Below are 88,237 nucleotides of genomic sequence, written 5' to 3' on the forward strand. Positions count from 1 at the left end.
GAAGCCACGGCTCGTCAACGCAGCTTCGATTGATCCCGCCATGCTGGCAATCGCTGCCAACTTGGCCGCGCATTCGCGTCATCCATATTCAAAGGCCATTGCCAGCTTTTCCGTCAGCAGCAGCCAGCACAAATTCGACGCGGTGACCGAGCACCCGGGTTTCGGGATCGAAGCCACAGCCGCCGGTAGCATCTGGCGGCTGGGTAGACGCGGATGGGCTGGCTGGAAGGCTCGAACCGGCGGCGAAGGCAAACATGGCTATGGCGGAACAGTCCTGACGAAAAACGGCATGATTGTCGCATCCTTCGTTTTCGAAGATGCGCTACGCCTCGACACCAGGGCAGCGATCGATCAACTGCGCAACGCTGGTATGTGCGTGGAAATGCTGTCGGGCGATACCGCGAAAGCCTGCGCCGAGGTTGCCGACATGCTTGGTGTCGATGACTTCGTTCCCTGCCTGCTACCGTCCGGCAAGGTTGAACGCATCGAGAGCCTGGCGAGAGACGGGCACAAGGTTCTGATGGTTGGCGACGGGCTCAACGACACACCAGCGCTGAGCGCCGCGCACGTCTCGATCGCACCCGCCACGGCCGCCGACATTGGCCGCAATGCAGCCGACTTCGTTTTTCTGCGCGAAAGCCTCTTGGCGATCCCGCTGGCGCTGGACGTGTCGCGCAAGGCGGGAAGCCTGATCCGACAGAACATAACAATTGCGATCGTTTACAATGCTGTGGCCGTGCCGATCGCCATTCTGGGTCATGTTACGCCTCTCATCGCGGCGGTCGCGATGTCTGCCTCGTCATTGCTTGTGATTGGAAACGCAATGCGTCTGCAAGGCTTCGCAACGGGTGTGTCGTCCGAAACAGCGCGGCAGGGCAGGCCCGCGCGGGCCGGCGCCTTGGCCCGATCTTCATGACGACGCTCGCCTATCTCATTCCGGTGGCGTTGTTCCTTGGCGCACTCGGCCTGTCCGGCTTCCTGTGGGCGTTGAGAAGCGGCCAGTACGATGATCTCGATGGCGCTGCGGAGCGCATTCTCATCGACCGCGACGACGGCGCGGAGAATCCTCCTCGTTCCAAGTGACTCAGATCAACGCGCCGCGGGTCGGGATGTCCTATCGTCGTCCGACGAAAGATCAGGAGGGTGAGGATGCAAGCCGAATCCATAATGACAAAGCCAGTCATCACGACGGATGCGAACGCGACGATCGCGCAAGCGGTCGAGCTCATGCTTTCAAACAAGGTCAGCTGCCTGCCGGTAGCAGACAGCGACGGCACCCTGATTGGTATTGTAAGCAAAAGCGACTTCTTGCGCCGAGAAGAACTTGGGACCCAGCGTGTGCGTCCGCGCTGGCTGGAGTTTGATCTTGGCCCGGGCACAGTCGCCAATGACTATGCGCGCTCGAACGGACGGATCATCCATCAGGTGATGACCACACCCGTCATCTCGGCGCCTCCTGGCGCCTCGATTGCAGATATTGTCGACCTGATGATGCAACATCGCATCAACAATCTTCCGATTGTCGATCGGGACAGGGTCATCGGCATCATCACGCGAACTGATTTGCTGCTTGTCCTGATCCGCGCCATGCCGAAACAGGGAACCACGCCACCCGATGACGACCTGATCCGCAAGGCTATCCTTGCCGAACTGCAGTCACAAACCTGGAGCGGTGGTGACTTGATCGATGTGAGGGTCAGCGACGGCCTTGTCGAACTGAAGGGGGCGATTGTCGACGAGCGTCAGCGGAAGGCAGCGATCGTTGCGGCTGAGAAGGTTGCCGGCGTCGGGCAAGTCAAGGACGGCCTCCTCCTCAGTACGGATCCGTTCGGTGAAGGTTTCATAGCTGCGGAAAAGGCGGGGACGCGGAGCAGAGTCCCTTTGGTTCTGCTCCCTTCCCACATCACTTGGACATGAGGCTGTCGGCGAGTTCCTTCGGCGTCTAGCGCCCGTCATGGGCGGAGAGCACGCTGTCGGCAGCAAGATGCCCGTCCTGACGGAATGCGATGGCCGCTGCCTGTTTTGGTGGGGCTTGGACCGGCGCTTCCTGTGGATATGAAGAGCGGCCAATACGAAGATCTCGACGGCTCCGCCCAGCGGATCCTTATCGATCGGGAAGAGCCGCGAGGCTGAACCGGTTGGCGGCGCCCAACGACTGTGCGGATGCTGGTCGTCAGTCGACCGAGTCTTTGCTGGATTGCCTCGTCATGATGATATCGGCGCGCGTGCGAAGAACGGATCAGCCACAATACGTTGCCGAACCTTTGGCCAGTAGGGGCCCGCGATTGGGAAGCCGACCATTCAGAATGCCTAGACATGCAAACGTTTTCACGGCAATCGACCACTCGACCGTGAACCCGCCGTTGCCGGGTTATCGAGCCTGGTTGATCCAGATCAGCGTTATCTCTTCGTCGGCGTGGTTTCATTGACCAGGCTTCCAACGGAGAACGCATGTCTATCGACGATGGGGAGATGAGCGGCAAACCGTGGGTGATTGCGAGTCAAGAGCGCTTCGTATCGCAGATAGCCGCTATGGCGGCACGCTGATGGCCGGCTCTGTCGACACATTCGACATCATTGTCGTCGGAGCTGGGCCGGTCGGACTTGCCTTCGCAGCATCGCTCGCCCTGAGCCGACTCAAGGTGGCAGTGGTTGAACGGCAGTCGATCGACAGCCTGGCGAATCCGGCTTTCGACGGTCGCGAGATCGCGCTGACGCACGCATCGGTGAGAATCCTTCGCGAGCTCGGCGCCTGGGACGCCATGCCCGCATCTGACAAATCACCGCTTCATGGCGCGCGCGTGCTCAACGGATCGAGCCCTTTCGCCCTGTGCTTCGATACTCGCAGCGGATCTGGGGAACCACTCGGATTTCTGGTCCCAAATTGTCGGATCCGCGATGCCCTGTTCAAAATTGTCTACTTCCAGGATCATGCCCGGCTGCTGTGCGGCAACTCGGTCGTGAATGCAACAACCAGCGACGACGAGGCGGTCATAACGCTTTCTGATGGCAGGCAATTGGCCGCTCGGCTGCTCGTAGCAGCGGATTCGCGTTTGTCCGCGATGCGCGACCTGCTCGGCATTGGCGCCAACATCCATCCGCTTGGCCACTCCATGCTGATTTGCCGAGTGAGGCACGAGCGCTTCCATCACCAGATCGCGGTCGAATGGTTCGACCACCATCAGACCATAGCGATGTTGCCGCTCATGGAAGGCGTGTCGTCGCTGCTTCTGACTTTGCGCTCAATCGAGGCCGATAGACTGTCTGTTCTCGATGACGAATTGTTCCTCATGGAATTGATGAACCGGTGTCGAGGACGCCTCGGGCAGATGACCCTGGCAAGCACCCGCCATGCCTATCCGCTGGTCACGACCTGGGCGCACAAGTTCTCGGCACCGAGTGCGGCACTTATAGGAGACGCTGCCATCGGCATGCACCCGGTGACCGCGCATGGCTTCAACATCGGCCTCAGCGGCCAGAAGCAACTCGCTCATAAAATACTGACAGCATGTCGCGCCCGCCGCGACATTGCCGATCCCGACATGCTCGGCAGATACGAAAGCCGGCTGCGGCTGTCGGCGGCGCCGCTCTATCATGCCACCAACATGCTTGTCGGTCTTTACTCAAGCGAGCACCCGGCGGCACGGCTTGCAAGACATGCTGGGCTCCGCTTTGCCCAACATCTTCCCTTTGTCCGCCATGGCATTTCGGCCATGCTCAGGCGGTGAGTCGCACAGAGCGCTACCGCTCTGGAGCGCTGTCTCGGCGCGGCTTCTTTGTCTTGCTGGCTCGCAGCGTCGCGGGCAAGGCTGCTTCCTGGTGACGTTGCCGATCATGGCATGATTCGGATCAAGGCACGCGCGCGGGCGAAACCTTGATGATTCGGCAATGCTAAGCCAAAGGTGTGACCCGAAGCATGGTGAGCGCACTGGTTACCCTCGCTGGGTAGTTAACCCGTCCTTCAGTGGGCTTGCATAGGTTTGGTCCTCGCGAACAATGACGGAAGCAAGCTGGTCCATTCATGGCACCCCTAAAGAAAGAAGAATCGCTGGAGGCCAAAATCCGTCAGGATCAGCTTGCTGACCTGAGGGCCGGGCTCTTCGTGTCGATGCCGATAAGCGCGATCCTGTCAGGCCTGATTTGCGGGGTGCAGGCCCTTTCTGGCGGCGGCTTTGCCGCTGCAAGCTGGTTCCTGGTCGTCAATGCGCTAAATGCCGCCCGGCTTGCACTCGCCCGTTTTCAGCTAAAGGAAACGGGGCGCCATCAGGATTTGCTTGGCGTTTTGCCGCGCCTTCGCATGTTTGGCGTCCTTGCCCTTCTGGCAGGGTTTGCCTGGTCCTTCCCGGCCGTGCTGACTGTTGGATACACAACACCTCAAGCACCGATGCATCTGGTCATACTGGCGGGCATTTCAGCTGGTGCGGTTACATATGGCAGTTCGTATGCCGCGGCGGCGACCAGCTTCATCACACCTCCACTCCTCATCACGGTGGCGTGCCTTTTGGCGAAAGGCAATTTTGAACGCTACATTCTGGCTTTCACCGTTCTGCTCTTCATGGGCGGCTTGGTCCGAGCTTCGTTTGTTGGGCAGGCGCGCTTCCGCGAAGCAAGCCGCCTGAGACATGAGGCAGAGCGACTTGCGTCGGAAATGGAGCGCAACTCCAGGGAGGACCATTTGACCGCCCTTCTCAACAGGCGGGGCCTTGAACACGCCATCGGTCGGTTCAAGACCGCGGATGGCCCCTTCGTGGCAATGCTGATTGATCTGGACGGCTTTAAATCTGTCAACGACACCTACGGTCACAGGACCGGTGATGAACTGCTTGTCATGATCGCCCGCCGCATAGAGCAGGAAGCACCGGAAGGCTCAACGCTAGCTCGTATCGGCGGCGATGAATTCGTGCTGGTTTTTCCCTCAACGAGAGCTTCGCTTTCTGCCAGTGATCTCGCCTCCAATATCATAGCCAAAATTGCTCGCCCCTATGTCGGGGTCGCGTCCGTGCGCGTCGGGGCATCGATAGGGATATACTTGGCGCAGACGTCGAGCCTGACTGAAATGCTGTTGCGGGCCGATATCGCCCTTTATACGGCCAAGCGCCATGGCAGGAACGAATTTTGCCTGTTCGATGCCGAACTCGACCGGGAACTCCAACGCCGCCAGTCCATCGAACGGGACCTTCATTCGGCGATAAAGACGGGAAGATTGCAACCTTGGTTCCAGCCGATCGTGAAACTCGACACCGAGGCCGTGGTCGGTTTTGAAGCCTTGCTGAGATGGTCCCATCCGACACATGGTGCCATCTCTCCACCCGAAATCATCACAGCCGCACGCGAAACCGGAATGCTTCAGCTGCTGACGCAAACCGTATTCGCCGACTGTTGTGCTTTTATCGACGGCTTGGTGAAAGCTGACTGTCGTAACATTCGTGTGGCGATGAATGTTTCCCCGCGCGAACTGGAAGCCGGCGATATCGACGACATGGTTCTGGATGGTCTGGCCGCAAGAGGCCTGCCTGCGACGATGTTCGAAATCGAGATTACCGAAGAATCGCCGGTGGATCCGGACAGAGTGGATGAAAAGCTCGGACGGCTTTCGCATGCCGGTATTTCCATCGCGCTCGACGACTTCGGCACCGGCTTTTCTACCTTGGCATCTCTCAAGGACCGTCGGATACGCAAGGTGAAAATAGACCAAGGCTTCATTCGCGGCTTGGCCAAGTCCCGAGAGGACCGACTGCTTGTCAAATCCGTCATCGAACTCGGTGACATGCTCGGGATCGAGGTCATGGCCGAGGGCGTCGAAACAGAGGCGGATCGGCAAACCCTGCACAAGCTTGGTTGCCGAACCGCTCAAGGCTTCCTCTTCTCCAAGGCTGTGCCTTTGATGCAAGCACTGGAAATGGCAGTCAAACAGTACGCGAACCAGTTGTGACCGCTCCCGCAGCGCCCGCTGTCGCGGCCGTGCGCTGCCGAATTTGGCTACAGAGACTTGCCTACTCGAAACACGTGGCATTGGGCGCTGTGCATCAGCCGGCGAACAGTTCCTTGTAGCCGGTCGTCACCATCCAGTTCGCACGGTCGATATGGCTGCGAAGAGCTTTGCGGGCGCGGACCGGGTCAATGGACGGGTCGATGCCGAGGATGCGCTCGACCATCTCCTTTTCGCTGGCATTCTCGGCGCAGGCATCCAGGATCCGCAGGTAGATCGTGAAATGCTCCCTGTCGTAGCTCGTGAGGTTCTCCGACCAGGGGACTTCATCGCTCAAACTTGAGCTTCGAGTCTCATCTGTTCCCATTGGTCCATTCATGCCTGCGAACCTCGCCTGTGAGCGCAGGCAGTATATCCCAAAATGGGATAATCCGAAACCGGGATTAGTCGCTGATCCGGTCTTTACCCGACCGGTTCGCCTCCATGCCCAAATCCCTTCGATCGCCCCGCCACCAGCGGTTCCTGGCCCGGCTGGTTTTGCTGCGCAAGGCCAAAGGCCTGACCCAGAAGCAGCTGGCTGACAAGCTTGGTCGTCCCCAATCCTTCGTGGCCAAGTACGAGGGCGCAGAGCGGCGTCTCGATGTCATCGAGTTTCTCGACATAACTGCGGCCCTTGACGCTGATCCGTGCGAGATTCTCTCCAGCCTCCGGTCCTAGCGGGCGCGCCGCATCCATCATGATCACGGACAGGAATATTGAGTGGGACAACGCCTCAATTTGTTGAAAGGCGAGCGCTGGTTTTCGGAGGAAGCCGCGCGCACGGCGCCGATGCCTTTTGGTTCTCGACGTAACTGCGGCGCCTGACCATGTGCGAAAAAACTTGGCGGGCGCCCGCGCGCCTGACGACGCGCACCAGGTGCTCGTGAACCGAGCCCGCTTTTCTTCGGCAAGCTCAGGCGGTCTCGGCCATTCGGCTTCGCCCCTTGGCGTGGGCAGCCCTTCGGGCTGTGACGGCCGCCGCCCTTGCGGGCTGCGCGGTTTGTCTGTTGGCCTTTCCCGGTGGCGCGGGGCGGGCGACACTCCCTTCTAGACCCGCCGCGGCAGCCCGCAACCCTTCGCGTGCCGCTCAGGGTCCTCCTCTTCGTTCCGGTCCTTCGGATGCGGTCCGCCTACCACGGCGGGCCTTTCCGGTCGCGACTCGCCGCCCACCCCGCTTCCGGGGAAAGGCGCGGCGATTGGCGAGCGGAGGATAACACATGCGTGCAAACAGCAAGCGTACCACCAGCGGAGAGGCTGGCGCAGGCAAGGGCAGGCGCCCAGGCGCAAGCCTCTATCAGGAGATCACCGACCGCATCATTGCCGAGCTGGAGCGCGGCACCGTGCCATGGGTCAAGCCATGGGGCAGCGCAAAAGCAGGCCTCGGCCTGCCGAGGAATGCGTCCACGGGGCGCACCTATTCCGGCATCAATATCCTCATCCTGTGGGGCGCCGTCATCGAGCGCAGCTATCCCAGCCAGAATTGGCTGACCTTCCGGCAGGCGCTTGCCCTGGGCGGCAATGTCAGGAAGGGCGAGCGCGGCACGACGATCGTGCATGCCGACCGCTTTGTCCCAAAGAACGAGAAGGAGCGCGCACGCCACGAGGGCGATGCACCACAGGCCGTGCCTTTTCTGAAGCGCTTTACCGTCTTCAATGTCGCGCAATGCGACAATCTTCCGGAACACCTCCATGCCCCTGCCGAGCCGCTGCCACAGTGCGAGATCGTGCCGCAGGCCGAGACGCTCATTCTCGCCAGCGGTGCGGATTTCAGGGTCGGCGGCGATCGCGCTTTCTACATGCCGTGCAGCGACCACATTCAGGTGCCGCCGCAGCCAGCGTTCCATCAGCAGATCGACTATTACCGGACCTGCTTTCACGAGCTAGGCCACTGGACCGGCCACCCGACGCGGCTTGCTCGCGACCTCTCCGGCTCGTTCGGCTCCAAGGCCTACGCGCGTGAAGAATTGGTCGCCGAAATCACTGCCGCCTTCGTCTGCAGCAATCTCGGCATCGAGCCGACCGTGCGTCACGCCGATTACATCGGCTCATGGCTGAAGGTGCTGCGCGAGGACAACCGCGCTATATTCCGTGCCGCCAGCCTAGCTTCGAAGGCCGCTGATTTCCTGTTTGGCCTTCCGGCCGATGCGGAAGGCGAGGCGCAAGAAGGGATTGCGGCATGACGATGCGCGATCCTCAACTGACCGCGACCGAGCCGACGCCGCAAAGGAGCAGACGCTCATTCCCGGCGTCCAGCCGATCACCACGCGGGCAAACCCTCCTGATGGACGCGCCGATGTGTCCGCGCGCGGCGCAAAGCTGCTCAAGGTCGGTCTCTAATGGGGAGGCGGATCAGAGGAAGGTCCGGTGAACCTTTCTCCCGCCGGACGCAAGAAGTCAACGCGACCCGTTCTGACAAGGAGTCTTTCCATGATCCTGATCACCAATCCACTGCGCGCACGACTGCTCGCCCATGGCGCCGCCGGCGCCGACATCGACCATTTTCCCGTTGTGAAACTGTTTGATCCGACAGGTGCCGCGACCTCGCTTCTGAGCGAACTCGACGCCGATGGCGACACGCTGTTCGGTCTTTGCGATCTCGGCTCGGCTTCCCCGAACTTGGCAGCGTCAGTCTGGCCGAGCTTGCATGCGTAAAAGGGCCGCTTGGCCTCGGCATAGAGCGCGACCTGCATTTCCAGGCGCGCTTTCCGATCTCCGTCCATGCCCAAGCCGCCCGCATTTTGCGGCCACGTCACCGAGGCCGAGCGACTGCTGCGGCAGGCAGCAGACGCCCTATCAAAGCCCCATTCCGAGCTTCCGCCCGACACGGCGGAACAGCAGCGCCGAGAGGCGCAAAAACCGTCCCGCCGCGTCGGCCTTCGGCCTCCGCGGCGGGGACAACCCGGCAGGCGGCGCTATTTCGCCGCGAAATCGCTTGCCGACGAGCGCGGTGAAGGCGATCCCTTGCCCTTCGCCATCATGGAGGACGGTGACGACGCCGATGCGCTCGAAGCTTCCTGATCGAAAACCTCGCCCGCCTCGATCCTGACGAAGTATGGCAATGGGAGACGTTTCGCGGCTTGTCAGGCAAGGCCGCACCGTTCCCGACATCGCTGTGACCTTCGGCATCACTGATCTCAAGGTCAAACGCATTCTGGCGCTTGGCGACCTCTTTCCCAAAATCCGCGAAGCCTATCGGCGCGAGGAGATCGATACCGAGACGGTGCGCCATCTCACCATGGCTTCCAAGGCGCAGCAGAAGGACTGGCTGGCACTCTGTGCCGATCCCGATCAATACGCGCCGCGTGGCTATCAATTGAAGCAATGGCTGTTCGGCGGCCAGTCGATTTCCACCAAGGTGGCGCTGTTTGCCATCGAGGAGTATCCCGGCCTGATCACCTCGGACCTGTTCGGCGAGGACAGCTATTTCGCCGATGCCGACCTGTTCTGGCAAAAGCAGAACGAAGCGATTGCCACCAAACGCGACACCTATCTCAACGAGGGCTGGAGCGAGGTTGTGCTGCTGGAACCGGGCCAGTATTTCCACGCATGGGACCACGAGAAGACCCCGAAGAAGAAGGGCGGCAAGATCGTCATCACTGTCTCGCATCGCGGCGAGGTCGAGTGTCACGAGGGCTGGCTGTCACGCAAGGAAGCCCGCCGCGCCCGCGAGGGCGGCGAGCAAGAAGAAACAGCCGCCAAGCTGCCGCGCCCGAAGTCACCGGCCCGATGCACAACTGTATCGATCTGCATCGCCATGCCGCCGTGCGCGCGGCCATGCTCGACCATCCCGTCGTGGCGCTGCGCCTCGTGGTGGCGCACGCCATCACCGGTTCGGGCCTGTGGCAGGTGCGGCCTGAGCCGCAGCGCGCAGCCAACGAGACGGTGACTGCCAGCCTTGCCGGCTGCAAGGCTGAAGCCGCATTCGGCAAAAAGCGGCGCGAGGTATTGGCCCTGCTCGGATCACCGGATGAGGATAGCTTGGTCGCCGGCGGCAATGGCGACGCCGTTGCTATCGCCGGCGTGTTCGCGCGCCTCTTGGCGCTCTGCGACGACGATGTCATGCGCGTTCTCACCCTTGTCATGGCCGAGACGCTTGCAGCCGGCAGCGCCGTCGTCGAGGCGCTCGGCAACCACCTGAACGTCGACATGGGCATATGGTGGCAACCGGACGATGCCTTCTTCGACCTCTTGCGCGACAAGGAAATCGCCAATTCGATGCTGGCCGACGTCGGCGGCAAGCTGGTCGCGGACGGCAATGTCGCCGAGAAGGTCAAGACGCAAAAGAACATCATCCGCGACTTCCTGGCGGGCGAGAATGGCCGCCCCTGGGTCGAGACCTGGCTGCCGCGCTGGATGAAATTCCCGGCCGAAAGCTACACCAGCCGCAGCGGCTCCGCACCGCCGATCAGTGGACACAAGTGCAGCCGCTGTTCGTGCGCGAATAGTCGATCAGGGCCCGAGCGGCGGTTCTCTCGATTACCGCCGCTCAGGTCGCGCGCGCCGCTACGGGCCACGCCGGCTGCCGATTGGGCGTCTTGTCGAGCCAGTGCCGCGCGCGAGAAATTCCGACGCCAGTTCGCCCCATTTCGGCAGCCCCGCACCGCGCCGGGTTGCTTGCTGAGGCGCCAAAGGCCCATGGGGCCAATTGTCCGATCCGGTTGCCGACAGAGCCCGCGCAGCCGGCGCTCTGCATTGCGGCCGGCTTCTTGTGTCACCGATCGCGCCACCTGTCTCCATTGTGTCTCGGGGACCATTCCCTGCGGCTGGCTTGTCGACCTATGGGCGGATCAGGCCCGCCCGAAACCCTCGCCGGCAGCTTTTTTCCCCGCCGCCTGCGGCGGCTTCCTCGCGCCGCTTCGCTTCAAAAAAGCTGCCCGCGCGGGTCCTCCGCTATCGCTGCGGCCGTCCCGGTTCCGGCGGTCCGGACGCGCCCATCACGGTCCGCCATCGCAGGGGAATGGTCCCTTGCGAGCACCAAGAGGAGACTGGAAATGACCGCGATCGGATACGTCACCAAACAGGAAAACGGCGGCTACAAGGGCCAGCTCAAGACGCTCAGCGTCCGCGCCGACATCGATATCGTGCCCAATCAGGCAAAGAGCGCCGACACCCATCCCGACTTCCGGGTGCTGACGCAAGGGGTCGAAGTGGGTGCGGGCTGGATCCGCACCGGCGAGACCTCCGGCAAGGACTATGTGAGCCTGTCGATTGCCGCCCCCGAGTTTGGCCCCCGCAAGCTCTACGCCAATCTCGGCCGCGCCGCCGGCCAGGATGACGACGACACTTACGCCATCATCTGGAACCCGGTCGACTAACCGGCCGATCCGGAAAGCCCCGCGCCGCCACCGGCGCGGGGTCCTCTCTCAGGACCCGTGAGGCCGCCGAAGGGGGCGGCGAAAACTCGCCCCCCACTCTTCGCCCGTCCCCAAAACGATCTCGCTCGCCGATCCTCGCCTCGCTTGCCCGTAACGAACCGAGGATCATCATGGACGACGAAAACGAACGCGCAGCCCGCGCCAAGAAGGGCAGTCCGTTTCTCAATACCGCGCAGGCGGCCTTCTATATCGGGCTGTCCCAGCGCACGCTGGAGAAGATGCGCCTCAAAGGCGGCGGCCCGCAATTCCGCAAGCACGGCCGCTATGTCCGCTATCACATCGACGAACTCGACGATTGGTCGAAGGGGCACGCGCAGGAGACCGGGCCCGAGGACGGCGGGCACGATTCCGGCTCGGCCGGCGAGGGAGGCCGCTGATGAGCCGGCGTCCCACCATCCATCTGATCGGCAGCCATCTGCGGCGCATTCGGGCGCGCAAGACGATCGCCATGGCCACGATGGGCCTTGCCCTGATCGGCTTCGCCGCCTTCGGCAAACCATCGCCCTGGCTGGTCTGGAACGCCTCGGCGAGTGCGCCGGTCGGCCTCTATCGCGTCGCGTCCGGATCGCCGGCTCTTGGTGATCTCGTACTCGTCCGCCCGCCAAAACCGGTCGTCTATCTGGCCGCCGAACGCTTCTATCTGCCCAGCAACGTGCCGCTGGTCAAGCACCTTGCCGCGCTGGCTGGCGAGCATGTCTGCGCCTTCGGCGACGCCATCATCATCGGCGGCGAGATTGTCGCGCGCCGGCTTGCAACCGACACGCAGCACCGTCCGCTGCCTTGGTGGAATGCCTGCCGAAAGCTCGCCGCTGCCGAGGTTTTCCTACTCGGCAGCGACAAAAATCGCTCGTTCGACAGCCGCTATTTCGGGCCGGTGCCGACCGAAAACATCATCGGGAGGCTCGTGCCGCTATGGACCGAGTGACCCTCCTTATGCTGAGCATGGCGTGTCTCGCACCATGCTCCTGTTCCGCCGCGACCAACACGAAGCCGGTCGTCATCTCCCATAGTCCGCAGCTTGCAAGATGGCAGCCCTTCGTAGCCGAAGCAAGCCGGCGTTTCAGCATTCCACAAACCTGGATTTATGCCGTCATGGATGCCGAAAGCCGGGGGCAGACGAAGCTCAATGGGCGGCCGGTCACGTCGAGCGCCGGCGCCATTGGCCTCATGCAGGTGATGCCAGGCACCTACGAGGAGTTGCGCGCAGAGCTTGGCCTGGGAGCCGCCCCGCACGACCCTCGCGACAACATTCTGGCAGGCACTGCCTATCTGCGCGCCATGTATGACCGCTTCGGATTTCCAGGCCTGTTTGCAGCCTATAACGCTGGGCCGGAGCGCTACGAACAGCATTTGCAGCGCGGGCGACCGCTGCCTAGCGAGACGGTTTCGTATCTGGAAGAGATCAAGGCGGCGGGCATTTCGGCCGGCGATATGGACGCGCTCACCGGCAAATCCCGTTCCAAAAGCGCGCCGGGAATCCCGTCCGGGCAGTCGCTGTTTTTTCTCCGAAACGGTGTTTCCGTGACCGGCCCGAATGGCCAACTCCTGGTGCCGCTCGGATCGGAGCGAGCAAGATCAGGCCGGCCGGATCGCAGGTGAGGGCAGCGGCTACCGTGGTTCGGGCGGGGGCAGGGAGGCAGGTCCGCGGAAGGCAAGATAAAGGCAGCGCCTCCTGGAGGCGGCGAAGTGTTTGTCTGCACATCGTTTTTCCAGGAGGTTGCCTCCGGGTCCAGGAGGGTCTGGCGGGCAAGCTTCTGATTTTGCTGCTGGTTCATCGGAGGCCGCTTGCAGGATGACGAATTCACGCCGAAGCTCGGCAAAATTGGCTCGCGCGGCTCGAAGGCGGGCAAACGCTACGCTGGCCAGGTGCAGGCCGCGATCAACCGAGCAGGCGGCAGGAGCGGACGCGGCAGCCGCTTCATCGGAAGCCGGGTGGGGCGCGGCGGGGCCGCTGCCGCCGTTCTTAGAGCGCGCGACCGCGACGCGGCGTTTCGGCAGCGGCGCGCAGTCGTCAAGGCACGCATCGTCAAGCTGGCCGGCAAGGGAGCCGACGGGGCTCGTGCGCACCTCCGCTACCTCCAGCGCGACGGCGTCACCCGGGAAGGCGAGCGTGGCGAGCTCTACGCTGCCGACAATGACCGCGCGGACGGCAGGGCCTTTCTCGATCGCGCGAACGGTGACCGTCATCAGTTCCGCTTCATCGTCGCCCCTGAAGACGGTATCGAGTATGATGACCTGAAGCCGCTCACCCGGCGCCTCATGGCGCAAATGGAAGAAGACCTCGGCACCACGCTAGACTGGGTGGCCGTCGACCATTTCAACACCGGCCATCCCCACACCCACATCATCGTGCGCGGCAGGGATGATCACGGCGAAAACCTCGTCATAGCGCGTGACTACATCTCCTCTGGCTTGCGCGAGCGCGCAGCCGAACTGGTTAGCCTCGACCTTGGCCCGCGCACCGACCGCGAGATCGAGCAGCGCTTGCGCCAGGAGATGGATCAGGAACGCTTCACCAGCATCGACCGGCAGCTGATGCGCATGCGCGACGATGAGGGGTGTGTCTCACTGGCCAGCCGACACACCTTTCGCCAGACGCTGCACCAGGGCCGCCTGCGCAAGCTCGAGCGGATGGGCCTCGCCGGGGAGATGCCTGCCGGTCGCTGGCGCCTGGAGGATGAGCTCGAAGCCACGCTACGCCGCATCGGCGCGCGCGGCGATATCGTCAAGACCATCCATCGCGAGCTGACCGGCAAGGGGCTCGTCCGCAGTGCCGCCGACCATCTTATCCACGATCGATCCGACGGGTCGGCTCAAACCGTGGTCGGACGTGTCGTCGGGCGCGGGCTGGCCGACGAAATCACTGACCGCCATTACCTCGTCGTCGACGGCGTGGACGGCAAAAGCCACTATTTTGATATCGGCAAAGGCGAGGCCACCCAACCGACACCAGAGGGCTGCATAGTGCGGGTCAGGCCGAGGGACACCGGGCCAAGAAAAGTCGACCGCACAATTGCCGGCATCGCCACGGTCAACGACGGGCGCTACAGCATCGATATCCATCTCAAGCATGACCCCTCGGCCACCGAACGCTTTGCCGAAACGCACGTGCGGCGACTGGAGGCGATCCGCCGTGCGACCGGTGGCGTCGAGCGCGAGCCGGACGGCACATGGACAGTCGCGCCCGACCATCTCAACCGCGTTGCGGATTACGAGCGTCAGCGAGCGAGGGCCCAGCCTGTTGTCGTCGACAAGCTCTCATCAATGCCGCTGGAGAGCCAAGTAGGCTTCGACGGCGCCACCTGGATCGACCAGGAGCTGGTATCAGCCCACCCTGAGTCCTTGCGCGACTCTGGCTTCGGTCGCGAAGTACGTCAGATCCAGGCCCGCCGACAGCAGTGGCTGATCGCGCAAGGTCTTGCCCATGATGCGCAGGATCGGGTCATCTATCGCGCCAACATGCTTTCAATGCTGCGCCAACGAGAGCTGAACCGTGTTGCCAGTCAGCTCTCGGACGAACTCGGGCTCTCGTATTCTGAAGCGCAGCATGGCAATCGAATAGACGGAACGCTGCGCTGCTGCGTCGAGCTCGCCGACGGAAAATACGGTGTCATCGAGAAATCGCGCGAGTTCACGCTGGTGCCTTGGCGGCCGGTGCTTGAGCATCAAATCGGCAAGGAGGTGTCTGGCGTGGTGCGCGCCGAGGGGATTTCCTGGATGATCGGACGCCAGAGGAGCGGGCCCGGCGTTTCGTGAACTGGCTATAATTTATTTGTCTGCGTTGAAACACATACTCAGCCCAGACGGAGTTCCTCCGCCTGCTGCTTGCTGGCAGCATTCATTTGGCGGAGAGTCTGTGTTCTGCATTTTGTAGTTCGCTCTGTCAAAAAGCGCTGGGAATATGCACCATGTTCTGCGTTGACACGGAAGGCGCGCCGACAGGTGCTGCGGATCGGCTCCCGATGCGCTGCCAGCTAGAAAGGTGGGCTGACTCGTGACAGCGCAAGGGGCTCTGGCGGCCGCGGTACGGCGACGCGAGTTCTGGCATCGAGGATGAAGCCGCACTTCCCGATCTTATTCTACTCGCAGGACCGGCAGACGCGGCGGTCGCCCGTGCGAGCATGCTGTTGGCCCTGGCGTGAACTGGCAGTCCGTCCCGGGGGACTTTGTAACGGAGAAAACTAGGCGGAAAGAGGCGCGCGGCCCGTCTCCCCAGCAACCCGACTTGCGGATCCTCCTCTGCCCGCTTCACAGACGGGGATACCCTCCGCCCCCTCGCTATTCGTTGCCCGCCGCTATGCAAAGGACAGGCGACCTGAATCCGTGCTCAAGCCGATCTGGCGGCAGAGAGGGGGGTCTCGGGCTGAACATGGGACCCGTGATGGACATAATTGCCACGCGAATCCTCATGTTCGCCTAACCGGCCGGAACGATTTGCAATCCGGGCAGGCAAATTAAGGAGTAGCTCGTTCCGTTTGCAAGCCCAGACAAGTCTTGGTTTTCTCACGGGCGCGATACAAAAGGCACAGGCTGGACTTGGCTGCCGGGGGCGGGGCTTGTCGACCGCTCGATTGAAAGTGAGATGCGAGGCGGAGAATCACCCATGTGCAGAGCGGCAAGGCGCTCGCCTATGTCCCTGTCATTCACCGTTAGTCGATGGTTTAGACGAAGATAGTCCGTCCATGTCGGCGTGCGGAATGTCTCGGTCCAAAGCGTCGACTTCTGAAGGTCTCGCTGGAGGGTCCAGTCCCGCGCACCGGCGCGGCTCTGAACGCGCCGCCTTTCGCGCATGCAGCTCAGAAATTCATCGATACTCTCCTCGAGTATCGAGTACTCCACCTTGATCACGATCGGACCGCTCCTGGGCTTCAAAGGGAGGGCCAGTTCTGGTGGCCTGAAGTCGACGGCCGCTTGATCCGATTCCTCCCATAGCCGCACCGGCAATAGCTTTCCCACAGCCGCGCCCAGCAACAGTGCCGCTGCAGCACCTTCCAAAGCCCACGTCAGCGAATAGTACTGCGCGACAGCACCCCAGATCCAGCTACCCGCTGCCATGCCGCCGTAGGTCAGGGCGTAATAAATGGACAGGGTGCGACCAACGACCCACCTTGGGCTTGCCAACTGCACACACACGTCGGTTCCGGTCCAGGTGACAACCCAGCCAGCGCCACCGATTGCAAGCGCGATCGCCGCCACAGCCACCGACGATGTGAGGGCCATCAAAAGGCAGCACGTTGCGCAAGCAACGGATGCGAGCGTGATCAATCGGTTCTGGGACGTGATGCGTCTCAAGTAGCTGCTGCCAATGCCGGCGATGAAGGCGCCTGTGCCGAAGCCGGCCAATAGCACGCCGTACACAATTGGCCCTCCCGCCAGTTGGTCGCGAACCAGGAGGGGGAGCAAAGCAAGGATCGAGATGCTTGATAGCCCGAACAGGGTTGCACGCACGATCGCCACTCTGATCTCTGAGGATATCGCCGTGAATCGCATGCCATCATGAATGGCCGTAGTCATCCGCTCGCGCGGAAGAGGCGAAGAGCGAACTTGCCACTGTGAGCGCAAAACAGCGCTCAACGGGACCAGGTCACTTAGCGCAGCGAGGGCGAAAGCCGTAAGGGGGCCCAGCAAAGCTAAGATTACACCGCCCAGCGCCGGTCCTATGCTCCGAACCACGTTGTACCCCACCGACATCAGCGTCACTGCAGCGGGTATGTCGCGCTTTTCCAGGATATCGCCGACCGAGGCGTGCCAGGCTGGATCGTTCAAGGCAAAGCCGCATCCGGCCAAGAAACTCAGTCCCAGGATCAGCCATGGACTAGCAAAGCCCAGTCCCACAGAGAGTGCCAGCGCCGTGGATGCCAGTGCGATCAGGCAGTGTCCGGCAAGCATCACGCCACGGCGGCTGAAGCTGTCTGCAATGGCTCCAGCAAGGATCGACAGGAAGAACGCGGGCAGTGTCGATGCAGCCTGTACGAGCGCAACCATCAGATCGGAGGCTGAAATCGTGGCCATGAGCCAGCTTATAGCCACGCTCTGCACCAGCCAGCCAAGGCTGGATATCTGCGTGGCTGTCCAGATAGAACGAAAGACCGGGTTGTGAAGAGGGATCAGTGTGTTTGCCGCAAAGCGCGGAGGATCTTGACGCCGCATCACTTCTCGCCTCCACTGGGTGTCGTTCTTCCGCTCATTTGCTTGCAGCGGTGCGGCTCTGTGCACTGACTGCGTCACAACGAAGTTCCGAGATCGCGCTCGCAACAAGGACAATGTGGCATCCACGGTGCTGATGCGCGTTGAGGTACCAACCTGGCCGTTAGCTGATGGGTCCCGCAGCCCGCTTGGTGCGGTCAGTTCTGCCCTGCGACTCTTGGCTTTGGACGGTGCTAGCGCCCCGATGGCCGGCTTGTCAAACTGCCGTAGTGCCAGCACATCCATCCCATCTGTTGAACGCGATCTCCGACGAGGTCGAGCAGCAGTAGGTCAACGGCAAATCTGGGTATTTCCGCTTCCGGTCGAGCGCGTGGCCATCGTCCAGAAACCCGAAGACGTTCATCACCCATGCGACCACGCGCCCGAGACGATGCGACACGGCGATAGCGGTTCACCAGAGGACGTGCGTTCTACTCAGCAGGAACATTGTTCTGCCGATCGTCGGCTGCGCCAGCCGCCACATAAAGCGGCGCCAGAGTCTTGCACCCGTCATTGGACTCCCGCTTTGCAGGTTTCGCCTAGGGCCTGCATCAGGTCATCGATAATGTCCTGAGGATGTTCAAGCCCTACAGAAATTCGCAGCAATCCACCTGGCGCTTTGGACTTCGCACCTTCAACGGATGCGCGATGCTCAATCAGAGAATGCGTCCCGCCAAGGCTTGTCGCCCGGACAACAATCTTCAGGCGGCCGGCCACGGCCATTGCAGCATCGGCTCCGCCCTCGACGATAAAAGATAGCATCGCTCCGTAATGGCTCATTTGCCGCGTAGCAAGATCGTGTCCCGGATCAGTTTGCAGACCAGGAAAGAGCACTTTTTCGACGCGGGGATGAGACGCCAGGGCCTCGGCCACTTTCTGGGCGCCTTCGCAATGGGCGCGCATGCGGACCGGCAATGTCTGCAGACCCCGCAACGCCAGCCAACAGTCGAAGGGCGCTGCGACGCTGCCCTTGTGTTTCTGGACCATCCGCAATGGGCGACCGAGGGGTGACGCGTTTGGGACAATGACGACACCGGCCATCAAATCCGAGTGGCCGCCAATGTACTTTGTCGCCGAGTGCATCACCGCGTCTGCCCCGATTTCGAGTGGCAGTTGAAGCACTGGGGTGGCCCACGTATTGTCCACCACCGCCAAGGCGTTTGCCTCGTGCGCGATTGCGCAGATGGCCGCAATGTCGACAACGCGGATCATCGGGTTTGACGGCGTCTCGATCCAGACGAGGCCAGTCCGCTTCGATGTCACCGCGGCGCGCAAAGCGTCCAAATCGCGCATGTCGACTGGGGCAAAGTCGAAGCGAGACCCAATGTCGGTCTCTTCGATCAGCGAACGAATGCCGAAATACATGTCATCCGGCAGAACGATCCGACCCGCCGACGGATGGCTCTCGAATACTGCAGCGATTGCGGCCATGCCCGAAGCGAAGGCGATGCCGTCTTCCCCTCCCTCAAGCGTCGCCATGGCCGCCTCGAACGCATTGCGTGTAGGATTTCCATCCCTTGTGTATTCGAAGCCGGACGGAAATGACCCGTTGACACCGCGTTCGAACGTCGTGCTGGTATGCAGCGGCATGGATACGGCCCCCGTGGACGCGTCGACCCCTCGGCCGCAGTGGATCGCCTTCGTCTCAAAACGCATCGGTCATTTCCTTCCTAACGGGCAGTTGCAATTTCGGCCTGGTCATTATACTGACCACAATAGGTGAGCCGAGGTCCTAAGTCAATATAATGACCGATGTTACGACAGCGATGGGTTCCGAGCAGGTGCTTGGCAAAGCTATAGCGGTTCGAATCCGAGACTTGAGGCGCGACCAAAATCTGACCCTGGATCGACTGGCAAAACTGAGCGGCTTGTCCAAAGGAACCGTCGTCTCGCTGGAGCAAGGCAAGGCGAACCCTAGTATCGGCATACTTTGCCGACTGGCGGCGGCGTTTTCGCTCTCCGTGGCCGATTTGCTGAATGACGAGGCTTCCACAGTTCGCCTTCCTATTGAGCGGACAGAGACAAGGACACTTTGGACAAGCGCCAAGGGAAGCTTTGCACAACTTCATTCATCGACCTCGGGGCGCACGATGTTCGAATTGTGGAGCTGGGTCATTATGCCGGGCGACGTGTTTTCCGCGGACGCTCATAGTCCGGATACGCGCGAGCTGATCTCGGTCAGTCAGGGTGCCCTGAGCGTTGTGGTAGGTGCCCATGTGGTAATATTAAGCGAAGGCGAGAGTGCGCGGCTTGTCACTGATCAACCGCACGCATACGCGGCGGCATCTGATGTGCCCGCCCACTTCACGATGGCGGTGCTTGAGCGTAGTGGACACCGAGATCCGGGGCACTCGTCGACGGCAGCGAAGATTCAGGGGCCCGTTCCGTAAGATTTCGCCGATCACTAACAGCCGCCATTCACGACAGGAGATTTAGCGTTGTACGTTCCGCCACATTTTGCCGTCCCCGATCAGAACGCCCTGTTCGAGCTTATCGAGAGACACCCGCTCGGTATCCTGGTCACCCACAGCAAAGGCATCCTCGACGCGAACCACGTCCCCTTTGAGCTCGACCGCTCGAAGGGAGACAAGGGCGTCCTCAATTGCCATGTTGCCCGCAAGAATCCAGTCTGGGAGGAAGTCGCCAATGGCGATGAGGTTCTCGTAATCTTCCGTGCGGCCGACGCTTACATCTCGCCGAACTGGTATCCAAGCAAGCATGAATTCCACAAGCAGGTGCCGACGTGGAACTATCTCGTCGTCCATGCCCACGGACGCATCACTGTCCGGGATGATGAGCGGTATGTGCGCCGCAACGTGGCGAAGCTCACTCATATGCAAGAAACCTCCCAGCCGGTCCCATGGAAGATGGGCGACGCGCCGAGGGACTTCATCGACACGATGGTCAAGGCAATCGTCGCCCTGGAGATCGAGATCACCGGCCTGGTTGGAAAATCAAAACTCAGCCAGAACAAAGAGGTGCGCGACATTCAGAACCCTGGTGAAATGCTGCGTGCCCAAGGGGCCATTGCGATGGGAGAAGCGATGCTCGCGGCTGCGGCGGCCAAATCCCAATAGCATGGTCTTGTCCCGACAAAGCCGCTGGTGCCGGCCTCCGACGGGTCACCTAGCCCGCCTTGACGCACGGCAATAGCTTTTGACGGCCTGAAGCGACGCTGTGGTCACCGTTGTGATACTCCACGCGCCTGGTCAGGCGGCAGGATTGCTCCGTCGTGGCCGACGGGTTCGTTTCAGTCGCCGGCGCCCCGTTGTATGTCGGCGACCACCCGCTACCGGTCTTGAATGAGGCGCAATCGCACGCATTTCGAAGCCACGTACCTTGGGCGGCAAGCTCGACCATGCACTCGACGCAGCTCCCAAGTGGCGGCGCCGTCAACGATCTCCTTGAACCTGCGGAACTTGCCCGAAAGCACTTCTCTTACGGGAGATGATTGGCTTTGTCGCCGAACCGACTGATGGTGGCGGCGCCGCCGTAGCGATCAGACCCGCCTTGCAGCGCAATGGCTACCCGGGCGCGACCGGGAGATGCGGGCGGGACTGTGGAGCTGCGGAGACGGAGCGGATCGGCATGGAGCCGTGACCGCTTGCGATCTGGCTCTGGAACGAGTTAACGAAGCGCGGACTTCCGATCGTGTCAAGCGCCGCCCTCTCGATGATGCCGGACAAATCGGGCCGCCGCGAGCGGCGGGCCTTGCTCAGATCGGACGGACCGGATGGTTTAAGCAGGTTCGCATCAAGAGCCACGGCACCTGTGTCGTGCGGGTGCTGCTGTCGGCACGCGACCTTCTCGTCAGCCTAGTAGGCAAAATCGAGAACAGATGCCTGGGCTTCCTTAGGCCTTCGGCGTCATATTCGGCAAGAAGATCGATGCCCAGGTGATCCTACACATGCTCAGGATACAGGCGACGCAGGTCTACCATGATCCGCTGCGAGCCGGCATCAACGAAGTGCATGAACTGTCGAAGACACATGAAGCGATCGCCAGGGCCTAGACCGAGATCCAGCACCGCATGCTGACACACTACCAGCCGCTGTATTTTCCCGAGATCGATCGCTTCCGGGGGAACAGCCGCAGCGATCGGTTCTTTGCCTTCCTCCATGCCTTTCCGACCCCAGCAAGCTTCACGGCGCTGACGAAGGAGGAGTTTGTGGCAGCAGCTTGGGATGCCGTCGGCCGCAAGGTCAGCAAGACACAGATTCTGACGATGTTTTCGAGACGGCGCGCCCATCGATCGGATTGCCGCTGCCACTGGATGACTTGATGCGCCTGCCATTCGCATGTTCCAGATGGTCATTGACGAAGCACGCAGCCTGATCCGGCACCGCAATGAGATCGAAGCACAGGCCGACGATCTGCTGCGGCACAGCCAGGATTATCAGCTCCTGCGACAAATCCCGGGCATCGGACCGATCGAGGCATTGACCGTCGTTGCCGAAGCCGGCGATCTTCGCCGCTTAGGTCATCATCGCCAGTTTCTAAAGTTTTGCGGGCTGGACCTCTCGACACAGAAGTCCGGTGAGGCCAGACCCGCCTTTCCAACCCAGGCACACGACCCATTCAATAGCATTCCTAAGCATACTGACCAGGGCGACCTCGACCCCCCTAATCACAGCGGTGAGCTCGCAGGCGGGATCGATGAACACTATTGATTGGCCGAGCTTGAGCGGCATCTCTATCACATTGATAGCCTGTTAGGCTGGTCCGGCGTTTTATCGGACCCATGATCCATCCGAGCAGCTTGTGAGGGATGCAGCCGAACCAGGCGCTGCTCCCACAGTCTTCGCAGGTCCTCCAGCAGAGCTTCATGCTTAGCCTTATCCGGCGCAATTATATTGAGGTGATCGCTTAACACGGCTTCGCCCTCAATCCGCATCAGCAGATTAAACAGGTCGTTTGAAATTCGCACACTGTCAATGCTGGAGTGGTTCGGAATAATCTCGCAGACAGTCTCCTGATGATCTCGCGCTGTGTAAGCACGGGTTTGATGGAGGGAGACTGAGGGAGGCAATGAAATCGCAAGCGCAGTCCAATCCTGCAGCGTTGCAGCCCGTTTTTTTACCAGGAAGGGCCCGACCACAAGTCCATCCAGCTCTGTCGTCAAAAATGTGGCAATCGCGTCTGCAACCGTATCCACGATCGGTTCAGCATTGTTGTTAAAGGACGTATTGAGCAGAATTGGAGTGCCTGTCCGCTTCTTGAACGCATTGATGACCTCCCAGTAAGCGGGGTTGGCATCGCGCGATACTGTTTGCAGCCGAGCCGTACCGTCGACGTGCGTAATGGCACCCAACAAGGCGCGCTTTGAGTCACGCACGCGAACGACGAAATTCATGAATGGAAATTCGTGCTTACCGTCCGGGAGGTCGAAAAATTCGCTCGCATCCTCTTCCAGCACAGATGGTGCGAAAGGCCTATAGCCTTCGCGCTTCTTGACCATGGCATTGATCCGGTCCTTGTTTGCAGCGGGCCGAGGGTCGGCAAGAATGCTGCGGTTGCCCAGCGCACGTGGCCCAAACTCCGAACGACCCTGCACCCAGCCGATCACGGCGCCGTTGGTGATCCAGTGGGCTGCACTGCTCGCTACGTCATAAGAGCGTTCAACCTCGAGATGTCCGGACCATGCATTCAGTTCCTGTTCCACGGCGCGGTCGCTCCCGAGATCAGGACCCCAATAGACCTCCTGCAGTCGCTCACGCGGCGCGGGGCGGCCCATCTCGTTAGAGACTATCAGCGCAGCTCCCAACGCGCAGCCAGCGTCGTGAGACGCGGGTTGCACGAAGATGTCTTCGAAAAGCCCTGAATACAGCAGCTTGCCGTTCATCGTGCAGTTGTGGGCTACCCCTCCCGCCAGACACAACCGCTTCATGCCGGTGGCCTCACGGTGGTGCCGGAGAATGTGGAACACGATCCGCTCAAGCGCTTCCTGCAGTGACGCACTCACATCTCGATGCTGCTGGGTGAAAGGCATTCCCTTTCGCCTGATCTCGATGTTGCGGAGCAACGCCGGACCGATGCGGTCGAGGTGAACACGGTAGCCACCGTTGGCGGAGAGCTCGTAGAACTGCTCGAAGAGCTCGCGATAGGGAGCGGGGTCGCCATAGGGCGCGAGTCCCATTACCTTATACTCGTCGAACATGCCGTAGCCGAGACAGCGGATCGTCTCGAGATAAAACAGCCCAAGAGAATTGTCCTCCGGGAAAGCCTCGATTTGCGTAATTTCTGTGCCAGACCCTACCGCCACAAGGCCCGACAGGAAATCACCACAGCCATCAATCGCTAGAATGAGACTTTGTTCGAAGCCCGACATTGCAAAGGCGCTCACGGCGTGCGCCTGATGATGACCTACGAATGAAATACGCGAACTGTCCAACTTAGTGCCGAACTCACGCGCTAACAGGTTCTGCACCAACATTTTAGCATCCAACGGAGTGGAGAGAATGTCCGGTTGGGAAGCGGACATACCTTCAAGCATGGCGTTGGCATAGGGCTCGCTGGCGTAGACCGCGACACGATCAATGTCGCTGAGCTGAACCCCGGCCGTCGAGAGACAGTATTGAATCGAACCACTTGGCAGCTTGTTCGAGTGCTTGATTCGATTGAGGCGTTCCTCTTCTACGGCGGCTATCACCTTTCCGTCTCGGACGAGCACCGCGGCGCCGTCGTGCATAAAGGCGTTCGGACGTTCGAATCGGTTTTCATGGACTTGGTCAAGTCCGCCGCTGATTCCTAGGCACAGCATTTCTTTCTCCAGATAGTAACGGGGAAGCCAAATTGGCTTACCTCGACTGTTTCCAACTAAATAGGCCGTGTTGTCGCCTGCAGCTGCGACCGCCCGTCAGGCATCAGCGGCATCGAAGAAAGCCTCATAAACGATCAATGAGATGCTTCGACTGTGACGCCTACAGTGCCATCACGCCGAGAGCTTGGCTGGATCATCCAATCCTGAGCGGCTGCTGACATGTATCCGGCGATGTCGTTTTCATCGGCAGAACCAACTTGCGATGCCGCCTGTTCTTGGGAAGGGCGGCCGTCGACGAATAACAGTACCGCCCCCGTGAACTGGCCCGATTTCATTCTCCGAAGCGACCATGGTCGCACCGCCCGACTTTGTCGGCCAGTTGCAACTCACTTTCTCGGCACGACCTCCACTGCACGTCAGGGCGCATCGAAGATTTTCTCCTTTGGATTATTCCTAAGGCAGCTTTCGTCACGCGATAGAGCAGCGTGTGATTGGTGCGTGAGGCTCTTTTTTGTCCATGCACGATTCCGGAAGAGTGATGAAATCGATTGTTTTGATCAAAGTCATCCACGCTATAAATAACAGCCGCAGCACATGCGTTTTCAAAGCGCTTCAGGCTTCCCGGATGGCTACTCCGATGTGAAGCGCATGGCATTCCAAGCGCTCTGTCAACCAAACGACGAGTATCGGCGTCGACCCTCATTGCCTTCGTCTTCGCGACTCCGTGACAGCGGCTGGCATTGTGTTTGTAGGGCATCGGGCGAAGATCATGTCGATCGGCCATCTCGCCTGCCTATCGGCAAACCCTTGAACAATGATCCACGCACCAGCGCGATTGTGATCACGAGCGCCTCTGAGCTCGGGAGGTTCGGTTTTCTGAGGGTTCCTGGGTCTCCGAAGCGATGGAGGTAGCTAGCCTTCCTGGTGCTATACGGTTGTGCTCTTCAATGGAGTGGACGCATCTGCGTCTCGAAAGCGGTTCTTCAGTGGAACCGGCGCCAAGGCCCGTCTGTGGTCGTTCAGAACACGGGGTGCCGTCTCCAAACCGGCTATTGGAGCGGGCAGCCGCCGGAATTTGACCCATGGAAATGAGCGCCTGTCAGGAGGCGTTCGAAAACGGCGCGATCTTCATCGCGGCTGTTTCATGGTGTCATTCCTGACATGTTCTTTATAATCGGCAGCTTGCGGATAGTCTTGCCCGTCGCCGCCCGTAGCGCGTTGGCGACGGCCGGGCCGATCGGCGGCACACCTGGCTCACCAACTCCCGTGGGCGGCTCCTCGGACGGCACAATGTGCACCTCGACTCGCGGCATCTGCTCGATCCTGAGCGGTGTATAGGTATCGTAGTTCTCTTGGTCTACGACACCGCCCTTCAGGGTCAGCTCCTCCTGGAGGATCGCGCCTAGCCCGAATCCGATACCGCCCTCCATCTGAGCGCGAATCTGGTCAGGATTTATCGCGGTGCCGCAATCTACCGCGCAGACGACGCGGTCGACCTTGAAACCATTTTCATCGTTGAGGGTGATCTCCACCACATCGGCGACATAGGTCGAGAGGCTTTCATGCATGGCCACGCCGCGGAAACGGCCTTCCGGCAGAGGCTTGTCCCAGCCTGCCTTCTCAGCAGCCACTTTAAGCACGGCGGCATGCCGTGGATGGTGACCGAGCATTGACAAGCGGAAGTCGACCGGATCACGGTTCGCAGCGGCGGCGAGCTCATCGATCAGGGTTTCCACCGCGTAAGCGGTGTGGGTGGAGCCTACCGAACGCCACCACAGCACCGGGATGTTCACGTCCGTGGTGGTCAGCTCGACCTTCAGGTTCGGGATCGCATAGGGCAGGTTGGTGGCGCCCTCTACGGAGGTTGGATCGATGCCGTTCTTGATCATCGCCGCAGAGGTCGAACCGCCCAAGACCGATTGGCCCACGATGTGGTCATGGAGAGCGACGACATTGCCTTTCTTGTCGAGCCCCGCCTTGACTGCGTGCACATAGGCCGGCCGGTACCGCCCACCCCGCATGTCATTCTCGCGGGTCCACTGCACCTTCACTGGCTTGCCGCGTCCCAGTGCACGCGCTGTGGAAACAGCTTCGATGATGACATCTGCATCCAAGACCGCGCGGCGGCCGAAACTGCCGCCGGTCTTCATCACGTGCAGCCTCACCTTGTCCGGCGTGGTGCCGCCTACCTGAGCGGCAGCCGCCTGATAAAGGTCGGGCATCTGGTGTCCGCCCCAGACGTCGATGGTGCCGTCTTCGTTGATTCGGGCGGCCGCGTTGAGTGGCTCGATCGAAGCATGAACAAGATAGGGGAATTCGTAGTGCCCCTCGATGATTTTCTCAGCACTGGCGAACGCTGCGGGAGTGTTACCGTCGTCGCGCGCGGTTGCCGCGCCCAGATCGTCTGCTGCCTTGTTGTATTCGGCCATGATCTCGGCCGTGCCGCGCTCTTCGGCCTTCTCCTCGTTCCAGGTCACCTCCACGAGGTCGCGGCCCTTCAGCGCCGTCCAGGTGTCCCTGCCAACCACGGCAATGCCTCGCGGCGTCTGGACGACATCGACAATGCCGTCGAGTGCCTTGGCCTTGGTTGCGTCGAAGCTCTCGATCTCGGCGCCGAACTTCGGCGGATGGATCATAACGGCCGTCTGGAGTCCCTCCATCATGAGGTCGATCGTGTAGGTCTGCGCGCCGTTGGTCTTGCCGGCGGAATCGTAGCGCTTGAGGCTGTCCGATCCGATCTGGGCCCACTTGTCGCGCGGCTTTAGCGGCACGTCGTCGGGAACCGGCATTCCCGCTGCGGCTTCAGCCAGGTCACCGTAGCGCGCCTGCATCCCTGAGGCGTGCGACACGACCCCGGAAGCGACTTTGATCTCGCCGGCTGGCACATCCCACCGCTGCGCCGCGGCCGCCACCAGCAAGGCCCGTGCGGCAGCACCCGCCTTGCGGTAGCGTTCCCACGACGAACTCATCGACGTGGAGCCACCAGTTACCTGTGCGGCCCCGCCCCAGGCGACATTGCCGTAGAGCGCGGTATTGCCATATCCGCCGACCACGTCCACCTGCGCCCAGTCGCCGTCGAGCTCTTCCATAACCAGGGTGGCGATGCCGAAATAGGAGCCTTGTCCCATCTCGAACTGCGAGGAGTAGATGATGATTCGGTTCTCCTTTGTGATCTCGACATAGGTCTGGAAGGGGTTCGCCTGAACCTTTGCAGTAGTCGTTTGTGCGATGTCGGACGCCGCCAGCACTGGCCGGTAGCCCACGGCGAGGCCAGCGGTGGTGACGCCCGCGCCGACGAGGAACCGGCGGCGCGTGGGCCGCACGGAGTTATGCTTCGAGAGAAACTGCGACATGCCTCAAGTCTCCAGCCGGTTGGCGGTCTCGTGGATGGCCGCGCGGATGCGATGATAGGTGGCGCAGCGGCAGAGATTGCCGCTCATCGCCGAATCAATATCATCGTCCGTCGGCTTAGGCGTTTCTGTAAGGAGGGCCACGGCCGACATGATCTGGCCAGACTGGCAATAGCCGCATTGAGGTACGTCGAACTCGGCCCACACGGCCTGGACCGTTTCGCCTATCTTGCCCGACACACCCTCAATGGTGGTGATCGAGGCTCCTTCGATGTCGCCGACTGCGGTCTGGCACGAGCGCGTCGGCATGCCGTTAACGTGAACCGTGCAAGCGCCGCACTGGGCAAGCCCGCAACCGAATTTCGTTCCCGTGAGTCCGATGACGTCACGGACCGCCCAGAGCAGCGGCATCTCTGGATCGACGTCGAGTGTTCGCGCCTCGCCATTGAGGGTAAAAGCGACCATTGCTTGCTCTCCTTGTCCTGAGCTGGCTATCTCGTTGAGCCTCCGCCCGCCTGGCAACCGAGCTCTTGTTGCTGAGGCCTAGCGACCACACCCTAGGAACGCGCAGCTCAAGCAACAAGCCGCTAGGTTGGCGAGTTACGAGATCGTGAAGTGGGTCGTGTCGAAAGGCTGGAGGCAACTGAATGTCATTTTTTGGGCGGACAGGCCGCTTTAGGCTGAGTTACACGAGACTGGACATTCGGGTCGTCGCGAACATCGACCGCTGGTCGGCCGCGTCCGGCAGGGCCCTGATTGGCTACACGAAATGAAATGGGAGGACTATCGATGGGGGCCTACCTCGACCCGCAACCTCCACGACTGGACCCTCAGGTTTCCGACTATCGTCCCGGGCGGTGGCCGAGCTCGGCGCCTCGGACGCGATAATAGACGGTGAGGCGTTCGTCGTTGACCAGAAGGCTTGTCGCGCATTCCCAGTCTTCAGCGGGTTCTTGGCCGCGGCGGGAGACGTCAGGACCATGCTTGCCGGCTTCGACCTGCTCAAGATCGACGGCGAGGGTCTTCGCGATCGGCCACTCGTCGATCGGCGCAAAGCGCTAGTTAACCTGCTGAGACGCCGCCCAAACGGCATCGTTCTGAGCGACGAGATCAGCGGCGGCAGCGACATTCTCGCGCAAGTCTGCCAGTTCGGCCTCGACGGCATCGTCTCCAAGCTGCGTGTCAGTCCATATCGATCCGGCCGGCGCCAAGAATGGGTGAGACAAAATGCGTGCTGAGTGATGAGTTCATCGTCATCGGCTGCGAACCCGGCAACAGTTACGGCGGTCGGGAAGCGTGCTCTGGCGAATGTCGAGGACGGAAATCTGGTGTTCGCCGGCGGCATTGGCACCGGCTTCAATGCGCGCACCGGGCCGGAGTAAAGCGCCGGCTCGATGCCATTTAAATGGACAAACCACCGATTCCTAGTTTGAAGGCGAACGGTGCGGCATGGGCGGAGTGCCCTGCGCAGTCTGTACCTCCGCAGTCGATTGTCGAGTTCGAAGGGGTGTGATTGGCGTCGAGACCGCTCCAGCCATGGCTATCAGCACGCCGAGTGCGTTGTTTTCGATCAATTCTCGAAATGAGCGGGTAAATACATGCACTTCCTTTCACTTGCCGAACGGGGTTTGCTGTTCACCGGCTGGCATCCGATGGCAAACCTTTCAACGCGGCGGCGATCTGGCGCTTCGCTGCTGGGGGCAGAGGCAGGATGGGACGCGGGGGTTCGGCACTGCAAACGTCGAGCAATTCAGCGAGTGCATAGACGACGCGAAGGCTCGAGAACTCCTTGAAGAGGCTCCAGATCGGGACCAGCGCGGCATTGATCCGTCGCGCTTCGGCCGCATCGCCCTGTTGCGCCGCTGTGACGATCGTCATGCAGACCTCGGGCAGGATGCCCGCAAGGACGCTGTACCATGTGTCGGCGCCGGCGATCATGGCCTCGGCGGCGTTCCAGTCGCCGCTGTAGCCAATCGAGAACCCTTCCGGCAGTGTGCGCCTCTGGGCGGTCAGGTGGTTCTTGATCGCATCGCTTTTGTCTGTCGGATTCTTGATGGCGACAATCCCAGCCACCTTTGCCAGGCGGCTGACAAGGGGTGGACTGAAATGGAAATGCGTCGTTCCTGGATTGTCGTAGACGACGATCGGCAGGCCACTTTCGCGCGCCACAGTGGAGAAATGTTCGAACACCTCGTCATCAGTAAGCGGGGTGTAGGAGGCGGCGGCAAGCAAACCCGCAGCTGCTCCAAGGGCCTTGGCGTCTTGCGCGAGCCCCACGGCTTCATCGGTGCGCAGCGCGCCCACACCCACCACGACCGGCATTTGCCCCGCCGTTTGGTCCAAGGTCTCGGAGAGCGCCCGCCGCCGTTGCTCGCGCGACAGATAGATGTATGTGCCGGTGCTGCCGAGAAGACCGATGGAATCGACCTGAGCAATGCCAAGCCGAGCAATCAGCCTGCGCAGGGCAACGCTATCGACGCGGCCGTCACGATTGGTCGGGGTGATGGGGAACGCGGAAAGACCGCTCAGGAATGCCATGGCAAGGCTCCAGATCTTTGTGTGAGCGCAGAGGTGGCCGCACGCCAGGTCATTACAAGACGTCCAAAGCCCGCCGCAGATCGGCGATCAGGTCATCAGCGTCTTCAAGCCCCACCGAGAGACGCATGAGATCCTCGCCGACTCCATCGGCCAAATGGGCATCCTTGCGGATCGGCTGCCGAGCACGGGTGAGGCTTGCTGGATGATAGATGAGGCTGTCGGCATCGCCGAGGCTGACGGCGCGAATGATCAGGTTGAGCCGGTCCATCATCCGGCGCGCTCCTTCGTATCCAGCGTGGAGGCCAAAGGCCAACATGCCCGATCCGTTGGACATCTGTTTTCGCGCCGTCACCTGATCAGGGTGCGAGTCGAGGAACGGATAACTCACAAATGCCACCGCCGGGTGCGCTTCCAGCGCCCGAGCCACCGCAAGGGCCGTGGCGCTGTGCCGTTCCATACGCAGCGTCAGCGTCTTTAGACCGCGCAGGATTAGGAAAGCTGACAGGGGCGAGAGCGCTGCGCCGGTGATGTAGCGCAGGCCCGTTTCATGCAGCGTACGGAGCGTTTGGGCGTCGCCGAGAAGCGCCCCGCCAAGGGCATCGCCATGACCATTGATGTACTTGGTCATCGAATGGAGCACGATGTCCGCCCCGTGCTCAAGCGGTCGCTGGAGCGCGGGCGAGGCGAAGGTGCTGTCCACGGCAACCTTCACACCGCGCGCGTGAGCGCGCTCGGCAATTGCCGCTATGTCGAGGATGCGGCTCAGCGGATTCACCGGCGTCTCGAAGAAAACCAGCCGCGTCCGCTCGGTGATCGCAGCATCGAGATTGTGGGGATTTGACAGATCGACCGCGACGACCTTGATGCCGAAGCGGGGGACCGCCTGTTCGACCATGGCAAGCGTGTTCGCATAAAGCGTCTTGTGGACGATGAGTTCATCGCCCTGGGACAGGAGCGACAGGATCAGAGTGCCGAAGGCCGCCATCCCCGAGGCAACAACCAGCCCCGCCTCGGCTCCTTCCAGATTCGCGAGCCGCTGCTCGAGGATCTCGGTCGTGGGATTGTATTCGCGCGCATAGAGCCGTCCACCAAGGGCGGCGGCGGCATCGTTTGCTGCCACGCTTTCGAACCCATAGGTTGACGTCAGGAACACTGGCGGCTGGACGGCATTGGAAAAGCCGGCCGGATCGTAGCCATGATGGATCGCCCGGGTGGCAAATCCGGGGCTGGTGCGGTTGAGCGACCCCGTGGGAGCATCGGTTTCGGATTGATGGGAGCTGGTCATTCGGCCTCTGCGATCTCTCTTGGGGTTCCGAAAGATTGACGGCAACCTGGCCAATGTGAAATATCCAGTTGGCGATGAAAGAGATGGTCCAGTCTTCAAGTGCCGGGTCTGCAGCGCGCTCGCACGCGATGGGTGCACGCCAGATATACGAAGCCCTTCGCGAGCAAATCCTCGGCGGCGTCTACGAAACCGGCAGTCAGTTGCCATCCTCCCGAGCCCTGGCAAATGACCTCGGCGTTTCGCGAACCACGGTGACGGTCGCCTATGAGCAACTGGCTGCGGAGGGTTTCATCGAAGTCCGTCAAGGCGCACGACCTCGCGTTGCGTCTTCGTTGATGGGCCCTGGGACGGGGCGCACTCACGCGCAACGGGTCGGCCCGATCCACCTGTCCGCATATGGCGAGCGGCTGCGCGCGACGTCACCCTGGCCAGATTATCTGCCGACTGGGCTGAAGGTCGAGTTCCGCTATGGCGACCTCGCGCCGTCGGATTTCCCTTCATTGGTCTGGAAACGCGCGATGAACGAGGCGATGGGGCAGCGCCCGCTGCGTCTTGCCTATGACGATCCTCGCGGCTCGCGCCGGCTTCGCCAGGCGCTTCAGGGCTATCTCTGGCGCGCCCGGACCCTCAGCTGCGACCTCGACCAGATCATAGTTGTGAACGGTTCGCAGCAGGGCCTTGATCTGTGCGCGCGCCTGCTTCTCGATCCCGCCGACCGTTTCGTCATCGAGGATCCGTGCTACAGGATGGCGCGTCAGGTCTTTGCCAGTACGGGTGCCTCACCCATCCCGGTCATCGTCGACGAAGACGGGATGAGGACCGAGTTGCTGGCGGGGATCGGAGCACGACTGGCGTATGTGACGCCATCGCATCAGTTTCCGCTTGGCGGCGTCATGCCGATCGCGCGCCGCCATCAGCTTCTGAAATGGGCGCGGCACAACAACGCCTATGTGATCGAGGACGACTACGACAGCGAATATCGCTACGACATCAATCCGGTCCCTCCGCTGCACAGTCTCGAGGACCACGGGGCTGTCATCTACCTCGGCACGATCTCCAAAACGCTCTCGCCGATGCTGCGCATCGGCTACCTCGTCCTCCCGCCCGAATTGCAGGAGGTCTTCGCAACCGCCAAACAATTCGCAGACCGGCATTCGCCGGTCGCTGAACAGGAAGCGCTGGCATCGTTGATCGAGAGCGGCGGCTACGAAAGCCATGTCCGCCGTGTGCGCAGGCTGAACGGCGAGCGTCGGGAAACGTTGTTGGGTGCCTTGCAGCACAGCTTCGGGGATCGCATCACTGTCCAGGGAGCAGATGCGGGACTGCACGTCGCGGTTTGGTTCAATGACCTGCCACGATCGCGGGAAACGGCCTTGGTCGAATCCGCCCGCGACGCTGGCCTGGGGCTACACCTGATCTCGCCGCTCTACGAACGGCCATCGGACCAAGGCCGCACCGATCGCGTCGGACTTGTCATGGGCTATGCCGCCTTGAGCATTCGGCAGATCGGGAAGGGCGTTGAGGTCCTGCGAGAGGTTGTCAAGCAGGTGCAAGACGCGATGCCGGCGCGGAACAACTGAGACGGGGCGACGCCGAAAGCTGGCGCTGAAAACGGTCCGAGGGCCCGCCGTATTTCTTTCCAAACAGCCAACTGGACCGGGAAAATGCCATGCAACTGGCGCTGTTGATCAGGCCAGTTTTGCAGCAGGTTTCCACGAGACGAATTTCCGAGAGCGATGATGACCTGGCGAGGAAAGCTGCTTCACGTCCATATCGCGCCTGCCGGCTCCTATGAAATGGAGGAGCTGGCGCAGGCGCAGCTTATTGCCGGCCAAGGCATTGTCGGAGACCGCTACTACCTGGGGACGGGGACCTATTCGGCGCGTCCCGACGTTCGGGAGGTGACATTGATCGAAGCTGAAGTTCTGGACGCCATCGCGAAGGGCGAGCCCAGGATTCCGGGCTTCAAGGCCAAGCTCGGACCCGAAGATCACCGGCGCAATCTGACGACACGAGGCGTTCCGCTTAGCCATCTTGTCGGCAAACGCTTCCGGGTCGGGGAAACGATTCTCAGGGCCGCCCGGATGAATGTGCCGTGCAAGTATATCGAGGAGTTGCTCGGGCTTCCGGGTCTCTACGAGGGGCTTCTGAACCGCTCCGGCCTGAACTGCACAATCGAGGTCGGGGGCGTGATCCGCCCCGGTGATCTGATCTTGCCCATCGACGAGTGAAACGCCATGGCGTCGCCGCGCATCATCATGAAGCTGACCGTGACCGCCGCCCGCAAGGAGCCGGGCGACGTGCTGGTCATCGACCTGAAACACCCACGTAAACCTGTGCTGCCGGCGTTCGAAGCGGGTTCTCACGTCGACGTCCATCTGCCTGAAGGGAAGGTGCGTCAGTATTCACTTTGCGGCGACCCGACCGAGCTTGGCCGCTACACCATCGCGGTGAAGCGCGAGAATGACGGCCGTGGCGGCTCGGCGTGGATCCACGAAACCATTGCCGTCGGCTCCACACTGCCTGTCTCCGCGCCACGCAACCATTTTGCGCTCAAGCCAGGCGAGGGGCCGACTTTGCTGCTGGCAGGGGGAATCGGGATCACCCCGATTCTGGCCATGGCGCGCGCGCTGACCCGGCAGGCCAAGCCCTTCGAGTTGCACTATTTCACCCGCAGCCGGGCGCTCACGCCACTCTTGGCGGCGATCGGGAGCGATCTTCCTGGCGGCAATGTGCGGATCCATTTCGACAACGAGCCTCAGACCCGGCAGAACATCGCCGCGCTGCTGGCGAACCGTTCGGACGACGCGCAGACATACTACTGCGGACCGCCTGGCTTCATGGCGGTTGTGGGGCGCGCGGCTCAACACTGGCCCGAGGGTACTGTTCATTTCGAAACTTTCCAGCCTCCCGAGTTTGATGGCGCGCCACCGGAACCATTCGTCATAGAACTGGCTGAGGGCAGGGTGGTTGAGGTTTCGGCTGAGACCACGGCACTGGCCGCCTTGCGTGCGGCCGGTGTGCCGTTGATGGCCTCGTGTGAGAACGGGGTGTGCGGGACCTGCGAATGCGCAATGCTGGCGGGACAGCCGATCCATCGGGATGCCGTCCTGTCCAAGGAGGCACGCGGCCACCGCTTCATCCCCTGCGTATCGCGCGCGACAGGTGTGTTGAAACTCGATCTTTGACCATTGGGCGGGGGTCCTGTGAGACCGGCAGCTGATTTGCGGGAAACTGAATGACGAGGAAACTGGAATATCTGCACGAGATCGAGCGCTGCGTCTCCTGGCTCGCAGCCTGGACGATCCACCACGCCAACCACGTCCGCGAGGGCGATGAGATCAAGGTCGGGGGGCATCAGGCCTCGTCCGCGTCGCTGAGTACCATCATGACCGCGCTCTACGGTTCGGTCCTGCGCCCGCAGGATCGGGTGGCGGTCAAACCCCATGCGGCGCCGATCTTCCATGCACTTCAGTATCTGGCGGGCAACCAGACCCACGAAAAGCTCATGAACTTCCGCGGCTACAAGGGCGCGCAGAGCTACCCTTCGCGGACGAAGGATGTCGACGATGTCGACTTCTCGACCGGGTCGGTGGGTCTCGGCGTTGCTCAGACGCTGTTCTCGTCGCTGGTGCAGGACTACGTCTCGGGTCACGGCTGGATGAAGGAGCGTGCCGAGGGCCGAATGGTCAGCCTGATCGGCGACGCCGAGATGGATGAGGGCAACATCTACGAGGCCCTGATCGAAGGCTGGAAGCACGGGCTCAGGAACTGCTGGTGGGTGGTCGACTACAATCGCCAGTCGCTCGACGCCGTGATCCGGGAGGGCCTCTGGCAGCGTTTCGAGCAGATTTTTCGCAACTTCGGCTGGGACGTGATGGTCCTGCGCCACGGGGCTCTGCAAGAGGCTGCCTTTGCCGAGCCGGGGGGCGAGAAGCTGCTCGAGTGGATAGAGCGCTGTCCGAACCAGCTCTATTCGGCGCTGACCTTCCAAGGGGGTGCTGCCTGGCGCAAGCGGCTGCTCGACGAGATCGGAGACCAAGGGCCGGTCACCACTCTGATCGAACGCCGCTCCGACGACGAGTTGCAGGCGTTGATGACGAACCTTGGCGGGCATGACATGCCGAGCCTCCTCGAAGCCTTCGAGGCGGCGTCCAGGCATGACCGTCCCGTCTGCTTCATCTGTTACACCATCAAGGGCTACGGTCTGCCGCTTGCCGGACACAAGGACAACCACGCGGGGCAGATGACGCCCACGCAGATGGAAGACTACCGCCTGCAAATGGGCGTAAAGCGGGGTGAGGAGTGGAACAGATGGGCGGCCGCCACCTTGCCGGAAGCGGAACTTGACGCCTTCTTCGCAAAGGCGCCGTTCTTCAGTGAGGGGCGTAGGAGGCTGTCTGCGCCGTCGGTGCCGGTGCCTGAAACCCTTCCGTCACCGGGGCAGCCCGGCAAGCCGCTCTCGACCCAGATGGGGTTCGGCCAGATCCTGAACGACATCGCACGCGAGCGCAGTCTGCTTGCCGACCGCATTGTCACCACCTCGCCCGATGTGACGGTCTCGACCAATCTCGGTGGCTGGGTCAACCGGCGCGGCCTTTTCGCCCGGGAGACCATGGCGGACACCTTCAAGGCCGAACGCATTCCGTCGACCTTTACCTGGGAATTTGGGCCGAAGGGGCAGCACCTCGAGCTCGGGATCGCCGAGTCGAACCTGATGATCATGCTCGGGGCGCTCGGTCTCTCGCACTCGATCAATGGCGTGCGCCTGCTGCCGATCGGGACAGTCTATGATCCCTTCATCTACCGATCGGCCGACCAGCTAAACTACGCCTGCTATCAGGATGCGCGCTTCATGCTGGTCGCAACGCCCTCGGGCGTGACGCTAGCGCCCGAGGGCGGAGCACACCAGTCGATCGGCACCCCATTGATCGGCATGGCGCAGGATGGGCTTTGCGCCTTCGAACCGGCCTTCGTCGACGAACTGTCCGTGATCATGCGCTTTGCCTTCGATTACATGCAACGTAATGGCGAGGGGGATCCGGATGAGACGACGTGGCTGCGTGATCAGACCGGAGGATCGGTCTATCTTCGCCTGTCAACCCGGCCGCTCGAGCAGCCGCCGCGCGACATGAACCCGGCGCTCGCGCGGGACATCGTCAATGGCGCCTATTGGCTGCGTCCGCCTGGGCCCAACGCGAGTGTCGTCATTGCTTATCAAGGCGTCGTCGCGCCGGAGGCGATTGCCGCGACGGGTCTTCTGGCGGAGGACCGGCGCGATGTCGGGCTGCTCGCGATCACCTCCGCGGACCGGCTTAATGCGGGCTGGCAGGCGGCGGAACGTGCCCGGCAGCGTGGCGCGATTGGCGCCCTGAGTCATATCGAGCGGCTGCTCGCGCCGCTATCGCGTGACTGCGGCATCGTCACCGTGATCGACGGCCACCCGGCGACGCTCGCGTGGCTCGGTGGGGTTAACGGGCATCGCGTGAAGGCGCTTGGGGTCGAGCAGTTCGGCCAGACGGGGACTATTGCGGACCTATACCGTCACCACGGCCTGGACACCAACGCCATCGTACATGCGGCGCAGGCGGTCAGTGCGGGACCGGCTGTTCGCTACCGGAAGGCGCTGCCTTGACCATGAGCGACCGGATGCTCCGTGGCTGGTACGGATCGGCTGTTTCCACGGGCGTTCCGGTTCGCTTCAAAGCGGACAGGGCCGGGACACTGTGGACGTTCTGATCGCGCTTGAGTAGCTTGTGCGACCCCAGGGTCACCTGGGAATACGCAGGGAGGCGGCTTTTATTTAGCCTTGCGTCCAATTACGAATTCGATCCAATCCAGTCCGGAGCAAAAGCTCCGCGTCCTCCCGATTTTCGGCTTCGACGTAGCACCGCATTTCCGGGGCATTTCCGGATGGACGCAAATGCAAGACACGCTTATCCGCGAGAGTGATACGAAGTCCGTCAACATCGCTAACCTTGCTTACCACTCCAATCGACCCGACGAAGGCGGCGATGTTAGTTTCCGCTGAACGAAGGTATGTCATGAGGCGAGTGCTGCTTTCGACGGAAAAATTTTCCAAGCGATCCGCCGCCGCCGCCGGCAATTGAAAGGAACTGCCAATCTCCGACAGTGGCTGCCCACTTGTACTGACAAGGGAAAGTGCCGCCATGATGGGGAGAAAACTGTCGCGTGTAGGTAGCGCTGGCAGTTTAGTTCCGTTCGGGTCAAAGTCCGTGCCGGTCAACAAACCACCGTTTGCTTCGAAACCAACCACGCGCTCGTGACCCGACGCAACCAAATCGAGCATGGCAGCAATAACAAATGGCGATCCAACCTTGGTACGCACGACTTTAAAAGAACCTGCGGTCTCGATACCAGAGTTTGATGTGACCGGCGTGACGACTGCCTTCGCTTGCAGGAAGTTCGCCGTAATCAGGCCTAACAAATCACCGCGAAGGGGGTCTCCATGGTCGTCAGCTACCAGTGGGCGGTCACCATCGCCATCTGCCGAGACGACCGCATCAAGCCGATGCTCTTTGGCCCAGAGCTTGAACTGTTGAGCAGTCTCGTCAGAGACCGCTTCAGTGTCGACAGGAATGAAAACTTCCGAACGTCCCAGGGTTACGACCGTCGCACAGTGATATGAGAGAATGTCAACCAAGAGATCGCGCGCGACTGTGCTGTGCTGATATACGCCCACCGTTAAGCCCTTTAGAGCATTAATCTCCATAAGCTTTCGATTGCGCGCCATGAACAAGGCCTTGCATTCGGCCTCCCGGTGCTGCCGACGTGCAACAGCACCTTCAAGGACGTATCCGCGCTTCTCCAGCTGCAAGGCGATGCGCGTTATCTCCCGCTCATCATCCTTGTCGATCTCACCGTCGGGTCGATAGAATTTTATTCCATTACGGTCGGCCGGAATGTGCGAGCCTGTGATCATCAAACAACCACTCTTACGCGCCTGAGCATACAGTGCCAGGGCAGGGGTGGGGACTGCGCCGCAATCGACTACGATGAAGCCGAGCGCGGACAGTGCCGCCGCACAGACGGCGGCGATGGCCGGACTCGAGGCGCGAAAGTCGCGCCCTATGAGTATCTCGTCGCCAATTCTGGCCAGGCCGGATTCCAGCAGGAATGTCGCGAATGCCGTTGCATATAGGGCAGAGGCGGCTCCTGCCAATTCTGTCGCCAGGCCCCGTAATCCACTTGTTCCGAATTTCATACCAAATCCGACGTTGCTAACCGGGTTTTGAAGGTAACATGCTCAAACTTTGGCTCGTCCGGAATGCCCATCGACAGATCCCTCGGACGAGAACAAGAAGTACATTCGGTTACCGTAGACGCGTTCGGTTATCGACGGTTACCCTTGTGAGGATTGACGCAGTCGGCGTCGGCGTGGGCAGCGCACCGTGACCTTCACGGCGACGAGGTTGGAGCGGATGGGGTCCGGGTCCGGCGGGGCTCCTCGCGGCTGGCTCACATGAGCGCTATCGCCATCGAGTGATTGTCTCAGTCTACATTAGCTCTGGGTCCCGAAAGCGCGTACAGGCCTGAGACGCAGCAAATCCTCTTATCTACCGCCGTTCGGTGTAGCTCCCGTTTAGAAATGCATGATAGACACTCTCGATGCCTTCCATGAGAGTGATCTTTGCCGCCCATCCCAAAGTGCGCAGCTTGTCGACGCTCATCAGCTTTCGCGGTGTACCGTCAGGTCTAGAGTGATCATGCGCGATCTCCCCAGTAAATCCGACTACACGGCAGATCATTCTAGTCAGCTCTAGGATCGTGATGTCCTGTCCGCAGCCGAGATTGACGTGATCATGGTCAGAGTAGTTCTTCAGAAGGAAGACTAATGCGTCGGCGCAGTCGTCGACGTGCATGAATTCCCGACGTGGTGTGCCCGTGCCCCAGATGGTGATTTGCTTATCACTTATGAGCTTAGCTTCATGCGCTTTCCGGATCAGCGCTGGGATGACGTGGCTTGACTGCAAGTCATAATTGTCGCCTGGCCCGTAGAGATTCGTCGGCATAGCGGAGATGTAGTCGCGGCCGTATTGCTGGCGATAGGCTTGAGCCATTTTGATGCCGGTGATCTTGGCGACGGCGTAGCATTCGTTGGTGCGCTCTAGTGGCCCGGTCAAAAGCGCGCTTTCAGGAATGGGCTGTGGTGCCATCTTCGGATAGATGCAAGACGAGCCGAGGAAGAGGACGCGGTCGACATTGTTTTCGTGGGCTGCTGCGAAGATATTGGCCTCGATCATCAGATTGTCGTAAAGAAAGTCGACCGGATAGGTGGCGTTCGCGAGAATACCACCTACCTTTGCCGCCGCCATAATGATAGCGTCCGGTTTCATCACTGCCACGAAGTTTTCAACCTCGGTCTGTCGCTTGAGGTCTAGCTCTCCCCGAGGGGCGGCCACAACTTTGCAGTCTTCAGACGCGAGTCGGCGTACAACAGCGCTGCCCACCATACCTTTGTGGCCAGCGACCCACACGGTTTTTCCGTTCAGATCATACATTACGCTTCCTTCATGACTACAGATGTCTGCATGACCTTCAGGTCTTCGCGCACCATTTCCGCAGCAAGCTCGCGCACGGATGTCTCATGCACCCAGCCGAGCTTCTCCTTCGCCTTGGTAGCGTCACCCAGGAGAAGATCGACTTCCGTGGGGCGGAAGTAGCGTGGGTCCACTTGGACTAGGCATCTGCCGCTCGCTACATCATAGCCCTTTTCGCCGACACCCTTGCCACGCCATTCGATCTCGACGCCGATATCTTCGAAAGCCCACTCGACGAATTGGCGGACAGGAGTCGTTTTGCCCGTAGCCAGCACGTAATCATCCGGTTGATCCTGCTGTATCATCATCCACATACCTCGCACGTACTCACGCGCATGGCCCCAATCGCGTTGAGCATCGAGATTGCCGAGATAAAGCTTGTCCTGCTTGCCCAGGTAGATAGCAGCGGCAGCGCGGCTGATCTTGCGCGTCACAAAAGTTTCGCCACGAAGGGGGCTTTCGTGATTAAAAAGAATGCCGTTGGAAGCGTGCATACCATAGCCCTCGCGATAATTGACGACCATCCAGTAGGCGTAGAGCTTGGCGGCGGCGTAAGGGCTGCGCGGATAAAAGGGCGTCGTTTCGTTCTGCGGTACGGACTGCACGAGGCCGTATAGCTCCGAAGTCGAGGCTTGATAGAAGCGGGTCTTGTCCGTCAGACCGAGGAGGCGAATCGCCTCAAGAAGTCGCAATGTACCGATACCGTCCGCGTTTGCTGTGTATTCAGGTGTTTCGAACGACACCTGCACATGGCTCTGAGCAGCCAAGTTGTAAATTTCGTCTGGCTGAGATTCCTGAACCACGCGGATGAGGTTAGTCGAATCAGTGAGGTCACCGTAATGCAAGATCAGGCGCGGATCGGATTCGTGCGGGTCTTGGTAGAGGTCTTCGATACGACCCGTGTTGAAGGAAGAGGAACGTCGCTTAATCCCATGAACGATGTAGCCTTTTTTGAGAAGAAGACGGGCAAGATAGGCACCATCCTGTCCAGTTATGCCCGTAATAAGAGCAACTTTTCTGCTATCGCCCATTCTATTCCTGCTCTATCTAAAGTTTAAAGTTTCGGCTCCGGCTCGCCACGCCGACACAATGTGCGGCCCGCCCCGTGCCCTATGGAGCACTTCGACAGATGCGGCGCGAAGCTCGTCATTGACAGTCTGCCAGCCGAGCACACCTGCTCTTGCTTGGAGTCACAGCAAAATAGAGTTGCGCCGCTAACTGGGATTCGTACATGCGGTTAGAGTGCCGATCAGCTCACGCCGCGAGCGACTGTACTCCGAGCACCTTGCAGCTGATTTGCTCATTTATCAGCGAGTGAGGACGCCCTTCTTTCTTGCTTCAGCGTCTTCTAATGGGAATTGTTTGGATCAGTGAAATCGATTGTTTGGATAAAGTGCATCCACAGAATGGATGGTCTGACCGAGCAGCCGGGGCGCATCGCCGGCCCGGAGTCGTAGGTCCCGAGCTTCCGTTCGGGGCGAGGACAAAGTTCGTGGCCGCGAGCCCTCACCACAGCATCCGGCACAGGTCGTGCAGAACTTTGGGAGCAGACTGCAGATTCTGTCGATCAGCTGGTTCCAGGCGCGTCGAGCCGTCGACCTCATCTCGCCCGGTACCGGTTGCTGTATGCAGCCTTGCACCTTGGCGTACGGCGTCGACGGAATGATTTGCTTCGGCAGGCAGTGTCGCAGCGTTTCCCGGCTGTTTCGGCTCTATTGGCCGGGCCCGCGTCAGCCGAGCCCTTCATCATGGCATCCAACACATGGATGGCCGGCATCCACTCAATAGATTTTACATATGCCGCGGAAGCCCAGTAGAGAAGGCTGAACCGGAAGCGAGGGCATCGGCTTCAAGCTGTGCGAGCGTCACGGGATTAGTGGGCAGTGCTGAGTGAGCTCTTCTGCCCTATGGCCCGGCCTCTGCCAAGCGCCCGACGTCAGGGTCTACGTGTCGACTAAGGATACCAAACCGGGCAACCTCCTCTCTGAACGAGATTTCCGAAAATGCATGTTAGTGGATTGGAAAAGCGCCGGTTCGTCGTCTCTCGGAGGCGTACGGGGTTCGGTGATTGTCTGTGGTCATTGGCGGCCGCTTGGCGCTACGCGCAGCGGTCGGGACGAACTCTAGTCATCGACTGGCGGGGGGCCTGCTACCTCGACCAACCCTTCACAAATGCGTTTCCGGTGTTCTTCCAGCCGATCAATGACATCGCTGGCGTGCCGGCTATTTCCGACGACCGGATCAACGACGTTTCCTTCCCTGGTCCATTCTTCCCGGAGTGGTGGAACAGGCCGGCGATCGAGTGCCTTTACCGGCCAGATGAGCAGATTTTCCAAGAGCGCGATGAGTTGGGCGAGCTCTTTCAGGCCGAACACGATGTCGAAGCGAACACAGTAGTGTGTGACGCTTGTCTGATGTGGCGGTGCGATGAGGATGCAGAGCGGCAGGTGTTCCAGAGTGTCCAGCCTCGGCCAGAAATTCAAGCCCGCATAGATGCCATTTATCAGGAATGTTTTGAGGGGCACAGCATCATCGGGATTCATGTTCGGCACGGTAACGGTGAAGACATCATGGAGCATGCGCCCTACTGGGCCGATCCGGAGCTCGCCATTCGGCAAGTGTGCGCTGCAATTGACAAGGCTAAGGCGTTACCGCACCCCAGGCCTGTGCGGCTGTTCTTATGCACGGACAGCGCGCGGATACTGGATCTTCTGTCGGCCAGGTTTCCCGATCTGCTCACTGTCCCGAAGCACTTCGGATCCAATCAAGGTGGCCCTTTACACACTGCAGCACTCGGGATTGACGGCGGAATTTCCGCCCTCGTTGAGATGTATCTTCTCGGGCGCTGCGATACCGTAATTCGGTTTCCCCCGACGAGCGCCTTTACACGATATGCACGCCTTTTCGCACCACGGGTAATTGAATTCGATCTGAAAGAGCCAAGTCGTTTGACTTTGATAGAAGGCAGCCAAGTCTCTGATCTCAGTTAAGACCCGCCACCTGCGCAATTCGGCAGACGCAACCAACAGGCATAGTTGAATGCGCATTTCTCACCGACGCCAGTGGAGGCGTCGTACATTACCGATACCGTCGTCATCTGACGCCGCCTGCAACGTGCCAGAACTTCGCTGTTACGCGGGGGCCGCAGACAAGCCAGAGCGACGGCGATCGTGACGCTGACGCTCAAAAGAACGCGGGCGATCACTCCAGAGACGAAATTGAGGTTGGTTATGAAAGTCATTCCCGTGATCATCAGCGGCGGAGCCGGATCGCGGCTATGGCCCGCCTCAAGGCAATCGCACCCCAAACCTTTCCTCAAAATGGCGGATGGATATTCTCTCATTCAGCACACTGTGCTGCGCGCCGCTTCGATAGAAGGTGTCGTGGAACTCGTCGCTGTGACATCCGGGGACCACCTCTTCCTGACCAAGGACGAATTTGACGAACTGGATTCCGTGGTCCTGCCACGCACCTTTCTGCTCGAGCCCGAAGGCCGGGATACGGCCGCCGCCGTGGCTGCAGCCGCGATCCATGCGAGGGCAACGCAAGGCCCTGACGCGATCCTGTGCGTCTTCCCGGCCGATCACCTGATTGGCAACCTGCCTGCGTTTCTAGACGTCATGGGCCTGGCCATGAAACATGCGAAGCTCGGGCGGATCGCCACATTGGGCATCACCCCAACCAGACCGGACACAGCATTCGGCTACATCGAAGCAGATGGTGAGAACGTCGTCCGTTTCGTCGAAAAACCGGATCTGGAGACAGCCAAAGCCTATGTCGCGTCCGAATGCTTCTTCTGGAACGCCGGCATCTTCTGCTTCAGTGCGCAAACCATGCTCGACGAGATGGTTTTGCATTGTCCCGAGGTGCTCCAGGCCGTCGCCGACAGCTACGAGAACGGCCGCGCCAGTCAATGCCAAGGCTTTGCCAAAATCGAACTCGCGCCTGAGCATTTCGGTTCCGCGCCGCGAATCTCGCTCGACCACGCTATCATGGAGAAGACTAACAGACTTGCCGTGGTTCCCTGCGACATGGATTGGAACGACATCGGATCCTGGAACGCAATGGCCGATTTGATCGCCCCCGACGAAAGCGGGAACAGGATACGCGGCGATGTGCATATGGTCGACACGACCGGCACCTATGTGAGCTCCGACAAGCGCGTCATCGGCACGGTGGGCGTAAGCGATCTGGTGATCGTGGATTCCCCGGACGCTTTGCTTGTCACATCCCGCGACCGCGTTCAGGACGTTAAGAAGCTCTTCGAGGGCCTCAAGGCTTCGGGACATGAAGCTCATCTGGTCCATAGCACGGTACACCGGCCCTGGGGTACCTATACGGTTCTGGAGGAAGGCGAGCGCTTCAAGATCAAACGCATCGAGGTAAAGCCCGGTCGCCAGTTGAGCCTGCAGATGCACTATCATCGTTCGGAGCACTGGGTCGTGGTCAGCGGCTCCGCCAAAATCGTCAATGGCGAGCAGGAGTTGTTCCTGGGGACAAACGAATCTACTTACATCCCCTGCGGCCATAAGCATCGGCTCGAGAACCCAGGCAGAATTGACCTGGTTATCATTGAAGTGCAGAGCGGCGATTATCTCGCCGAGGATGATATCGTTCGCTTCGACGACGAATATGGTCGAACGTAGATAACAGTACAAAAAACGTTAAACGGCGAGCCGTCGCTCAAGGATCTCTGTCGTGGGTTCTGGGCCTGACATTGGCAAGCAGCGGGCCGAGCGTGTCATAGTATCCGCCCCGCACTCTCATCAGGCACTCGATCGTGGTCGAAAACATCGGTGAGCGCTTGACAGCTCGCCGTCCGCGGGAACGAAGACTTCAGATATTTCTTAGGCGGACCCGTTGCTCAGCTGTCCAACGGCACAGCCGTATTTCAGCCTGTAGGCGGCAATGAAATCCTCATCGCTGCAGATGCAGCGGCCGCTGGAATCTTTGGCTTTCGGATCATGGAGGTAAGAACCAAGGGGGCGCAGTAGATTCACGCGAGTGCTGGTCGTCGGACTCATCGGAAAACCCGCACTATGCTTGACCAGGTCTGCGGCAAGCATGATCCCGGCAATCGCTGATTGAAAGGCCATCGGAACCACGGTTCGAAGGAGACGACTTCCATCGCTAAGCTGGAACACCAGGCCGCCGCAGATAACCTGCTGATAAAAGGAACGGAGGGGCTGGCCAACAAACGCGGCGAGCGGCTCAAACGGGCCATCGCCGTAGCCACCCGAGCTACGAACTCATTGGGGACTCCGGTATTGGTCTGCAGGAGCGTTTTTACCTCCTCGTGTGCTTCCGGCATTCCGAGTTCCTCCGCGACCAATTGGTGTTCGTCCTTGGATTTCCCGGTCGGCATGTACATGCAGCAAAGGCAAGCCTGGCAGTCATCGAAACCATGCCGCGAGATGCCTAGATCTTGCTCCTGAGTCCAGGCGTTCGCGATCCATCTGGGCAGAGCACCTTGGACAGCTAGACGGTCGGCGGCGGTGTCAAGCGCCACACCCACTCGGTCGAATACCCGGTCGCCCCGGCGCGCAACATATTCTGCCCACTTCATAGGGTGCGCCTCGACCTCAAGGGCGGTGGACCGAAGGGCGTGGGTTGCTAGGGGCCGCCTTAGAGAGGCCGACCTCCGCCTGACCTGCCAACACGTAGCGCTGCAGGTTTGAGAGTTCGATAGCTTCGTGATCAACTACATGCAGGCGCCCGGACAGACCGGATTGCCTCGCCAGCGCCCAGAGCGAGCTATGGCCCATCGCGCCGAGCCCAACGAGGTGCGTTTCACCGAGGTCGACAGGGAAGTCTAAGGGGATGGAATCGCCGGCGTTGCTCTTGTTGTAGGTATATAAACAGAGGTCGATGTTCTCGTCCAGCTCCGCGCCGGTCAGCTGGGAAGCAAAGACGGTTCGAAAGACGTTGGCGGCGGCAAAGCAGCTTGCGGCGCCGGCTCCATACGCCAGGCAATTCGCGGAGGTTGAGAATGGCGCGATCGGCGAAGCTGTCGCCGATAGCGAAATTGAAGCTCAGGATCTGTCGGTCCTCGTCGAGTTCCAGTTGTTGGTAGGTCGCCTCGGCTCGCCCCGCGATCATATAAAAGTCGCTCTGGCGAAATTGCTCGACGGCTTCCGACTCGTTCTGAAGCCATACCACCTCCTGATTGGAAATCGGCGGATAGACGGTCTCCAGAATGGTAAGCTTAGATTTGGTGCTGGTCGCGCTGATAGCCCAGGCCTATTTCCTTTGTGGACGCGCCGCAGAAACGTCCTTGATCGATTGCAGACATAATGTCATCCGCGATGCTTTGACAGGTGCGTGAAATCTTAGTCTGCGAATGCGTACGCATTCCAGCACGCGACGAGGAAATCGGCCACTCGGCGCGCCCGTACGGTGTCACTGTGTGCAATGGCGACAAGGCGTTCCAGCGCCTCAATCACGTTGGTGATACTGACCGTGCCGCCTTCAGTCAATTTGTCCCTCCTGAAAATCCGGCGGGCGCAACGCAAACAAGTCGATCACCACACTCCTCGCGGGTGCGACAGGAGTGGCGCTGGCTGTCTCATGGCAATTCCGAGACACACACGCCCAGCATGGCGCTTGAGGTCGTGGCCGCCTGCGCGCGCGATGGATCGACCATATGATCCCCACGCAGCCCTGATTGGCATTGGCATGGCGATCGTTCCTCGGAGGCTGCTCGCTGCATCCTCCCAGCATAACGCGCGCAGAAACTCCTCGTGGGTCAAGCTGCTAGGGCAAACTCTCACCGTTGAGAAAGGGGCCGCACGAACGCCGGGAGGTCCTTCGCCCGCCGGATAGAGAATGCCGCCACCCCAATTAAGGATGACGCACGCCTTCGCGCGCTTCCACTTCTCGACGAACTGCGATGCGCCGGCGATAGAAGGTGCCCCGAGCCCGCCACATTTTCGGTGGTCGATGCCACTAGCTTATGAGAACCTATTTTTATCATAAGCTTGTGGGAGCCGCCAATGGGGGTGCTTTTTTCTCGTCGAACCGTCCTTGCGGCGATCGACGTTCTGGAATCGGTTTCGAGCCAGGCCGAAACCAGCGCACTGTTCATCGAATTCGGACCGGACATATATCGGCATCTTCGTAGCGACGGCTTCAGCGTCAAAAAACGCATGAATGACCTCAAGGCGTTTGTGGATGCGAACCCCGAGCAGCCGGTTGACGGTGGTCTGCTGGAAAACGTTTTGGTTGAACTGGCTGTCCAGCACATGCCGTCCGAGGAGCCGGAATACCCTTGGTCTGAGCCTGTCACTCTTCACCCGGTGTATGTGCCGCTCAAGCATGCCTTAGCGCAGGACGACTACGCAGTTGTGGCAGGCAAGCTGCGCCGCACGTTGCCAGAGGATATAGGCATGCCACAGGTTCAGTCCGAGATGACGGTGCTGCTCGACCGACATGGTTTCACTACCGCGCAGGGACATCTAGACCAGGCGCTCGACGCTCACGCGCGAGGCCAATGGGCCAGCGCCAATGGGCAGCTTCGCAATTTTCTCGATTCGGTGCTCGACGGGATGTCGGAGAAGATCGATTCATCTGCAGCGGGACTCGCTAGCGGCCAGCCACGACGGACCAAGCTCGCAGCCGCAGGTTTTCTGAGCATACCGCTTAACGAATGGACAATGACGGCCGAGGGTTCCTCAATGGCCTTTTCAAGCGGCTGGCTCCGGCGGGGTCGCATCCGGGGCTTTCGGAACCCGACGACAGCACATTTCGGCTACACGTCGTGCTCTTGACCGCCGCCCTCCTGCTTCGACGATTTGACGCGTGGGGTAAGCCATGAACCAGCTCGTCGGGTTTTCTGCTCTTCTGCTCCATCAGTTCCCGTGGTCGACGCCGCCGGCGAGCGCGCCCGCTGGCGGTTTCTGTAATTCTTCACCGCGCATATCCGCAATCCGAACACCCGCCGCGCTTACAGCAGGGATGTCGGCCAGTTCCTCGAGTGGTGCCAGGCGCAGGGCGTGCGCGACATTCCTGACGGACCGCAAAGCGCCCAATCTAAGCCGCTCCGGATCGAATCCGCTGATCTCGAAACCTGCCGTAAGTTCATAATTAGCATGGCCGCATATTTTGGCTGCGGCACGTATGTGTTTGAGCAGCTTTTTGCTCGTCGCCTCTCTCGAACTTAGCAACGGGAGAATTTTCACCCCAACGTACTTCCCGCGTGAGTCGCGTGCGCCACTAGCAAGACCGCTTTTTAAATAGGTCGTCAAAAATGCGATCGGCACCCCATGCCTGGGCGGATGTGAAGGCAAGCAAGCGTTCATCCTCAGGGTTAAGCGGTTGCTCTCCTGGCTTATAGCTGAGATCGTGCTCTGCTTCGGACCATGCGTGCTGAAAAAGGGTCTTGATCTGCAACTCAAAGACATCCGGGACGAGTGCCTTGTCCTCAGCAGCGCCATACAGGTCGCTCGGCATTAGGAGGATGTGGTGCCTACCAAAGTATCCAAACTCCCATTGGTGCTGAGGAACGACGTGTTTCGATTCGATTGGTCGAAACTCCCGAAGGATGACCTCTTCGATCACCGGAACGTCGCTCGAATAGAAGGCAACTATCCTCGCGCCGATCTGATCTTGAATCTGGTTGAGCGGATCATCGTATTTCAGCTTATCACCGTCCGCCTTCTCCGCCTTGCTCATGAAGCGATCGATTGACTTTGGACGTGCGGTCACGCGGTCAACGCGAGGGGTGCCCGCAATGATTTCGGTCAGATTGCCGATCAACGCTGTCGCTACCGGTGTCAGCGCTTTGGTGTACCGGTTCGTATAGTCAGTTCGAAGGTCCGTCATTTTGACCTCGCTATCTTCTCGGTCACGACAGAACCTATAGTGGAGTACTTGTATTCTCCGTCAACTTCAGCGTGGACCGGCTCCTTCGTGAAGACCTCATCAAAGTCGGCCGACGGCGCGGTAAGCACCGCTCCGGAGCTCAGCTCCACGGTGCGGTACGGCACCTGCTCAGTGAAGACAGGAGCGTCGAAAACGAAATTCTCAGCCTGGATTGTCGGATCCTTTATCTCGGCGAGGATTGCGTTGCGGGTGGGCTCAGAGAAGTGGAAGTGGTCAAGAAAGCCGTTCACGCTCGTGGTCTGTCCCTGCATACCTGGGCCGAGAGTGACCGCCGACGCGATCTCACTTTTGACGGTTACGTCCTTGGCTTTGCTGACCGCTGCTTTGAGCGCGAGCGCAAGCCGGCGCGTTCCGCGGGTAGGGGTCGTGCGAAGGGCGGAATCGAGGAAATCGTTGATCCAGTATTGAGAGACCTCACGCTCTCGACTCTCGATCTGTTTGTCGATGGCGCGGCCCGTCCAGAAGCCATTGGTCAGCGAAGTATGCTGGTAGACGACCGCTTTGTATGAGTAAGCGTTTCTCATAAAGACGCGCTCAAGAAAGGCGAGTGTCAGGGTTGCCGCTTCTGTCTCCGCCAACACTGCACTGTGAGCTGGGAAGCGCGACACCACGATCTTACGGTTTTGGCCGTCCTGACCCGCTACGAGAAACAGCAGTCCCAGGCCTGACCGTTTGGTGGTGTGCTGCGCCAGCCGCTCGGCCAATAGACGGCCGGTGTCGATCGTCCCGTTGGTGAGGTGATTGATCAGAAGCGCTCGGCATGGGTTCCTCTGGGTGCCGTCTGCTCCCAGGCTGAACGCAATGTCGATTGTATACTCGTTGTCTGAGCGCAGATATACCTCTTCCAACAGGTCGAAGAGCTTACCCTGTAGTGGAACAACAGAGCCATTGATAGCGTCGATCTCGTCGGCACCTTTGCCAGGATAGACAAGGTATGTATAAATGCTTTGAATGGGCACGCTATTCCCCCTGAAGTAAGTGCAGAAAAATCGAAAAATCGCCCCTTCGCTGCGGCTTGCTCCGCCACGTAGAAGCTTCTAGCACGAAATGTATCTCAAGCATTCGCTTGAAGATTGTCAAACGGCAGGCGCTAGAATGCGCTGCCGAAAGGAAACTGACCTCGCCACGATGCGATCTCCGTCAACGGGAATCTCTCATCGGGCCATTCTCAGCCTTCGCTATACGGGACAGAAGGCCGGCTATCGCTGATGAGCGATAACGACATCTGCCGGTTCGCTACCGGCCCAAACGCTGCGGGCGGCAATGCGCCTCAATGTCGGTCGCAGAGTTCAGTTTTGCGGTTGCCCAAAGCAGATGAGGTGGATGGCTCCCGCTCCCGGCATCTGAGTGCCACAGTGGGTTTGCTGTCAGGCAACCCGAGCAAAGGAGCCATCCGCCATGCAGATTACCACCGTGGGCCTCGATCTGGCCAAGCGCATTTTTCAAGTTCACGCCGTCGACGCGTCTGGAGACGTTGTTGTGCGCAAGGCACTGCGCCGATCGCAAGTTCTGCCGTTCTTCGTCAAGCTACCGCGCTGCCTGATCGGGATCGAGGCCTGCGGGACGTCACATCACTGGGCTCGAGAACTGACGGAGCTCGGCCATGAGGTCCGCTTGATGCCGCCGAGCTACGTGAAGCCTTATGTGAAGCGCGGCAAGAATGATGCGGTGGACGCGGAAGCGATCTGCGAAGCGGTGACACGCCCGACCATGCGCTTCGTGGCGATGAAGTCGGCCGAGCAACAGGCGGCCCTGTCGCTTCACCGCACACGCAATCTTCTGGTCAAGCAGCGCACGCAACTCGTGAACATGATCCGCGGCTTGTTGGCTGAGTTCGGCATCGACATTCCCCAAGCTTTGGAGCGGGCGCTCAGGCTGGCGCACCAGATCGCCGCGAAGGAAGCGACGCCGGAAGTGCCGGCAATGGCAACGCAGGTTCTCGGTCTCCTGTGCGGGCAGGTGCTCGACACCCATGTTCGTCTCCAGGCGATCGACCGTTCGATCAGTGCCCTCCAACGAACCGACGACGTCGCACGACGCTTGTCGACGATCCCCGGTATCGGTCCGGTAGGGGCTACAGCGTTGGCGGCCTCGGTTGCCGATCCGGGTCAGTTCCGCTCGGGTCGAGAGTTCGCCGCCTGGCTTGGGCTGACACCTTCGCAAAACTCGAGCGGCGGCAAGGATCGGCTCGGCCGCATCACCAAGATGGGCGACCGGTATCTGAGAAAGCTCCTGGTGGTCGGCGCTACATCGTTGATTCGTCGGGCGAGATACAAACCGGAGACAGCGGATCCGCGCCTCCTCGCGTTGCTCGCCAGGAAGCCAGCGCGCGTGGCAAGCCTAGCCATGGCAAACAAGATGGCCCGCGTGGTGTGGGCGATCATGGCGCGCGGCGAAACCTATCAAGCTCGCCATGCCGCGAGCCTTGCGGCGTAAGGTTCGAAGAGGATGAAATTTTAAGGGCAGAGAACAGTTCGAGCCGATCGATCGGCTCCATGAGGTTGTGAGAGCGACGCGATGTGATGGCGAGACACAGGGACAACCCGTCGAATGTCCGAGGCATCATAGCCTGATAAGCAGATTGGGACCCAGTTCGCCGACCCCATCAGGGCCAGCAGTCTCGAATGGCTGCATCAACAGGCCGGACAGAAGACTGCACCCGACCAACGCGCCATAATGTCGAATTACCGTCTTGCATCGCGGGAGCCATCCACAGAAGACAATCCCGCGATCGCTGGGGTCGCGGCTGCGCCAGAAGCGAAACACTGGCGAACTATGCACCCGAGCGGCGCCTATTCCCTTCCCAGCGCTTATTGTTTGGCAGGACTGCGGACCGAGCGGATCGGGTGGCTGACGTAGATAGGCGTCATATTCGGAATGCCGACGGCGATTAAGGCAGGGAGTAGTCGCGGGCCTTTTCTATGCAATCGGCGAAGAGCCCTGGTTGGCGTTCAGCCAGGTCGAAATATCCCTCCAGCAGTTGCCCAGGAGTCGTCCTCAGAGACTCGGGCGCAACGGCGACTCTCTCCAGCAGGGGAACGAGGGGCGACCCCGTTAAGGATTTGATTGTTCGGCCATCAAGCGCCAACCGAACATGAGTGGGAACTAAAGCGAACAGGATCAGCGTGTGAACCTGTCGGACAAACACGGCATTGGCGAACGCTTCCAAAGCATCGGACCTGTCGAATTCCCGCAGTGAGTGGTGGTTGGGATGCAAACTGGTCCAACGGTGCCACCAGCGGCTTTCCCGCGGAAATCCTGCAGTGGCGAATGTCCCCAGCGGGTTAGCCTCGGTCTTGCGTCGTGATGGATAGGCCACCGCTTCTGGAGCGCGTGTGCGCCTGGCCCCAACCATTTTCGCGCGAATAAAAAGCCGCGACGTTTCCGCGTGTATCTCGTCGCCTCTAGCATCAAACTCTCGGCGGTGTCCTCCCCATTTCAAATACTCGGACAGGCGATATCCGGCGACTTTGTCGTCGATGATAACTTCGTCGGCTTCAGGCACAAAAATGCACGATACCGCTTCGTCGGCGCATGCGCAGCAAGCGTGATAGCCGGGATATTCTGCAAGAAAACTTTTTGTCGTTCGAGCGATGCCTTCGATCAGATCTTGCGGCGCCGATAGTGCGGAAGCCGTCATAGAGGCGATGAAACCCCCACCATAGATGGTGTCGGCGTCGGCTTGAAGGATCAAGAACTCATTGTTGGGAATACTAAGTTCAGCGGCGAAGGTCTCCGCCATCGACACTCCCAGGTGACGCGGCGGCACGTAGCCGCGCTCGAGCGTCTGCCCCAACAGCACTGTTCCCACATTGGCATTCTTGATGTGATCCATCACATCAAGAGTGCCGTCAGTCGAGCCGTTGTCGACCAGGATCAACACTGTATCGGGAGGAGTGGCACCCCTGCTGAAACCGAGCGAAATGCAGGTCTCAAGAAGCGAGGCCGCTTCATTCAGGCAGGGAACAACGACGGCTGTGTACACGGAAGCCTCGTGAAGAGAGAACGTTGGCCAAGCGCTGTTGGAACCGGTGCGATCGCTTTAGCACCTGCGTTGCCATGTGGAGCGACGCCCGACAATGCGCGGAACAAGGGACATGGCTGATGAGGGCGCGGCCTGCTGTGTAATGTGAGACCGATGTCAACGAGAAATTCCCCACGTGACGCCGCATAGAGATTTGCTCCGACCAATCGTCCAGGTGCATTTCACCGACACGCCGCGCTATGCGGGCACAGCATCGCGGATAGCCAAGCCACTGTCCCAGCCAGACCGTGTGATCACCGACGGTCTGGTCGATGGCGAGAAGCCGCCGAACGAGCACAGAACGTTTTGAGAAGACGACAAAATTATCCCGATCGCGGCAAAAATAGAGCCCTTTGAGCCTCGCCCATCGTCCGATCTCAGCATCGCGGACCTCGCCCTGCACTTCGGTCCGAAACGCGGGTCGCACATTCAGCGTCACTTGGTACAGATCCACCATTGATGACGGCTTTAGCCAGTTTGGTCGCATCATCACGCCGCGCGTCGCCAGACCATAAGAAGCTGCGTCGCCCCCGGTCGCGCGTCTTCTTTGAACCCAGCTTCCTCCGCTGCCCGTCGCGAGGCAAGATTTGACTTGCGCATGTGGGCATAGATCACGTCGTATCGGCTCGCCTCGCATGCCTTGCGGTAAGCAACTCTACCGATCCGCCGACCCTGACTTGGTTTATTGAGATAGATCTGAATAGACGCGTGGCGGCCCACCGGAGGCTCATCGATGACATTGATGAAGACAACGCCTGCCCGTCTGCCATTAGTTTCAATTTTCCAGGCCTCACCGCCGGGCCCGCCGCCACGTTCAGCTGTCCCTTTGGTGGGCGTGAGGACGACAAGATCAGGTTGAACAAACTCGAGGCTCGGTTTTGCCCGCACGGCTTTGGGTTTCGGCGTTGGGTGCTTAGGGCTGCGGCGAGGCGCTGCTGTTGGGGAAGGCTTAGCGCTCATAGATCCGCTCCAACGCCGGCACAATTCGAGCTGTGGCCTCTTGCCAATATTCGGCCGGGAAAAACCCTGGTGAATAGGCGACCACGATATCGACAAGCTGCGAGCCAAGACCGGACCAGTTAAGGGCGGCGGTCATGTCGTCAATCTTTCCCAAGATATGGTCCAAAGCTGGATCGAAGGGCTTCTCACGGCTCTTCCAATCTGTATCCCCGTCATAGCGATTGTTAAAGAAATCCATATCGATATGAAGGACCGTTGGCTGGGCTGGTAGGTCTTCGAGCCAATCATCGATGTCGGGGGTCGAACGATACAGCCCAGGGCCGGTCTGCCTTGAAGTTGGCGTCAAATGTACTGCGGGCCGGAATTGGCTTGGATCCAGCAAATCGTCAGCCTGTCTGGTCAGTCCAATTGCGAAATCTTGGGTCTTGGTGACCTTTGGCGGTTGACACAGCTGGCGTACCTCAGCCTTCGGAAAACCGTGTAGAAAAGGCGTTAGAAAACTACCCATCCCGATGGCTCCGCTTTCTATGGCCGCGCGCACAGACGCGGGATTGCCAAGATCGCAAAACTCCCCGGTGATGGCGTCTTTCCACCTCCCGTTTTCCTCGAATAGGCGAGGACTCGCCAGATCCCGGTGGTCGTCTACGTGTAGGATTAGCACATGCTCGTCTGCACGGACGCCGGCGGCATCCACCCATTCACTCCAGCTTTGAAGGGTCCAGGAATCATATAAAACGCTCAGCACGTGTCGCTTACGGGTGCGGGCCAGGGCCATCGTCGGTAGGGTGACGTTGCCATTCCACCATGCCAACCCCTCTTGCAGCCGTGGATCGACATGCCTTTCGAGACCATCCGGCCAGGATAGGTTCAAATGCCATCCTGCCGCTCCCAGAATGGCATCTGCATCCTTGTCACAGAAATAGTCGCGAAGAACCGCGTGTCGCCTGGACTTGGATGCCGGCAGGCGATCGACCGGGAGCATCAATGTTCTCACGCCGCTTCTAGCACCGACTCCGAGGCTTTCTTGAGGACTTCGGTCAAAGAGCGGCCTGTCTTGGTAAGCGGGCAGCTCAAAAGCGTCGCAAACGCCTCTGCAAGGTGCTCGTCGGTGTCCCTGATCTGGTTGACCGCGCGATTGTGCAGGCGCGACGGCCCATTGTGCCGCACGAACTGCCAAAATCGGCGCAGTTCCACAAACACAAAGACTGCATGCAGCAGTCCGGAAGGTGGCCGCAAATCTTCCCGCCAGGGAGAAACCACGCGCATGTCGGTCGGTTCGACTGTGGGCGAGATGCGTTCGAGCAGGTATAGCTTCTGGTGGCGATGCTCGTGAATCAAGGAATCGGCCAGATCATAGGGATCAATCAACCGCTCGCCTTGCCATACAGACACATAAAGCGCCCCAGGTACGGTGTTGTCACTGAAAGACACGATCTTCTCAGGGTGGGCCAACGGGTCGCGAACGAATTGCACGGCGCGACAGGCCATGCGTATCTCGTTTGCCAAAGCTGGGCGCCACGTTTCGATAATCCGCAACGCCTCCTCGACGACCGACCGTGCCTGCGTAGCAAAAGCCTCTGATTCGAAATAGATGGCATCGCCGAACGGTTTGCGCAGCCAAAAATCCTCGCTGGCGACGGCCAAGGACGTCATGTCGCCTTCGGACCGGCCTAGCAAGTCGTCAAGGTAAGCCGGGTCGGCCGACAACGGTTGTCCGTCGACCGTATGCACCAGCCGCCCCAAATTCTGCGAGGCAAGCGTCCTTTGCCAGGCAACCGCTCCTGGCTGCTGGCAAAGCTCGGCCATTCGCTCCGGCTCGGTTTCGCCGAGATCGGCGACCTTTTGAAATTCTTCGGCAGGCAAAAAGCTGGCGGCTTCCAGAAACTCACTTCTCAGAGCATTGCGCGCTGCTTCGCACAGGAGTTCCATCTCCGCACCGCCAAGCTCGGCCGCTTCGTAGTGTTCAAACCGGAAGGTGTCCGGTAGCGTCTCGACCGGTCGCGCTCCGCCCTCCAACAGACCTTGGAGTCGCCCCTTGATATGGGCGACAAGTGCGGTCATTTCCCCGCAATAGACGGTTGGGTTGTCGAAGCCGTTCGCGCCGTAGCGGTGAGGTAGCGAGCCGCCACCGCAAATGTCGACGATCGCACATTCTTGACAAGTCACGCTGAGACCCGGCTTGCTGAGCAACTGTCTGTGCACGGCCAAGTGATCGGATGAAGCAATTGATGAAATCTCAGTGTCAGCAACGGTCCCGCCGATTTTCGTCGCACCGTCCTTCGTAACCTTCAACACATCCAGGTCGTGGTAACTGCCATCGGTCTCGATGCCGATGAGGCTTACGTCGCCAAGGCCAAAAGCGTCGGTGGTGGACGGCAGACCCGCGACCGCGTCAAGCAGCGCCTCGAACGTTCGCACGGACAGGTGCGGGTAGCGATCAAGCCAGACATCAAAGGCATGGCAAAGCCAGGCTTCATACAAATCAGGTCGTTCGCTGCGGCCAACCGGCTGACGCAAATGGTGTGCATCCGGCAACAGAAAATCCAGCTTGGGAACCGCATGCGAGGCGAAAAACGCAAGCAGGTCGTCCGCGGGCGTTGTTGGATCAACGACGGCGATGACGCCTGCAAAGATCTTGGGATGGCTTTTGAGACGCACCAGCGCATCTTGGACCCGCTCGAAACTTGAACGGCCCCTCTTTGAATTCCGATGCTTGTCGTTGGCGTATTTCGGCCCATCTAGGCTGAGCGAAATGCTGATATCGGCGGCCTCAAACGCTTCAAGTGCCGCTTCGGTCAATAAGAGGCCGTTTGTCTGCAGCCCGATATCGACCGCAGATGGGGTCGCGGCACGGATCTGGCCCGCGAAGGCTACGATTGTCTCGACGCCGGCTAGCAAAGGCTCGCCGCCGTGGAAGATGACCGTGCAGCGTTTGATCGATTCTTCAGCCAAGTAAGTCGCAAGCCTTTCTACAAAAGCGCTACGATCGCCAGCCGAAAGCAGCTTCGGCATCGAGCGCCAAGACTGATCCGCATGGTGGTATACGTAGCAATAGTCGCAGTCGAGGTTGCAGCGCGAGGCGACCTTAACCAGGAACGAGGTAATCCGGGGTGGCGCCTCGCTAACTGTCATGACCGGCTATGGCGATGATGCATCCTATCATAGCTTGTGATGACGTCGCTTGGTTCAGCCTGGGACAAGACGCGCCCCTGCAGTCGTTGCAGGGCGGGGTTGGCCAGACGGCCCTTCAAAAGCGCCGTACGTACGTCACGATTCGGCACGGCTGAAGGGGTGGACGCCTGTTGCTGATTTGGATTTGGCATTTGTAGCTCCAGATTTTTGACCACCCGATTATAGCATGCGAAAGCACATACGCTACTAGATTCCAATTTGGCTTCTGGGGCCCATTGGTTCGAATCCGCGAGCCAAGAAATGTATTGAAATCGACCCTCTCAATAAAAAATCCAATAATGTTGGCGATCTAGCGGGGCAGGATGACCGAAAGCGTCCTAGGCGAGCGCTTTCGTTGGGATTGTCCTGTAAATTGTGTCAAAAAATCATCGCTAGTTTCTTTTTGGCTATCGACATACATATCCGGCGATAACTTCGTAAAAGATAAACCTTGCTTCACATGCTGCGATCTTAGCTGGTCCGCTTAAGTTTTTTCCAATGCATTAGAGACATCGTCGAAATTTTTTGTACAACTCAAGTGTATTCAATATTGGCGGTCAACCTAGGTGATACCAAGGATGGATTCGGTGTCTGCACCACTCGACGGCCCCGTTCCCGTCAGCGTCAGAGAGCTGAGTATTCAGCTCAAGATCGCAAAATCAGGATGCGAGTGGGGAGACGGACAGCGCTGCACGGGAGCGGTCTTTTTGATAGGCGCCGGATGTTCGCGATCTGCGGGCATACCCATGGCCAGCGAAATAGCGAAGGATCTGACGCGCGAGTTGGCGAAACTTCAGAGTGCGCCTGAAACGGAGACGCTGGACCCGTCACGCGCTCTGATTTGGCTCGATGAGCGAGAATATCTTACGGATATAGCTAGGCTGTTACCCAACTTTGATGTGGGAGACCCCAATTGGGGACGGCTATACGGCTATCTGTTCGAGCAATTTTTTCGATCAGATAACAAACAGCGTGCAATCATCAAGGCAGCGATCGATCGCAGTGATGGCAAGGTGAATTGGGCTCACATTTGCCTTGGTGAGCTGGTGCGTTGCCACTATGCGCACACGGTCCTGACCACCAACTTTGATCAGCTCGTACTCCAGGGTATCATCTTGGCGGGGATGATACCTGTGGTGGCTGATGGTCTGTCGGCACTGAGCCGTGTTGCCTCACTCCCAGACCATCCCCAAGTCGTCCATCTGCACGGATCGATGTATACCTATGAGCTTAGAAATAGCGTGGGGGATACGTTCGCTACTCAAGACGACCTGTCCATGCAGGGAACAATGTTTGGCCTGAAAGACGCTGAGCTATTGGTTGTGGTTGGTTATTCAGGCAGCGAGGAGGGCGGTGTTGTCACCCTCCTCGAACGAGCCTGCGCAGCGATACCCAATCTGATGGTGTTTTGGGTCCTGTTTGAGGATTCAATTGAAGCGTTGAATCCCCGCGTGAGGAAAATGTTGGCAGGCCGAAACAAGTTCGCGATTCTGAATCAGGACGCTGACAAGTTCTTTGCACAGCTGGTCCGAGGTCTTGGATTTGGCGCGCCTGGTTGGATGACCGACCCGCTAGCTGTGCTCGACAGCCGAAAAAAACTTATCGCTGATCCGACAGATCCGGTCATTGCACGTCTCAAACGCGACTTCGGCCTTGGGATCGGGCGTCTGCGTAGCGCGTCAGCTCCAAGCGCTGAGGACATGATCCTCGAACAGGCAACGATTGACAGCCTCGGCGGACGGGATAGCAGCGTTGTACTAGGTGTGACGGAAGCTATGGCATCGAGCGACCCCGATGCTGCCAGATTACGTGCGATCAGTCTTGGCCGCTTAGGCAGCACCGCAAAGGCATCTGACCTGTTGGCAGCGAGTGTGAAGGCTTGGGCGGCATTCTTCGAAGCTGGCGGGGCCGATGACGGCAAGGCACGTACAATCTTGGCACAGACCCTCTTTGATCTTGCAGAAGCTCCTGGGAATCAAAATGGGGTCCAGTCGAAAGAAGCCTTCCGCCGGGCCATGGAAACATTCCGCGCTGCGACAGAGGAGATTAATCCAACACTTTCGCGATCGGACTGGATTGAATCTGCCTTGGGGTTTGCGGAGTCGGTTGCTGAGCAGGGAGACGAAGGTGCAGCGGTTAATGACCTCACCGCCGCTATCGAAATTCTGGACAGAGCGCTCACGGTTTTGACCGGAGGCTCACAATCGCGTCAAAAATTGGCGGCCGAAGAGAGGCTGGGGATCCTGCTGTGCATGCGTGCCCGGCAAAGCAAGTCGGAGGCCGATTATCACAGAGCGATAGATATCCTGGAGGACGTTTCGCAGCGGGCAGTCGCTCCTGAATCCTGGTCCGCGGGTGTCGTGAGGAATCTGGCTGTGGCATTCCGTGGGTTGGCCGAATTGATCCAACACGACGCGCCGGACGAGGCGAAGGACAGTTACCGTCGTGCCGCAGATCTATATCAGGAATCTGCCAGACTTTATCTCGGTGGCCTTCGGGATATAGATGAAGGCGAGGCACTTCAGGCTGCCATGTGGGCTTACGAAGAGGCGGAGAAACTCTACTTAGTTCTCAAAGACGCCGATGCCGCGGTTCTGATCGAAGGAGAATTGCGTCGCATCCGCGCCGAGCTTGAAAAATAACCGCGTCAGTCAGTTCGCGACGGTGCCCACACCATGGCGAACTGTTCAATCTGGCGCGGAATAGGCTTTAGGGTTGGAAAGAGGCCGCTAGAAACAGTGGTGGCGGAGGAAGACGCGAATCTAGCGCCTATTGTGAAGCTCGTGCGCGCTTATGATGCCACCGAATGGGAGATTTTCATCTCGGAATGGCAGAAAGGTCTGAGCGGCTATACGTCCGTCAAGCGACTTGGTCGATCGGGTGACCAGGGACGCGATGTCATCGGGTTGTGCTCATCCCGCCGGCTGCCAAGGCGTGTGGGACAATTACCAATGCAAAACACTATGAAGTCCCGCTTTCGACGCCCACGGCGTGTGAGGACGCTGGCAAGATCATCTTCCGGCGCATTCACCTCCTCCTCGAAGATGCTCGTTCGTCGCGCCTCGCGGGCCAAGCACAGAGTTGCGTGACCTATTGCTTCGTCCTGGCAAATTCAAGGCTGAGGTCATAGCGACGTGGGACAGGCGCGTTACGAGCGATAGTGCGATCGCAAGCACACCCTTGAAGGATCGCGCATTCAAGGCGTTCTCGGAAATGCTGGCCAACCTTTAGTTGATCACTCTGGAAAATGTCGATGTTCCAGCGCTGTCGGAGGGGCAACCCCATGTAACGCATTTCACCGGCAAGCGGCCGCAGGGCGCGCGGGCCTGTTTCCGAAATAGGAACTCGCTCACACACGTCGAGAAAGGCGAAAGCTTCTACAAGCGTGATCGGATGACGCGCTTCCCATTTCTCCTTCAGTCCTAGGCACCCTGCACTTACGGCAGCCGGCGAGCTCTCATGTTCGAAAGCCGTCGGTCGCTCGCGGAAAGCCCGCGGCGCCGTTTCTCCATCGGCATCGGGACTGCTTTTAAAACACTGCCGCCCCACTGGACTTCATTTTCTTTACCTGCTAGAAGGTGAAAAAAATGAAGTTGGATCGGTCAATGAGCACTGTAGCAAGCGCCTCACTCTACCAGCATCCTTTTGACGCTCGCCGCCGTCTAATGGAACTGGGCATCTCTGTTGAGGCCTTGATCAAGGCTGTACAGGCTGGGCACTTGGCCCGGTTGAATTGCACTGACAATGACCCGCCGTTCATACCCGGTACCGAAGCCTGGAGAATGGTAGTGCGCACTCTGCGAGATGAGTTGGTGCCGCTTGGTTGGCGCAAGGACGATCCGAGCAACTACTCGTTGGTGATCAACGATTCGAGTAAGATCAACATTGTCGTAGCAAGTGCCGACCACCTCACTTGCAGATGGCCTGGCATACCAAGAACAAAGTCACTCAAGGGTCTCTTTACGGAGGCGGCCGTCTTGAAGAACAGTGTGGAGGGCGATCTCTTTCCCGATACAGTGAAAGCTGATCTGCTCCGGGCTGTGACGGTCCTTAACTACAAGACTTATATGCTGCTAATAAACATTGATGATGAACAATGCCGGGCCGAGCTGTCCTTGCCGTCAGACTTCGACGACCAAATGGTGACAGATTGGGCTGAACGCATTTTCATCCCCATACCTGGTGTGGACGGCGGCGTGCCGCAGAAGATAGATAACACGCCCGATATCGACGTGCCGGTGAAGCGCAAGGCCGCATAGAATGTTCAACAAATCGCGGCTGAAAGTAGCTCGTCAGCGCGCCGGGCTGACGATGCGAGAACTTGCGTCCAGAGTTGGTATCGAACCTCGTACTGTGACCGGTTATGAGGCTGGGGAATACCTGCCTAGCGATGACGTAGCTCGGAAATTCGCGCGGGTACTCGGCTTCCCTCTCGAATTCTTCATGGCTGACGACCTGGACATTCCACTGGTGGAAGGTGTGAGCTTTCGCTCTATGAGCAAGATGACGGCTCGGCAGCGAGACGGTGCGATCGCCGCTGGCGCTGTAGCCTTCCTTCTTTCGGACTGGCTGGACGGAGAGTTTGACCTGCCGGACGCTGACCTACCGGACATGCGAGAAGAGTTACCTCAGACTGCGGCAGCCGGGCTGCGAGACTATTGGGGCTTGGGCAACAGACCCATTAAGAACACGGTTCATTTGCTAGAGCTGAAAGGTGTTAGAGTCTTCTCCCTTGGGGAAGATGGCAAAGAGGTCGATGCGTACTCGCTGTGGCGGGGGGCGCGGCCTTATGTGTTTTTAAACACCCAAAAATCGGCAGAACGAAGCCGATTCGACGCGGCGCATGAGCTCGGGCACCTCGTGTTGCACAAGCATGCTTCGCCAAATGGCCTGGAGGCTGAGAAGCAGGCTAATGAGTTTGCCGCAGCCTTCTTGATGCCAGAGGCGCCGCTCCGGGCTGTGGGGCGAGTTTCCGGGCTTCCAAAAGTCGTGCAATTGAAGCAAGAGTGGTCAGTATCGGTTGCTGCTATGGCTTACCGACTGCACGAGATCGGCCTCCTTACCAAATGGAATTACCAGCAGATTTTCGTCGAGATCTCTAGGCGGGGCTGGCGGACTGCAGAGCCTTCGCCAATTCGACGCGAGCAATCCCAGATCTGGCAGAAGGTGCTAAGCGAGGTTCGCCGGGATGAACAGTTGGGATTAGTCGGGTTGTCCCAGCTTCTTTCGTTGCCTGAGGCGGAGCTAGCGAAACTGTTGTTTGGTCTCGTGACCGTTGGTGTGCCGTCGGCCCCGCGGAGAGAACCAATTACGCCTCCTCGTGGCCAGCTAAGGCTGGTGAAGTAATCCAAGGTGGACCACGATTATTTTGGTCACCATCTACTGTGCGGAACGCAAATCGTACGCGCCCGGCGCGATGGAAGTTAACTTCCAGCCGCAGTTCGAACGGCTTTGAGTATGGCGAAATTTGTCCCCAGACGTTCGACATTGAGGTCGGATGCTGAACGGTAGCTAGTCCCGAATAGACACTTCAAACCTGCCAGTCCGTTTCCGGCCCCATACAAGTCATTCGCTCGTCGCCCTTCGCGATGACACTTCTTGGCGCCCCAGTCTTCCAAGCCTGCAACGTTCACTGCATCGCACGGGCGCGTATATTGGGTATCTTCGATATTCTGAAACGTCACGTTATGCTGCTTCCATCTACGACCAAACAGTGGAGGCTGTGCCCGTGACACCGACGAAGCTCCTTGTCGGCCAGATCGTAGTTGTGTTCGCCATCGTCATCGTTGGCGTATGGGCGGCAACGCAATGGTGCGCCCACATGCTGGAATATCAGCCGCAGCTTGGCGCGCCATGGTTTGCCGCGGCGGCCCGGCCGATCTACAAGCCGTGGAAACTGTTCGAATGGTGGTTTCACTTCGACGCCTATGCGCCTGAGGTCTTCGACAAGGCCGGCATGCTTGCCGGAGCCAGCGGATTCTTGGGGTGTGCGGCCGCAATAGCTGGCTCCCTCTGGCGCGCGCGGCAGAGGGGGTTGGTCACCACCTACGGTTCCTCACGATGGGCCGCGGCTCGGGAAATCGAGAAGGCAGGCCTGTTTGAGCCGGCCGGCGTTTTCCTCGGCAAACTGAAGGATCACTATCTGCGACATGACGGGCCGGAACATGTCATGGCCTTTGCGCCGACACGTTCGGGCAAGGGCGTGGGATTGGTCGTTCCAACGCTTCTTTCCTGGACCGGCTCGGCCGTCATTCACGACATCAAAGGCGAGAACTGGCAGCTGACTTCCGGCTGGCGGTCGAAGTTCTCTTTCTGCCTCCTGTTCAATCCGACCGACTCGAGATCGGCGCGCTATAACCCGCTGCTGGAAGTGCGCAGGGGTTCAGATGAGGTCCGCGACGTTCAGAACATCGCGGACATTCTCGTCGATCCGGAAGGCGCGCTGGAGCGGCGGAATCATTGGGAGAAGACTAGTCATTCACTCTTGGTCGGGGCCATCTTGCACGTGCTCTACGCGGAAGAAGAAAAGACGCTCGCGCGCGTCGCCACTTTCCTGTCGGATCCGCAACGCTCATTTGCCGCGACACTGCTGCGGATGATGACCACCAACCACCTCGGCACGGCGGACACACCTCGGGTCCATCCCGTCGTGGCCTCGGCGGCTCGCGAGGTGCTGAACAAGTCAGAGAACGAGCGTTCTGGCGTTCTCTCGACCGCAATGTCGTTTCTCGGGCTCTATCGTGATCCGACGGTTGCCTCGGCAACATCGGCCTGCGACTGGCGCATTGCCGACCTCATGGATGCGGAACGACCGATGTCGCTCTATCTAGTGGTGCCGCCATCGGATATTTCGCGCACCAAGCCACTGGTGCGACTGGTGCTCAATCAGATCGGCAGGCGACTGACGGAGCGGCTGGAAGGTGACCCGAAGAAAAGCCGCAAGTACCAACTGCTCATGATGCTGGACGAATTTCCGGCTCTTGGTCGCCTCGACTTCTTCGAGACCGCGCTCGCCTTCATGGCGGGTTACGGCATCCGCGCCTATCTGATCGCGCAATCCTTGAACCAGATCTCCAAAGCCTATGGCGAGAACAACGCCATTCTCGACAATTGCCATGTGCGCATTGCCTTTTCCTCCAACGACGAGCGCACGGCCAAACGCATATCGGATGCGCTCGGTACGGCGACGGAACTCAGGTCCATGCGCAACTACGCCGGCCACCGGCTGGCGCCCTGGCTTTCGCACGTCATGGTCAGTCGCCAGGAGACCGCTCGCCCGCTGCTGACGCCTGGCGAAGTGATGCAGTTGCCGCAAGCTGACGAATTAATCCTTGTTTCCGGGTTGCCGCCGATCCGCGCCCAGAAGTTGCGCTATTACCAGGATCCGAATTTCACCGAACGGGTGCTGCCGGCGCCGGTGTTGCGCGACGGTCTGTACGCGGACTGTCCTGCGTCGCGCCCCGACGATTGGAGCGGACAAGTCCGCAGTGTTGACCGCCGTCTCGCTGCCGATGACGAACACGCCGGCGCGGCAATCGAAGAAGGGAGCGGCGTGCAACAGCAGCGTCATCCCGGCCTGCCTGAAGAACACGTCGTCGTCTCTCGGGAGCCTGATCAAGACGACCTCTTCAATCTGGCGGACGATGACGCCGAGGCACTCGCAGACAAGCGCGTCCTGGACCGGGTTTCCACCGCCGCCAGCGCCTACGGCCTCAACGAGGGAAGGGGCGACGACAAGGACATCATCCCCGGCTTCTGAACGCTTTCCGCAACTGAGGCGTATCTCGGCGTAGATAACGCCCATAAGCGATTTTGCGGATTTCGGCGATGTTCGTTCGCACCGCCGGCGCATCAGCGCCGGCCAGTCGGAACGAGACGTATGAAGCCCCATCGCATTCGCCACCAGTTTCTGCTCGAACCCGCGTTAAGCGAGAAGCTGGAAACGCTCAGCCGCAACCCGTCGACCACGAAATCGGCAATCGTCGCGAAAGCGGTCGAGGCCTTCATCGAACGGCGTGGTGAAAACGAGCTCGACCAGCGCTACGGCAAGCGGCTGGACCGTCTTTCCCGCGATCTCGACCATGTCAGGCGCGACGCCGAAATAACTCTGGAGAGCCTGGCGCTCTTAATCCGCTTTTCAATCACGCTTCATGCCCACACGCCAATTCCGGATCGGGCGACACAGGCGATCGCCCAAGAGCGCTTTGACAAATTCGTCGAGCAGGTCGGTCGCCAGATAGCCTCCGGGAAGCGCTCGCTTGGTTACGGCAATGGCAACGGAGGCGAAGGATGAACTCTCATCCCGCAGCGGACCACCGCCGCCGAGCCATGCTGCGCACAGCCATGGGCGCCGCGATCACCGAGGCCCTTTCCGATTCGACCGTTATCGAGGTGATGGTCAATCCCGACGGCACGCTGAGGCTCGACCGGTTGGGAGAAGGCCGGGTCGATACAGGCGTGCATATGCATCCTTCCGAGGCGGAACGCATCATCCGGCTCGTCGCCTCCCATGTACGCGCCGAGGCGCATGCAGATAGTCCGATTGTCAGTGCCGAATTGCCATCAGGCGAGCGCTTCGAGGGTCTGCTACCGCCGGTCGTGCTGGCGCCATGCTTCGCCATCCGCAAACCGGCGGCAAAACTCTACACGCTGGCCAACTACGTCGCCGATCGCGTCATGCTCCCGCTGCAGGCTGATGCCCTGAGGAAGGCAGTGCGCGAGCGGCGCAACATCCTGGTCGCCGGCGGCACATCGTCGGGCAAAACGACACTTACCAATGCTCTACTGGCAGAAGTCGCCGAATGCGATGAGCGGGTGATCCTGATTGAGGACACCCGCGAGCTGCAATGCGCGGCCAAGGACTGCGTTGCCATGAGGACGAGGCGGGGCTCCATCACACTCGCCGATCTCGTACGCTCGACCTTACGGCTGAGGCCCGACCGCATCATCGTCGGCGAAGTCAGAGGCGCGGAAGCGCTCGATATGCTGAAGGCATGGAACACCGGACATCCCGGCGGCATTGCCACGGTTCACGCCAATTCGGCACGCTCCGCACTCTATCGTATTGAGCAGCTCGCCCAGGAAGCCGTTGTCACCGTTCCCCGCCGGCTGATCGCCGATGCCGTCGACTTGGTCATCTTTATTGCCGGAAGAGGACCCGCGCGCCGCGTTGACGCGATCGCCGAGGTCACGGGTCTCGACGGCAGCGGCGATTACGCCGTCACCCCGCTCACACTTCCGCAACTCCAGCAGCTCTGAAAGGTTACCTCATGCGCAAGAAGCTTCGCTTTCTTTCGTTCGCCGCCGTCGCGCTTCTTCTCACGGCCCAGGCCCACGCTGCCGGCTCCGGCATGCCGTGGGAACAGCCGCTGCAGCAGATTCTGGAATCGGTGCAGGGGCCGGTCGCCAAAATCATCGCGGTGATCATCATCATCACCACCGGCCTGACCCTTGCCTTCGGCGACACGGCGGGCGGTTTCCGCCGGCTGATCCAGATCGTCTTCGGCCTGTCGATCGCCTTCGCGGCCTCGAGCTTCTTTCTTTCCTTCTTCTCCTTTGGCGGCGGGGCAGTCGTCTGATGAGCACCGGAGAGCAGCATATCGAAGGCTTCGAGGTTCTGGTCCATCGGGCGCTCACCGAGCCGATCCTGCTCGGCGGCGCGCCGCGAGCGGTGGCGATCCTCAATGGCACGGTGGCCGCGGCCATCGGCCTAGGCCTGCAGCAGTGGATTGCCGGTCTGATCCTCTGGATCGCCGGCCACACGCTCGCGGTCTTTGCCGCACGGCGTGATCCGGATTTTGCCAGCGTGCTTGTCCGTCATCTTCGTCAAAAGGGCTGGCTTGCATGCTGAAGCTTTCCGAATACCGCGGCAAAGCCGACCGGCTTGCCGACCATCTGCCGTGGGCAGCACTCGTCGCGCCCGGCATCGTGCTCAACAAGGATGGCAGCTCCCAGCGGACATTGCGGTTTCGTGGCCCCGACCTTGAAAGCGCGACGGAGGCCGAACTTATCGGCATATGCGCGCGGGCAAACAATGCGCTGAAAAGGCTCGGCTCCGGCTGGGCATTATTCTTCGAGGCCGAGCGCAGCGAAGCGCTGGGCTATCCGAGCTCGGCGCTTCCCGATGCTGCCTCATGGCTGATCGATGAGGAACGGCGCGCGGCCTTCGAGGGCAAGGTCGCGCATTTCGAGAGCATCTATCATCTGACCTTGGTCTTCATGCCTGGGCCCGATGGCCAAGCGCGCGCGGAAAGTGCTCTCGTCGACTCGCATGACTTGGGAGGGGAAAGAGACTGGCGCCAGGAGCTTGCCCGGTTCCGAGACGAGACTGACCGTGTTCTCGATCTTCTTTCGGGCTTCGTGCCCGAGGTGCGCGCGCTCGACGATGCCGAGACCCTGACGTACCTGCACGGCACGATCTCGACACGCCGTCATCCGGTCGCCGTGCCGGAAACGCCAATGTATCTCGACGGCGTCCTGGTTGACGCGCCGCTGACCGGCGGCCTAGAGCCGATGCTGGGTGACCAGCATCTGCGCACGCTCACAATCCTCGGTTTTCCGAACGTCACCCGGCCAGGAATCCTTGATGCGCTCAATAACCAGGATTTCGCCTATCGCTGGGTGACGCGCTTCATTCCACTCGACAAGGCGGAAGCCACGAAGACGCTGACTCGGCTCCGCCGGCAGTGGTTTGCCAAGCGCAAATCGATCGCGGCTATTCTGCGCGAGGTGGTGACCAACGAACCTGTGCCTCTCGTCGACAGCGACGCCGACAACAAGGCGCTCGATGCCGATGCAGCACTGCAGGCATTGGGCGGCGATCATGTCGGCTTCGGCTATCTCACCACAACGGTGACGGTGTGGGATCAGAACCGTAAAGCCGCCGCGGAAAAGCTTCGCGCCGTCGAGCGGATCGTCAACGGGCTCGGCTTCACCACCATTCGCGAAAGCATCAATGCCGTCGAAGCGTGGCTTGGTTCATTGCCGGGTCATGTCTACGCCAACGTTCGCCAGCCGCTCGTTCACACGCTTAACCTTGCCCATCTCGTGCCGCTGTCGTCCGTGTGGGCAGGTCCAGCGGAGAACGAGCACCTTGCCGAGGTCACCGGCGATCACGCTCCGCCGCTTCTTTTCGCCGAAACCAGCGGCTCGACGCCGTTTCGGCTTTCGACCCATATCGGCGATGTCGGCCACATGCTGATTGTCGGGCCGACCGGTGCCGGCAAGTCGGTTCTGCTTGCCCTGATCGCTTTGCAGTTCCGGCGCTACGCTGGCGCGCAAATCTATGTCTTCGACAAAGGCAATTCGGCCCGCGCCGCCGCGCTTGCCATGGGCGGCGACCACCATGCGTTGGGTGCGAATGGTGCGCTTGGTTTCCAGCCGCTGCGCCACATCGACGACCCGGCCACACAGAGCTGGGCGGCCGAATGGATCGCCGGCCTCATTGCCCACGAGAATGTCACCGTCACCCCGGAGGTGAAGGAGGCAATCTGGTCGGCGCTCACCAGCCTCGCCACCGCGCCGGCGCAGGAACGCACGCTGACTGGCCTGTCGGTCCTGCTTCAGTCCAATGCGCTCAAATCGGCATTGATGCCCTACACGCTCGACGGACCATTCGGCCGACTGCTCGATGCCGATGACGACCGGCTGGCCATCTCGGATGTGCAGTGTTTCGAAACCCAGGAGCTGATGCACAGCCAAGGCGCTGTGCTGCCTGTGCTCACCTATCTGTTCCATCGTCTTGAGGACCGGTTTGACGGGCGGCCGACGCTGCTCATGCTCGACGAGGCCTGGGTCTATCTCGACAACCCGCTCTTTGCCGCCCGCATCCGCGAATGGCTTAAGGTGCTGCGTAAGAAAAACGTCTCCGTCATCTTCGCGACGCAGTCGCTTGCCGACATCGCCGGCTCTTCTATCGCACCCGCAATCATCGAGAGCTGCCCGCAGCGCATTTTTCTCCCCAATGATCGTGCGGTGGAGCCGCAGGCACGGGCAGCCTATGAGCGCTTCGGTCTTAATGAGCGACAGATCGAATTGGTCGCCCGCGCCACGCCGAAGCGCCACTACTATCTGCAGTCGCGCCGCGGCAATCGCCTCTTCGAGCTCGGGCTAGGCCCGATCGCTCTTGCGCTTTGCGGCGCCTCCGACCCGGCCGCGCAGACCCTGATCGACAATATTCTTTCCGAAGAAGGGCAGGGCAGCTTTGCCGCCCGTTTCTTCAGTGCGCGCGGCCTGGATTGGGCTGCCGAGCTTCTCCAGCAATTTCCTCAACCTAACAAGGAGCAATCGTCATGATCGGACGCCGCCTTTTTACTAGCCTGGTCACCGTTTCCCTGATTGCCAAACCGATGGCTGACTACGTCCAGCCGGCCTATGCGCTCATCGTGTTTGACCCGTCCAACTATACGCAGAATGTGCTGTCGGCAGCACGCGCATTGGAGCAGATCAACAACCAAATCCAGTCGCTTCAGAACCAGGCGACCATGCTGCAGAACATGGCGCGCAACCTTCAGCGCCTGGATTTCTCTTCCGTGGGCCAGCTTACCGGCTCGCTCCAACGGATTGACGGTCTGATGACCCAGGCGAGCGGCCTGAGCTTCGATCTCGACAAGCTGCAGGACCAGTGGCGCCAGCAATATCCGGAAAGCTACGACGCCACCATCAAGGTCAGCGATGTGGCGAGCGCCGCGCGCGAGCGCTGGCAGAGCGCCATGCAGGCGTTCCGCCAGACCATGAGCGCGCAGTCGCAGATCGTCGAGAACGTGCAGGCCGATGGCGACCTGCTTACCGATCTCGTCAATCGCAGTCAGGGCGCGGCAGGTGCCCTCGAGGCAAGCCAGGCTACCAATCAGCTGATCGCGCTTTCGACCAAGCAGCAGATGCAGATCCAGACGCTGCTTGCGACCCAGTTCCGGGCCGAAGCCGAGGATGCGGCGCGCAAAGCGCAGTCTGAGGAAGCCGCTCGCGAGACGACGAAGCGTTTCCTGGGCACCGGCACGGCTTATCCCGGCAACTGAGCGGCAGTTCTTCAAGACAACGAGGAAGGCGGCGACATGAACGACCTCGGAGTCATCGATCGCTTCATGGAGACCTTTACCCGCTACATTGACAGTGGGTTCGGTCTGCTTTCGGGCGACGTCGCCTTTCTCACCACCATTCTGATCGGCATTGACATCACGCTCTCGGGCTTGGTCTGGGCGTTCGGCGGCGAGCCCAACATTCTCGGCCGGCTTGTTCGCAAAGTGCTCTATGTCGGCGCCTTCGCCTTCGTCCTGAACAATTTCAAGAACCTCGCCGACATAATTTACCGCTCCTTTGCCGGTCTCGGCATCAACGCATCGGCCGGCAACCTGTCCGCCGACAGTCTCCTGCGGCCAGGCCGCATTGCCGCGGCCGGCTTCGAGGGCGCCTGGCCGCTCCTCAATCAAGCGAGCCAGCTAGTAGGCTTCCCCGAGATCTTCGGTAACGCGCTCACCATCTTCGTGCTGCTTCTGGCCTGGTTCCTGGTCCTCATCGCCTTCTTCATTCTTTCCATCCAGCTCTTCATCACCATCCTCGAGTTCAAGCTCACCACGCTGGCCGGCTTCGTCCTGGTGCCCTTCGCGCTCTGGAACCGTTCGGCGTTTCTGGCCGAGCGCGTGCTCGGCAATGTGATTTCGTCGGGCATCAAGGTGATGGTGCTTGCCGTCATCGTCGGCATCGGCTCCACGCTCTTTGGCGAGTTCGCTTCCGCCCTGCAGGGCCAGGAGCCGGACCTGGCGGCGGCCATGTCTCAGGTGCTGGGTGCGCTGGCGCTGCTTGGGCTCGGCATTTTCGGCCCCGGGATTGCCTCGGGTCTCGTTTCCGGCGCGCCGCAGCTTGGCGCCGGCGCGGCACTTGGAACAACGGCGGCCGCAGCTGGATCAACGCTCGTTGCCGGAGGCGCTGCGTTTGCCGGCGCGCGCATGGCAACAGGCGGCGGCCTCGCCGCAGTCCGTGCCGGCGCCGCCATGGGGTCCGCTGCCACCGTCGCCTGGCAAACGGGGCGCGCGACATCGCCCGAGTCCGGGCTGTCCGGGGTAGCTGCTGGGCTGCAGGGGGTTGCGAGTGCCGCTAGCGGCGCCGCGATGCGGGGAATGCGATCCGCAGCAGAACCATTCCGCCGTAGTGCCGACGCCGGTCGCGATGCCGGCTGGATGACCGGCGGCATGCCGACCAGCTCGATGAGCGGAAGCTCTCCAGTTGTAGCTCCCGCGGCCGCGCCTGCCTGGGCAAGGCGTCTGCGTTCCGAACAGACCGCACGCGCCCATCGCAATGCTGCCACGCAGGCGGTGCGCGATGGAGATCGGGGCGGAAGCGGCGCCAATCCCTCCCTCAATGACAAGGAAGACTAGATGCTCTTCAAGCGACCCGTTCAGCGTTATGGAAAGACGCCCGAACCCGTAACACCCTACCAGAAGGCCAGCCAACTCTGGGATGAGCGCATCGGCACGGCGCGCGTCCAGGCCAAGAACTGGCGCTTCATGGCCTTTGGCTGCCTGGCTCTGACGACGGGGCTTTCCGGTGGGCTTCTGTGGCAGTCGATGCAGGGCCGCGTCGTGCCTTATGTCGTCGAGGTCGACCGCTTTGGCGAGGCGCACGCGGTCGGGCCGGCAGTCCAAAACTACCAGCCCGACGATGCCCAGATCGCCTGGCATCTCAGCCGCTTCATCCAGAATGTTCGTTCGGTTTCCACCGATGCGGTTCTGGTGCGGCAGAATTGGCTGTCGGCCTACGACTTTGCCACCGACCGAGCGGCGCTCTTCCTCAACGAATATGCCAAGGCGAACGACCCTTTCGGCCAAATCGGCACGCGCAGCGTGTCAGTACAGGTGACCAGCGTGGTCAGGGCTTCCGACAGCTCGTTCCAGGTCAAATGGACCGAGCAGGTGTTCGAGCGCGGCAGCCTCGCCAGCACGACGCGCTGGATCGGGATCCTCACCATCCTCATCCGCCCGCCTAGGACAACCGAGCAGCTGCGCAAGAACCCGCTCGGCGTCTTCATCAACGCCATCGACTGGTCGCGCGAGCTCGACAGCGCCGCGCCAACCCCCGTTTCCCCTAAGGAGCCCGCCAATGACAAATAGAGCCCCATTGCTTCGTGCTGCCTTGATCCTGTCGGCGTCTGTTGCGGTTCTTTCGGCCTGTGCCTCGAAGCCAGTGCCGCCGCCTCAGATTTCCTATGACCACGAGGACTTCAAACCAGCCGCGATCGAGAAGGCGCCGGAGAAGCCGGTCAAGGTCGTGGAAGTGCCGAAACCGTTACCGTTGCCTGGTCAGTTGATGCCCGCACCCGGCAAGCCCGCCCCAGATAAGCGCTCGCCGGAAGAACAGGTCGCCGATGCCAACAAGGCGGCGACGCAACAACCCACCAAGTTTGGCTATGTCAATGCGGTGCAGGTTTACCCCTTTGCCGACGGCGCGCTCTACCAGCTCTACGCCGCGCCGGAGCGCGTCACCGATATCTCATTGCAGCGGGGCGAGAAGCTGACCTCGGTCTCAGCCGGCGATACGGTCCGTTGGGTGATCGGTGACACCGTTAGTGGCTCAGGCGATGACCAGCGCACTCATGTGCTGGTGAAGCCATTCGCGCCGGGGCTTGCCACCAATCTGGTCATCACGACCGACAGGCGATCCTATCACCTGCAGCTTCAAAGCACTGAGAAAACTGCCATGGCGGCGCTCTCCTGGATTTACAGCGAAGACCAACTCGTGGCGCTTCGGCGGCGCAACGCTCAGGCAGAGGCTGAAATGCCCGCGGCCTCGAACGTAGCACTCGAAAACATCCGCTTCCGCTATTCGATCACCGGCGACACGCCGCCGTGGAGACCGACGCGCGCCTTCGATGATGGCAGCAAGGTCTACATAGAGTTCCCGAAGCGCATTGATCAGGGCGAGGCGCCACCGCTCTTCATCGTCGGTGCTGACGGGGACAACCAGCTCGTCAACTATCGGATGCGCGGCAACTACTACATCGTCGAGCGCCTCTTTGCCGCGGCTGAACTCCGTCTCGGCGCCAAGCAGCACCAGGTGGTGCGCATCACCAGGACCGACGGACGGCAACTGCCGCGGCGGATATCGCTCTTTTCGCGTTTTGGCAGGTGAGGGGAGGCTCATGACCGACACGTCCCGCCCCAATGTTCCGCCCAAACTCGATCCCGAACAGCTGCAGCTGCGGGCCTCACCGCGCCGGGCCGTGCGCTTCAAGCGCGGCATAATCGTCGCGATCGCAGCTGTTGGCTCCGCCACCATCTTTGGCGTCACGATGATGGCGCTGCAGGGGCCGGCACTGCGCCTGAAGCAGCAGGCTGAAGAGCTTTACAGCACCGACCGCAACCCGACCGCCGAGGGACTTGAATCGCTGCCCAAGGACTATTCCGGGAGCAAGCCGAAGGCTCCGGTGCTTGGACCGCCGCTGCCCGGGGATCTCGGCCGTCCTATTCTCGAGCACCAGCGCCAGCTTGGCATCGCACCTGGGCAAGACGTTTCCGCCGAGGCGCAGCGGCTTGCACAACAAGCGATTGAGGCGCGCGAGTCGCAAGTCCTCTTCCGCATCGAAAACCGGCCCCAGCAGACGGAAGCTTTTGGCAATGGGCAGGGCGGACGTTCGCCTTTCGAGACGGCGTCTCCGCAGCCAGATACCGAAGGCCAGCGAGCTTCCGTCGCGCCGGCCGAGGGCGACCAGAACAATCAACAGCGCAAGCTCGATTTCATCGATCAACGGAACACCGGCGGGATCTACAACCCGCATGCACTGCAGACGCCGGCTTCGCCCTATCAGATCATGGCCGGTAGCGTGATCGCTGCAAGCCTGATCACCGGCATCAATTCCGATCTGCCCGGCCTTGTCGTCGCCCAGATCACCGAGAATGTGCACGACAGCGTCACCGGCAGCATCCTGCTCATCCCGCAGGGCTCACGGCTGATCGGCACCTACGACAGCGTTGTAGCCTTTGGGCAAAGGCGCGCTCTGTTGGTGTGGCAACGCATCGTGATGCCGGACGGCTCCTCTACCGAAATCGACAATCTGCCCGTGACCGACGCGGCCGGCTATGCCGGGCTCGAGGACAAGGTGGATTTCCATACTTGGCAGTTGATCAAGGGCGTCGCGGTAGCCACATTGCTGGGGGTTGGTACCGAGTTGAGCTTTGGGGAAAATGAAAGCGACTTGGTCAAGGCAATTCGTGAATCCACCCAGCAGAACGTCAGTCAAGCGGGCCAACGGATCACTGAAAAGAACCTGAACGTCCAACCCACGATCACCGTGCGCCCTGGTTGGCCGTTGCGCGTCATCGTGCACAAGGACCTCGTGTTGCGGCCATACACGGGGTGAACAGGAGGACTTCATGGCTAACCTGAAACTCGGAAAACTTCCGGACCGGACACCTTCGAAGATCACCATCACCGTTGGCGCCGACTTGAGCCAAGCACTCAACGACTATGCCGCACTTTACCGTGAGACCTATGGCGAGTCCGAAACGGTGGCGGAACTGATCCCCTTTATGCTGGTCGGGTTCCTGGAAGGCGACCGGGCGTTTGCCAAGGCCAGAAAGGAAGGTCTGCCGGGCGCCGGCGCGTCGGAGAAACCACGAAGGCAATCATCTTCCACACTGGACAACGGTTAGCGCTTGGTGTCGTTGTGGAGCACGCTAGGTTCTTGATCCTGACCGCGTTGCCGCCGGTCCGTACTCCACCAGTTCGAGTGCCTCCTCCTTTGTGCAGGAATTCGCCTGAGCGAGTTCGAGCGCCTCTTCAAGGAAGCGATGATTGCGCTCCTGTACATCGAGGTGAGCCGGCGTCGGAAAGCACGCGACAATCCATTGCCACACGCGGTGTTGAAACGAGCCTGAAGGCATGTCTAATTCCCAGCGGCTACCTTGAGAAGACACTGAGTCTGAGGGAGATTCAAGTTTCAGGGGAACAACTAAGCCTGCTAGACAATAAGTGCATAAAAGCCGTGGCTTTTTCTTGCGGCCGGCCTCGTTCTCTTCGGACAAAAATCGATCTTGTCACGATGCCGCCAGACCGGATGCTGAATGACAGCTTCTCGCCAACAGTAATTGAATAGCGGACCGGACCGCTCCCGGCCCCGACAAGTTGTTGAGTTCTCGACCAGCGGTCATTCTCGATGGTACCGTGGCGAAAGGTCGATCGCACATTGTTGCGTGGCGCAATGATTTTATATAGGTTGGTATATGAAGGTTGCCGATATGTGAACGTATATAGCGTTAAATTGATATAGTAACGTATATTGACACCCGTCATATACGAGCCTATATCAGGCTAGCTCATACAGAAATCGTATACGCCATGAAGATCAGAACAGCTCGCGACATTGGAATCCTGATCAAGGAGGCCCGCACCCGGCGCGGCCTGTCACAGGCTGCCTTGGCCAAAATGATCACCACGACGCAGACGTGGGTGTCGTGGATCGAGAACGGCAAGCCCAGCGCCGAGATCGGCAACGTGCTGCTGGCGCTGACCACGCTTGGTGTGGAGATGGACTTTCAGATCCCGCCGGCGCCGACGTCGGCTGATCATCATCATAATGCCGATGAACGGCATGTCGACGATGACGACGACGAGATTCCCTACAAGCTCTAGATGACGATGATCATGATGAACCCGATCGACACCCTCGACGTCTATATCGCTGGCAGACCGGTTGGGGGGCTCCACCACCTGCAGGGCGGCAAGCTTTCGTTCTCCTATCACGAGGCATGGATGGAAGGCCCGGTGGCGATCCCGCTCTCCCTGTCCATGCCGACGATCACCAGGACCTACGAGGGCAAGGTCGTCGAGGCATTCCTCTGGGGCCTACTGCCGGATAATGAGCAGACCCTCGCCAGATGGGCGCAGAGGTTCCAGGTCTCCGCCCGAAACCCGTTTGCCCTGCTCAAGAATGTCGGCCGCGACTGCGCCGGCGCCGTCCAGTTCCTTTCGCGTGGCGACCAGATTTCCCGCGGCGAGAACGTGGAGTTGCTCACCGAGGCGCAGATCGGCGACCGCCTGCGCGATCTGCGCAAAGATGGTGCAGCGACCCGGCGAATCGGCGATCCTGGTCAGTTCAGTCTCGCTGGTGCGCAGGCAAAGACGGCGTTCCATTTCGATAAGGGCAACAATCGCTGGGGGATCCCTCTAGGCGACACGCCCACGACACACATCTTCAAGCCGCCTTTGCCGCACTTGCACGGGCATACCGAGAACGAGCATTTCTGCCTGCAGCTTGCATCCAAGCTCGGCATGGACGCTGCACATAGCCAGGTTCTCGACTTCGCAGGCGAAAAGGCAATCGTTATCGAGCGCTACGACCGCCGCAACAACGAGGGCAAGACCATCCGCATCCATCAGGAGGACATGTGCCAGGCCCTGTCGGTGATGCCGACGCTCAAGTACGAGAACCAGGGTGGGCCAGGTATCACGACGATCTCCAGAAAGGTGCTGTCGGCCTCCCTCGACCCCGTCCAAGACCGTCAGATCTTCATGGCCGCGAACGTCTTCAACTGGATCATCGCCGGCACGGACGCGCATGCAAAGAACTACTCGATGCTGCTCGGAGCCCAGGGCGAGGCCCGCCTAGCTCCGCTCTACGACATCTCCTCCATTCTGCCGCACCTCGGGGGAGAGATCCAATCTGAGATGCGCGACCTTAAACTGGCGATGAAGATCGACAGAGTCTATCCCATCGAGGAGATCATGCCGCGCCACTGGGGGCGCTGTGCGTCCTCAGCAAAGGTTGGCGGCGAGTACACGGTGCGGACGATCCGCCATCAGCTCGCGGTGATGCCCGATATGGCGTCGGAGTGCGCCCAAGAGCTTCGCCAGGAGGGGATCATCCATGAGATCGTTGGTCGCCTCGTCGACGCGATCGCGACGCGCATCAAGGGCTTGTCCCGGATCTATGGAGAGGAAGGTTGTGGAGGTTAAAGTCGGGCGGGGATAGCGGATCCACGGACTAATGCCGGCGAAACGGACGGACCGCACACTGCCCACGGGATTCTCGCTCTAATAGCGCGCGGGCCCCGGGCCGGGTAGATGGCCGGTTTCGGAACCGGCCATCGGCAGCTTGAATGACGGAAATGGGGTCGGCTGCAGAACGGCAGCTTCCCGCCGAACGCGGTCAACTTTCTCTCCGGAAAATCTGACAATGCGGGCCTACGATTTGGCGTCGAGTTGTGGCGTTTTTCGACGGTCAGTATGATTTCCGGCGGTTGGAGATTTGTATCGGCGTTTGATGAACGGCCTCTGTTGGTTTCAAAGTGGATGGTCGCGTTGGTGTGTGGACAGCAGGCTTGCGGCGTCCCTCGATTGAGATCACCCGCAGGTTTTTGCTCTTGAGTTCATCCAGATAATCGGCCCACCACTGCATCATCTCGACGCGCTCGTCCCAGTGCTCTGCCCGGGCGTAGGCGCGCCGAACGTCGTTGTTCTCAATGTGGGCCAGCTGCCGCTCTATCGCGTCCGGATGCCACTTGCCGCATTCGTTCAGCAGAGTTGATGCCGTTGCTCGAAAACCATGCGCGGTAGCTTCTTCCTTGCTGTAACCCATACGACGCAGTGCGGCGTTAAGGGTATTGTCGGAAATCGGACGCGAAGCCGATCGAACACTAGGAAACAGCAGCGATCCATCACCAGAGATTTCTCTCAGTGAAGTCAGGACGCTGATCGCTTGCTTTGATAGGGGTATGCGGTGCGGCCGTCGCATTTTCATGCGTGCTTCAGGGATCGTCCACACCGAGCTTTCAAAATCGAACTCTTCCCATTCAGCGGCGCGAAGCTCGCCTGGGCGGGGAAACAGCAGCGCTATCAGCTTCAGACCGGCTCGCGTTGTAGGCTGTCCGTCAAATGCATGGATCGCCCTCAGCAAACCGCCCAAGGCCTTCGGATCGGTAATCGCGGCGCGAGACGTTACCTTCGGACTGATGAGTGCGCCTCTGAGGGCGAAGGTCGGATCTGTCTCGGCGCGTGCGGTCGCGATCGCGTATCGAAACACGCTGCCGATGGTGGAGCGCAGTCGCCTGGCCGACTCATATCGACCGCGAACCTCCACGCGACGGAGGGCGGTAAGGATGCTGGCCGGCTCGATCTCCCGAATGCACTTGTCGCCGATTATCGGATAGGCAAAGTCGAGCAGCCATTTGACCTTGCTGATCGTCCGGTCGGCACGTCCCTCCTTCTTCAGCTTGTCAACATATTCGTCCGCGATTGAGCGAAAGGAGTCCTTTGCCGAATCGGCCTTCCGCAAGCTGCGTTCCTTTCCAGGGTCGACGCCAGCTAGCAGGAGCCTTTTAGCATCATCGCGCGCCTCCCGTGCCTCGGCGAGAGAGATAAGGGGATAGCTGCCCAGCGCGAGCAGTTTCTGCTTGCCGTCAAAGCGGTAGGCGAGCCGCCAGAGGCGAGAGCCCGTGGGCTGTACCCATAGCTGCAGCCCGCCCCCGTCAGACAATTTCGCGAGTTTGGAAGCAGGGCGGGCGTTTCGACATTTCACGTCGGATAGGGCCATTCGTCAGGTCTCCCTTGGCTGTTTCGATACCATCAGGATGTCGAATACCAACGGAAATACCATCCCCCCGCCTCGTTGGATCAAATGCGCCCGAAGCGCTCTCTGTCACGCCTAATTGCGCAATGCGACAGCAAAAAATCAATAATTCCAGTCGCTTGCAGAAGCTGCAGCGTAGACGGTTCGGCTAAACGGAGTGTCGGGAGAAGAGGGGATGGTGCCCAGAGGCGGATTCGAACCACCGACACGCGGATTTTCAGTCCGCTGCTCTACCAACTGAGCTATCTGGGCCTCGCCGGCAAACGAGACATCGCCTGACCGGATTTCAGGAAAGCGCCGTGGGGCACCCCTTGAAAGCGCGTGGGTTATAGCACGGGAATCCGGCCTGTCCAGCGCCTAAGCGCTGATTTTCCGGGGCAATTGTCGCAGACAACACCGACGCCGGCAAAGCAGCAATTGCGTAAGGTCGGCGAAGTGGAATTGCGCGGCCGGCACCGCCCAAACCCTACTTCGGCTCGTCGCTCTCGTCCTCGTCATCCCGCGCGGTGATGACATAGGCGCCCTTCAGCCAGCGGTTGAGGTCGATGTCCTTGCAGCGCTTCGAGCAGAACGGATAGGTCTCGCGCGCCGACGGCTTGCCGCATTCGGGGCAGGGGCGCTTCGGGCGCAGTGGTGTGACCTTATCGTCCAGGCTCATGGCCGCGCGGTATGCCAGCTGGTGTGGACCTTGAAGCCTTCGCCCGAAAGCAGCGCCACTGTCTCGTAGAGCGGCAGGCCGACAATGTTGGTGTAGGAGCCGACCAGCTTGACGACGAACGAACCGGCGAGACCCTGGACGGCATAGCCGCCGGCCTTGCCGCGCCATTCGCCGGAGGCGACATAGGCGTCGATCTCCTCGCGTGGAAGCCGCTTGAAGCGTACCCTGGATTCAACCAGCCTTTGGCGCAGCTTGCCGCCCGGCGTAATCAGGCAGATGCCGGAATAGACCCGGTGCGAACGGCCCGAAAGCAGTCCAAGGCAATTGGCGGCGTCGTCCAGCGTCTCGGCCTTGGGCAGGATGCGGCGTCCGACCGCGACCACCGTATCGGCGGCCAGCACGAAACTTGGCGCATAGTCTTCCTCGCTTTTCAGCGAGGCCAGCGCCTTCTCGGCCTTTTCCTTCGACAGCCGCTTGGCCAGCGAGCGCGGATGTTCGGCGCGCAGCGGCGTTTCGTCGACATCGGCTGGCAGCACGCGGTCCGGCTCGATGCCGGCCTGTTGCAACAGTTCGATCCGGCGCGGCGAACCAGAGGCAAGCACGAGCTTCTGCAGGATGCTCATCGCGGTTCGCGCCGGACTGTTACTTGAAACGGTAGGTGATGCGGCCCTTGGTCAGGTCATAGGGCGTCATCTCGACCAGGACCTTGTCGCCGGTCAGCACACGGATGCGGTTCTTGCGCATGCGGCCAGCCGTATGGGCGATGATCTCGTGTTCGTTTTCGAGCTTCACCCGGAACATCGCGTTGGGCAACAATTCCGTCACGACACCCGGAAACTCGAGGACTTCTTCCTTCGGCATTCGATACCTTTGCTTGGATTGCAGTTCCGGCGCCCTGGAGCGCCCAGGCCGGAATTTCGGCGGAACCTATATGATAATCGTGCGCTTGTGAACACGCTTAGATCGCGTCATAAGCGACGCGCTCCAAGCTTTCGTTTTATGCATGTCGTTGTCTCAAAACCGGGACCGCTTTTGAGCGACATGCATCAATCCGCCGCGTTTTTTACCTCCGGAAGCAGAAAACGTCGGCTAATGCGCGCTTTCAGCCGTTCTCTCACGTCGCGATAGCTGGCCATGATCTGCTCGCGCCTACCGCCGACATCGGTCGGATCCGGCATCGGCCAGTATTCGACGTCGACGGCAAGCGAGCGGGTGAGTTCGAGCGCGGCGTGGTGGGCTTCCGGCGCCAGGGTGACGACCAGGTCGAAATAATCGTCCTCGAGATCGTCCATCGAGCGCGGCTGGCGCTCGCCCAGCGTCAGGCCCTCTTCGGCCAGCACCGCGTCGACGAACGGATCGCGCTCGCCCCTGTGCACGCCGGCAGAGGCGACGAAAGTGGCCGGCGGCAGCATGCGCCGCGCCAGCTGCTCGGCCATCGGCGAGCGCACGGCGTTCATGCCGCACAAGAACAGGATCGAGCGGGGCGCCCCAGTCAGGTCTAACCCCGCCAGTGCAGCACGCAGACCAGCGTGAACAGCCGCCGCGCCGTGTCGAAGTCGATGTCGATCTTGCCGGCCAGCCGGTCCATCAACGTCTGCGAGCCTTCATTGTGCAGGCCGCGCCGGCCCATGTCGATCGCCTCGATATGGCTCGGCGTCGAGGAGCGGATGGCGTCGTAATAGCTTTCGCAGATCAGGTAGTAGTCCTTGACGATGCGCCTGAGCGGCGTCAGCGACAGGATATGGGTGACGACATCAGCACCATCCTCGCGGGCGACCGCAAACACCAGCCGGGATTCGGCCAGCGAGAGCTTCAGCCGATAAGGCCCGGCGCCGTCATCGTTGACCGGCTGAAAGCTGTTTTCTTCGATCAGGTCGAAGATCGCAACCGCGCGCTCATGTTCGACATCGGGCGTCGAACGGCCGATCGACTCGTCGAGCTCGACATCGATCAGCCTTGCGCGGGTTTGATCGCCGTCCGCCATCGCCGCCTACATGTTCAGCCGGATGGCGACGGAGCGGCCATGCGCGTCGAGGCCTTCCGCCTTGGCCAGCGCAATCGCCGCCGGCGCAAGTGCTCTCAGCTGCTCCGGCCCGAGCTTCAGGATCGAGGTGCGCTTGACGAAATCGAGCACCGACAGGCCCGAAGAGAAGCGCGCCGAACGCGCCGTCGGCAGCACGTGGTTGGAGCCGCCGACATAGTCGCCGATGACTTCGGGCGTATGGCGTCCCAGAAACACAGCGCCCGCATTGCGCATCCTGGCCAGGAAGCCCTCGGCATCGTCGATGGCGAGTTCCACATGTTCGGCGGCGATGCGGTCGACCAGCGGCAGCGCGGCTTCGATGGTCTCCACCAGGATCACCGCGCCGAAATCGCGCCAGCTGGCAGCCGCCGTCTCGGCGCGCGGCAGGCTCAGCAATTGGCGCTCGACCGCCTGTTCGACTGCTTTTCCAAACGCAGGATCGTTGGTGATCAGGATCGATTGCGCCGACACGTCGTGCTCGGCCTGCGCCAGAAGATCGGCGGCGATCCAGTCGGGATCGTTGCTGCCGTCGGCCACCACCAGCACTTCAGACGGTCCGGCAATCATGTCGATGCCGACCGTGCCGAAGACCTGGCGCTTGGCGGCGGCGACATAGGCATTGCCCGGTCCGACGATCTTGGCGACCGGCCGGATCGTCTGCGTGCCATAGGCAAGGGCGGCAATCGCCTGCGCGCCGCCGACGCGGTAAATCTCCGAAACGCCTGATATATCGGCTGCCACCAGCACCAGCGGATTGATGATGCCGCCCGGCGCCGGCACGACAATGACGATGCGCTCGACGCCCGCCACCCTGGCCGGCACGGCGTTCATCAGCACCGAGCTTGGATAGCTTGCCGTGCCGCCCGGCACATAGAGCCCGACCGCCTCGATCGCCGTCCAGCGCGAACCCAACTCGACCCCAGCGGCATCGGTATAGCGATCGTCCTTGGGCATTTGTCGCTCGTGATGGGATCGGATGCGGTCGCGCGCGAACTTGAGCGCATCGACCGTCTGCGGATCGGCGTCTTTGTAGGCCTGCGCGATGTCGTCCTTCGACACGGCGATGCCGAGACTATTGAGGTCGGCCTTGTCGAATTTCAGCGTGTAGTCGACCAGGGCAGCGTCGCCCTCGGCACGAACCCGCGCAATGATGGCGCGCACGGCAGTGTCGACGTCCTCCGATACTTCCCGCTTGGTGGTCAGGAAGGCGGCGAAACGCTGCGCGAAACCGGCATCGGATTGGATAAGCGTAATGGCCATCGGCTGCGTCTAGATCATGGTGAGATTTGCTTGAAATCTCATCATCATCTAGCCCTTTGTTGGAGCATGATCTCTGGACAAACGATTCCCGTTTTGTCCAACAAAAACCGGCACCCACTTTTTGGGATCATGCTCTAGACCCTGTGCACCGGACGCGAGGTGGCTTCCCAAGCGCCGCCTATGTCGGCAAGCCGTGCCTCGATGCATTCGACGTCGAGCATGATCGCGCCGCCGCCGGAAAAGACCAATTCGACGATGCCGGCCGGCTTGCTGATTTCGATAAAGCTGATTGCCAGAAGCGACAGCACCTCGGCCGGCCGATCGCGGGCAATGCCGCTGGTCTTGGCGCCGAGCACGCGGTCGAAATGCAACACCGCCTGGCGCCGCTCATTGTGCGGGCTGAACAATCCGGATTTCGCCTCCCAGACGAAGCGGTTCATGGTCAAAATGAAACGCTTGGCCGAAGGCAGGTATTCGAGATCCGAGACCTTCATCACGGCGTCCTGGACGTGAGCCGAGACGATGCTCAGATCCTGATCGTCGAGCGCAACGAGTTTGAGGGCTGCCATGCCGAATGCACACCTGAAAGTTGGTTTCAGCCTTCTGTTAGGCGGTCTTTCCGGTCCGTGCAACCGCGACACAAATTCAACCCGAGGCTAGCGCCTCGGGTTTGAAGTGTTGGCGGTGAATGAAGGCAGCACCAGACGCCTGTCTGTCTGAAGCAACTGCCGTGCGGTCAAGCCGAAATCCGCTCGATCACCGCGCCGCAATTGGAGAGCTTTTCTTCCAGCCGCTCAAAACCGCGGTCGAGGTGGTAGACGCGGTTGACCGTCGTTTCGCCTTCGGCCGCCAGACCGGCGATGACCAGCGACACCGAGGCGCGCAGATCGGTCGCCATCACGGGCGCGCCCTTCAGCTTGGAGACGCCGTCGACGATCGCCGTTTGGCCGGACAGCGTGATGTGGGCGCCGAGCCGGGCCAGTTCCTGCACATGCATGAAGCGGTTTTCAAAGATGGTCTCGGTGATGCGCGACTTGCCCTTGGCCATGGTCATCAGGCCCATGAACTGCGCCTGCAGATCGGTCGGGAAGGCCGGGAACGGCGCCGTCGTCACGTCGACCGGCGAAATGCCGGCGCCGTTGCGCCGGACGCGAATGCCGGAATTGATCGGCGTGATCTCGGTACCGGTCTGGGCAATCACATCCAACGCGGTCTGTAGCAGCTCGGGGCGGGCGCCTTCGAGCACGACATCGCCGCCGGTCATGGCCACAGCCATGGCATAGGTCCCGGTCTCGATGCGGTCGGGGATGACGCGCACGCGCGCGCCCGACAGCGACTCGACGCCATCGATGGTGATAACAGGCGTGCCGGCGCCGGAAATTTTTGCGCCCATGGCGTTGAGGCATTCGGCGAGGTTGACGATCTCGGGCTCGCAGGCGGCGTTTTCGAGTACCGTCTCACCCTTGGCCAGCGCCGCCGCCATCATCAGCACATGGGTGGCGCCGACGGAGACTTTCGGGAACACATAGCGATTGCCGACGAGGCGGCCGTTCCTGGTCTTGGCCAGCACATAACCAGTGTCGACATCGATGTCGGCGCCCAGCGCCTGCAGGCCTTCAAGGAACAGGTCGACCGGCCGCGTGCCGATGGCGCAACCGCCGGGCAGCGACACTTTCGCCTCGCCCATCCGGGCCAGCAGCGGGCCGATCACCCAGAACGACGCCCGCATCTTCGACACCAGCTCGTAGGGCGCGGTCGTGTCGACGATGTTTCGGGCCGAGAAGTTGATGGTGCGCGAATAGCCCTCATTCTGCTTCTCGCGGCGGCCGTTGACCGAATAGTCGACGCCGTGATTGCCGAGAATGCGGATCAGCTGCTCTACATCGGCCAGATGCGGCACGTTTTCCAGCGTCAGCGTGTCGTCGGTGAGCAGCGAGGCGATCATCAGCGGCAAAGCGGCGTTTTTCGCGCCCGAAATCGGAATGCTTCCGGCGAGCTTGTTGCCGCCGACAATTCTGATGCGATCCATGAGAGAATGTCCCCTCGGCCCGAAAGGCCGGTTTTCGTCAGTTTGCGTATCGGCCCGTCTAGACCATTGGCCGGCTTGGTTCAAGATTCCTGAGCCCGTTGGCCAAGTTGGCCGGCCAGTGTGGCCGATATCGGTCAGTCCTTGTGCATTTTTTCAGCAGCCGCCAGGCCTTCCGGGCGCTGGTCAGCGTCACCGGTGCGCCGCGAACGCGCTTGCGTCTTGCGCTTCATGAGATTGGCGCGCAACTGCTCGGCCAGACGGTCCTTGCGGTTAGTCCCGTCCTTTTTTGCCGGATCAGCCTTTTTCGGTGGAATTGTCTTGTCGTCCATCGTTCCGTCCCGCCCGCGACTGGCAGGGCCTGCCGTTCAAGGGATAGCTAGCATTGTGGCGCCGCCATGTCAGCGAAACTTGTCTGGCAAAGCCTTTCACAGACGCCTTGCGCTTGCCGGTTCTATATGGCAGAAGCCCCGCCATCAGCGGCTGCGGTAGCTCAGTGGTAGAGCACTCCCTTGGTAAGGGAGAGGTCGAGAGTTCAATCCTCTCTCGCAGCACCAGTTCATTCCTTTGATTTTAAAAAGATGCAGTCGCGAAGTCGGGGTCTCGTTGCGGACCAAAAAAGCCGGCTGACGCAAAAGTGCCAATCCCGCCATCCAACCGTGGCCCCCTCGCCCGGAAACATTGAGAGAAAGAGGCTCTACGGGCCGGACGACTGCTCAACAAGTCCGGACCTGTCAACTCATGAACAGGCCGGACTGGCCGTATCCGGCATGCTGAACACTACCGCGCGCACGCTGAAAGCCAGCCGCCTCGTACGCATATCCACGACAAGAACACAGCTCGCCCAAGGACTTGCCATCGGCCGGCCATCATGATGCCATCTCGCTTGCGGAAGATAGCGTCGGGATTTGGGGTAGAGAATGCTCTTCGGGCGAACGGCAGGTGCGACAGGGCGCACGTGTGCGGCAATTGCTGCGGCACTGGCGCTGTGCCTATGCGCGTTTGGCCCCGCTTTGGCTGAAGAGCCGAAGGCGCTGAAAGGCGTCGCGCTCATCATCGGTCAGTCCGAGTACCAGCATGTCGGCAAACTGCCCAATCCGGAAAACGACGCCCGCGCCATCGAGGAGATGTTCGACAAGCTCGGCTTCGAGACAAATGTCGCCACCAATCGCGACGCACGCAAATTGCGGCGCGATCTCGAAGGCTTCGTCGACGATGCCGAGGGCGCCGATGTCGCCATCATCTACTATTCCGGCCACGGCATCGAAGCCGGCGGCGAGAATTATCTGGTCCCTGTCGATGCCGATATCTCGGCGCTCGACAATGCCGGCGAAAGCTGGTGCCGCTGTCGTCCATCGTCGCCGAACTGAAGGCCAAGGTGCCGGTCACCATCGTTCTGCTGGACGCCTGCCGCAACGATCCGTTCCCGCCGGGCACGCTCCTGAAGCTGGCGCCGGGCGACGAAGGCAAGCCGATCGGCGCCGGCGGTCTCGGCGAAACGCGCGGCGTGGTTTCCCTGAAAGGTGGCGCCGAGGCCAAGGGCTCGGTCGACGACAGCCTCGGCCAGGTCATCGCCTTTGCCGCCGAGCCCGGCAAGGTTGCGCTGGACGGTCCGGCCGACGGCAACAGCCCTTATTCGGCAGCGATCCTGCGCCACATCGACACGATGGGCGGCGAGGAATTCGGCACCGTTTTGCGCATGATCGGCGAGGAGGTCTATCTCAAGACCAATGGCCAGCAGCGGCCCTGGGTCAATGAGAGCCTGCGCCGTCTGCTCTATTTCGGCACGCCCGCGGAGGCGCCGAAAGGCGATGAGGGCGAAATCCTCAGGGAGCGGCGCCAGCTCCTGCTGACCATCTCGACGCTACCCGATCCGGAGCGCCGCCAGATCGAAACCATATCGCGTGACGGCAAGGTGCCGATGGATGGGCTTTACGCCATGCTGAAGGCGCTCGGGGTCGACATACCCAAGGATCCGGCTGAGCTCGACAAGCTGCTGCGTGGCCAGACCGAACGGCTGAAACACGTGTTGGCCGAACGCGAGACTTTGAAAAACCCGGACCCCGAAATTGCCAGGCTATCGAAACTCGCCGAACAGGCGGTTCAGGAAGGCGCGCTCGAAGCGGCGCAGAAATTCAACGAGCAGGCCAAGGCCCGCATCGGCGAACTTTCGTCTACGGTCGACCAGGCCGAGGCCGAGCTGAAGGCAAAGCGGCTGGAATTCGCAAAGGTCTTCGCCAGCAGTGCCAGGACTTATGAAATCTCCTTCAACTTCAAGGAGGCTGCGCAGGATTACGCCAAGGCCTTCGAGCAAGCTGCCAAATGGAGCGACGAAGACGCGTTCTACTACAAGGCGGCAGAGGCCAACGCTCTGTCGGAACAAGGGGACTTCTCCGGCGACAATGCGTATCTCGCCCAGGCCCTGACAGCCTATGAACAGGCATTGACCTATGTCACCCGCGAAAAGTTGCCGCTGCTTTGGGCGGCCACCCAGAACAATATGGGCGCCACGCTTGCTACGTTGGGCGAACGGGAAGCCGGCCGCGAAAACCTCGACAAGGCAGCTGCCGCCTATGAGCAGGCGCTGACCGTCTATACGCATGACGCCTACCCCGACGACTGGGCATCGACCTATGGCAATCTGGGCACGGTCTACTGGCGGCTCGGCCAGCGCGAGAACGGGACGGCGCTTCTGGAGCGGGCTGTCGCGGCCTTCCGCTCGGCGCTCGAGGTGCAGTCGTTGAAGAAACTGCCGCTGGAATGGGCGGCGACGCAGAACAATCTCGGCATCGTGCTGTCCGAAATCGGCGACCGCCAGACCACATCGGACAGTTTCCGCGCGGCGATCGAGGCGCATCGTGCGGCATTGACGGAATACAACAGAGAGCGCGTACCGCTCGACTGGGCATTGAGCCAGATCAATCTGGGTGTCGTTCTGGCGAGCCTCGGCGCGCGCGAAAAGGATGTACCGACGCTTGAGCAATCGGTCGCGGCCTTCCAGGCGGCGGCTGAGGAGATGACCAGGGAACGCGCGCCGGCGCAATGGGCGACCATCCAGAACAATTTGAGCACCGCATTCGAGTCGATCGGCGAGATCAACGGCGATATCGCCGCGTTGCAGCGCGCGCGGGAGGCGGCGGAGGCATCGCTTACGGTTTGGACGCGCGAGCACGCCGCGGCGAGCTGGGCCAACGGCCAGCTGACGCTCGGCAACGCCTTGCAGCGCCTCGGCGCCAAGCAGAAGAACAAGGAACTGCTGCTGCAGGCAGCCACCGCGTACCAGGCCGCTCTGTCCGAATATCCGCGTGAGAAACTGCCGCTCGACTGGGCTTCGCTGCAGCAGAATCTGGGATCGGTCAACGACACGCTCGGCGATCTCGATACGGGAACCGATTACTACATTCAGGCGGTGACCGCGTATCGTCAGGCATGGGAGGTCTATACCGCAACCGCCGCGCCGGGCGAGTTCGCTTCGATTGGTTACAGCCTTGCAGGCACGCTATCGAACTGGGGCGAACGCGCGGGGGACATCTCGACCCTGCGGCAGGCGATCGTGCCCTTCCCGAGAGATGGGTGACAGTTCATTCCGGAGACATGGGTTACACTTTCGGCCCTTTGCAAGGAGAGCAAGGTGCCTTGGAAGGAGTGTAACGTCA

General features: G+C 60.4%; 78 protein-coding genes, 2 tRNA genes and 2 pseudogenes. 50 read left to right on the top strand and 32 right to left on the bottom strand.

The features are described from left to right. The 6 genes from NKH38_RS23590 to NKH38_RS23615 form a co-directional block, all read left to right on the top strand. Positions 1 to 916: HAD-IC family P-type ATPase (locus NKH38_RS23590; RefSeq protein ID WP_352904513.1), on the top strand; the 916-nt coding region annotated here is incomplete at its 5' end. Continuing rightward, on the top strand, positions 913 to 1,083 hold the full coding sequence (gene ccoS / locus NKH38_RS23595) for a cbb3-type cytochrome oxidase assembly protein CcoS (protein WP_023697810.1): 171 nt from the start codon (positions 913 to 915) through the stop codon (positions 1,081 to 1,083). The genes NKH38_RS23590 and ccoS (NKH38_RS23595), both read left to right, overlap by 4 nt. A 66-nt stretch (positions 1,084 to 1,149) precedes the next feature. After that, positions 1,150 to 1,917 (top strand): CBS domain-containing protein, encoded by a 768-nt coding sequence (locus NKH38_RS23600; protein WP_023740425.1) that lies wholly within the window; start codon positions 1,150 to 1,152, stop codon positions 1,915 to 1,917. A gap of 138 nt (positions 1,918 to 2,055) precedes the next feature. Continuing rightward, on the top strand, positions 2,056 to 2,133 hold the full coding sequence (gene ccoS, locus NKH38_RS23605) for a cbb3-type cytochrome oxidase assembly protein CcoS (protein WP_023689415.1): 78 nt from the start codon (positions 2,056 to 2,058) through the stop codon (positions 2,131 to 2,133). Between the two features lie 413 nt (positions 2,134 to 2,546). After that, entirely contained in the window at positions 2,547 to 3,728 is a 1,182-nt protein-coding gene (gene ubiM / locus NKH38_RS23610) for a 5-demethoxyubiquinol-8 5-hydroxylase UbiM (protein ID WP_023746201.1), read from the top strand. Between the two features lie 293 nt (positions 3,729 to 4,021). After that, positions 4,022 to 5,932: a putative bifunctional diguanylate cyclase/phosphodiesterase gene (locus NKH38_RS23615; RefSeq protein WP_023746202.1), complete on the top strand. Its 1,911-nt coding sequence runs from the start codon at positions 4,022 to 4,024 to the stop codon at positions 5,930 to 5,932. Between the two features lie 94 nt (positions 5,933 to 6,026). Here NKH38_RS23615 and NKH38_RS23620 read toward each other — a convergent pair whose 3' ends face one another. Then, a complete protein-coding gene (locus tag NKH38_RS23620) occupies positions 6,027 to 6,308 on the bottom strand; it encodes a DNA -binding domain-containing protein (RefSeq protein WP_352763707.1) in 282 nt (93 codons plus the stop codon). A gap of 104 nt (positions 6,309 to 6,412) precedes the next feature. Here NKH38_RS23620 and NKH38_RS23625 point away from each other — a divergent pair, with 104 nt between their 5' ends. From NKH38_RS23625 to rlxS, 10 genes and pseudogenes are all read left to right on the top strand, one after another. Beyond that, on the top strand, positions 6,413 to 6,646 hold the full coding sequence (locus NKH38_RS23625; RefSeq protein WP_023708050.1) for a helix-turn-helix domain-containing protein: 234 nt from the start codon (positions 6,413 to 6,415) through the stop codon (positions 6,644 to 6,646). A 539-nt stretch (positions 6,647 to 7,185) separates the two neighbouring features. Next, positions 7,186 to 8,148 carry an ArdC family protein gene (locus NKH38_RS23630; RefSeq protein ID WP_023697813.1) on the top strand — a complete coding sequence of 321 codons (963 nt, stop codon included), beginning with the start codon at positions 7,186 to 7,188 and terminating at the stop codon, positions 8,146 to 8,148. Between the two features lie 247 nt (positions 8,149 to 8,395). Then, a pseudogene (locus tag NKH38_RS23635) lies at positions 8,396 to 8,803 on the top strand (DUF2958 domain-containing protein); the annotation flags it as partial. Between the two features lie 223 nt (positions 8,804 to 9,026). Beyond that, entirely contained in the window at positions 9,027 to 9,854 is an 828-nt protein-coding gene (locus NKH38_RS23640; protein WP_352763711.1) for a hypothetical protein, read from the top strand. A gap of 92 nt (positions 9,855 to 9,946) precedes the next feature. After that, the gene (locus NKH38_RS23645; RefSeq protein WP_352763714.1) at positions 9,947 to 10,963 is read left to right on the top strand and encodes a hypothetical protein; all 1,017 of its coding nucleotides are present in this window, start codon (positions 9,947 to 9,949) and stop codon (positions 10,961 to 10,963) included. Next, the gene (locus NKH38_RS23650) at positions 10,960 to 11,283 is read left to right on the top strand and encodes a DUF736 domain-containing protein (protein ID WP_023672372.1); all 324 of its coding nucleotides are present in this window, start codon (positions 10,960 to 10,962) and stop codon (positions 11,281 to 11,283) included. The genes NKH38_RS23645 and NKH38_RS23650 overlap by 4 nt, the downstream gene beginning before the upstream one ends. Before the next feature lie 170 nt (positions 11,284 to 11,453). After that, positions 11,454 to 11,720, top strand: a complete 267-nt coding sequence (locus NKH38_RS23655) for a helix-turn-helix transcriptional regulator (protein ID WP_023697818.1) — start codon at positions 11,454 to 11,456, stop codon at positions 11,718 to 11,720. Continuing rightward, positions 11,720 to 12,268 carry a S26 family signal peptidase gene (locus NKH38_RS23660; RefSeq protein WP_023697819.1) on the top strand — a complete coding sequence of 183 codons (549 nt, stop codon included), beginning with the start codon at positions 11,720 to 11,722 and terminating at the stop codon, positions 12,266 to 12,268. The genes NKH38_RS23655 and NKH38_RS23660 overlap by 1 nt, the downstream gene beginning before the upstream one ends. 17 nt (positions 12,269 to 12,285) lie before the next feature. Further along, positions 12,286 to 12,942 carry a lytic transglycosylase domain-containing protein gene (locus NKH38_RS23665; protein ID WP_502882118.1) on the top strand — a complete coding sequence of 219 codons (657 nt, stop codon included), beginning with the start codon at positions 12,286 to 12,288 and terminating at the stop codon, positions 12,940 to 12,942. A gap of 186 nt (positions 12,943 to 13,128) precedes the next feature. Further along, a complete protein-coding gene (gene rlxS, locus NKH38_RS23670; RefSeq protein WP_352763719.1) occupies positions 13,129 to 15,099 on the top strand; it encodes a relaxase/mobilization nuclease RlxS in 1,971 nt (656 codons plus the stop codon). 747 nt (positions 15,100 to 15,846) lie between these two features. On the opposite strand, the gene NKH38_RS23675 is transcribed toward rlxS, so the two are convergent. Both NKH38_RS23675 and NKH38_RS23680 read right to left on the bottom strand, forming a co-directional pair. Continuing rightward, the gene (locus NKH38_RS23675) at positions 15,847 to 17,493 is read right to left on the bottom strand and encodes an MFS transporter (protein ID WP_023689403.1); all 1,647 of its coding nucleotides are present in this window, start codon (positions 17,491 to 17,493) and stop codon (positions 15,847 to 15,849) included. Positions 17,494 to 18,039: 546 nt separating this feature from the next. Then, positions 18,040 to 19,185, bottom strand: a complete 1,146-nt coding sequence (locus NKH38_RS23680) for a trans-sulfuration enzyme family protein (protein ID WP_023740430.1) — start codon at positions 19,183 to 19,185, stop codon at positions 18,040 to 18,042. 89 nt (positions 19,186 to 19,274) lie between these two features. Here NKH38_RS23680 and NKH38_RS23685 point away from each other — a divergent pair, with 89 nt between their 5' ends. From NKH38_RS23685 to NKH38_RS23695, 3 genes and pseudogenes are all read left to right on the top strand, one after another. After that, the gene (locus tag NKH38_RS23685; protein ID WP_023729032.1) at positions 19,275 to 19,919 is read left to right on the top strand and encodes a helix-turn-helix domain-containing protein; all 645 of its coding nucleotides are present in this window, start codon (positions 19,275 to 19,277) and stop codon (positions 19,917 to 19,919) included. A 48-nt stretch (positions 19,920 to 19,967) separates the two neighbouring features. Next, positions 19,968 to 20,606: an FMN-binding negative transcriptional regulator gene (locus NKH38_RS23690; protein ID WP_023729033.1), complete on the top strand. Its 639-nt coding sequence runs from the start codon at positions 19,968 to 19,970 to the stop codon at positions 20,604 to 20,606. An 809-nt stretch (positions 20,607 to 21,415) separates the two neighbouring features. Next, a pseudogene (locus tag NKH38_RS23695) lies at positions 21,416 to 22,076 on the top strand (transposase); the annotation flags it as partial. 149 nt (positions 22,077 to 22,225) lie between these two features. On the opposite strand, the gene NKH38_RS23700 reads toward NKH38_RS23695, so the two are convergent. The 3 genes from NKH38_RS23700 to NKH38_RS23710 all read right to left on the bottom strand — a co-directional run bounded on the left by NKH38_RS23700 (position 22,226) and on the right by NKH38_RS23710 (position 28,104). After that, positions 22,226 to 24,289 carry a carbamoyltransferase family protein gene (locus tag NKH38_RS23700; protein ID WP_023689396.1) on the bottom strand — a complete coding sequence of 688 codons (2,064 nt, stop codon included), beginning with the start codon at positions 24,287 to 24,289 and terminating at the stop codon, positions 22,226 to 22,228. Positions 24,290 to 25,431: 1,142 nt separating this feature from the next. Beyond that, complete coding sequence (locus NKH38_RS23705; protein ID WP_023689395.1) at positions 25,432 to 27,642, bottom strand: xanthine dehydrogenase family protein molybdopterin-binding subunit; 2,211 nt, start codon at positions 27,640 to 27,642, stop codon at positions 25,432 to 25,434. Between the two features lie 3 nt (positions 27,643 to 27,645). Further along, on the bottom strand, positions 27,646 to 28,104 hold the full coding sequence (locus NKH38_RS23710; protein ID WP_023689394.1) for a (2Fe-2S)-binding protein: 459 nt from the start codon (positions 28,102 to 28,104) through the stop codon (positions 27,646 to 27,648). 392 nt (positions 28,105 to 28,496) lie between these two features. Here NKH38_RS23710 and NKH38_RS23715 point away from each other — a divergent pair, with 392 nt between their 5' ends. Beyond that, the gene (locus NKH38_RS23715) at positions 28,497 to 28,877 is read left to right on the top strand and encodes an ATP-dependent DNA ligase (protein WP_023689393.1); all 381 of its coding nucleotides are present in this window, start codon (positions 28,497 to 28,499) and stop codon (positions 28,875 to 28,877) included. Between the two features lie 3 nt (positions 28,878 to 28,880). After that, positions 28,881 to 29,021: a hypothetical protein gene (locus NKH38_RS23720; RefSeq protein WP_023689392.1), complete on the top strand. Its 141-nt coding sequence runs from the start codon at positions 28,881 to 28,883 to the stop codon at positions 29,019 to 29,021. A 253-nt stretch (positions 29,022 to 29,274) separates the two neighbouring features. Here NKH38_RS23720 and NKH38_RS23725 read toward each other — a convergent pair whose 3' ends face one another. Both NKH38_RS23725 and NKH38_RS23730 read right to left on the bottom strand, forming a co-directional pair. Then, positions 29,275 to 30,177: a dihydrodipicolinate synthase family protein gene (locus NKH38_RS23725; protein WP_023689391.1), complete on the bottom strand. Its 903-nt coding sequence runs from the start codon at positions 30,175 to 30,177 to the stop codon at positions 29,275 to 29,277. A gap of 52 nt (positions 30,178 to 30,229) precedes the next feature. After that, a complete protein-coding gene (locus NKH38_RS23730; RefSeq protein ID WP_023689390.1) occupies positions 30,230 to 31,462 on the bottom strand; it encodes a trans-sulfuration enzyme family protein in 1,233 nt (410 codons plus the stop codon). A 74-nt stretch (positions 31,463 to 31,536) separates the two neighbouring features. Here NKH38_RS23730 and pdxR point away from each other — a divergent pair, with 74 nt between their 5' ends. The 4 genes from pdxR to NKH38_RS23750 all read left to right on the top strand — a co-directional run bounded on the left by pdxR (position 31,537) and on the right by NKH38_RS23750 (position 37,097). Further along, on the top strand, positions 31,537 to 33,042 hold the full coding sequence (pdxR, locus tag NKH38_RS23735; RefSeq protein ID WP_031237899.1) for a MocR-like pyridoxine biosynthesis transcription factor PdxR: 1,506 nt from the start codon (positions 31,537 to 31,539) through the stop codon (positions 33,040 to 33,042). 159 nt (positions 33,043 to 33,201) lie between these two features. Then, positions 33,202 to 33,693 carry an MOSC domain-containing protein gene (locus NKH38_RS23740; protein WP_023689388.1) on the top strand — a complete coding sequence of 164 codons (492 nt, stop codon included), beginning with the start codon at positions 33,202 to 33,204 and terminating at the stop codon, positions 33,691 to 33,693. A 6-nt stretch (positions 33,694 to 33,699) separates the two neighbouring features. Beyond that, positions 33,700 to 34,650 (top strand): PDR/VanB family oxidoreductase, encoded by a 951-nt coding sequence (locus NKH38_RS23745; RefSeq protein ID WP_023689387.1) that lies wholly within the window; start codon positions 33,700 to 33,702, stop codon positions 34,648 to 34,650. A 50-nt stretch (positions 34,651 to 34,700) separates the two neighbouring features. Beyond that, a complete protein-coding gene (locus tag NKH38_RS23750; RefSeq protein ID WP_352763728.1) occupies positions 34,701 to 37,097 on the top strand; it encodes a transketolase in 2,397 nt (798 codons plus the stop codon). A 168-nt stretch (positions 37,098 to 37,265) separates the two neighbouring features. Here NKH38_RS23750 and NKH38_RS23755 read toward each other — a convergent pair whose 3' ends face one another. The 3 genes from NKH38_RS23755 to gmd all read right to left on the bottom strand — a co-directional run bounded on the left by NKH38_RS23755 (position 37,266) and on the right by gmd (position 41,054). Continuing rightward, the gene (locus tag NKH38_RS23755) at positions 37,266 to 38,687 is read right to left on the bottom strand and encodes a phosphomannomutase (RefSeq protein WP_352763731.1); all 1,422 of its coding nucleotides are present in this window, start codon (positions 38,685 to 38,687) and stop codon (positions 37,266 to 37,268) included. Between the two features lie 352 nt (positions 38,688 to 39,039). Continuing rightward, positions 39,040 to 39,984, bottom strand: coding sequence for a GDP-L-fucose synthase (fcl, locus tag NKH38_RS23760; protein WP_023689384.1), 945 nt, complete (start codon positions 39,982 to 39,984; stop codon positions 39,040 to 39,042). Beyond that, the gene (gene gmd, locus NKH38_RS23765; RefSeq protein ID WP_023692482.1) at positions 39,984 to 41,054 is read right to left on the bottom strand and encodes a GDP-mannose 4,6-dehydratase; all 1,071 of its coding nucleotides are present in this window, start codon (positions 41,052 to 41,054) and stop codon (positions 39,984 to 39,986) included. The genes fcl and gmd overlap by 1 nt, the downstream gene beginning before the upstream one ends. 972 nt (positions 41,055 to 42,026) lie before the next feature. Between gmd and NKH38_RS23770 the strand changes: the two genes are divergently transcribed. Both NKH38_RS23770 and NKH38_RS23775 read left to right on the top strand, forming a co-directional pair. Then, positions 42,027 to 43,013, top strand: coding sequence for a nodulation protein NodZ (locus NKH38_RS23770; protein ID WP_352763735.1), 987 nt, complete (start codon positions 42,027 to 42,029; stop codon positions 43,011 to 43,013). Between the two features lie 240 nt (positions 43,014 to 43,253). Next, positions 43,254 to 44,669, top strand: coding sequence for a mannose-1-phosphate guanylyltransferase/mannose-6-phosphate isomerase (locus NKH38_RS23775; protein WP_023689381.1), 1,416 nt, complete (start codon positions 43,254 to 43,256; stop codon positions 44,667 to 44,669). Positions 44,670 to 45,605: 936 nt separating this feature from the next. Here NKH38_RS23775 and NKH38_RS23780 read toward each other — a convergent pair. Then, positions 45,606 to 45,992 carry a ThiF family adenylyltransferase gene (locus tag NKH38_RS23780; RefSeq protein WP_245262711.1) on the bottom strand — a complete coding sequence of 129 codons (387 nt, stop codon included), beginning with the start codon at positions 45,990 to 45,992 and terminating at the stop codon, positions 45,606 to 45,608. On the opposite strand from NKH38_RS23780, the gene NKH38_RS23785 reads away from it, so the two are divergent. After that, the gene (locus NKH38_RS23785) at positions 45,892 to 46,317 is read left to right on the top strand and encodes a hypothetical protein (protein WP_352763738.1); all 426 of its coding nucleotides are present in this window, start codon (positions 45,892 to 45,894) and stop codon (positions 46,315 to 46,317) included. The two genes, NKH38_RS23780 and NKH38_RS23785, sit on opposite strands and share 101 nt — an antisense overlap. Before the next feature lie 35 nt (positions 46,318 to 46,352). Here the strand turns inward: NKH38_RS23785 and NKH38_RS23790 are convergent, their stop codons facing one another. After that, positions 46,353 to 46,499: a DUF7673 family protein gene (locus NKH38_RS23790; protein WP_023740436.1), complete on the bottom strand. Its 147-nt coding sequence runs from the start codon at positions 46,497 to 46,499 to the stop codon at positions 46,353 to 46,355. Positions 46,500 to 47,015: 516 nt separating this feature from the next. On the opposite strand from NKH38_RS23790, the gene NKH38_RS23795 reads away from it, so the two are divergent. Next, the gene (locus NKH38_RS23795; RefSeq protein ID WP_023729039.1) at positions 47,016 to 47,789 is read left to right on the top strand and encodes a hypothetical protein; all 774 of its coding nucleotides are present in this window, start codon (positions 47,016 to 47,018) and stop codon (positions 47,787 to 47,789) included. Between the two features lie 81 nt (positions 47,790 to 47,870). Here NKH38_RS23795 and NKH38_RS23800 read toward each other — a convergent pair whose 3' ends face one another. From NKH38_RS23800 to NKH38_RS23810, 3 genes are read right to left on the bottom strand one after another with little or no spacing between them, the layout of a single operon-like run. Continuing rightward, positions 47,871 to 48,200, bottom strand: a complete 330-nt coding sequence (locus NKH38_RS23800) for a hypothetical protein (RefSeq protein ID WP_156933879.1) — start codon at positions 48,198 to 48,200, stop codon at positions 47,871 to 47,873. A gap of 34 nt (positions 48,201 to 48,234) precedes the next feature. Next, a complete protein-coding gene (locus NKH38_RS23805; RefSeq protein ID WP_352763743.1) occupies positions 48,235 to 48,843 on the bottom strand; it encodes a GTP pyrophosphokinase in 609 nt (202 codons plus the stop codon). Continuing rightward, complete coding sequence (locus tag NKH38_RS23810; protein WP_352538345.1) at positions 48,840 to 49,862, bottom strand: hypothetical protein; 1,023 nt, start codon at positions 49,860 to 49,862, stop codon at positions 48,840 to 48,842. The genes NKH38_RS23805 and NKH38_RS23810 overlap by 4 nt, the downstream gene beginning before the upstream one ends. A 439-nt stretch (positions 49,863 to 50,301) precedes the next feature. On the opposite strand from NKH38_RS23810, the gene NKH38_RS23815 reads away from it, so the two are divergent. Beyond that, positions 50,302 to 51,339, top strand: coding sequence for an IS110 family RNA-guided transposase (locus NKH38_RS23815; protein ID WP_352763746.1), 1,038 nt, complete (start codon positions 50,302 to 50,304; stop codon positions 51,337 to 51,339). 454 nt (positions 51,340 to 51,793) lie between these two features. Here the strand turns inward: NKH38_RS23815 and NKH38_RS23820 are convergent, their stop codons facing one another. The 5 genes from NKH38_RS23820 to yhhA form a co-directional block, all read right to left on the bottom strand. Next, entirely contained in the window at positions 51,794 to 52,888 is a 1,095-nt protein-coding gene (locus NKH38_RS23820; protein ID WP_023729041.1) for a glycosyltransferase family 2 protein, read from the bottom strand. Positions 52,889 to 53,416: 528 nt separating this feature from the next. Then, a complete protein-coding gene (locus tag NKH38_RS23825; RefSeq protein ID WP_084566806.1) occupies positions 53,417 to 53,887 on the bottom strand; it encodes a GNAT family N-acetyltransferase in 471 nt (156 codons plus the stop codon). Continuing rightward, a complete protein-coding gene (locus NKH38_RS23830) occupies positions 53,877 to 54,869 on the bottom strand; it encodes a hypothetical protein (RefSeq protein WP_031202937.1) in 993 nt (330 codons plus the stop codon). Before NKH38_RS23830 ends, NKH38_RS23825 begins: the two co-directional genes overlap by 11 nt. A gap of 8 nt (positions 54,870 to 54,877) precedes the next feature. Beyond that, positions 54,878 to 57,019 carry a cyclophane-forming radical SAM/SPASM peptide maturase YhhB gene (yhhB, locus tag NKH38_RS23835; protein WP_031202935.1) on the bottom strand — a complete coding sequence of 714 codons (2,142 nt, stop codon included), beginning with the start codon at positions 57,017 to 57,019 and terminating at the stop codon, positions 54,878 to 54,880. Beyond that, positions 57,016 to 57,210 carry a YhhA family cyclophane-containing RiPP gene (yhhA, locus tag NKH38_RS23840; RefSeq protein WP_352538346.1) on the bottom strand — a complete coding sequence of 65 codons (195 nt, stop codon included), beginning with the start codon at positions 57,208 to 57,210 and terminating at the stop codon, positions 57,016 to 57,018. The genes yhhB and yhhA overlap by 4 nt, the downstream gene beginning before the upstream one ends. A 594-nt stretch (positions 57,211 to 57,804) precedes the next feature. Here yhhA and NKH38_RS23845 point away from each other — a divergent pair. The 17 genes from NKH38_RS23845 (at position 57,805) to NKH38_RS23925 (ending at position 77,002) form a co-directional block, all read left to right on the top strand. After that, positions 57,805 to 59,700: an SIR2 family protein gene (locus NKH38_RS23845; RefSeq protein WP_023689368.1), complete on the top strand. Its 1,896-nt coding sequence runs from the start codon at positions 57,805 to 57,807 to the stop codon at positions 59,698 to 59,700. 963 nt (positions 59,701 to 60,663) lie between these two features. Continuing rightward, positions 60,664 to 61,317, top strand: a complete 654-nt coding sequence (locus NKH38_RS23850) for a hypothetical protein (protein WP_084566807.1) — start codon at positions 60,664 to 60,666, stop codon at positions 61,315 to 61,317. Between the two features lies 1 nt (position 61,318). Continuing rightward, on the top strand, positions 61,319 to 62,404 hold the full coding sequence (locus NKH38_RS23855; protein WP_352538347.1) for an ImmA/IrrE family metallo-endopeptidase: 1,086 nt from the start codon (positions 61,319 to 61,321) through the stop codon (positions 62,402 to 62,404). A gap of 382 nt (positions 62,405 to 62,786) precedes the next feature. Next, positions 62,787 to 64,817, top strand: a complete 2,031-nt coding sequence (locus NKH38_RS23860; protein WP_352538348.1) for a conjugal transfer protein TraG — start codon at positions 62,787 to 62,789, stop codon at positions 64,815 to 64,817. 120 nt (positions 64,818 to 64,937) lie between these two features. Continuing rightward, entirely contained in the window at positions 64,938 to 65,351 is a 414-nt protein-coding gene (locus tag NKH38_RS23865) for a hypothetical protein (RefSeq protein ID WP_023729044.1), read from the top strand. Then, the gene (trbB, locus tag NKH38_RS23870) at positions 65,348 to 66,316 is read left to right on the top strand and encodes a P-type conjugative transfer ATPase TrbB (RefSeq protein WP_023689363.1); all 969 of its coding nucleotides are present in this window, start codon (positions 65,348 to 65,350) and stop codon (positions 66,314 to 66,316) included. Before NKH38_RS23865 ends, trbB begins: the two co-directional genes overlap by 4 nt. Positions 66,317 to 66,327: 11 nt before the next feature. Then, positions 66,328 to 66,636, top strand: a complete 309-nt coding sequence (locus tag NKH38_RS23875; RefSeq protein ID WP_023689362.1) for a TrbC/VirB2 family type IV secretion system protein — start codon at positions 66,328 to 66,330, stop codon at positions 66,634 to 66,636. After that, positions 66,636 to 66,908 (top strand): VirB3 family type IV secretion system protein, encoded by a 273-nt coding sequence (locus NKH38_RS23880; RefSeq protein ID WP_023689361.1) that lies wholly within the window; start codon positions 66,636 to 66,638, stop codon positions 66,906 to 66,908. Before NKH38_RS23875 ends, NKH38_RS23880 begins: the two co-directional genes overlap by 1 nt. Beyond that, positions 66,902 to 69,352 (top strand): conjugal transfer protein TrbE, encoded by a 2,451-nt coding sequence (gene trbE / locus NKH38_RS23885; protein WP_023689360.1) that lies wholly within the window; start codon positions 66,902 to 66,904, stop codon positions 69,350 to 69,352. The genes NKH38_RS23880 and trbE overlap by 7 nt, the downstream gene beginning before the upstream one ends. Continuing rightward, on the top strand, positions 69,349 to 70,074 hold the full coding sequence (trbJ, locus tag NKH38_RS23890) for a P-type conjugative transfer protein TrbJ (RefSeq protein WP_023669263.1): 726 nt from the start codon (positions 69,349 to 69,351) through the stop codon (positions 70,072 to 70,074). The genes trbE and trbJ overlap by 4 nt, the downstream gene beginning before the upstream one ends. A 36-nt stretch (positions 70,075 to 70,110) precedes the next feature. Further along, a complete protein-coding gene (trbL, locus tag NKH38_RS23895; protein WP_352763760.1) occupies positions 70,111 to 71,430 on the top strand; it encodes a P-type conjugative transfer protein TrbL in 1,320 nt (439 codons plus the stop codon). Next, positions 71,431 to 72,162 (top strand): conjugal transfer protein TrbF, encoded by a 732-nt coding sequence (gene trbF / locus NKH38_RS23900; protein WP_023685994.1) that lies wholly within the window; start codon positions 71,431 to 71,433, stop codon positions 72,160 to 72,162. It abuts the gene before it with no gap. Then, positions 72,152 to 73,180, top strand: a complete 1,029-nt coding sequence (trbG, locus tag NKH38_RS23905) for a P-type conjugative transfer protein TrbG (protein WP_031202932.1) — start codon at positions 72,152 to 72,154, stop codon at positions 73,178 to 73,180. The genes trbF and trbG overlap by 11 nt, the downstream gene beginning before the upstream one ends. 10 nt (positions 73,181 to 73,190) lie before the next feature. Further along, positions 73,191 to 74,408, top strand: coding sequence for a TraB/TrbI/VirB10 family type IV secretion system protein (locus NKH38_RS23910; protein WP_023729046.1), 1,218 nt, complete (start codon positions 73,191 to 73,193; stop codon positions 74,406 to 74,408). Between the two features lie 13 nt (positions 74,409 to 74,421). Continuing rightward, entirely contained in the window at positions 74,422 to 74,700 is a 279-nt protein-coding gene (locus NKH38_RS23915; protein WP_023689356.1) for a DUF2274 domain-containing protein, read from the top strand. Between the two features lie 685 nt (positions 74,701 to 75,385). Next, positions 75,386 to 75,679, top strand: a complete 294-nt coding sequence (locus tag NKH38_RS23920) for a helix-turn-helix domain-containing protein (RefSeq protein ID WP_023689355.1) — start codon at positions 75,386 to 75,388, stop codon at positions 75,677 to 75,679. Then, positions 75,680 to 77,002, top strand: a complete 1,323-nt coding sequence (locus NKH38_RS23925) for a type II toxin-antitoxin system HipA family toxin (protein WP_050587469.1) — start codon at positions 75,680 to 75,682, stop codon at positions 77,000 to 77,002. Positions 77,003 to 77,267: 265 nt separating this feature from the next. Here the strand turns inward: NKH38_RS23925 and NKH38_RS23930 are convergent, their stop codons facing one another. The 11 genes from NKH38_RS23930 to NKH38_RS23980 form a co-directional block, all read right to left on the bottom strand. Then, a complete protein-coding gene (locus tag NKH38_RS23930) occupies positions 77,268 to 78,578 on the bottom strand; it encodes a tyrosine-type recombinase/integrase (RefSeq protein WP_023729047.1) in 1,311 nt (436 codons plus the stop codon). A 212-nt stretch (positions 78,579 to 78,790) separates the two neighbouring features. Then, a tRNA-Phe gene (locus NKH38_RS23935) sits at positions 78,791 to 78,866 on the bottom strand. 214 nt (positions 78,867 to 79,080) lie between these two features. After that, positions 79,081 to 79,272 carry a DNA gyrase inhibitor YacG gene (gene yacG / locus NKH38_RS23940; RefSeq protein WP_023669280.1) on the bottom strand — a complete coding sequence of 64 codons (192 nt, stop codon included), beginning with the start codon at positions 79,270 to 79,272 and terminating at the stop codon, positions 79,081 to 79,083. Then, positions 79,269 to 79,895 carry a Maf-like protein gene (locus tag NKH38_RS23945; RefSeq protein ID WP_023681911.1) on the bottom strand — a complete coding sequence of 209 codons (627 nt, stop codon included), beginning with the start codon at positions 79,893 to 79,895 and terminating at the stop codon, positions 79,269 to 79,271. The genes yacG and NKH38_RS23945 overlap by 4 nt, the downstream gene beginning before the upstream one ends. A 19-nt stretch (positions 79,896 to 79,914) precedes the next feature. Beyond that, a complete protein-coding gene (gene infA, locus NKH38_RS23950) occupies positions 79,915 to 80,133 on the bottom strand; it encodes a translation initiation factor IF-1 (RefSeq protein WP_006200926.1) in 219 nt (72 codons plus the stop codon). A 185-nt stretch (positions 80,134 to 80,318) separates the two neighbouring features. After that, positions 80,319 to 80,783: an arsenate-mycothiol transferase ArsC gene (locus NKH38_RS23955; RefSeq protein ID WP_084569868.1), complete on the bottom strand. Its 465-nt coding sequence runs from the start codon at positions 80,781 to 80,783 to the stop codon at positions 80,319 to 80,321. Further along, a complete protein-coding gene (locus NKH38_RS23960) occupies positions 80,771 to 81,256 on the bottom strand; it encodes a UPF0262 family protein (RefSeq protein WP_023669283.1) in 486 nt (161 codons plus the stop codon). Before NKH38_RS23960 ends, NKH38_RS23955 begins: the two co-directional genes overlap by 13 nt. Positions 81,257 to 81,262: 6 nt before the next feature. Beyond that, positions 81,263 to 82,555, bottom strand: a complete 1,293-nt coding sequence (gene hisD / locus NKH38_RS23965; protein WP_023729049.1) for a histidinol dehydrogenase — start codon at positions 82,553 to 82,555, stop codon at positions 81,263 to 81,265. Between the two features lie 134 nt (positions 82,556 to 82,689). After that, a complete protein-coding gene (locus NKH38_RS23970; RefSeq protein ID WP_023701831.1) occupies positions 82,690 to 83,124 on the bottom strand; it encodes a DUF2948 family protein in 435 nt (144 codons plus the stop codon). 167 nt (positions 83,125 to 83,291) lie between these two features. Then, positions 83,292 to 84,584, bottom strand: a complete 1,293-nt coding sequence (murA, locus tag NKH38_RS23975; protein ID WP_352763772.1) for a UDP-N-acetylglucosamine 1-carboxyvinyltransferase — start codon at positions 84,582 to 84,584, stop codon at positions 83,292 to 83,294. Positions 84,585 to 84,718: 134 nt separating this feature from the next. Next, positions 84,719 to 84,913, bottom strand: a complete 195-nt coding sequence (locus NKH38_RS23980) for a hypothetical protein (protein WP_023729050.1) — start codon at positions 84,911 to 84,913, stop codon at positions 84,719 to 84,721. Between the two features lie 150 nt (positions 84,914 to 85,063). On the opposite strand from NKH38_RS23980, the gene NKH38_RS23985 reads away from it, so the two are divergent. The 3 genes from NKH38_RS23985 (at position 85,064) to NKH38_RS23995 (ending at position 88,158) form a co-directional block, all read left to right on the top strand. Beyond that, positions 85,064 to 85,138, top strand: a tRNA-Thr gene (locus tag NKH38_RS23985). 363 nt (positions 85,139 to 85,501) lie between these two features. Further along, positions 85,502 to 85,951, top strand: coding sequence for a caspase family protein (locus NKH38_RS23990; protein WP_352763776.1), 450 nt, complete (start codon positions 85,502 to 85,504; stop codon positions 85,949 to 85,951). Then, positions 85,921 to 88,158: a tetratricopeptide repeat protein gene (locus NKH38_RS23995; RefSeq protein ID WP_352763779.1), complete on the top strand. Its 2,238-nt coding sequence runs from the start codon at positions 85,921 to 85,923 to the stop codon at positions 88,156 to 88,158. The genes NKH38_RS23990 and NKH38_RS23995 overlap by 31 nt, the downstream gene beginning before the upstream one ends. The last annotated feature ends 79 nt before the right edge of the window (positions 88,159 to 88,237 follow it).

Source organism: Mesorhizobium sp. M1078 (genome assembly GCF_040318615.1).
Classification (GTDB): Bacteria; Pseudomonadota; Alphaproteobacteria; order Rhizobiales; family Rhizobiaceae; genus Mesorhizobium.

Excerpts from the sequence above, each read along its gene's own strand:
- NKH38_RS23640 (WP_352763711.1), top strand. The coding sequence starts at position 9,027 with ATGGGAGACGTTTCGCGGCTTGTCAGGCAAGGCCGCACCGTTCCCGAC.
- NKH38_RS23615 (WP_023746202.1), top strand. The coding sequence starts at position 4,022 with ATGGCACCCCTAAAGAAAGAAGAATCGCTGGAGGCCAAAATCCGTCAG.
- yhhB (WP_031202935.1), bottom strand. The coding sequence starts at position 57,019 with ATGACAGTTAGCGAGGCGCCACCCCGGATTACCTCGTTCCTGGTTAAG.
- murA (WP_352763772.1), bottom strand. The coding sequence starts at position 84,584 with ATGGATCGCATCAGAATTGTCGGCGGCAACAAGCTCGCCGGAAGCATT.
- NKH38_RS23655 (WP_023697818.1), top strand. The coding sequence starts at position 11,454 with ATGGACGACGAAAACGAACGCGCAGCCCGCGCCAAGAAGGGCAGTCCG.
- NKH38_RS23825 (WP_084566806.1), bottom strand. The coding sequence starts at position 53,887 with ATGAGCGCTAAGCCTTCCCCAACAGCAGCGCCTCGCCGCAGCCCTAAG.
- NKH38_RS23925 (WP_050587469.1), top strand. The coding sequence starts at position 75,680 with ATGACGATGATCATGATGAACCCGATCGACACCCTCGACGTCTATATC.
- NKH38_RS23880 (WP_023689361.1), top strand. The coding sequence starts at position 66,636 with ATGAGCACCGGAGAGCAGCATATCGAAGGCTTCGAGGTTCTGGTCCAT.
- NKH38_RS23910 (WP_023729046.1), top strand. The coding sequence starts at position 73,191 with ATGACCGACACGTCCCGCCCCAATGTTCCGCCCAAACTCGATCCCGAA.
- NKH38_RS23845 (WP_023689368.1), top strand. The coding sequence starts at position 57,805 with ATGGCCAGCGAAATAGCGAAGGATCTGACGCGCGAGTTGGCGAAACTT.
- NKH38_RS23685 (WP_023729032.1), top strand. The coding sequence starts at position 19,275 with ATGACCGATGTTACGACAGCGATGGGTTCCGAGCAGGTGCTTGGCAAA.
- pdxR (WP_031237899.1), top strand. The coding sequence starts at position 31,537 with ATGAAAGAGATGGTCCAGTCTTCAAGTGCCGGGTCTGCAGCGCGCTCG.
- NKH38_RS23675 (WP_023689403.1), bottom strand. The coding sequence starts at position 17,493 with ATGCGGCGTCAAGATCCTCCGCGCTTTGCGGCAAACACACTGATCCCT.
- NKH38_RS23750 (WP_352763728.1), top strand. The coding sequence starts at position 34,701 with ATGACGAGGAAACTGGAATATCTGCACGAGATCGAGCGCTGCGTCTCC.
- NKH38_RS23865 (WP_023729044.1), top strand. The coding sequence starts at position 64,938 with ATGAAGCCCCATCGCATTCGCCACCAGTTTCTGCTCGAACCCGCGTTA.
- trbL (WP_352763760.1), top strand. The coding sequence starts at position 70,111 with ATGAACGACCTCGGAGTCATCGATCGCTTCATGGAGACCTTTACCCGC.
- trbJ (WP_023669263.1), top strand. The coding sequence starts at position 69,349 with ATGATCGGACGCCGCCTTTTTACTAGCCTGGTCACCGTTTCCCTGATT.
- NKH38_RS23795 (WP_023729039.1), top strand. The coding sequence starts at position 47,016 with ATGGGGGTGCTTTTTTCTCGTCGAACCGTCCTTGCGGCGATCGACGTT.
- NKH38_RS23960 (WP_023669283.1), bottom strand. The coding sequence starts at position 81,256 with ATGGCGGACGGCGATCAAACCCGCGCAAGGCTGATCGATGTCGAGCTC.
- ubiM (WP_023746201.1), top strand. The coding sequence starts at position 2,547 with ATGGCCGGCTCTGTCGACACATTCGACATCATTGTCGTCGGAGCTGGG.
- NKH38_RS23775 (WP_023689381.1), top strand. The coding sequence starts at position 43,254 with ATGAAAGTCATTCCCGTGATCATCAGCGGCGGAGCCGGATCGCGGCTA.
- NKH38_RS23920 (WP_023689355.1), top strand. The coding sequence starts at position 75,386 with ATGAAGATCAGAACAGCTCGCGACATTGGAATCCTGATCAAGGAGGCC.
- yhhA (WP_352538346.1), bottom strand. The coding sequence starts at position 57,210 with ATGCCAAATCCAAATCAGCAACAGGCGTCCACCCCTTCAGCCGTGCCG.
- NKH38_RS23625 (WP_023708050.1), top strand. The coding sequence starts at position 6,413 with ATGCCCAAATCCCTTCGATCGCCCCGCCACCAGCGGTTCCTGGCCCGG.
- NKH38_RS23740 (WP_023689388.1), top strand. The coding sequence starts at position 33,202 with ATGACCTGGCGAGGAAAGCTGCTTCACGTCCATATCGCGCCTGCCGGC.
- NKH38_RS23630 (WP_023697813.1), top strand. The coding sequence starts at position 7,186 with ATGCGTGCAAACAGCAAGCGTACCACCAGCGGAGAGGCTGGCGCAGGC.
- fcl (WP_023689384.1), bottom strand. The coding sequence starts at position 39,984 with ATGTATGATCTGAACGGAAAAACCGTGTGGGTCGCTGGCCACAAAGGT.
- trbG (WP_031202932.1), top strand. The coding sequence starts at position 72,152 with ATGACAAATAGAGCCCCATTGCTTCGTGCTGCCTTGATCCTGTCGGCG.
- NKH38_RS23665 (WP_502882118.1), top strand. The coding sequence starts at position 12,286 with ATGGCGTGTCTCGCACCATGCTCCTGTTCCGCCGCGACCAACACGAAG.
- NKH38_RS23770 (WP_352763735.1), top strand. The coding sequence starts at position 42,027 with ATGCATGTTAGTGGATTGGAAAAGCGCCGGTTCGTCGTCTCTCGGAGG.
- NKH38_RS23980 (WP_023729050.1), bottom strand. The coding sequence starts at position 84,913 with ATGGACGACAAGACAATTCCACCGAAAAAGGCTGATCCGGCAAAAAAG.
- NKH38_RS23915 (WP_023689356.1), top strand. The coding sequence starts at position 74,422 with ATGGCTAACCTGAAACTCGGAAAACTTCCGGACCGGACACCTTCGAAG.
- NKH38_RS23785 (WP_352763738.1), top strand. The coding sequence starts at position 45,892 with ATGTTCTCGTCCAGCTCCGCGCCGGTCAGCTGGGAAGCAAAGACGGTT.
- NKH38_RS23650 (WP_023672372.1), top strand. The coding sequence starts at position 10,960 with ATGACCGCGATCGGATACGTCACCAAACAGGAAAACGGCGGCTACAAG.
- NKH38_RS23970 (WP_023701831.1), bottom strand. The coding sequence starts at position 83,124 with ATGGCAGCCCTCAAACTCGTTGCGCTCGACGATCAGGATCTGAGCATC.
- NKH38_RS23855 (WP_352538347.1), top strand. The coding sequence starts at position 61,319 with ATGTTCAACAAATCGCGGCTGAAAGTAGCTCGTCAGCGCGCCGGGCTG.
- NKH38_RS23875 (WP_023689362.1), top strand. The coding sequence starts at position 66,328 with ATGCGCAAGAAGCTTCGCTTTCTTTCGTTCGCCGCCGTCGCGCTTCTT.
- NKH38_RS23700 (WP_023689396.1), bottom strand. The coding sequence starts at position 24,289 with ATGCTGTGCCTAGGAATCAGCGGCGGACTTGACCAAGTCCATGAAAAC.
- NKH38_RS23620 (WP_352763707.1), bottom strand. The coding sequence starts at position 6,308 with ATGAATGGACCAATGGGAACAGATGAGACTCGAAGCTCAAGTTTGAGC.
- NKH38_RS23755 (WP_352763731.1), bottom strand. The coding sequence starts at position 38,687 with ATGAAATTCGGAACAAGTGGATTACGGGGCCTGGCGACAGAATTGGCA.
- NKH38_RS23930 (WP_023729047.1), bottom strand. The coding sequence starts at position 78,578 with ATGGCCCTATCCGACGTGAAATGTCGAAACGCCCGCCCTGCTTCCAAA.
- NKH38_RS23660 (WP_023697819.1), top strand. The coding sequence starts at position 11,720 with ATGAGCCGGCGTCCCACCATCCATCTGATCGGCAGCCATCTGCGGCGC.
- trbB (WP_023689363.1), top strand. The coding sequence starts at position 65,348 with ATGAACTCTCATCCCGCAGCGGACCACCGCCGCCGAGCCATGCTGCGC.
- NKH38_RS23850 (WP_084566807.1), top strand. The coding sequence starts at position 60,664 with ATGAGCACTGTAGCAAGCGCCTCACTCTACCAGCATCCTTTTGACGCT.
- NKH38_RS23945 (WP_023681911.1), bottom strand. The coding sequence starts at position 79,895 with ATGAGCATCCTGCAGAAGCTCGTGCTTGCCTCTGGTTCGCCGCGCCGG.
- NKH38_RS23705 (WP_023689395.1), bottom strand. The coding sequence starts at position 27,642 with ATGTCGCAGTTTCTCTCGAAGCATAACTCCGTGCGGCCCACGCGCCGC.
- gmd (WP_023692482.1), bottom strand. The coding sequence starts at position 41,054 with ATGGGCGATAGCAGAAAAGTTGCTCTTATTACGGGCATAACTGGACAG.
- NKH38_RS23990 (WP_352763776.1), top strand. The coding sequence starts at position 85,502 with ATGCTCTTCGGGCGAACGGCAGGTGCGACAGGGCGCACGTGTGCGGCA.
- ccoS (WP_023689415.1), top strand. The coding sequence starts at position 2,056 with ATGAAGAGCGGCCAATACGAAGATCTCGACGGCTCCGCCCAGCGGATC.
- NKH38_RS23830 (WP_031202937.1), bottom strand. The coding sequence starts at position 54,869 with ATGCTCCCGGTCGATCGCCTGCCGGCATCCAAGTCCAGGCGACACGCG.
- trbE (WP_023689360.1), top strand. The coding sequence starts at position 66,902 with ATGCTGAAGCTTTCCGAATACCGCGGCAAAGCCGACCGGCTTGCCGAC.
- yacG (WP_023669280.1), bottom strand. The coding sequence starts at position 79,272 with ATGAGCCTGGACGATAAGGTCACACCACTGCGCCCGAAGCGCCCCTGC.
- NKH38_RS23805 (WP_352763743.1), bottom strand. The coding sequence starts at position 48,843 with ATGACGGACCTTCGAACTGACTATACGAACCGGTACACCAAAGCGCTG.
- NKH38_RS23725 (WP_023689391.1), bottom strand. The coding sequence starts at position 30,177 with ATGGCATTCCTGAGCGGTCTTTCCGCGTTCCCCATCACCCCGACCAAT.
- ccoS (WP_023697810.1), top strand. The coding sequence starts at position 913 with ATGACGACGCTCGCCTATCTCATTCCGGTGGCGTTGTTCCTTGGCGCA.
- hisD (WP_023729049.1), bottom strand. The coding sequence starts at position 82,555 with ATGGCCATTACGCTTATCCAATCCGATGCCGGTTTCGCGCAGCGTTTC.
- NKH38_RS23745 (WP_023689387.1), top strand. The coding sequence starts at position 33,700 with ATGGCGTCGCCGCGCATCATCATGAAGCTGACCGTGACCGCCGCCCGC.
- NKH38_RS23710 (WP_023689394.1), bottom strand. The coding sequence starts at position 28,104 with ATGGTCGCTTTTACCCTCAATGGCGAGGCGCGAACACTCGACGTCGAT.
- trbF (WP_023685994.1), top strand. The coding sequence starts at position 71,431 with ATGCTCTTCAAGCGACCCGTTCAGCGTTATGGAAAGACGCCCGAACCC.
- NKH38_RS23720 (WP_023689392.1), top strand. The coding sequence starts at position 28,881 with ATGAGTTCATCGTCATCGGCTGCGAACCCGGCAACAGTTACGGCGGTC.
- NKH38_RS23600 (WP_023740425.1), top strand. The coding sequence starts at position 1,150 with ATGCAAGCCGAATCCATAATGACAAAGCCAGTCATCACGACGGATGCG.
- NKH38_RS23730 (WP_023689390.1), bottom strand. The coding sequence starts at position 31,462 with ATGACCAGCTCCCATCAATCCGAAACCGATGCTCCCACGGGGTCGCTC.
- NKH38_RS23815 (WP_352763746.1), top strand. The coding sequence starts at position 50,302 with ATGCAGATTACCACCGTGGGCCTCGATCTGGCCAAGCGCATTTTTCAA.
- infA (WP_006200926.1), bottom strand. The coding sequence starts at position 80,133 with ATGCCGAAGGAAGAAGTCCTCGAGTTTCCGGGTGTCGTGACGGAATTG.
- NKH38_RS23680 (WP_023740430.1), bottom strand. The coding sequence starts at position 19,185 with ATGCGTTTTGAGACGAAGGCGATCCACTGCGGCCGAGGGGTCGACGCG.